The sequence below is a fragment of the Streptomyces sp. SID12488 genome, assembly GCF_010548275.1.
GTDB lineage: Bacteria > Actinomycetota > Actinomycetes > Streptomycetales > Streptomycetaceae > Streptomyces.
In genome coordinates this window covers 113,219-227,919 of record NZ_JAAGLT010000007.1, presented here as the reverse complement: position 1 = coordinate 227,919, position 114,701 = coordinate 113,219, and the positions used below count along the sequence as shown (strand labels likewise).

101 protein-coding genes, 1 tRNA gene and 1 pseudogene (2 of these 103 running past the window's edge) are annotated in these 114,701 nt (G+C 70.8%); 38 read left to right on the top strand and 65 right to left on the bottom strand.

The window, feature by feature from the left end:
* From lysA to G3I56_RS14405, 3 genes are all read right to left on the bottom strand, one after another.
* Positions 1-938 carry the 5' portion of a diaminopimelate decarboxylase gene (gene lysA, locus G3I56_RS14415; RefSeq protein ID WP_164409352.1) on the bottom strand. Its footprint begins 454 nt before the window's first position, so the window shows 938 of its 1,392 coding nt (coding positions 1-938); it begins with the start codon at positions 936-938; its stop codon lies off the left edge, out of view.
* Positions 939-979: 41 nt separating this feature from the next.
* Positions 980-2,002: an ArgS-related anticodon-binding protein NrtL gene (nrtL, locus tag G3I56_RS14410; RefSeq protein ID WP_164409351.1), complete on the bottom strand. Its 1,023-nt coding sequence runs from the start codon at positions 2,000-2,002 to the stop codon at positions 980-982.
* Positions 2,003-2,235: 233 nt separating this feature from the next.
* Positions 2,236-2,712: a response regulator gene (locus tag G3I56_RS14405; RefSeq protein WP_164409449.1), complete on the bottom strand. Its 477-nt coding sequence runs from the start codon at positions 2,710-2,712 to the stop codon at positions 2,236-2,238.
* A 184-nt stretch (positions 2,713-2,896) separates the two neighbouring features.
* On the opposite strand from G3I56_RS14405, the gene G3I56_RS14400 reads away from it, so the two are divergent.
* Positions 2,897-2,968: transfer RNA gene (locus G3I56_RS14400), tRNA-Arg, on the top strand.
* A gap of 501 nt (positions 2,969-3,469) precedes the next feature.
* Here G3I56_RS14400 and G3I56_RS14395 read toward each other — a convergent pair.
* The 23 genes from G3I56_RS14395 to G3I56_RS14280 all read right to left on the bottom strand — a co-directional run bounded on the left by G3I56_RS14395 (position 3,470) and on the right by G3I56_RS14280 (position 25,605).
* Positions 3,470-4,363: an alpha/beta hydrolase gene (locus G3I56_RS14395; RefSeq protein WP_164409350.1), complete on the bottom strand. Its 894-nt coding sequence runs from the start codon at positions 4,361-4,363 to the stop codon at positions 3,470-3,472.
* Positions 4,364-4,470: 107 nt separating this feature from the next.
* Positions 4,471-6,243 carry a biotin carboxylase N-terminal domain-containing protein gene (locus G3I56_RS14390; RefSeq protein ID WP_164409349.1) on the bottom strand — a complete coding sequence of 591 codons (1,773 nt, stop codon included), beginning with the start codon at positions 6,241-6,243 and terminating at the stop codon, positions 4,471-4,473.
* A 139-nt stretch (positions 6,244-6,382) separates the two neighbouring features.
* Positions 6,383-7,249 (bottom strand): methylenetetrahydrofolate reductase [NAD(P)H], encoded by an 867-nt coding sequence (metF, locus tag G3I56_RS14380; protein ID WP_164409348.1) that lies wholly within the window; start codon positions 7,247-7,249, stop codon positions 6,383-6,385.
* A 61-nt stretch (positions 7,250-7,310) separates the two neighbouring features.
* Positions 7,311-8,294: a carbohydrate kinase family protein gene (locus tag G3I56_RS14375; protein WP_164409347.1), complete on the bottom strand. Its 984-nt coding sequence runs from the start codon at positions 8,292-8,294 to the stop codon at positions 7,311-7,313.
* Position 8,295: 1 nt separating this feature from the next.
* Entirely contained in the window at positions 8,296-9,546 is a 1,251-nt protein-coding gene (metK, locus tag G3I56_RS14370) for a methionine adenosyltransferase (protein WP_164409346.1), read from the bottom strand.
* Positions 9,543-10,619, bottom strand: coding sequence for a methyltransferase (locus G3I56_RS14365; RefSeq protein ID WP_164409345.1), 1,077 nt, complete (start codon positions 10,617-10,619; stop codon positions 9,543-9,545). Before G3I56_RS14365 ends, metK begins: the two co-directional genes overlap by 4 nt.
* A gap of 216 nt (positions 10,620-10,835) precedes the next feature.
* Positions 10,836-11,165, bottom strand: a complete 330-nt coding sequence (locus G3I56_RS14360) for a TcmI family type II polyketide cyclase (RefSeq protein WP_164409344.1) — start codon at positions 11,163-11,165, stop codon at positions 10,836-10,838.
* Between the two features lie 49 nt (positions 11,166-11,214).
* Entirely contained in the window at positions 11,215-12,345 is a 1,131-nt protein-coding gene (locus G3I56_RS14355; protein WP_164409343.1) for an acyl-CoA dehydrogenase family protein, read from the bottom strand.
* A gap of 46 nt (positions 12,346-12,391) precedes the next feature.
* Entirely contained in the window at positions 12,392-13,597 is a 1,206-nt protein-coding gene (locus tag G3I56_RS14350; protein WP_164409342.1) for an acyl-CoA dehydrogenase family protein, read from the bottom strand.
* A complete protein-coding gene (locus G3I56_RS14345; protein ID WP_164409341.1) occupies positions 13,594-14,076 on the bottom strand; it encodes an SRPBCC family protein in 483 nt (160 codons plus the stop codon). The genes G3I56_RS14350 and G3I56_RS14345 overlap by 4 nt, the downstream gene beginning before the upstream one ends.
* A gap of 1 nt (position 14,077) precedes the next feature.
* Complete coding sequence (locus tag G3I56_RS14340; RefSeq protein ID WP_164409340.1) at positions 14,078-14,338, bottom strand: acyl carrier protein; 261 nt, start codon at positions 14,336-14,338, stop codon at positions 14,078-14,080.
* A gap of 51 nt (positions 14,339-14,389) precedes the next feature.
* Positions 14,390-15,613 (bottom strand): beta-ketoacyl synthase N-terminal-like domain-containing protein, encoded by a 1,224-nt coding sequence (locus G3I56_RS14335; protein ID WP_164409339.1) that lies wholly within the window; start codon positions 15,611-15,613, stop codon positions 14,390-14,392.
* Positions 15,610-16,872, bottom strand: a complete 1,263-nt coding sequence (locus G3I56_RS14330; protein WP_164409338.1) for a beta-ketoacyl-[acyl-carrier-protein] synthase family protein — start codon at positions 16,870-16,872, stop codon at positions 15,610-15,612. The genes G3I56_RS14335 and G3I56_RS14330 overlap by 4 nt, the downstream gene beginning before the upstream one ends.
* Positions 16,869-17,264 (bottom strand): cupin domain-containing protein, encoded by a 396-nt coding sequence (locus G3I56_RS14325; RefSeq protein WP_343239943.1) that lies wholly within the window; start codon positions 17,262-17,264, stop codon positions 16,869-16,871. Before G3I56_RS14325 ends, G3I56_RS14330 begins: the two co-directional genes overlap by 4 nt.
* Before the next feature lie 94 nt (positions 17,265-17,358).
* Entirely contained in the window at positions 17,359-18,855 is a 1,497-nt protein-coding gene (locus tag G3I56_RS45035) for an amidohydrolase family protein (protein WP_164409337.1), read from the bottom strand.
* Complete coding sequence (locus G3I56_RS14315) at positions 18,852-19,757, bottom strand: NAD(P)-dependent oxidoreductase (RefSeq protein ID WP_164409336.1); 906 nt, start codon at positions 19,755-19,757, stop codon at positions 18,852-18,854. The genes G3I56_RS45035 and G3I56_RS14315 overlap by 4 nt, the downstream gene beginning before the upstream one ends.
* Complete coding sequence (locus G3I56_RS14310) at positions 19,754-20,485, bottom strand: SchA/CurD-like domain-containing protein (protein WP_164409335.1); 732 nt, start codon at positions 20,483-20,485, stop codon at positions 19,754-19,756. The genes G3I56_RS14315 and G3I56_RS14310 overlap by 4 nt, the downstream gene beginning before the upstream one ends.
* Positions 20,485-21,699: an FAD-dependent monooxygenase gene (locus G3I56_RS14305; protein ID WP_164409334.1), complete on the bottom strand. Its 1,215-nt coding sequence runs from the start codon at positions 21,697-21,699 to the stop codon at positions 20,485-20,487. Before G3I56_RS14305 ends, G3I56_RS14310 begins: the two co-directional genes overlap by 1 nt.
* Positions 21,696-22,040 carry an antibiotic biosynthesis monooxygenase family protein gene (locus G3I56_RS14300; RefSeq protein WP_164409333.1) on the bottom strand — a complete coding sequence of 115 codons (345 nt, stop codon included), beginning with the start codon at positions 22,038-22,040 and terminating at the stop codon, positions 21,696-21,698. Before G3I56_RS14300 ends, G3I56_RS14305 begins: the two co-directional genes overlap by 4 nt.
* Positions 22,037-23,152, bottom strand: a complete 1,116-nt coding sequence (locus G3I56_RS14295) for a Gfo/Idh/MocA family oxidoreductase (protein ID WP_164409332.1) — start codon at positions 23,150-23,152, stop codon at positions 22,037-22,039. Before G3I56_RS14295 ends, G3I56_RS14300 begins: the two co-directional genes overlap by 4 nt.
* 40 nt (positions 23,153-23,192) lie before the next feature.
* Complete coding sequence (locus tag G3I56_RS14290) at positions 23,193-23,849, bottom strand: flavodoxin family protein (protein WP_164409331.1); 657 nt, start codon at positions 23,847-23,849, stop codon at positions 23,193-23,195.
* Between the two features lie 255 nt (positions 23,850-24,104).
* Complete coding sequence (locus G3I56_RS14285) at positions 24,105-24,893, bottom strand: SDR family NAD(P)-dependent oxidoreductase (RefSeq protein ID WP_164409330.1); 789 nt, start codon at positions 24,891-24,893, stop codon at positions 24,105-24,107.
* Positions 24,894-24,939: 46 nt separating this feature from the next.
* Positions 24,940-25,605, bottom strand: a complete 666-nt coding sequence (locus tag G3I56_RS14280; protein WP_164409329.1) for an NAD(P)H-dependent oxidoreductase — start codon at positions 25,603-25,605, stop codon at positions 24,940-24,942.
* Between the two features lie 98 nt (positions 25,606-25,703).
* Here G3I56_RS14280 and G3I56_RS14275 point away from each other — a divergent pair, with 98 nt between their 5' ends.
* A complete protein-coding gene (locus G3I56_RS14275; protein ID WP_164409328.1) occupies positions 25,704-26,216 on the top strand; it encodes a MarR family winged helix-turn-helix transcriptional regulator in 513 nt (170 codons plus the stop codon).
* 41 nt (positions 26,217-26,257) lie between these two features.
* Here the strand turns inward: G3I56_RS14275 and G3I56_RS44710 are convergent, their stop codons facing one another.
* From G3I56_RS44710 to G3I56_RS14260, 3 genes are all read right to left on the bottom strand, one after another.
* Positions 26,258-29,053 (bottom strand): LuxR family transcriptional regulator, encoded by a 2,796-nt coding sequence (locus G3I56_RS44710; RefSeq protein WP_164409327.1) that lies wholly within the window; start codon positions 29,051-29,053, stop codon positions 26,258-26,260.
* A gap of 78 nt (positions 29,054-29,131) precedes the next feature.
* Positions 29,132-30,655, bottom strand: coding sequence for an FAD-binding oxidoreductase (locus tag G3I56_RS14265; RefSeq protein WP_164409326.1), 1,524 nt, complete (start codon positions 30,653-30,655; stop codon positions 29,132-29,134).
* A gap of 71 nt (positions 30,656-30,726) precedes the next feature.
* Complete coding sequence (locus tag G3I56_RS14260; protein ID WP_164409325.1) at positions 30,727-31,710, bottom strand: methyltransferase; 984 nt, start codon at positions 31,708-31,710, stop codon at positions 30,727-30,729.
* A gap of 896 nt (positions 31,711-32,606) precedes the next feature.
* On the opposite strand from G3I56_RS14260, the gene G3I56_RS14255 reads away from it, so the two are divergent.
* The 4 genes from G3I56_RS14255 to G3I56_RS14240 all read left to right on the top strand — a co-directional run bounded on the left by G3I56_RS14255 (position 32,607) and on the right by G3I56_RS14240 (position 37,200).
* Positions 32,607-33,473, top strand: coding sequence for a methyltransferase domain-containing protein (locus tag G3I56_RS14255; RefSeq protein WP_164409324.1), 867 nt, complete (start codon positions 32,607-32,609; stop codon positions 33,471-33,473).
* A gap of 53 nt (positions 33,474-33,526) precedes the next feature.
* Positions 33,527-34,555 carry a methyltransferase gene (locus G3I56_RS14250; RefSeq protein ID WP_164409323.1) on the top strand — a complete coding sequence of 343 codons (1,029 nt, stop codon included), beginning with the start codon at positions 33,527-33,529 and terminating at the stop codon, positions 34,553-34,555.
* A gap of 570 nt (positions 34,556-35,125) precedes the next feature.
* Positions 35,126-35,911, top strand: a complete 786-nt coding sequence (locus tag G3I56_RS14245) for a Mut7-C RNAse domain-containing protein (RefSeq protein ID WP_164409322.1) — start codon at positions 35,126-35,128, stop codon at positions 35,909-35,911.
* A 236-nt stretch (positions 35,912-36,147) separates the two neighbouring features.
* On the top strand, positions 36,148-37,200 hold the full coding sequence (locus G3I56_RS14240; RefSeq protein ID WP_164409321.1) for a lysylphosphatidylglycerol synthase domain-containing protein: 1,053 nt from the start codon (positions 36,148-36,150) through the stop codon (positions 37,198-37,200).
* A gap of 196 nt (positions 37,201-37,396) precedes the next feature.
* On the opposite strand, the gene G3I56_RS14235 is transcribed toward G3I56_RS14240, so the two are convergent.
* The 7 genes from G3I56_RS14235 to G3I56_RS14205 form a co-directional block, all read right to left on the bottom strand.
* Positions 37,397-38,506: a class I SAM-dependent methyltransferase gene (locus G3I56_RS14235; RefSeq protein ID WP_203689832.1), complete on the bottom strand. Its 1,110-nt coding sequence runs from the start codon at positions 38,504-38,506 to the stop codon at positions 37,397-37,399.
* A 16-nt stretch (positions 38,507-38,522) separates the two neighbouring features.
* Positions 38,523-39,728, bottom strand: coding sequence for a glycosyltransferase (locus tag G3I56_RS14230; RefSeq protein WP_164409320.1), 1,206 nt, complete (start codon positions 39,726-39,728; stop codon positions 38,523-38,525).
* Positions 39,725-40,552: an alpha/beta hydrolase gene (locus G3I56_RS14225; RefSeq protein ID WP_164409319.1), complete on the bottom strand. Its 828-nt coding sequence runs from the start codon at positions 40,550-40,552 to the stop codon at positions 39,725-39,727. Before G3I56_RS14225 ends, G3I56_RS14230 begins: the two co-directional genes overlap by 4 nt.
* A 2-nt stretch (positions 40,553-40,554) precedes the next feature.
* Positions 40,555-40,878, bottom strand: coding sequence for a phosphopantetheine-binding protein (locus G3I56_RS14220; RefSeq protein ID WP_164409318.1), 324 nt, complete (start codon positions 40,876-40,878; stop codon positions 40,555-40,557).
* Complete coding sequence (locus tag G3I56_RS14215) at positions 40,875-46,136, bottom strand: type I polyketide synthase (RefSeq protein WP_164409317.1); 5,262 nt, start codon at positions 46,134-46,136, stop codon at positions 40,875-40,877. The genes G3I56_RS14220 and G3I56_RS14215 overlap by 4 nt, the downstream gene beginning before the upstream one ends.
* Before the next feature lie 5 nt (positions 46,137-46,141).
* Positions 46,142-53,539, bottom strand: coding sequence for a type I polyketide synthase (locus G3I56_RS14210; protein WP_164409316.1), 7,398 nt, complete (start codon positions 53,537-53,539; stop codon positions 46,142-46,144).
* 550 nt (positions 53,540-54,089) lie between these two features.
* Positions 54,090-55,592, bottom strand: a complete 1,503-nt coding sequence (locus tag G3I56_RS14205; protein WP_164409315.1) for an MFS transporter — start codon at positions 55,590-55,592, stop codon at positions 54,090-54,092.
* A 166-nt stretch (positions 55,593-55,758) separates the two neighbouring features.
* Between G3I56_RS14205 and G3I56_RS14200 the strand changes: the two genes are divergently transcribed.
* Positions 55,759-56,214, top strand: a complete 456-nt coding sequence (locus G3I56_RS14200; RefSeq protein ID WP_164409446.1) for a MarR family transcriptional regulator — start codon at positions 55,759-55,761, stop codon at positions 56,212-56,214.
* A gap of 177 nt (positions 56,215-56,391) precedes the next feature.
* Positions 56,392-57,696, top strand: a complete 1,305-nt coding sequence (locus G3I56_RS14195; RefSeq protein ID WP_343239942.1) for a beta-ketoacyl-[acyl-carrier-protein] synthase family protein — start codon at positions 56,392-56,394, stop codon at positions 57,694-57,696.
* A 122-nt stretch (positions 57,697-57,818) separates the two neighbouring features.
* On the opposite strand, the gene G3I56_RS14190 is transcribed toward G3I56_RS14195, so the two are convergent.
* Entirely contained in the window at positions 57,819-58,823 is a 1,005-nt protein-coding gene (locus G3I56_RS14190) for a Ku protein (RefSeq protein WP_164409314.1), read from the bottom strand.
* 62 nt (positions 58,824-58,885) lie between these two features.
* Between G3I56_RS14190 and ligD the strand changes: the two genes are divergently transcribed.
* A complete protein-coding gene (gene ligD / locus G3I56_RS14185; protein WP_164409313.1) occupies positions 58,886-59,758 on the top strand; it encodes a non-homologous end-joining DNA ligase in 873 nt (290 codons plus the stop codon).
* A 180-nt stretch (positions 59,759-59,938) separates the two neighbouring features.
* Here the strand turns inward: ligD and G3I56_RS14180 are convergent, their stop codons facing one another.
* Together G3I56_RS14180 and G3I56_RS14175 are read right to left on the bottom strand one after the other, a co-directional pair.
* On the bottom strand, positions 59,939-60,436 hold the full coding sequence (locus G3I56_RS14180) for a hypothetical protein (RefSeq protein WP_164409312.1): 498 nt from the start codon (positions 60,434-60,436) through the stop codon (positions 59,939-59,941).
* Positions 60,437-60,621: 185 nt separating this feature from the next.
* A complete protein-coding gene (locus G3I56_RS14175; protein WP_164409311.1) occupies positions 60,622-61,425 on the bottom strand; it encodes a nuclease-related domain-containing protein in 804 nt (267 codons plus the stop codon).
* Between the two features lie 123 nt (positions 61,426-61,548).
* Here G3I56_RS14175 and G3I56_RS14170 point away from each other — a divergent pair, with 123 nt between their 5' ends.
* From G3I56_RS14170 to G3I56_RS14140, 7 genes are all read left to right on the top strand, one after another.
* Positions 61,549-62,055, top strand: a complete 507-nt coding sequence (locus G3I56_RS14170; protein WP_203689830.1) for a dual specificity protein phosphatase family protein — start codon at positions 61,549-61,551, stop codon at positions 62,053-62,055.
* Positions 62,056-62,183: 128 nt separating this feature from the next.
* Positions 62,184-62,927, top strand: a complete 744-nt coding sequence (locus G3I56_RS14165; protein ID WP_164409444.1) for a hypothetical protein — start codon at positions 62,184-62,186, stop codon at positions 62,925-62,927.
* Positions 62,924-64,210, top strand: a complete 1,287-nt coding sequence (locus tag G3I56_RS14160) for a HAMP domain-containing sensor histidine kinase (RefSeq protein ID WP_164409309.1) — start codon at positions 62,924-62,926, stop codon at positions 64,208-64,210. Before G3I56_RS14165 ends, G3I56_RS14160 begins: the two co-directional genes overlap by 4 nt.
* Positions 64,211-64,277: 67 nt before the next feature.
* Positions 64,278-64,859 carry an SH3 domain-containing protein gene (locus tag G3I56_RS14155; RefSeq protein ID WP_164409308.1) on the top strand — a complete coding sequence of 194 codons (582 nt, stop codon included), beginning with the start codon at positions 64,278-64,280 and terminating at the stop codon, positions 64,857-64,859.
* Positions 64,860-64,927: 68 nt separating this feature from the next.
* Positions 64,928-66,349 carry an FtsW/RodA/SpoVE family cell cycle protein gene (locus G3I56_RS14150; RefSeq protein ID WP_239134884.1) on the top strand — a complete coding sequence of 474 codons (1,422 nt, stop codon included), beginning with the start codon at positions 64,928-64,930 and terminating at the stop codon, positions 66,347-66,349.
* A 35-nt stretch (positions 66,350-66,384) separates the two neighbouring features.
* Complete coding sequence (locus G3I56_RS14145) at positions 66,385-67,842, top strand: penicillin-binding transpeptidase domain-containing protein (RefSeq protein ID WP_164409307.1); 1,458 nt, start codon at positions 66,385-66,387, stop codon at positions 67,840-67,842.
* 46 nt (positions 67,843-67,888) lie between these two features.
* Positions 67,889-68,476, top strand: a complete 588-nt coding sequence (locus G3I56_RS14140) for a DUF3291 domain-containing protein (protein WP_164409306.1) — start codon at positions 67,889-67,891, stop codon at positions 68,474-68,476.
* Here the strand turns inward: G3I56_RS14140 and G3I56_RS14135 are convergent.
* The gene (locus tag G3I56_RS14135; protein ID WP_164409305.1) at positions 68,457-69,317 is read right to left on the bottom strand and encodes a hypothetical protein; all 861 of its coding nucleotides are present in this window, start codon (positions 69,315-69,317) and stop codon (positions 68,457-68,459) included. The genes G3I56_RS14140 and G3I56_RS14135 overlap by 20 nt on opposite strands.
* Positions 69,318-69,470: 153 nt before the next feature.
* Between G3I56_RS14135 and G3I56_RS14130 the strand changes: the two genes are divergently transcribed.
* The 4 genes from G3I56_RS14130 (at position 69,471) to G3I56_RS14115 (ending at position 73,176) form a co-directional block, all read left to right on the top strand.
* Entirely contained in the window at positions 69,471-70,400 is a 930-nt protein-coding gene (locus G3I56_RS14130) for a diiron oxygenase (protein WP_164409304.1), read from the top strand.
* A 189-nt stretch (positions 70,401-70,589) separates the two neighbouring features.
* Positions 70,590-71,243: a TetR/AcrR family transcriptional regulator gene (locus tag G3I56_RS14125; RefSeq protein ID WP_164409303.1), complete on the top strand. Its 654-nt coding sequence runs from the start codon at positions 70,590-70,592 to the stop codon at positions 71,241-71,243.
* 4 nt (positions 71,244-71,247) lie between these two features.
* Positions 71,248-71,574, top strand: coding sequence for a hypothetical protein (locus G3I56_RS14120; RefSeq protein ID WP_164409302.1), 327 nt, complete (start codon positions 71,248-71,250; stop codon positions 71,572-71,574).
* Between the two features lie 378 nt (positions 71,575-71,952).
* Positions 71,953-73,176, top strand: coding sequence for an NlpC/P60 family protein (locus G3I56_RS14115; RefSeq protein WP_164409301.1), 1,224 nt, complete (start codon positions 71,953-71,955; stop codon positions 73,174-73,176).
* Here G3I56_RS14115 and G3I56_RS14110 read toward each other — a convergent pair.
* Genes G3I56_RS14110 through G3I56_RS14090 form a run of 5 tightly spaced genes read right to left on the bottom strand, consistent with a single transcriptional unit; the run spans position 73,149 to position 78,880 of the window.
* A complete protein-coding gene (locus G3I56_RS14110) occupies positions 73,149-74,402 on the bottom strand; it encodes a styrene monooxygenase/indole monooxygenase family protein (protein ID WP_164409300.1) in 1,254 nt (417 codons plus the stop codon). The genes G3I56_RS14115 and G3I56_RS14110 overlap by 28 nt on opposite strands.
* A gap of 48 nt (positions 74,403-74,450) precedes the next feature.
* The gene (locus tag G3I56_RS14105; RefSeq protein ID WP_164409299.1) at positions 74,451-75,116 is read right to left on the bottom strand and encodes an ATP/GTP-binding protein; all 666 of its coding nucleotides are present in this window, start codon (positions 75,114-75,116) and stop codon (positions 74,451-74,453) included.
* Positions 75,097-75,504: a DUF742 domain-containing protein gene (locus tag G3I56_RS14100; protein ID WP_164409298.1), complete on the bottom strand. Its 408-nt coding sequence runs from the start codon at positions 75,502-75,504 to the stop codon at positions 75,097-75,099. Before G3I56_RS14100 ends, G3I56_RS14105 begins: the two co-directional genes overlap by 20 nt.
* Entirely contained in the window at positions 75,501-76,055 is a 555-nt protein-coding gene (locus G3I56_RS14095) for a roadblock/LC7 domain-containing protein (RefSeq protein WP_164409297.1), read from the bottom strand. Before G3I56_RS14095 ends, G3I56_RS14100 begins: the two co-directional genes overlap by 4 nt.
* A complete protein-coding gene (locus tag G3I56_RS14090; RefSeq protein ID WP_203689829.1) occupies positions 76,052-78,880 on the bottom strand; it encodes a nitrate- and nitrite sensing domain-containing protein in 2,829 nt (942 codons plus the stop codon). The genes G3I56_RS14095 and G3I56_RS14090 overlap by 4 nt, the downstream gene beginning before the upstream one ends.
* Before the next feature lie 440 nt (positions 78,881-79,320).
* Here G3I56_RS14090 and G3I56_RS14085 point away from each other — a divergent pair, with 440 nt between their 5' ends.
* The gene (locus G3I56_RS14085; protein WP_164409295.1) at positions 79,321-80,112 is read left to right on the top strand and encodes a protein phosphatase 2C domain-containing protein; all 792 of its coding nucleotides are present in this window, start codon (positions 79,321-79,323) and stop codon (positions 80,110-80,112) included.
* Positions 80,113-80,146: 34 nt separating this feature from the next.
* Here the strand turns inward: G3I56_RS14085 and G3I56_RS14080 are convergent, their stop codons facing one another.
* Positions 80,147-80,650, bottom strand: a complete 504-nt coding sequence (locus G3I56_RS14080) for a MarR family transcriptional regulator (protein WP_164409294.1) — start codon at positions 80,648-80,650, stop codon at positions 80,147-80,149.
* A gap of 199 nt (positions 80,651-80,849) precedes the next feature.
* Positions 80,850-83,273: an endopeptidase La gene (gene lon, locus G3I56_RS14075; protein WP_164409293.1), complete on the bottom strand. Its 2,424-nt coding sequence runs from the start codon at positions 83,271-83,273 to the stop codon at positions 80,850-80,852.
* A 186-nt stretch (positions 83,274-83,459) separates the two neighbouring features.
* Here lon and G3I56_RS14070 point away from each other — a divergent pair, with 186 nt between their 5' ends.
* On the top strand, positions 83,460-84,119 hold the full coding sequence (locus G3I56_RS14070) for a GNAT family N-acetyltransferase (RefSeq protein ID WP_164409292.1): 660 nt from the start codon (positions 83,460-83,462) through the stop codon (positions 84,117-84,119).
* On the opposite strand, the gene G3I56_RS14065 is transcribed toward G3I56_RS14070, so the two are convergent.
* Positions 84,116-84,898, bottom strand: coding sequence for a rhomboid-like protein (locus G3I56_RS14065; RefSeq protein ID WP_164409291.1), 783 nt, complete (start codon positions 84,896-84,898; stop codon positions 84,116-84,118). The genes G3I56_RS14070 and G3I56_RS14065 overlap by 4 nt on opposite strands.
* A gap of 162 nt (positions 84,899-85,060) precedes the next feature.
* Here G3I56_RS14065 and G3I56_RS14060 point away from each other — a divergent pair.
* From G3I56_RS14060 to G3I56_RS14030, 7 genes and pseudogenes are all read left to right on the top strand, one after another.
* Positions 85,061-85,486: pseudogene (locus G3I56_RS14060) on the top strand (spermidine synthase); the annotation flags it as partial.
* 145 nt (positions 85,487-85,631) lie between these two features.
* Positions 85,632-86,369: a response regulator transcription factor gene (locus G3I56_RS14055; protein WP_164409290.1), complete on the top strand. Its 738-nt coding sequence runs from the start codon at positions 85,632-85,634 to the stop codon at positions 86,367-86,369.
* Positions 86,366-87,475, top strand: coding sequence for a HAMP domain-containing sensor histidine kinase (locus G3I56_RS14050; protein WP_164409289.1), 1,110 nt, complete (start codon positions 86,366-86,368; stop codon positions 87,473-87,475). The genes G3I56_RS14055 and G3I56_RS14050 overlap by 4 nt, the downstream gene beginning before the upstream one ends.
* Positions 87,476-87,778: 303 nt before the next feature.
* Positions 87,779-91,576, top strand: coding sequence for a multifunctional oxoglutarate decarboxylase/oxoglutarate dehydrogenase thiamine pyrophosphate-binding subunit/dihydrolipoyllysine-residue succinyltransferase subunit (locus G3I56_RS14045; RefSeq protein WP_164409288.1), 3,798 nt, complete (start codon positions 87,779-87,781; stop codon positions 91,574-91,576).
* Between the two features lie 162 nt (positions 91,577-91,738).
* Entirely contained in the window at positions 91,739-91,921 is a 183-nt protein-coding gene (locus G3I56_RS14040; RefSeq protein WP_164409287.1) for a DUF6104 family protein, read from the top strand.
* A 169-nt stretch (positions 91,922-92,090) separates the two neighbouring features.
* Positions 92,091-92,975: a DUF4097 family beta strand repeat-containing protein gene (locus G3I56_RS14035; RefSeq protein WP_164409286.1), complete on the top strand. Its 885-nt coding sequence runs from the start codon at positions 92,091-92,093 to the stop codon at positions 92,973-92,975.
* 1 nt (position 92,976) lies between these two features.
* Positions 92,977-94,080 (top strand): helix-turn-helix transcriptional regulator, encoded by a 1,104-nt coding sequence (locus tag G3I56_RS14030; protein ID WP_164409285.1) that lies wholly within the window; start codon positions 92,977-92,979, stop codon positions 94,078-94,080.
* Between the two features lie 281 nt (positions 94,081-94,361).
* On the opposite strand, the gene G3I56_RS14025 is transcribed toward G3I56_RS14030, so the two are convergent.
* The 4 genes from G3I56_RS14025 to G3I56_RS14010 form a co-directional block, all read right to left on the bottom strand.
* On the bottom strand, positions 94,362-94,934 hold the full coding sequence (locus G3I56_RS14025) for a Clp protease N-terminal domain-containing protein (RefSeq protein WP_164409284.1): 573 nt from the start codon (positions 94,932-94,934) through the stop codon (positions 94,362-94,364).
* Complete coding sequence (locus G3I56_RS14020) at positions 94,934-95,143, bottom strand: helix-turn-helix domain-containing protein (RefSeq protein WP_044474098.1); 210 nt, start codon at positions 95,141-95,143, stop codon at positions 94,934-94,936. The genes G3I56_RS14025 and G3I56_RS14020 overlap by 1 nt, the downstream gene beginning before the upstream one ends.
* 158 nt (positions 95,144-95,301) lie before the next feature.
* Entirely contained in the window at positions 95,302-96,267 is a 966-nt protein-coding gene (locus G3I56_RS14015; RefSeq protein WP_164409283.1) for a zinc-binding dehydrogenase, read from the bottom strand.
* A 224-nt stretch (positions 96,268-96,491) separates the two neighbouring features.
* Positions 96,492-97,700 (bottom strand): NADP-dependent malic enzyme, encoded by a 1,209-nt coding sequence (locus G3I56_RS14010; RefSeq protein ID WP_164409282.1) that lies wholly within the window; start codon positions 97,698-97,700, stop codon positions 96,492-96,494.
* Positions 97,701-98,378: 678 nt separating this feature from the next.
* Between G3I56_RS14010 and G3I56_RS14005 the strand changes: the two genes are divergently transcribed.
* Genes G3I56_RS14005 through G3I56_RS13995 form a run of 3 tightly spaced genes read left to right on the top strand, consistent with a single transcriptional unit; the run spans position 98,379 to position 101,097 of the window.
* A complete protein-coding gene (locus G3I56_RS14005) occupies positions 98,379-99,332 on the top strand; it encodes an ABC transporter substrate-binding protein (protein WP_164409281.1) in 954 nt (317 codons plus the stop codon).
* 41 nt (positions 99,333-99,373) lie between these two features.
* Entirely contained in the window at positions 99,374-100,303 is a 930-nt protein-coding gene (locus G3I56_RS14000) for an amino acid ABC transporter permease (RefSeq protein ID WP_164409280.1), read from the top strand.
* Between the two features lie 2 nt (positions 100,304-100,305).
* Complete coding sequence (locus G3I56_RS13995; protein ID WP_164409279.1) at positions 100,306-101,097, top strand: amino acid ABC transporter ATP-binding protein; 792 nt, start codon at positions 100,306-100,308, stop codon at positions 101,095-101,097.
* A 78-nt stretch (positions 101,098-101,175) separates the two neighbouring features.
* On the opposite strand, the gene G3I56_RS13990 is transcribed toward G3I56_RS13995, so the two are convergent.
* Positions 101,176-101,955 (bottom strand): class I SAM-dependent methyltransferase, encoded by a 780-nt coding sequence (locus G3I56_RS13990; protein WP_164409278.1) that lies wholly within the window; start codon positions 101,953-101,955, stop codon positions 101,176-101,178.
* Positions 101,956-102,079: 124 nt separating this feature from the next.
* Here G3I56_RS13990 and G3I56_RS13985 point away from each other — a divergent pair, with 124 nt between their 5' ends.
* Positions 102,080-102,727, top strand: coding sequence for a CGNR zinc finger domain-containing protein (locus tag G3I56_RS13985; protein ID WP_164409277.1), 648 nt, complete (start codon positions 102,080-102,082; stop codon positions 102,725-102,727).
* On the opposite strand, the gene sodX is transcribed toward G3I56_RS13985, so the two are convergent.
* A complete protein-coding gene (gene sodX / locus G3I56_RS13980) occupies positions 102,631-103,101 on the bottom strand; it encodes a nickel-type superoxide dismutase maturation protease (protein WP_164409276.1) in 471 nt (156 codons plus the stop codon). The genes G3I56_RS13985 and sodX overlap by 97 nt on opposite strands.
* Positions 103,102-103,244: 143 nt before the next feature.
* Here sodX and sodN point away from each other — a divergent pair, with 143 nt between their 5' ends.
* Positions 103,245-103,640 carry a superoxide dismutase, Ni gene (sodN, locus tag G3I56_RS13975; RefSeq protein WP_164409275.1) on the top strand — a complete coding sequence of 132 codons (396 nt, stop codon included), beginning with the start codon at positions 103,245-103,247 and terminating at the stop codon, positions 103,638-103,640.
* Between the two features lie 105 nt (positions 103,641-103,745).
* Here sodN and G3I56_RS13970 read toward each other — a convergent pair whose 3' ends face one another.
* The 4 genes from G3I56_RS13970 to G3I56_RS13955 all read right to left on the bottom strand — a co-directional run bounded on the left by G3I56_RS13970 (position 103,746) and on the right by G3I56_RS13955 (position 106,946).
* Positions 103,746-104,561 carry a class I SAM-dependent methyltransferase gene (locus G3I56_RS13970; protein WP_164409274.1) on the bottom strand — a complete coding sequence of 272 codons (816 nt, stop codon included), beginning with the start codon at positions 104,559-104,561 and terminating at the stop codon, positions 103,746-103,748.
* A 33-nt stretch (positions 104,562-104,594) separates the two neighbouring features.
* On the bottom strand, positions 104,595-105,479 hold the full coding sequence (gene ppk2, locus G3I56_RS13965; RefSeq protein WP_164409273.1) for a polyphosphate kinase 2: 885 nt from the start codon (positions 105,477-105,479) through the stop codon (positions 104,595-104,597).
* A gap of 62 nt (positions 105,480-105,541) precedes the next feature.
* Positions 105,542-105,775, bottom strand: a complete 234-nt coding sequence (locus G3I56_RS13960) for a hypothetical protein (protein WP_164409272.1) — start codon at positions 105,773-105,775, stop codon at positions 105,542-105,544.
* Between the two features lie 16 nt (positions 105,776-105,791).
* Entirely contained in the window at positions 105,792-106,946 is a 1,155-nt protein-coding gene (locus G3I56_RS13955; RefSeq protein WP_164409271.1) for an inorganic phosphate transporter, read from the bottom strand.
* A 107-nt stretch (positions 106,947-107,053) separates the two neighbouring features.
* Here G3I56_RS13955 and G3I56_RS13950 point away from each other — a divergent pair, with 107 nt between their 5' ends.
* Entirely contained in the window at positions 107,054-107,848 is a 795-nt protein-coding gene (locus G3I56_RS13950; protein WP_164409270.1) for a VOC family protein, read from the top strand.
* Here the strand turns inward: G3I56_RS13950 and G3I56_RS13945 are convergent.
* From G3I56_RS13945 to G3I56_RS13920, 6 genes are all read right to left on the bottom strand, one after another.
* Complete coding sequence (locus G3I56_RS13945; RefSeq protein WP_164409269.1) at positions 107,845-108,093, bottom strand: hypothetical protein; 249 nt, start codon at positions 108,091-108,093, stop codon at positions 107,845-107,847. The genes G3I56_RS13950 and G3I56_RS13945 overlap by 4 nt on opposite strands.
* Positions 108,090-108,419: a DUF952 domain-containing protein gene (locus tag G3I56_RS13940; protein ID WP_164409268.1), complete on the bottom strand. Its 330-nt coding sequence runs from the start codon at positions 108,417-108,419 to the stop codon at positions 108,090-108,092. The genes G3I56_RS13945 and G3I56_RS13940 overlap by 4 nt, the downstream gene beginning before the upstream one ends.
* An 89-nt stretch (positions 108,420-108,508) precedes the next feature.
* Entirely contained in the window at positions 108,509-108,718 is a 210-nt protein-coding gene (locus G3I56_RS13935) for a hypothetical protein (RefSeq protein WP_164409267.1), read from the bottom strand.
* Between the two features lie 58 nt (positions 108,719-108,776).
* Positions 108,777-109,397 carry a GNAT family N-acetyltransferase gene (locus G3I56_RS13930; RefSeq protein ID WP_164409266.1) on the bottom strand — a complete coding sequence of 207 codons (621 nt, stop codon included), beginning with the start codon at positions 109,395-109,397 and terminating at the stop codon, positions 108,777-108,779.
* 176 nt (positions 109,398-109,573) lie between these two features.
* Positions 109,574-110,815, bottom strand: coding sequence for a family 2 encapsulin nanocompartment cargo protein polyprenyl transferase (locus tag G3I56_RS13925; protein WP_164409265.1), 1,242 nt, complete (start codon positions 110,813-110,815; stop codon positions 109,574-109,576).
* Entirely contained in the window at positions 110,812-112,218 is a 1,407-nt protein-coding gene (locus G3I56_RS13920) for a family 2B encapsulin nanocompartment shell protein (protein ID WP_164409264.1), read from the bottom strand. The genes G3I56_RS13925 and G3I56_RS13920 overlap by 4 nt, the downstream gene beginning before the upstream one ends.
* 281 nt (positions 112,219-112,499) lie before the next feature.
* Here G3I56_RS13920 and G3I56_RS13915 point away from each other — a divergent pair, with 281 nt between their 5' ends.
* The 3 genes from G3I56_RS13915 (at position 112,500) to G3I56_RS13905 (ending at position 114,564) form a co-directional block, all read left to right on the top strand.
* The gene (locus tag G3I56_RS13915) at positions 112,500-112,733 is read left to right on the top strand and encodes a hypothetical protein (protein ID WP_164322491.1); all 234 of its coding nucleotides are present in this window, start codon (positions 112,500-112,502) and stop codon (positions 112,731-112,733) included.
* Between the two features lie 144 nt (positions 112,734-112,877).
* Complete coding sequence (locus G3I56_RS13910; protein ID WP_164409263.1) at positions 112,878-113,468, top strand: N-acetylmuramoyl-L-alanine amidase; 591 nt, start codon at positions 112,878-112,880, stop codon at positions 113,466-113,468.
* Positions 113,469-113,694: 226 nt separating this feature from the next.
* Entirely contained in the window at positions 113,695-114,564 is an 870-nt protein-coding gene (locus G3I56_RS13905) for a pyridoxal-phosphate dependent enzyme (protein ID WP_164409262.1), read from the top strand.
* A gap of 22 nt (positions 114,565-114,586) precedes the next feature.
* Here the strand turns inward: G3I56_RS13905 and G3I56_RS13900 are convergent, their stop codons facing one another.
* Positions 114,587-114,701, bottom strand: the final stretch of a protein-coding gene (locus tag G3I56_RS13900; protein ID WP_164409261.1) for a Na+/H+ antiporter. 1,481 nt of this gene lie beyond the right edge of the window; the window shows 115 of its 1,596 coding nt (coding positions 1,482-1,596); its start codon lies off the right edge, out of view; the stop codon is at positions 114,587-114,589.

Genomic DNA, 114,701 nt, shown 5'->3' with positions numbered 1-114,701 from the left:
CGCAGCTTCGCGCCCTCGCACTCCCGGGCGACGATCTCGTTGAGCGCCTTGGCGATCTCGTGCGGCTCGCGCGGGTCGTCGTCGCTGGTGTAGGCGATACCGAGCCCGCCCCCGAGGTCGATCTCGGGCAGCTCGACCCCGTGCTCGTCGCGGATGTCCTTGAGCAGCCCCACGACACGATGCGCGGCGACCTCGAAGCCCGACATGTCGAAGATCTGAGACCCGATGTGCGAGTGAATACCGATCAGCTCGAGCCCATCGAGCTGAAGCGCCCGCCGCACGGCCTCGGCGGCCTGACCGCCGGCCAGCGGAATGCCGAACTTCTGGTCCTCATGGGCGGTGGCGATGAACTCGTGCGTATGGGCCTCGACCCCGACGGTGATACGGATCTGCACGCGCTGCCGCTTGCCGAGGGACTGCGCGACGTGCGCGACGCGCACGATCTCCTGGAAGGAGTCGAGCACGATCCGCCCGACCCCGGCGCGAATGGCGGTCTCGATTTCATGAACGGACTTGTTGTTGCCGTGGAAGGCGATGCGGTCGGCGGGCATACCGCCGGAGAGCGCGGTGGTGAGCTCCCCCCCGGAACAGACGTCGAGGTTGAGCCCTTCCTCGTGCAACCACCGCACGACGGCACGCGAGAGGAACGCCTTGCCCGCGTAGAAGACGTCGGCGTCGGCCCCGAAGGCGGTACGCCACGCACGAGCGCGCTCGCGGAAGTCCGTCTCGTCGAGGAGGTAGGCGGGGGTCCCGAACTCCTCGGCGAGCCGGGTCACCTCAATCCCGCCGACGCTGACGACACCGTCGGGCGTACGGGTGACGGTCGACGCCCAGACCTTCCGGTCGAGGTGGTTGAGGTCGGCGGGCGGCGCGGAGGGATGACCCTCGGGCAGCACATCGGCGTGACGGGGCCCGGCGGGGTGTGCGGAACGGCTCATGGCTGTGCGGCTTCCTCGGTGATGTCAGAGGTATTTCGATGTCAAAGGTATTCGGGTGCGTCGATACCGAGCAGGGACAGGCCGCCGGCCAGCACCGTCCCGGCGGCTTCGACGAGCGCGAGCCGGGCCCGGTGGGCGGCCGAGGGTTTCTCGTCGCCGAGCGGCAGCACGGTGGGAAGGAAGGCGAGCGTGGCATCGGCGAGGGTGACGAGATGCCGGGCGAGCCGGTCCGGGGCGCGGTGGGTGGCGGCGCCGAGGAGCAGGCGGGGGTGGTCGGCGAGGAGAGCGAGAAGCGAAGGCGGTACGTCGGTGAGGTCACCGGCGTACGCGGTGAAGCCGAGGTCGGCGGCGTTGCGGCCGAGGGCACGGGTACGGGCGTGGGCGTAACGCACCCGGAAGAGGGGGTTGCTCTCCCGCTGGCCAAGATGCTCGGCGCCGATACGGGGCCGGTCGCGCGGCGCGGGATGGAGGAGGGCCCAGCGGGCGGCGTCGGGCCCGAGGGGGGTGGGGTCGCCGGGGGCGGGTGGAAGGGTGCGGAGGTCGAGGATCTCACCCTCACCCTCATGGGTGCCGGTGCCAGTGCCGGTGCCGGTGCCGCGATGGAGATGGATGCGGGCACCTTGGGTGGCGAGGATGCGTGCGAGCGCGTCGGCGACGGCTTCGGCCCGGGGTTCGTGCGCGACGGGCAGCCGTACCGACAGCACCTGACCGGCGAGGGCGTCGCTGTGTCCGTAGCGCGGGCCCTGGGTGAGGATCTCGCGTACGAGGGCGGCGGGGGCGGCGCTGTCGAGGCTGATGTTGAGGAATCCGGGCCCGGTGATCTCGACGCCACGGACACCGGGGGCGGCACTGATCCGCTCGCGCAGGACTTCGGCGACGTAACGGGGGGTGCGCCCGGCGGGCCTGGCCAGCTGCAGCGCGATGTTCGTGGCGTAGTCCCCGGAACCACCGGGTCCGGGCGCGGCGACGACGGCACGTGCGGGGACGGCGACCCTCAGCTCTCCCGCGTCGACCGCACGACGTACCGCGCACAGCACGGTACGGGAGAGCTCGACGGGGGTCACGGGACAAGCGTATGGGAGGAAGGGGGTGGGTAGGCGACTGGGTTTGAGGGTTGGGGCGGCTGTTCCGGTATGTGGACGGAGGGGGCGGACGTGGACGGGGGCGTGCGGGAGTACGGGCGCGGGGTGGACGATGCCGGGGTTGCAGGGTTACAGGGTCCGGGGTTACGGCGGGGCGGTGCCCTTGTTCGGGACCGAACGGTGCCGAGATATAAGGGGGCGGAGCGATACCCGGGTCAGCCGACGGCGCCTCGTCCGGCGCGCTCGGCCTCAGTAGGGGCACCGAGGGAGCCAACGGCTGGTCCGAGCGGCGGTCCCAGGGGCGGCCCGAGGGCACTCTCGAACGAAGCGTCATCCCGCCCGCGCTCGGCCAACTCCCGTACAAGATTGATGAGTTCGGCGGGATCGAAGGGCTTGGCGAGAAACGCGTCGACGCCGACCTGGAGCCCGGCCTCGACCTCGTACTGCGTACAGGCGCTGATGATGGCCAGGGGCAGGTCGCGCGTCCGGGGATCGGCACGCAGCCGGGCGGCGGTGCGCAGACCGTCGAGGCGAGGCATCGCGACGTCGAGGGTGACGACATCGGGGCACACCTGATGGACGACATCCAGACACTCGGCACCATCAGCCGCGGTCACGACCTCGAAACCCTCCAGTTCGAGGTTGACCCTGATCAGCTGCCGGATGACCTTGTTGTCGTCCACAACAAGCACCCGACCGGACACGCCTGGCACAACTCGAGGGTAGGTCCAGACCGGCCACCGCGTCCGGCTTTTCCCCACTTCCACGAGCACGATCGGGCGCCGGCCGGGTCTGCCACGACCTCCAAAACCCGTTCCTGATCACCCCGAACGAGCTGGTAGGGTTCTACTCGTCACCGCGCAACGCGCCAGACACGCCCCCGTAGCTCAGGGGATAGAGCAACGGCCTCCGGAGCCGTGTGCGCAGGTTCGAATCCTGCCGGGGGCACCTTGAATGAGGTGCCTAAAGACCCCGCCATCAGCGCTTCAGCTGAGGACGGGGTCTTCGCGTGTGTGCGGGTGGTATCGGTGGCACCGAATGCCCCGGCACACGTTCATCTGGTGTGCGGGTCGGTCCCTGGCAGCTCGGGTATGGCCCTGGGGAAAGCCGGTGGGGAGCTGCACTTTGCGGCGATGGACGTGGCCATCGGCGCGGCGAACGGCTCGTAGAGCAGGCAGGTCCACACCGACAGGTTCACCGGGAAGCAGCAGCGCCGGCCCCATGGCCGGGCCGTAGACCGCGAACACCTTCAGGCGCGCGGGCCCGGGGAAGAGCGTGCCCGGAAGGGCGGGCGTTGAGGGTGTGAGCGTCGCCGCGGCAGGGCCCTGAGTACCTGGGAGGAGATCAGGGAACCGCGGGCTGGCGACGCCGCTGATGATCGCGGTGCGGGCTGCGCGCATATCGGCGTCGCCTTGGGAACCCTCGGGTGACCGAGTGCCGCCCGCAGGGTCACAAGCCCTGGTTGACCTCACGTCGCACAAGACACTCTTCGAGGAATGCGAGAACACGCAGGTGGTACGAGCGTGCCGCCCAGCCGAGGCTGATGTTGTGACCGGCGTCCGGCTGGCGGTCGACAACGACACGTGGGGCGGCCCCGAAGGCGCCGGTCAGCTCGGTGAGCGTGGCCGGGTCGTGCCGCCACCACGACTCGTGCTCCGCGAAGGTCAGCCGCACCGGTACCCGGACACGTGACGCCAGTTCGTGGAAGCGGTCGGGCCAGCGGGCGGCGTCCGCGCTCTCCTGGGCAGGCATCGGCTCGGCCGGGACACCGCCCGGGCGGAACGTGCCCGGCGGATAGAGGTGCAACGGGCCCCAGTTCCGTCGCCAGCTGCCGCTCCGCGTGGCGTCGGACAGGTCGCGCCAGTCGCCCTCGTACACATGGCCGATGCCCGACAGATCCAGGCCGAGCAGGTTCTCGTCGGCGAGGTCTGCGGCGGCTCCGAGTGCCACCTTGCCGCCGAAGGAGTGCGCGAGGAGCAGGATTCCCGCGCCGGTGGCGTGGTGGGAGGCGAAGTCCTGGAGTGCCGCGCGGACGGACGCGGCCTGGTCCACCAGACGTTGGCCCAGTGGCAGGCGTTCGGCGGACAGGCCGTAGCCGGGGCGGTCGAGGGCGAGCACGGTGTACCCGAGGCTCGACCCGAGGTTGAGGAGCGACAGGCCCGGGCGCGTCCGGGCGTCGAAGTACCGGGCGTTCAGCCCGCCGCCGTGCAGGGCCACCACCACGGCACGCGCAGGCCCGTGTTCCGGTTCGCTGAGCAGTGCGGACAGGGGCAGTCCGTCGGCGTCGACGGTGACCCTGCGGACTGAACCGGGCTCGCCTCCTCCTACTGCCGGCGCAGTCATGGGCTCATGTGGACGAGGCCGAGTGGCCATGACTGCTCCTGCGGTGAGAGGGGTGGGCCGGCGGCGGCGGGCTGGTCGTATGCCTTGTGCCCTACGGCTGTTTCTGCTCAGTCCATGATTTCGCAGATGGGGGCGCCGGAGGTGAGGGAGGCGCCGACTTCGGCGGCGAGGGCCTTGATGGTGCCGGTCTTGTGGGCGTTGAGGGGCTGTTCCATCTTCATGGCTTCGAGGACGACGATGAGGTCGCCTTCCTTGACTTCCTGGCCTTCCTCGACGGCGACCTTGACGATGGTGCCCTGCATCGGGGAGGCGAGGGTGTCTCCGGAAGCTGCCGGGCCGGTCTTCTTGGCGGCGCGGCGTTTGGGTTTGGCGCCGGCGGCGAGGCCGGTGCGGGCCAGGGACATGCCCAGGGAGATGGGCAGCGAGACCTCCAGGCGCTTGCCGCCGACCTCGACGACCACGGTCTCGCGGCCTGCCTCCTCGTCCGCCTCGATGTCGGCGGGCACGGCGAAGGCGGGGATCTCGTTGACGAACTCGGTCTCGATCCACCGGGTGTGGACCGTGAACGGAGCGTCGGAGCCGGTGAGTTCGGGTGCGAACGCGGGGTCGGTGACGACCTTGCGGTGGAAGGGGATGGCGGTGGCCATGCCCTCGACCTGGAACTCGGCCAGCGCACGGGCGGCCCGTTGGAGGGCCTGGGCGCGGGTGGCGCCGGTGACGATCAGCTTGGCGAGGAGTGAGTCCCAGGCCGGGCCGATCACGCTGCCGGACTCGACGCCCGCGTCGAGGCGGACACCGGGACCCGAGGGTGGGGTGAAGGTGGTGACGGTGCCGGGGGCGGGCAGGAAGCCGCGGCCGGGGTCCTCGCCGTTGATGCGGAACTCGATGGAGTGACCGCGCAGTTCGGGGTCGCCGTAGCCGAGTGGTTCGCCGTCGGCGATGCGGAACATTTCGCGGACGAGGTCGATGCCGGCGACCTCCTCGGTGACGGGGTGTTCGACCTGGAGGCGGGTGTTGACCTCGAGGAAGGAGATCGTGCCGTCGGTGCCGACGAGGAACTCGACGGTCCCGGCGCCGACGTAGCCGGCTTCCTTCAGGATGGCCTTGGACGACGCGTACAGTTCCGCGACCTGCGCCTCGGACAGGAAGGGGGCGGGGGCCTCCTCGACCAGTTTCTGGTGGCGGCGCTGCAGGGAGCAGTCGCGGGTGGAGACGACGACCACGTTGCCGTGGGAGTCGGCCAGGCACTGGGTCTCCACGTGGCGGGGTTTGTCGAGGTAGCGCTCGACGAAGCATTCGCCGCGTCCGAACGCGGCCACGGCCTCGCGGACCGCCGAGTCGAACAGCTCCGGCACCTCTTCGAGATTCCGGGCGACTTTGAGGCCGCGTCCGCCGCCGCCGAAGGCGGCCTTGATCGCGATGGGCAGGCCGTGCTGTTGGGCGAAGGCGACGACCTCGTCGGCGCCGGAGACGGGGTCGGGGGTGCCGGCGACCAGGGGGGCGCCGGCACGCTGGGCGATGTGGCGGGCGGCGACCTTGTCGCCGAGGTCACGGATGGCCTGTGGGGGCGGGCCGATCCAGGTCAGGCCGGCGTCGATGACTGCCTGGGCGAAGTCGGCGTTCTCCGAGAGGAAGCCGTACCCGGGATGGATCGCGTCCGCCCCCGAGTCCTTGGCGGCCTGCAACACCTTGGCGAAGTCGAGATAACTGCTCGCCGGGGTGTCACCGCCCAAAGCGAACGCCTCATCCGCGGCACGCACATGAAGCGCGTCCCGGTCCGGGTCGGCGTACACGGCCACGCTCGCGATCCCGGCATCCTGACAGGCCCGGGCAACGCGGACAGCGATTTCGCCACGGTTGGCGATGAGCACCTTGCGCACGATTGAGGCTCCCTCTCCCCAGAAAACGCGGACGTCGGGTGAGTGGTCTCAGTAGCTGCAGTGGCCGGGTATCTCGTGCTCGGTGAGAGTGATCTCCTTGCGGCCGAACTCGGCCAGGGAGAGATCAGCGGCCTTGAAGTCAGCGAAGTCCGTGGCCACTGAGGCTCCTTGAGGTCTGGACGTTGCGGTGAACGTCGAGGGCGGCGGTGGCGCGGTTCAGGGTGATGTAGTGCAGCCCGGGCGCGCCTTCGCCGAGGAGACGTTCCGCCATGGCGGTGGCGTGCTCGACTCCGACGCGGTGCCCTGCGACGGGGTCGTCGCGCGCAGCTTCGAGGCGGTGGGCGAGGTCCTCGGGGAAGGTGGCGCCGGACAACTCGGCGAAGCGGCGGATCTGGCGTACGTCGGTGGCGGGCATGATCTCCGGGATGATCGGAATGTCGCAGCCCGCGGCAGCGACCCGGTCGCGCAGCCTCAGGTAGTCCTCGGTCCGGAAGAACATCTGCGTGATGGCGTAGTCGGCACCGGCGCAGCACTTCGCCACGAAGTGCCGGATGTCCGACTCCCAGTCCGCCGATCGCGGATGCCGCTCGGGGAAGGCGGCCACACCGATCGTGAAGTCACCCAGGGATCGCACGAGTTCGACGAGTTCCTGTGCGTAGGTGAAACCCTGCGGGTGTGCTGTCCAGCGGCCCCTGGGGTCGCCGGGCGGGTCTCCGCGCAGCACCAGTACGTCGCGGATGCCGGCATCCGCGTACATGCCGATGATGTGGCGCAGCTCGGCGACGGAGTGACCGACCGCGGTGAGGTGGGCGACGGGACGCAAGGTCGTCTCGGCCGCGATGCGCCTGGTGATGTCGATCGTCCGGTCGCGTGAGGAGCCCCCCGCCCCGTAGGTGACGGAGACGAACTCGGGGTGGTGGGCCTCCACCCGCCGGATGGCGTCCCAGAGGGTGCGTTCGCCCTTCGTGGTGCGGGGCGGGAAGAACTCGAAGGAGAACGTCGTCATGAGCCTCTCCCCGCTTCGCGCGGGGCGGCGGAACGGTCGGTGCCCGTGCCCGGCCTTTCGTTCATCCCCGGCCCACCACTCGTGCCGCGATCTCCGCTGCCGCCACTGGTCCGTACGCGTCGGCGACACGGGTCGAGAACTCGGCGGGGACCAGCTTGTACTCCTGGGTGCCGATCGTCTCCAGGACGGTGGTCGCCAGGGCGGAGCCGACCTGGGCCGAGCGTTCCGGTGACAGACCGCGGCCCAGGCCGGCGAGGTATCCGGCGCGGAAGGCGTCGCCGCCGCCCGTCGGGTCGGCGATGCGCTCGGTCGGTACGGCGGGGACGGTGAGGGCTGTGGCACCACCGGCCCTGACGGTCGTACCGGAGCCGCCGCGGGTGACGATCCAGGTGCCGACCCGGTCGAGGACCTGCTTCTCGGTCCAGCCGGTGCGCTCCTGGAGCAGCGCGGCCTCGTATTCGTTGGTGAACAACAGCTGGGCGCCGTCGACGAGTTGGCGCGCCTCGTCGCCGATGAGACGAGCCAGCTGCTGCGAGGGGTCGGCGACCCGGGCGATGCCCAGCGCCCGGCACTCGGCGGTGTGCCGCGCCATGGCCGCCGGGTCGTCGGGGGCCACCACCACCAGGTCGAGTCCGCCGACACGGGCCGCGACATCGGAGAGCGCGATGTCGCGGGCCTCGCTCATGGCTCCGGCGTAGAAGACGGCGATCTGGTTCTGGTCGGCGTCCGTCGTGCACATGAAGCGGGCTGTGTGGCGGGTCCGGCTCACCTTCACCGAGCCGGTGTCGACGCCGTGGACGCGCAGCCAGACGTCGTACTCCGCGAAGTCCGTGCCGGCGGCGCCCACCAGTACGGGGGTGAGACCGAGGAGGCCCAGACCGAAGGAGATGTTCGCGGCGACTCCTCCTCGGCGTACCTCCAGGTCGTCGACGAGGAAGGACAGGGAGACGGTGTCCAGCCGATCGGCGATGAGCTGTTCGGTGAACCGGCCGGGGAAGACCGTCAGATGGTCGGTGGCGATGGAGCCGGTGACCGCGATCCGCATCTCAGACTCCCGCGGCCGTGCGCAGAGCCGCCACCCGGTCTGTCTTCTCCCAGCTGAAGTCGGGCAGTTCGCGGCCGAAGTGACCGTACGCCGCCGTCTGGGCGTAGATCGGGCGCAGCAGGTCGAGGTCGCGGATGATCGCGGCCGGGCGGAGGTCGAACACCTCGCTGATGGCGCTCTCGATGCGGCTCATGTCGACCGTGTTCGTACCGAACGCCTCGACGAAGAGGCCCACCGGCTCGGCCTTGCCGATCGCGTACGCGACCTGGACCTCGCAGCGCGAGGCGAGGCCCGCGGCCACGATGTTCTTCGCGACCCAGCGCATCGCGTACGCCGCCGACCGGTCCACCTTGGACGGGTCCTTGCCCGAGAAGGCGCCGCCGCCGTGCCGGGCCATGCCGCCGTACGTGTCGATGATGATCTTGCGGCCGGTGAGGCCCGCGTCGCCCATCGGGCCGCCGATCTCGAAGCGGCCGGTCGGGTTGACCAGCAGGCGGTAGCCCTCGGTGTCCAGTTTGACGCCGTCATCGAGGAGGGCCCTGAGCTCGGGTTCCACGACCGACTCGCGGATGTCGGGGGTGAGGAGGGAGTCCAGGTCGATCCCCGGAGCGTGCTGCGAGGAGACGACGACCGTGTCCAGGCGGACGGCCTTGTCACCGTCGTACTCGATGGTGACCTGGGTCTTGCCGTCGGGGCGCAGATACGGGACGGTCCCGTTCCTGCGCACTTCCGAGAGCCGCTGGGCGAGCCGGTGGGCGAGGTGGATCGGGAGCGGCATCAGCTCCGGCGTCTCGTCGCACGCGTAGCCGAACATCAGGCCCTGGTCGCCGGCGCCCTGCCTGTCGAGCTCATCCCCTTTCTCCCCCGCCGCGCCGCCCTCGACGCGCTGCTCGTACGCGGTGTCCACACCCTGCGCGATGTCCGGCGACTGGGCGCCGATCGACACCGACACGCCGCAGGAGGCGCCGTCGAAGCCCTTGGCCGAGGAGTCGTAGCCGATCTCCAGGATCCTGTCGCGCACGAGCTGCGCGATCGGCGCGTACGCCCGTGTGGTCACTTCCCCGGCGATGTGTACCTGACCGGTGGTGATCAGGGTCTCGACGGCCACCCGCGAGTGCGGGTCCTCGGTCAGCAGCGCGTCGAGGACCGTGTCGCTGATCTGGTCGGCGATCTTGTCGGGGTGGCCCGCGGTGACGGACTCCGAGGTGAAGAGGCGCAGCCCCTTGCTCTGTCGGGATCGTGCACTGGTCATCGTTCGGTCCTCTCGTCGGAGCGGGAGCCGGAACCGGTGTCGGCCGGGGTCGCCAGGATCAGTGCCTCCGCCCAGGGCGCGTCCTGGCCGACCTCGGGCATCTGTACGTCGGTCAGGCGGAAGCCGGCGCGGTCCAGCAGCGCCGTGAGTTCGGCGAGCGTGCGTTCCTGGCCGCCGAGTACGACCAGCATCTGCAGGTCGGAGAACTTGCCCGGGTGGAATCCGGCGACATCGGGGATCACCTTGTCGATGAGGACCAGTCGCGCGCCCGTGGGCATCGCCCGGCGGACGGCGCGCAGGATCCGCAGCGCGTCCTCGTCGTTCCAGTCGTGGATGACGCGGGACAGAACGTAGCTGTCGCCGCCGGTGGGGACGGAATCGGAGTCGAAGAAGCTGCCTCCGCGGATCTCGGCCCGGTCCAGCACGTCGCGGGACCGGAACAGGTCCGGGGCCTGGGCGACGCCCGCGGGGGTGTCCAGAAGGATGCCCTTCAGCTTGGGGTTCCGCTCCAGGAGGTGGGCCAGAAGTCCGCCCGCGCCTCCGCCGACGTCCACGACGACCTGGTCGTCGGAGAAGTCGCAGCGGTCGACCGTTTCGGTCGGCGCGCCCGTCTTCGCCATCGCGTTGAAGGAGGTGCTGGCGTCGGACTCCCGGGCGAGATAGGCGAAGTGCGAGAGGCCGTAGACATGGTCGAATGCCGCGCGGCCGGTGCGGACGGTGTGCATCACCTCCGCCCAGGCACGGAAGCTCTCCTCGCCGTTGACGATGATGAAGTGACGCAGACCGCGTGGGGCGTCGGAGCTCAGGGCCGCCCCCATCGCGGTCGTGCCGAAGACCTGGCCGGGGTGCTCGTCCAGCACGCCGAGGGCCGCGAGGGCCCGGCAGAAGCGGTAGAGAGCGCCGGGGTGCGCGCCGGTCTCCCCGGCGAGGTCGTCACTGGACCTGGGCCCCTGCGCGAGGGCGTCCGCGAGGCCGAGCTTGGCCGCCACGTAGAGGCTCTGGAAGGCCCACGGGGCGGTGGTGACGACCAGTTCGTTGAGTGCGACGGCGTCCGGCCGGGGGGCTCCGGTCATGGTGTGCCTTCCTCTGAACGCCGATCGGGTGAGCGGCGGTCGGGTGAGTGCCTGTCGGGGAACATGAGGTGCGGCTGGGCCAGGCCCCACCACCAGCCCATGTGCATGAGGCCTTGGGCGAAGGCGCACCAGAACCGGTACTGCAGTGACGCGTACGGGGGCGCCTGGTAGCCGTATTCGAACGGGTGCCACACGCGGTCGCGCCGGCGGGTCCGCTCAGGCATCGCGTTCCCAGCGGTAGAACTCGTGGGCCATGGCGTCCTTGGGCTCGCGCCAGGTCTCCGGGTCGTACGCCGCCACGAACGGGCCGAGTTCCTCGCTGATGCGCCGGAACTCGGGGTGCTTGCGGTTGCGGGTGACGGCCGCCTCGACCGGTTCGACGCCCTCCACGAGGTGGAGATACACCTCACCGAACTGGAAGAGGGTGCGTGAGCGGACACCGATGGTCTTCGGCAGGTCGGAGTCACGGTCGGAGCGCCCGAAGATGTCTGCGATGTCCGGTGCGGCATCGGGCAGCATTCGGGCGACGATCAGGCTTCGGTACATCTGGCTCTCCTGGTTCGACGACGGGAGGGGCGGGACGGCCGGGGCGCGGTCAGATGAGGAAGTCGGGGACGTCCTGGCCGAGCAGGACGGAGCCGACGCGGCGCTGCGCCTCCAGGCCGAAGGCGATGTGCTGTGCGGCGGTCTGGACGTCGCGGAAGTAGCGCTGGAGCGGCGCCCGGTTGTAGAGCTGGCTCGCTCCGCAGGCCCGCATCGCGGAGTCGGCGACATCGAGCGTGGCCCGCATGGCGTGCTGGACGGCGCTGGTCAGCCGGGCGCGGGACTCCGGTGAGGCGACGCCGTCCCGGGTCTCCTCCCAGACCTGGCCCACGGCCTCGTACACGAAGGCCCGGGCGGCGCCGACGGTGGCCTCGCAGCGGGCGATCTCGGCCTGCACGATGGGGGTTTGCGCGAGCAGCGTCCGCTCGGTGTTGCGTTTGGCGAGAACGATCCCGCGATACTCGTCCACGATGCGCCGGGCGGCTCCGAGCGGGAAGCCGGCCATGGCGACGAGCAGGTAGGTCATGTACGGCAGTCGGTACAGCGGTCCCTCTTCGCGCGCCGGGCCGTACGGGTCGAAGGTGAACCGGTGCGGGACGAGCAGGTCCGTCACCTCGATGTCGTGGCTGCCGGTGCCGCGCAGCCCGGCGACACGCCAGGTGTCGTGGACGGTGACGGAGGCGCGGGGCAGCAGGGCGAAGCGGGGCGGCCCGGCGGCCGGACGGTAACCGGCGACGAGGTGGTCGGAGAGCCCGCAGCCGCTGGTGTAGGGCCAGCGGCCGGTGAGCCGGATACCGCCGTCGCCGGTGTCGACGGCTGTGCCGAGGGGTGCCATCGAGCCGGTGACCAGCGGCGCGGGAGTGGCGCTCACGATCTCCTCGGCCGCCTCGGCCTCCAGCCAGGCGAGATAGCCGGCGCCCTGGCCGATCAGGACGGTCCACCCCGTGGCGGCGTCGCCGCGGCTCAGCTCCTCGACGACCCTGACGATCGTGAGCGGGTCGGCTTCGTGGCCGCCGAGCGAGGCCGGCGTCATCAGGCTGAACAAGCCCGCGGTGCGCAGTTCACCCACCAGGTCGGCCGGCACGGTGCGGCCGGACTCCACTTCCAACGCGCGGTCCGGGAGGGTCGCCGCCAGGCGGACGGCCTCCTCTACCGGGGAACTCTCCAGTTTGGTGACGGACATGGTCCCTGCCTCACTTGTCTGGGTCGGTGGACTCGGTGCCGGCCTCTCACACACCGAAGAACGCGGGCGCGGTCTGCAGGCCGAGCCGGGCATTGGCGATGCGCTTGCGGGAGTCGAAGGAGAAAGCCACGTGCTGCGATCCGGCGACGAGGTCGCGCATGCAGCGCTGCAGCGGGTTGGTGTCGAGAACGGCGGCCGTGCCCGCGAGCCGGAACAGGCCCTGCACCAGCTCCCGGCCGACGTCGTAGACGTGGATGACCGCCGCGGCCAGGCGGGCCCGCGCCGCGTAGTCGAGCGGGTCCTCGGCGAGCGCGCCGAGCAGCTCGTCCACCGTGTCCAGGAGGTGTCGGCGGGCCGCGTCCAGGGCCGTCTCGTGCTTGAGCATCGCGACCTGGACGGCCGGGTCCTCCAGGTAGGACGTGCCACTGCTCAGCAGCTTCCGGTCGGCGAACTGGAGCCGGGCCTCGTCGAGGGCGCGGCGGGCGACACCGAGGGGGAAGCCCGACATCACGGTGAGCAGGAGGTTGTAGGCGGTCAGCCGATACAGCGGGTCGTCGTACTTGGCGCGTTCGAAGTAGGGCACGGAGGTGTGGGCGAGGGGCAGGTCGATGCCCTCCGCGACGATGTCGTGGCTGCCGGTGCCCTGCAGGCCGGCGACGTGCCAGGTGTCGTCGATCCTGGCCCGGTCGGCCGGGAAGTGGGCCACTCCCATCACCGGGGCGCCCCACTGGTTGGTCTTCGGCCTGCCGTTCTCCATGACGATGAAGCCGCCCATGAACCAGTGGGCGTGCAGGCTGCCGCTGCCGAAGGGCCACCGCCCGGTGAGGGTGTATCCGGTGCCGTCGGGCTTCGGCACGGCCTGGCCGAGGGGCGCCTGGCCGCCGGCCACGATCAGGTCGGGGGTCTCGGCCAGGATCCGCCGGGCGACCTCGGGTTCGAGCCAGGCGAGGAACGCGTTGCCGATGTTTCCGATGAGCAGGGACCAGCCGGTCGCGCCGTCGCCCCGGGACACCTCCTCGATGATCTCGACGATGGCGCGGGGTGAGGCGCCTGTACCGCCGAGTTCGGTGGGCATGGCGAGACGGAACAGGTCGTGCTCGGTGAACTCCTTCACCAGGTCGGGCGGGAGAGTGCCGGCGGACTCGATGTCGAGGGAGCGTGCGGGGAGACCGGCCGCGATGCGGCGCGCGGACTCCAGCAGGGTCCGGTCCGTCTCCGCCGCGGCCGGGGTGGTGGCGATGCCGCTGCTCATGCGCGCGTCTCCTTCGACTGGGCGAGGGGCTCCTGGGCGCGTGCCTCGACGCGCCGGCGGATCAGATCCATCTGCACCACGCTGTTGCGGTTGATGTTGTCGGTCATCCAGGCGTCGTCCACGGGTGCTTCGGGCTTCATCGCGAAGTCCTGCCTCCAGTCCATGCGGACGCCGCCGGCCACCTCGGTGTAGGCCCAGTGGATGTTCATGTGGGCGAACGGCCCGGTCTCGACCCGGTGTGCCTTCACGGTGCGGGTCTCGGGGTCCGTCTCGCGTTGCGAGACCCAGCTCCAGATCTGGCCCTGCTCGTCCGGGTGCATGGTCAGCCGGAACAGCACACGGTGGCCCTCACGTTCGAGGATCTCGACGGAGGCGTACTCGCTGAACAGCTGCGGCCAGTTCTCCACGTCGTTGGTCATGTCCCAGACGAGGTCGAGGGGTGCCGCGATGACGACGGAGTTGCTGGTGGTTGCGCTCATGTCAGGCCGCCGATCGGAGCAGGGCGTTGGCGATGTGGAGCAGTTCGTCCGGGGACGCGCACTGCTCGGCGTCCGGGCCGAGCGGGATACCGAGGAGCTGTTCCAGTTCGGCGACGATGCCGAGCAGGCCGAGTGAGTCGACGGCCAGGTCGGCGAAGGTGGGCCGGGTGTCGCGGAGCGCGGCTCCGTCGGTGCGGGCTCCGGCGCACCTGGTGATCACCTCGGCGAGCGCCTCATGGCTGAGGGCGGTGGATGCGGACATGTCTCTCCTCCGGAGTGGTGCTCACAGGGCCCCGGTCGGGGCCGGGTCGGGTCAGGTCGTGGGGGCGCGCAGGACCAGTGCCGAGTTGCCGCCCGCAATGCCTCGGGCCAGGACGAGTGCGGCACGCGCGCCGGTGGGACGGGGAGCGCCGGTCACCAGGTCGATGTCGTACGGGGTCGAGGTGACGTACGGGGTGGGCGGGATGAGGCCGTGGCGCAGGGTGAGGGCGGCGAGCGCGACGTCGATGGCGGCGGCTCCCGCGTAGGCCCGTCCGAAGCCGGACTTCGGGACGGTCACCGGGACGGAGCCGAGACCGGGACCGAAGACGTCCTGAAGGGCTTTCACCTCCGCGCGGTCCGCGGCCGGGACACCCAGTCCGTCGGCGAAGACCACGCCGATGTCGTGGGGTGCGCACTCCGCCTCGTCAAGGGCCCCGAGGATGGCCTTGGCGAGTCCTTCCGCGCTCTGTTCGTGGCGCAGCGGGCCGGTGTGCGTGCCGGCGTGGCCCGCGATGTGCGCCCACGGTTCGGCTCCCCGGGCGCGGGCCGCTTCCGCTTCCTCCAGGACGAGCATGGCGCCGCCCTCCGCGGGGGTGAAGCCGCGTGCCCCGGTGCCGAAGGGGAGGTAGGCGTGGTCGGCGTCCTGTGACTCGCTGAGCATTCCGTGGCCGTACTGGCAGGCCATGGAGAACGGGGCGAACGGTGCCTCGGCGCCGCCGACGAGCATGGCTGTGGCGCCGTAGCGGATGTCCCGGGCGGCGTGGGCAATGGCGTCCAGGCCACCGGACTCGTCGGCGACAAGGACTCCGCAGGGACCCTTGAGGCCGTGCCGGATCGACAGTTGTCCGGTGCTGGCCGCGTAGAACCACGCGATGGACTGGTACGGGCCGACGTGCCCCGGTCCCCTGCTCCACAGCCGCTCGATCTCACGCTGCCCGAACTCGACGCCCCCGGCGGCGCTCGCCGTGACGGCGCCGAAGGAGTACAGCGGCAGCGTGTCGGGCCGCAGGTCGGCCTGTTCCAGGGCGAGGTCGGCGGCGGCGAGCGCGAACTGGGTGAACCGGTCGGTCTGCACCGTGACGCGCGAGTCGATCACCGAGGCCGGGTCGTAGTCGCGCACCTCACCCACGACGGTCAGGGGATATCCGTCGGACGGATACCGGGAGAGTCTGCCGAGGACGCCACGGCCGTCCAGCGCCGAGCGCCAGAACGTGTCGGCTCCCACGCCGGAGGGAGCGATCACCCCGATGCCGGTGAGGGCGGTCCGCCGTGTCATCGCGCGAGCTCCCCCGGGGTGAGGACGACGGCGGACTGGAAGCCGCCGAATCCGCTGCCGACCGACAGGATGTTGCGCAGCGGGGCCTCTCGGGCCTGGAGCGGCACGTAGTCGAGGTCGCACTCCGGGTCCGGGACCTCCAGGTTGGCCGTCGGCGGGACCGTGTCGTTGTCCATCGCCAGGACGCAGGCCACGAGTTCGATGGCGCCGATGGCGCCGAGCGAGTGCCCCACCATCGACTTGATGGAGCTGACGAGGGTGTCGTGGGCGTGCGCGCCGAGCGCCTTCTTGACGGCGGCGGTCTCATGACGGTCGTTCTGCTGGGTGCCGGAGCCGTGGGCGTTGACGTAGTCGACGGCGGAGGGGTCCACGCGAGCCTGCCACAGTGCTTGATCGATGGCCTCGGCCATCTCCAGGCCCTCCCTGGTCAGGCCGGTCATGTGGTAGGCGTTGCCCCGGGTGGCGAAGCCGCTGACCTGGCAGCGGGCCCGCGCGCCGCGCCGCCTGGCGTGTTCGGCCTCCTCGATGACGAGTACGGCGGCCCCCTCCCCCAGTACGAAGCCGTCGCGGGTGCGGTCGAAGGGCCGGGAGGCGTGGGCCGGGTCGTCGTTACGGGTGGAGGTGGCCCGGATGGCGTCGAAGCAGGCCACCGTGATCGGTGAGATGGGGGACTCGGCGGCGCCGGCGATGACGACGTCCGCCTTGCCCTCCTCGATGAGGCGCAGCGCGTATCCGATCGCGTCGAGTCCGGAGGTGCAGCCGGTGGACACGGTGTGCACGGGCCCCCGGGCGCCGGCCAGCTCGGCGACCTCTCCGGCCAGCGGCGCGGGCGAGAACACCCGGAACAGGTCGGCGGAGACCTTGCGGTGGTCGACCGTCCAGGCCGCGCCGCGAGCGCTGGCCGCGACGTACTCGGTCTCCAGCCGGGTGGTGCCGCCCACCGCGCTGCCCATGGAGACGGCGGTACGCCAGGACGCTTCCTCGTCGGGTTCGAGGCCGGCCTCGGCGAGCGCCTCCTGTGCGGCGGCCACGCCGAACTGCACGTAGCGGTCCATACGTGTGATCTGTTCCGGGGTCAGGACGGTCCCGGGGTCGAAATCGCACTCGGCGGCGATACGGGAGCGGAAGCCTTCCGGGTCGAACAGGGTGATCCCCCGGGTGGCCGTGCGTCCCGCGGAGAGCAGGTCCCAGAACGCCTTGGCGCCGGTGCCGCCCGGGGCGACCACGCCCACGCCGGTCACCACCGCGTGTCGGGTCACGACAACACCTCGGTGTCGACGTGGCCGAGCTCGGGCCGGGGGGCCAGGGGGCCGAGGTGGAAGACGATGCGTGCCTCCTCCTCACCGGTGTTGCGCACTCGGTGCCGGACACCGATCGGAACCAGGAGCCCCTGACCGGCGCGCGCCTCGTGGGGCACGCCGTCGAGGTCGACGGTGATGCTGCCGGTGGTCAGGTACAGGAACTCCTCGGAGTACGGGTGGTAGTGCTCCACCACGCGCTCTCCGGGCTGGAGGATCGCCACGCCCATGAAGCCCGAGGTGGAACCGACCGTGCCGGGGCTGAGGAGGGTGCGCATGTCGCCGCCGCGCTTGCGGTTGGCGGGGACGTCGTCGATGCCGACGATCCGGATGGTGGGCTTGCTGGTGGTCACGGAGACTCCAAGCGGACTGGAAGGTGGTGGTGTGGGTGCGGCGCGGCCGTGCACGTGCTGGAAGGTCCTGGAGATGTGGTGCGTGGTACGTCGGTCACGCGCCGGCCTGTACCGAGCTCGGCAGCCCGGCCCCGAACAGCGCGCGGGCATTGCCCTCGCGGATGGCCTGCCGTTGTGCCTCGGGGATGTCGAGGCGCTCGACGAGCCGGAGCCCTCCTTCGACCGACGCGCCGGGCAGGGGCGGTGAGTCGGTGCCGTAGAGCACCTTGTCCGGGCCGAAGACACGCAGGGCCAGCTCCACGGCGGTGGCGGAGGGGGTCGCGGTGTCCACCCAGATGCGGTTCAGGTAGCTGCTGGGCGGATGCGGGAGGCGGGGCGTGGCGGCGGACGCGGGCCGCGAGCCGCGCCCGGCAGCGAAGCCGGACCCGGGCCCGTTGCCGTTGCCGAACCCCGGGCCGGGACCGTCGCCGGCACCAGCGCGCGGACCACCGCCGGCACCGAAGCCAGGACCGGAGCCGGAGTCTCGGCCGAGACCCGAACCGGAGTTGTGGTTCGGACCGGGGCCTGAGTCGCGGTTCGGACCGAAAGCGGAACCGGACCCGAGACCCGAACCGGAGCCAGGGTCGGAGTCTCGGCCGAGACACGAACCGGAGTTGCGGTTCGGACCAGGGCCGGAGTCGCGGTTCGGACCGAAGCCGGAACCGGACCCGAGACCCGAACCGGAGCCCGAACCGGAACCAAGACCCGAATCGGAGCCGGAGCCGGAGCCGAGGCCGAGACCCGAACCGGAGCCGGAGCCAAGGCCGAGGCCCGAATCGGAGCCGGGGTCGAGGCCGGAGGCGAGGTTCGGTCCGGAGCCCAGGCTCGGATCGGAGGCGGAGTCACGGTTCGGGTCTGGCGTGGCGTCGGCGGCCCTGCCCCGCTGCCAGTGTTCCGGCGACCAGGCGCGGTCGAGCTTCTCCGCGAGGAGGGCGAGGGCGGCGACCGCGCCCTGGGCGATGAGGCGCAGGCCGGGGTGGCGCTCCAGCCATCCGCCGAGGACGCAGCAGGCGAGGCCGATGGTGACATCGGCGAACCGGCCGAGCTGTTCGACCGCCATCAGGTCCGCGAGGCCGGCACCGGCGGCGGGGGCGGCGGGGGCGTGCAGAAGGACGGGCACCTCGGTCTCGGCCGCGAGGGCGAAGAAGTCGGCGGCGTCGGGGTGGTCGAGGTAGCGGCCCGCCACGCTGGTGTTGGCGATGAGGCCGACGAACTCGTCCTGGACGAGACGGGCGCGGGCGGCCTCGAGGTGGGCCTCGCCGCCGAACGGGTTGACATAGACGTAGGCGCGCAGATGGTGCGGGTACCGGGCGACCAACTCGCCGAGCCAGTCGTGGAAGCGGGCCAGCTCCTCTTCGGACTGCGCGTAGTTGTCCACGCCCGGGACGGGAACCATGGCGCCCGCGCCGACGGGGCTGCCGATGACCGTGAGGTCCACTCCGGCGGCGAGCTTGGTCTCGATCATCGACTCGGCGTCCCCGAGCGAGCGGGGCATGGGGAACCTGCGCAGCGACTCCGGGGGGCTGAGATGGCCGTGCACGTCGATGGTCACGGCCGCGTCCCCTCACCGTTCGGCGCCGCGACGGTACGCGCGACGGCGGCGCAGTCGAGGTCTCCGTCGCCCCGGCGTACGGACTCCTCGTGGGTGGCCAGGGCAGCCTGGACGAGGGGCAGGCCGAGGCCGGTCCGGTCGGCCTCGGCCACGGCGAGGCTCAGGTCCTTGGCCATGAGCCGAAGCCGGAAGTCGGGGTCGTCGTAGCGCCCGGCGGCCAGTCGACGGGCCTTGAAGCCCATGACCGGCGTGGCGAATCCGCTGACGGTGATGGCGTCGAGGACGACCGCGCGGTCCAGTCCGACGGACTCCCCGAGGGCTGTCGCCTCGGCCATGGCCTGCACCTGAATGCCCATCAGGGTGTTCATGAGCAGCTTGAGCCGCATGCCGTCACCGGGACCGCCGATGTGCACCACCTGCTTCGCGATGGCATCGAGGACGTGTTGTGCCCGGGCCAGGTCCTTGTCCGTTCCGCCGACGTAGATCCGCAGTTCACCGTTCTCCGCGTGGTGGCCGTTGCCGAGCAGGCCAAGGTCGAGTACGTGGGGCGTGCGCTCGCGCAGGACGCGCAGGAGGTCCGGCGAGATGGTGCTCGCGGAGGCGAGGACGCCGTCGATCGGGCCGTCGGCGAGCACACCGTCCGGGCCGAGCAGCGCCTGTTCGGTGGCCGTACCGTCCGCGAGGGAGACCAGGACGACATCGGCGTGACGGGCCGCCAGGGCGGGTGTCCGTGTCACGGTCGCCCCGAGTTCGGCGACCGCCCGGGCGGGCTCCGGGGAACGGTTCCAGACGGTCGGGGTGATGCCCCGCGCGAGGAGGCGGCGGGCGATGCCGCCGCCCATCACGCCCAGGCCGACGACCGCGACGGCGGTGCCCGTACCGGCGCTCTGGTCGGTGCTCATGCCGGCGCTCCGATCCGGCGGTCCGTGAGCATGCGCACGGAGATCCGCTCCAGGAAGGCCCGGAATCCGTCGGTGTCGTGGAGGTTCTCGTCCGCCGTGACCAGCGCGGCCAGCTTGTCGGCGCCGCCGGAGCGGACGGCCGCCGCGGCGATCCGGTCCAGGGCCTCGCCGGTGTCGCCGTGCACCTCGGCCAGGCGGAGGACCACGTCACCGCGCCGGAAGATCGTGGTGCGGGCGAGGGTGGTCGGGGTGTCGGGGTGCAGGACCCGGGTGCCGGCGAGGAGTTCGGCGAGTTCGCCGCCGCTTCCCGGCCGGGCCGGGTAGAGCAGCGCGACGCGGTTTCCCCGCTGTTCGGCCGGGCTCTGCGGCAGCAGGTGCCCGGCGGTGTCCCGGTCGTGGACGACGGGGAGGAGCGCACGGTGCAGGAAGGCTCGGATGCCGTCGCCGCCGGACAGGTCCCGGGGCTCCTGAAGGTGCGGGTCGAGTGCCTCCTCGACTGCCCTGATCTGGGGCTGCTCCGCGAGGTGCGCCATGACCTCGCCGAGCCTGCCGTCGACGTCGATCACCCTGATCACCCGGTTTTCCGAGAGGAACACCGAGGTGCGGCGCAACAGCGGGGGGCCACCGGCCCGGCGGCCTGCGGCGGGGCGGCCGTAGCCGGACAGGATGCGGGCGACCTCGGGCTCGCTGCCCGGTTCCACGGTGAAGGTGAGTGCGTATCGGTTCATCAGGCGCTCCTGGAGACGGCGGTGGATGCCGGGCCGAGGCCCTGTCGACCGAGCCATTCGGCCTCGGTGACGGCTTGGAAGCGGCGGTCTCGCAGGGCGACCTGCTCCGGATCGCGTTCGTGGTGCAGGCGCCCGAGGTGCCATGCGGCCTGGGCGGCGCCGGTGGCCACCGGGAAGCGCTGTTCCTCGAAGTGGTGCAGGCGCCCGGCCAGACCGTGGTGGTCGTGCAGGTCGGCGCCCTGCAGTACGTCCGCGAGCGCGATGGCGTCCAGCAGCGCCTGCCCGCCGCCCTGGCCGGTGGTGGGCACCATGGGATGGGCCGCGTCGCCGACGAGCAGGGTGCGTACGGTGGACCAGCCGGCCAGCGGTGGCCGGTCGAGGATCGGGGTCCGGAGGACCTTCGCGGGCGTGGTCGCCTCGATCAGCGCGGCGGCCGACGGTGGTGCCGCGCGGAAGGCGTCCGCGAGGGCGGCGTGGTCCTTCGGTGTGTGTGCGGTGGCGTCCGTCCCGTGGGTGAGTCCGGCCGCCTCCTGTTCCTCGTCCGCGAGGGTCGCGACCCAGTACGTCCGTCCGCCGGGCAGCGGCCAGGATCCGAACGTCGCTCCCGAGCCGAGGATCTGACGCGCCGTCGAGGAACCGTCGTCGGCCGCCCTGTCACTGACGGCCCGCCAGGCGGTGAAGCCCGCCGGACGCGGAGGGGTGTCGCCGTGCATCTGACGACGGACGGCCGAGCGCAGACCGTCGGCGCCGATGAGCAGGTGACCGCGTTCGTAGGTGCCGTCGGACAGCAGGAGGTCGACTCCGGCGGCGGTCTCGCGGTACCCGGCGACGGTGGATCCCCGACGCAGTTGCCCGTCGGGCAGAGCCGCGTGGAGGGTCTGGTGGAGGCGGGCGCGCGGGAGGGTGATGCTCGGCGCGCCGAACGCCTCGGAGACCTTGGTCTGCGGCCAGCCGCCGATGCGTTCGCCGTCCCAGTTCAGCAGCTCCCAGCGGTGCACCTCGGCGCCGCTCGCGATCACCTGACCGTCGAGCCCGAGGGCGCGCAGGGCCAGTACGGCCGCCGGATTCAGTCCCATGGCGGAGCCGACGGCGCCGAGGCCGTCGGCCGCCCGTTCATGGACGGTCACGTCGAATCCGGTGTCGCGCAGGGCGACGGCGACGGCGAGGCCCGCGATGCCCGCGCCCGCGACGAGGACCCGGCCCCGGGCGGTCATCGGGACCCCGCCTTCTGGCGCGTTTCCCGCCGTACGGCGAAGCGCAGGGAGCGGCGGGAGGTGGTCTCCGCGACGAGGGGCATCGCCAGTTCACGGTGTCCCTCGCCCGCCTCCCAGGTGAGGAAGTCCTGGGCGCTGCGCCACTCGCTCGTGATCACCCATTCACGGGGGTCGGCGAGTGACTGGCACACCTGGTCCATGACATGGCCCGGAACGTCGGCCACATCGGCGCAGATCCGGTCGTAGGCGGTGAGGAAACGATCCTGCGCCTCCTCCTCGACGGTCAGGAAGAACATCACCCGCAGGTGGTCGCTCGGGACCGTGGGGGCCTGCTCGCTCATACTTCCTCCCAGCATCGGGTCGCGTGGCTGCGCTTGACGGCGTCGACGATGCGCGCCACGTGCCAGCCGTCTTCGAGAGTCGGGTGGTCCTGGGGAGTTCCGGTGCGGACGGAGGCGAGGAAGGACGTGGCGAGCCGCTCCCAGCGCCGCAGGCCCACTTCGTGGCGCGTGTTGGCGCCCGAGCCGGACATGCCGTCGACCGTGAGGGGCTGCGCCGCCCCGCCGGTCGGCCGGAAGGTCAGTCCATCCGTGCCGCCCCAGGTCAGGGCGCCCTCGTCGCCGATGACGGTCACCTCTTCCTCGGCGGGTCCGGTGAGATGGGTGGACTCCCACAGCCGCACCCGTACTCCGTTGCTCAGCTCGGCCAGGACGTCGTAGCCGACATCGGCGGTGACCTCGGCCCGCGGTACCGCTTCGTGGTCGCGTCCGTGGTTGTCCCGGGCCCAGGCGAAGGCGTCGAGCGTGTTGTGGAACTCGGGGCCGACGGGTGCGGTGCGTACGTCGTGGGAGAGCCGTCCGCACAGCGAGGTGAACTCGGCGTCGAGCAGCCAGCGCAGCCGGTCGATGACGTGGGTGCCGTGCTGCATGAGCCCACCGCCGCCCTCCGACTCGTCGTATATCCAGTTCATGGCCATCCGGGGCGCGCCCAGGGCACAGGTGCTGTGGACCTCGCGCACCCGGCCCACCCGTCCGCCGCGTACGAGGTCCCGCATCCGGGACAGTCCGGGGTCGCCGCGCCAGATGAAGCCGGTGGCGTGCTGGACACCCTTCTTCGTGGCGGCGGTGAGCATGTCCTGGACCTCGCCGGCCGTCATGCCGACCGGCTTGTCGCACAGCACGTGGCAGCCGGCCTCCACGGCCTGCAGGACCTGTTCGTGATGGGCGGGCGGCGGCGAGGCGATGGACACCACGTCGGGGCGGGCCTCGCTCAGGAGCTCGTCGAGGGTGTCCGCGACCACCGGCACTCCGTACCGGGCGGCCAGGTCCTCGGCCCGGCTCCGGGTGCGGCTGAAGACGCCCACCAGTTCGGCGTCCGCGCGCCGGAAGCCTTCCAGGTGCAGTCCGCCGGCCCAGCCCGCGCCGACCACCGCCACTCGTGTTCTCGCGTTCATCGGAACCTCTCGCCTTGGTGAGGGGGCAGGAGCTCTGGGGTCACGCGCGCCGGGCGTCCGCCGCGGCGAACGTTTCCAGGGGGCGCGCGGGCAGGTCGGCCGACCAGAGTTCCCGTACGGCATGCAGGCCGGCGGGGCCGTGTTGCCGGGCCAGCCGGGTGATCCGGCCGCCGACGAAGCGTGCCGCCTCGATCTGGTCGGCCGTCAGTTCGCCCGAGTCCGGTGCCGTCACGGACAGGCCGTAGGGGTTGCCGCCGACCTTGCGCAGCACGGGGTGGGTGTATCCGGTGGGCACGATCAGCGAGCCCCAGTGGAACATCGTGTGGTACAGCGCGAGGAGCGCCGCCTCCTGGCCGCCGTTGGGCAGCGAGGCACTGGTGAAGCCGGTGACGGGCTTGTCCGCCAGCCGGCCGTGCAGCGCCAGCGGGCTCGTGGTGTCCAGGAACGCCTTGAGCGGGGCCGCGATGTTGCCGAACCAGGTGGGCGTGCCGATCAGCAGTCCGTCGGCCCAGTCGAGGTCGTCGAGTGTCGGCTCGACGAGCCGGCCGGCTTTCGGGGCGGGGTTCCCGCCGGTCGCGCCCAGGGCGCGTACCCGGACCTCCGCGTTCTGCGCCGCGGCCCCTTCCGCCAGGTGCTCGGCCACCCGGGAGATCACCCCGCTGGAGCTGAAGTAGACGATGGCGATTCGGGGTTGCATGAGCCGCTGCCCTTCCTCTCCGCTGTGTGGGGCGGCTCCGCGCCGCCCTCCTGAGTCATCGTCCGGGGCGGAGCCCCACCGGGGCGTCAGAGCACTACCGAGACAATCTCCGTCACCCCGTGCCGCACAACAGGTCACGGAGTGCAGCCGGGGCGGGCGGTGCCGGCTGTCCGGGCACGAAAAAACCGGGGTTCCGTCCGACGATGTCGGACGGAACCCCGGTCAGAGGTGGTACGGCGCTACGGTGCTACGGCGTCAGGGACCCATGTGGGGCGCGCGTGCAGCGGACGAGCCGTCGCGGACCACCTCGCCCGTGAGGTTGCCGTTGGCTCCCGAGCCGAGGAACAGGACGAGCTTGGCAACGTCGTCCGCGTCGGAGAGCCGACGGGTGGGCGTGCCGGCGGCCAGCTTGTCGGTGACGAACTTGGGGATGGGCGCGCGGCTGTCGGTCAGGGTGAGGCCGGGCGCCACCACGTTGACGAGGATGCCGTCCCGGCCGGCCTCCCAGGCAAGGCTGCGGGCGAGGCCGTAGAGACCGGACTTGGCGGTTCCGTACGGTCCGGGGCCGGGCAGGCCCTCCTCGGCGACACTGGAGGAGATCAGCACGATCCGGCCCCAGCCGCGCGAGCGCATGCTCGGCAGGACCGCGCGGACCTGGGCGGCGGCGCCGATCAGGTTGGCGCCGATCATGGCCTGCCACTCCTCGAGCGGCACGTCCTCGAAGCGGATGCTCGGGTCCGGCGGACCGTCACCGCCCCAGCGCACGGCGTTGGCGACGAGCACGTCGATCCCGCCCCACTGCTCGACGACGGTGTTCGCGGCCTCCTCGACTGTGCGCAGGTCCTCCAGATCGAGCCGGACCACGAGAGCCTGTCCGCCGGCGGCCTCCACCTCGGAGGCCACCTTCTCGGCCTTCTCCGGACTGTCGCGGTAGGTGATGGCGACCCGGGCGCCCTCCTGGCCGAAGGCCCGGGCCGTCGCGGCGCCGATTCCCTTGGATGCTCCGGTGATCAGGACCACACGGTCCTTGAGTGCGGTGTCCATCGTGCGGGGTGTCCTCTCCTCTTACGTGAGTGCGTGCTGGGACGGCTCAGGCCGCGGGGTTCTCGGCCGGCACCCGGGTGGCCAGGACCTCGACCGCGTCCAGAGCGGCGGTCCGGGACTCCTCGTGGGCGTCCCGGAACTGCGCCAGGAACGGCATGATCGGGGCGTGCGTGAGCTCCGTGTGCACGAACTCCACGTCCTCGAGGCCGAGTGCGGAGAAGTAGGCGCGCAGGTACGGCTCCTGGAAGTCCATGGGCTCCCGGGGTGTGCCGGGGCCGTAGGCACCGCCGCGGGCGCTGAGGATGACCGCGGACTTCCCCGCGAGCGGCAGCCACGGCAGGGTCACCCGGTCCATCCAGGTCTTGAGCGAGCCCGGGACGCTGAAGTTGTACATGGGGGTCCCGATGAGCAGGACGTCGGCGGCGAGGAGCTGCTCGATGAGGGGGCGGGTCGCCGCCCAGGCCTCGGCCAGCTCGGGCGCGGCGGCCACTTCGTCCATCGCCTCTAAGCCCCGCACCCCGTTCACGGAGGACTGGGTGGCCAGGCGGACCCGGGCCTCGTCGATGGGCGTGACCGGGTCCGCCACCAGGTCCCGGTAGGTGTAGGTGGCGTCCGGGTGGGCGGTCTTCCAGTGTTTGACGAAGGCCGCGCCGAGCTCCCGTGAGAACGAGTCACTCCGGGCGCTGGCGTCCAGATGCAGCAGATGCGCCACAGCATTCCCTTCCAGGCAAGATGATCTGAAGTCGAAACCAGACTAGGCCAAGATAATCTCAAGTCAAGACGATTTTGGTCCTTTGCTATTCTGCTGACATGTCCCTCACTACTCCCGCCGACGACCGGGCGTCGGGCGGCCGGCTCCACAGCGATCTCCACTGGGTGTTCGCCCGGCTCAAGCAGGGGCTCGCCACGGCGGAGGTCTCGGTCGTGCGCGAGCACGGCATGACGCTGTGGGGCTACACCGTCCTGATGGCCATCGTCGAGGCGCCCATAAGGAGCCAGCTGGCGCTCGCCCAGGCCGTCTCGGTGGACAAGAGCAAACTCGTCCTGGTCCTCGACGAGCTGGAAGCGGCCGGCCTGGTCCGCCGCCGGCCCGACCCCGCCGACCGCAGGGCACGCATCGTCGAGGCGACCGAGGACGGCCGCCGAGCCGTCGACGCCACCCGCGAGGACATCGAGGCGATCGAGAACCGCCTGCTGGACGACCTGGACGCGCCGGCTCGAGAGGCGCTGCGATCCGTGCTCCGACAGCTCGTCGCCGGGCCGGTCGCAAGGATCGAGGATGGCCAACAGGCCGACAACGCCTGCGCTCCGCCCCGGCACTGAAGGCCCGGGGCGGAGGGGGCGACCGCGCGGTCCTCCCCCGCTCACGCCTGCAGCACCCGGCCGAGTTCGGAACGGCCCTGGATGCCGAGCTTGCGGTAGGCACGCGTCAGATGGGTCTCGACGGTCCGCCGGGTCACGAACAGCTCCCGCGCGATCGAACCGTTCGTCCGGCCCACGGCGGCCAGCAGTGCCACCCGGTACTCGCTCGCGGTGAGTGCCTTGGTGCCGAAGTGCTCGCAGCGCCGAGGCAGACCGCCGGCCGCGAGCAGTTCGGCGTGGACCCGCGCCGCCAGCCGTACGGCACCGAGCTGCTGGGCGAGTGCCAGGGCCCGCCGTAACGTCTCGCGGGCGGCGCGCCTGTTGTTGCGGCGCCGCTGCACGATGCCGAGACCGGCCTCGGCATACGCCGTCTCCAGGCGGGCCGTCCCCGACCGCAACACCTCCACGGCCTCGGTCAGAGCGGCCAGCCCCTCCTCGTCCCCGAGGATCAGGCCCTTGGCCCGCAGGGCGACACCGATCACCCGCGGAGTGCCCCACAGGCGCGCCGCGTGCAGCTCGTCCTCCACCAGACGGAGGGCGCCCTCGACATCTCCGAGCTGGTTGCGCATGAACGCGGCCTCGGAACGCCAGCGCGAGACGGCCGGGTTGGATGTTCCCCAGTTCTCGGTCCGGCGGCCGGCCTCCATGAGGTCCGCCAACGCGCCCTCGGTGTCGCCTCGGGCGCCCTTCAGCCGCCCGCGCGCGGCGAGCACCATGGTGTGCGGCAACAGCTCGGGGAGGGCCCCGGCGTAACCACGGCCCGCCAGGAGGGCGACGGCCTCGTCCGTGCGGTCGAGTTCGGTGAGCACGTTCAGCAGTGGGGCGAGCACCAGGGACTGGAGCGGATCCGTGGCCTCCTGCTCGCCGAGCAGTTCCAGGGCCTGGCGGGCGTCTCGTTCCGCTCCCTGCAGCCGCCCGGCCTCCAACTGCGAGGTGGCGCGCAGGGCCAGCGCGATCACGGTGGCGGGCAGGCTGCCCGTCCCCGGCTGCCCGGTCAGTACCGCGTCGCACCACCGGTCGACCGGCTCCGGTTCGTCGGCCCACAGGAGCGTGAAGACCGTGTACGGCATCAGGGGGGCCTCCTGGCCAGCCTGCGCGAGTTCCCGGTCAAGGGCCCGGACCACCGTCCGCGCGGAGGTGCGCCCTTCGACCGTCGCCTCCAAGGCCTGCAGGGACACCTTGTGCAGCGTGTCGCCGGTGCCGTCGTCGCAGAGCTTCGCGAGCAGGTCGGAGATCTGCGACGCCCCGGAGGAGCCCAGCAGCGCGGCCATCGCCTCCGCGGTGTCGATCCGCCTGAGCAGCGCGTCCCGCGACCGTGAGGGAGCCATCACGGTGAGGCCGGCGCGGCACTCCTCCAAAGCCTCGGCGGCGTCCTCGGTCCGATGGGTGCGCAGGAGCACCTGGGCGTAGGCGAGGACGGTACTCACCCGGCTCTGCGCTGTCTGTGTCGTGCCCAGGCGGGCCCGCAGCCTGGGCAGCAGTCCCTGCGGATCCGTGATCAGCTCGACGCAGTCCAGTTCCGCCTGCACCTCGTCGCGCACGTCCTGAGCGAGCGGTTCTTCGAGCGCGCGCCGCAGCAGCGCAAGGGCCTCGGCCGGCCTGCGCTCACCCACGGCCGCCGTGGCCGCGGCCCGCAGCACCTCGGGGGCCCAGCCCGTGCCCACCGGTCCGGTCCGCATCAGATGCCCGGCCACGTCGGCCGGCGGGGCGTTCCGCCGGTGCAGGGCCTCGGACACCCGGCGGTGCACCCGGTCCGGGGCGACGACCTCCGGCAGCCTCCGCAGCGCGTTGCCCAACACGGGGTGGACGTAGGTCGGCAGAGCAAGGTCGGTCAGCAGGCCCATGCCGCCCAGGACGGCCAGCGCGCCCGCGCCTTCCCGATCCGGTATGCCCGCGGCCTCGGCGATGAGGGCGCTGTCCGCTTCGCCCTCCAGGAGGGCAATCGTTTCGGCAACACACGACACGCCGGTGGGCAGGTGCGCGAGCCGGTTGCGCACGGTCGTGCCCACGAGCCGTTCGAGGCCACCCGCGGACAGGCCGGCGCCCACCGGCTCGTGGTGGGGGCCGCCGGACGCCCTCAGCATCGTGTTCAGGAACATCGGGTTGCCCGCGGTCAGTCCGTGCATCTCCTCGACGACCGAGGTGGGCGTCGGCCCGAGGAGACCGTCGACGAGCTCTCCCGTGCCCGCGGCGGTCAGCGGGGCGGGGCGCAGTACGGTCCACTCGCCGGCCTCGTGCAGCGCCGCGAGCATGGTCGGCGTGATCACCGGCTCACCGAGCCGGCGGGTGCCCACGATCGCGACCGGCCAGCCCTTCAGCCGCCGGGCCATGTAGGCGAGGACGTGCAGGGACGACGCGTCACAGAAGTTCAGGTCGTCGACGGCCAGGACGACCGGAGCCTGCCCGGCGAGCCGGCGGACGGCCCAGAGCATTCCGTTCAGGACGTGGATGTCGCTCGCGGCATCGGCGGGGACAACGGCCGAGTCCATCACTGCGAGCAGTTCCGCGGCGACCGGCGCGGCCTCGGTGTGCCCGGCCGCCAGGGTGGAGAGGTGAGGTTCGAGGAGCTGGTGCATCACCCCGTAGGAGAAGTCGGACTCGAGGGTGCTGCAGCGCGCGGTGCACATGACCAACTGGCGTGCTCTGGCCATCTGTTCGAGTTCGAGCAGCAGGGCCGTACGGCCGATGCCACACCCTCCCTCGATCATCAGCAGATCGCCGATTCCCTGACACAGGGTGTCGACGGTGCGGTTGAGAACGAGTAACTCCGACCAGCGTTCTACCAAGTTTTGGTGCACGACTCCCCCGGACGCTAAGTACTCTTCCTCCTCGACCCGGCCGGTGACCGGCCCGGTGGGGCCGGTCACCCGCGGAGGTCAGGTGATGCTCTGTGTGAACCGGAAAAAGTTGCTCGGGTCGTAGTGTCTCTTCACACTCCTCAACCGTGTCAGGTTCTCCTTGTAGTAGGCGTCGGCCCAGTCGGGAAGCACACGGTCCAGGTAGTTGACGTAACTCTCGCCGTTGGAATGGGGGTTGACCGTGTCGAAGACATGACCCGCCCAGTTCCGCGCGATGGTCTGGTCGGCCGCGCTCGGCGTGCCCGTGGGCAGCCCGGTGGCGATGCTCATGACGAACTCGGAGTCGCGGTGCACGTAGGCCGTGTCGGTGCGTGCGAGGTCGTTCGCCCGGCCGCCGAGCACGATGGTGCGGATGAACCGGGAGTGGCCGGCGACCCGGTCGGCGTCGAAGGCGGTCAGCAGCGCGTCGACGCCCGTGGCCGGGATGGCAGCGCCGAAGAGGCGGCTGCGGTCGAAGGACCAGCCGAATCGGCTGATCCGGCCGTCGCCGGTCGTGCCCTGGAGGTGGCACTGGGGCACCGTCAGGTTGCCGCAGTTGTACCAGGCCAGCATTCCGGCGGTGTAGGTGTCGTCGTTCACGGTGCGTGTCGACGGGGCGTGTCCGACCTCGCCGACGAGGGCGTCGAGGAGCGGCGGCAGGTCGGCCGGGTCACCCATCCAGACACCGGACACGCCCAGATAGGGCGTGTTGCCGGGCGCCGCGTCGAAGAGCGCGAGGACGGGGCCCGAACTGAGCAGGCGCGGGGACGCGATGGCCCACTGCTGCCAGGCCGTCAGGACGTCGGCGGCCCGGTCCCAGGTCCAGGTGAGGCTGAAGCGCGAGAGGGTGGGCACCGGAGTCGCGGCCATGCGGTACGACGTGACGACGCCGAAGTTGCCTCCGCCGCCGCCGCGCAGGGCCCAGAAGAGGTCGGCGTTCTGTGTCGGCGAGGCGGTGACGACGGTGCCGTCGGCCAGGACGACGCAGGCCGACTGAAGGGTGTCGGAGGCCATGCCGAGGTGCCGCGTCTGCCAGCCGAGTCCGCCGCCCTGGATGAAGCCGCCCGCGCCCACGGTCGGGAAGAGACCACCGGGCAGTGCCAGACCCGTACCCGACAGGCCGCTGAGGGTGTCGATCTGGAGCGCCCCGCCACCCATGGTGACCGTGTTTCCGTCGGCCGTGACGCTGTTGAGCCGGGACACGTCGATGACGAGCCCGGTCGTCAGGGAGAAGCCCATGAAACTGTGGCCGCCACTGCGCGGTGTCGCCGGTATCCCGTTGGCCCGGGCGAACTTCAGACAGGTGCTCACGTCGGCGGCGGACTGGCAGTAGGCGACGGCCGCCGGCTGCACGGTGTCGTACTCGGTCCACGAGATCTGCTTCGCCGTGGTGTACGCCGTGTCGGTGGGCAGTACGAGGGTGCCGCTCAGGTGCCGCTGCAGCAGTGCCCAGTTGGGCCCGGCCGCCGCATGGGCGAGGACCGCCGGCAACGCGGTCGTCGCGGTCGCGGCGGCCAGTGTCGCCGTCGCTCCCGCACGGATGAACGCTCTTCGGGAAACCATGTGCACGTGCCTCTTCTCTGTTGGGTTCTAAAGGAAGGCGGGTCCGGTACGTCGGTGGGGCGCGGCCCCGGTCAGCGCCGTACGGCTTCGACGAGGGCGTGTACGAGGGTGTCGCCGGCGTTCTCGGCCTGGACCGCGCGTGTCATCCGGAAGCCCGCTTCGTCGAGCAGCAGGCGCCAGTCCCGCTCGGTGCGCTCCTTGCCGCCGAGGATGACCATCATGAAGAGGTCGGCCAGCATGCTGGGGTGCAGTCCGCCGCCGTCGGGGACAACGCTGTCGATGACGATGAGCTTGGCGTGCGGTGGCATCGCCTCGTGCACACGCCGGAGGATCCTCAGGCAGTCCTCGTCGTTCCAGTTGTGCAGCACCCGGGAGAGCACGTAGGCGTCCGCACCGGGCACGACCGAGTCGAAGAAGCTCCCGTCGACGACCTCGACACGGTCCTGCACGCCATGTTCCGCGAGGTGGTCGGGGGCCTCGGCGGTGACGGCCGCGAGGTCCTGGACAACACCGGTCATCCCCGGGTTCAGCTCCAGGACGGCGGCGATCAGGGTGCCGACGCCACCGCCCACATCGACGAGTCGCTTGATGCCGGTGAAGTCGTAGCGCTTGAGGGCGGCGATGGCCGGGGCCAGGGAGGTGACTCCCATGGCACGGTTGAAGAGCTCGTTCTCCGCCGGGTTGGCTTCGAGGAAGTCGTAGTAGGCGGCACCGTGCACCTTGTTGAAAGCGGGCTCGCCGGTGCGCACCGTGTGCATCACCTCGGTCCAGGCGCGGAAGCAGGCGCCGCTCTGGAGCATGACGCCGTAGCGGAAGCCGCCGGGAGCGTCGCTGCGCAGCATGCCGCCCGCCTCCGTGAGGGAGAAGGCGCGCTCGGGGTGGGCCCGCAGCACGCCCATGGAGGCGAGGACGCGGCAGAACCGGTAGAGGACCTCCTCGTTCGCCTCGGTCGCGGCGGCGAGTTCCGAGACCGGCATCGGTTCCGGGCCGAGCTGATCGGCGATTCCGAGTTCGGCGGCGACATAGAAGGTCTGCCCGATCCAGGGACCCCCCATATGGTAAAGCTGCATCAGGTCGGGACTCTGGGACGGCGTTGTGGCAGGCACAGTATTCCTCCTTGAGCGGTGCTTCTTGGCAGGAAAATCCGTGTTCTGGCGCGGGTTCGCGGAACAGGGAGATCACGACACGGAAGGAAGCCCCGGAATCAGGCTGACCGACCGTGGCAGGGCGGCCCTGAGCACACCGGTATTACCAGGGTGAATTCAGGTCCAGCTTCTTCCGACCGCCGGGCATGATCTCGTACGGGAATATGGCACAGTGACGCCGGTGCCGAATGCGGGAACGCGGGCCGCCGGAGAACAGGACATGGGTGGCCGAACGTCTTCCGCGTCCGGGGACCGACCTGTCAGCGCTTGCGGTGGCGGGCCGTGCCTCGCCCCGCGTCACAGCATGGATGGAGAGCAGCGAAGATCTCTGCGTGCAGCACCACGAACCCCCGTTGGTGAAACTACAAAAACAATTTTGCCAATCAATTGCCAAATGGACAACTAATAGGCTGGTGGGCCGCGGACCGGCCAAAAAGACCTTCCCCACGTACCCCCATCGGCGAAACCAGTGAAACACCACGAGACTTTTGATGACACCCCCGCACTAACTTTCGGCCAGAATTGGCCGAAAACATGGACCGCGACTCCCACCCGCTCCCCAAACAGGCACATCGACCGCTCTGGACCTGCGGGTACACCGATGCGCCGACCAGGCCGGCCACCCCGGGGAGCACCGACCCTCATGCGTCGAAGCGAATACCTGTCATCCGTACGCCACCGAGACAAACACCGAAACAATTCAGTGTCCAAAATAAATGTTGCCCCGTTCACAAAGCAGTTGCTAACGTTCCCGGAGATGCATGGCACGCCAACCAACGCTCGCACCTCTCAGGGCAGTCGACTGGATGGAGAAGCACATGTCTCGGACGGAACCCACTGCCGTCGATCAGGTGGGAACTCTCTACGACCAAATGGCCGGCTTCGAGTCGGACAATTTTGGCGGCGATCACAACCTGCATTTCGGTTATTGGGACAACCCCGAGGACACCTGGCCTCTGGAACGCGCGGAAGAACGTTTCACGGAACTGATGATCGAGAAGCTGAGGACCAAGTCGGGCGCACGAGTTCTCGACGTCGGCTGCGGAATGGGAACGCCGGCCATCCGTCTGGCGAATGCCATCAACGGTAGCGTCGTCGGCGTCACCGTCAGCCATGAACAGGTAAAGCGTGCCGGTATTCGCGCGACTGCAGCAGGGTTGGCCGACCGGGCCTCCTTCCAGTACGCGGATGCCGCCGACCTTCCTTTCGAGGCGGATTCGTTCGACGCGGTATGGGCGCTGGAGTCAATTATTCACATGCCCGACCGTGTCCAGGTATTACGGGAAATGGCGCGGGTGATCCGGCCCGGCGGCCGGGTCGTACTGACCGACTTCTTCGAGCGCGCGCCCGTTCCCGAACACAAAAGGGGGGCTGTCGAGAGGTTCTACGAGAACTGGGTCATGGGCCCGATCGTGAGGATCGACGACTATCCGGGCCTGGTCCGGGAGGCCGGCCTGCGCCTGGTCGAGGTGTCCGACATCAGTGAGCAGGTGATGAAACGGACCCTCGAAGGCATCGCCGAGCGGCTCGAACAGGACAAGAAGCACATCGACAACACGCTCGGCGCCGAACTGGTCGACGATCTCGACCTCTCGAATCTCATCGAGGTGTGGGAGCTCGGCTACCTCCTGGTCGTCGCGGAGCTCCCCGGAAACGACATCACGGGTTCCTGAGGACGTGAACCGGTCAAGTCCAGGGACAGCAGTCGACGCCAGAGGGGGAGAACATGTCCAGCGAAACCCGACCCGAGCCGGATCTCCGGGAGATGTACCACGCGTCCGGCCCTTGGATAGGCCAGACGCTCTATGTGGCCGCGTATCTGGGTCTCGCCGATCTGCTGGGCGAGGAGCCCATGAACATCGGTGAGATCGCCAAGGCGACCGAGAGCGACGAGGACGCCCTGTACCGGTTCTGCCGGGCCCTCACCGCCCTCGGCATGCTGGCCGAGCACCCTGGCAAGTCCTTCAGCCTGAGGGAACCGGGCAGGGCTCTCGCCGACGGAGCACCCGACGGCTTCCGTGACGGAGTGCTGCTGCAGAGCGGTGCCGTCTTCCGCGCCTGGGCGGGCGTGATCCACACGGTCAAGACCGGCCGCCCCGCCTTCGACGAGGCGTTCGGGATGGACTACTTCGAGTTCCTCGCCTCCCATCCCGAGGAGGCGCGCGTCTTCAATCGCGCCATGGGCGCCACCATGCCCGCCGCGATCGCCGCTCTGCGGCTCTACGAGTTCGAGGACTGCCGCACGGTCGTCGACGTGGGCGGTGGCGACGGCAGGCTGATGGCCTCGGTGCTCGCACGACACCCGGAGATGCGCGGACTGCTCCAGGACCTGCCCGAGACCGTGGCGCAGGCAGAGGCGAACCTGGCCGCAGCCGGCGTGACCGACCGGTGCACGCTCGTCGGTGAGAGCTTCTTCGACACGGTCGCCCCGGGCGGAGACGTGTACGTCCTTTCCCGGGTCCTGCACGACTGGAACGACGACAACGCCCTGAAGGTCCTCCGGAAGGTCCGGGCCGCCATGCCCCCGCACGGGAGGCTCATCCTCGTCGAGACCGTCCTGCGGCCCGCCGAGGGCGACATCCGGAGCGTCCTTGGTGACCTGCTCATGCTGGTCGTCCTCGGCGGCAAGGAGCGCACGGAGAACGAGTGGACGGAACTCCTGGCGGCGGCGGGATTCGAGATCCGACGGATTCTGGACGACCCGGGCATGGCCACCACCCGCGGGCACAGCGTCATCGAGGCGGTCGCACGGTAGCGGCGCAACGCGCCGGACGATGGCCTGTGCGATGCCGAGGCTGCCCCCGCCGGGAGGTGCGGAGGGGGCAGCCGTGCGTGAGGGCGTGGACCGTGGCGGCAAGGGAGTACACGTCACCGGCGGGGCTCGGCTCGGCCGGCCGGAACGCCTCCGGCGGGGCGTACGCGGGAGTCAACGCCTCCCGGGTGACCGACAGTTCCTGTCCGGGCCGGGGCATCGCGGCCGGCCCGATGTCGGCGAGGCCGACGTTGTCGCGTACGCCGGTGTCCCGCGCCTCGGCGGCCGGGAGGGGGCCCTGCCGGTGGAGGCGGTCGCCGGGCGAACCGCCGGGGCACGACTCCAGGACCGTACGGGCGGCCGTTGTCGAGCACTTCTTCGTCGTACACCGCCACCCCGTGCGAGTGGCCCGGCAGTCGGCCCCGCGCGGTCGTCTCGGGGAGGAACCGCTACCGGTCGCGGTCGGAGGCCGGGACGCGGCTGTCCGGCCTGAGGGCGGCCTCGCGGCCCACGGCCGGTCGCCGGGCCCGGTACGGCCGACCGCCCCGGTCGGGGCGATGACATGCTGGCCGGGTGAGCAGACCGGAGATCGTCATCAGTTTCGCCCCTGAGCTGCGGCTCTTCGTCCCGTCCGAACGACGTGCCGGGCCCACGACCGTGATCACCGACGGGTCGTCCTCGCTCGGGCACGTGGTGGAGTCGCTGGGCGTACCGCTCACCGAGGCCGGACAGCTGCTGGTGGACGGCCGGGAAGTGACGGTGTCCCATGTGCCGGGCGCGGGCGAGACAGTGGAGGTCGACGCCGTCGTCCGGCCGCAGTCGGTGCCGGGGGCGCCGCTGCGGTTCCTGCTCGACGTCCACCTGGGCACGCTCGCCCGCCGGTTGAGGCTCCTGGGTGTCGACGCCGCGTACGAGAGCGCGGACATCGGTGACCCGGCGCTGGCCACGTTGTCGGCGGCCGAGCAGCGGGTGCTGCTCTCCCGGGACCGGGGTCTGCTGCGGCGCCGCGAACTGTGGGCGGGCGCGTACATCTACAGCGACCGTCCGGACGACCAGCTCCGGGACGTCCTCGACCGGTTCGCGCCCGCACTCGCCCCGTGGACCCGGTGCACCGCCTGCAACGGACGGCTGGAGCAGGCCGACAAACAGACGGTCGGCGACCGGCTGGAGGACGGGACCCGGCGTACGTACGACGTCTACGCGCAGTGTGTGGTGTGCGAGCGTCTGTACTGGCGGGGTGCGCATCATGCGCGGTTGGAGGCGATCGTCGAAGGCGCGCTGAGTGAGTTCGGTCGTCACCGCGCCCATCGAGGGGCTGATGAGGGAGCTGCGGAACCGACGGCCGCAAGCAGGCGTTGAACGTGCGTGGTGAAAAGGACGTATTGACAGATTGACAGGAGGCGACGAGGGGAGACTCTGACAGAAAGCTTCAGGCATCACCTGTGTCGCCCGTCCGCCCGCACCCCTTCTCTTCCTGGACACCACCCCGTCACGCGGACCGGGAACGCTCCTGCCGTCCCCCTTGCTTCGCTCTTCAATTCCCCCCCGTCCGCCCCCGCAGCGCGTGGGCGCAACGCGGAAGGACGACGCGCGCTGTGTCCTCTTTGCCGATTGTCCCCATAGCCCCGCCCGCTCCGACGGTCCAGCCCTCTCCCCAGGGCACCGCGGACTGTCCCGTCGCGGCTTCCCGCGCCTCCTTCTGTTCCCGGTTCCCCGCCGCCCGGCACGCTCGCCGGGTCCTGTGTCTGCTGCCGCTCCTGCTCATCGGGATCTGGGCGGCGGACAACTGGCAGGTGCTGCACGACGGGGCCTGGCAGCTGACCACCGCAGACCCCGGGTGGCTCGCCATCGGGGCCGCGTTCACGTTCCTGTGCTGGGTGTCCGCCGCCTTCGCCCGGCAGGGGGCGATCCCCGAGCGACTGCCGCCCGGGCTGTTGCTGGCCTCGCAGTTCGCCGCCGGCGCCGCCAACAACGTGCTGCCCGCCGGTCTCGGCGCCCACGCCGTCACCCTGCGCTTCCTGACCGGCCGTGGCATCCCGCTGGCCCGTGCCACCGCGTCCCTCGCCCTGTACTCGCTGGTCAAGCCGGTCGCGAAGCTTCTGCTGATCCTCGCTCTCCTGGCGACCTTCCCGACCTCCCTGGCCACCGCCGACCTGCTCCCCGACCAGGGGACACTGCTGCCCATCGCCCTCGGCGTGTCCGGCGCGGTGGTCGTCGTGACGCTGGTTCTTGCCTTCGTACGTCCGCTGCGGCGCCCCCTGCTCGACGGTCTGCGCACCGCCCTGACCGACGCGCGGCGGCTGCACACCCGGCCCGTGCGGGTCGCCGCGCTGTGGGGCGGTGCCGCGGGCTTCTCGTTGTGCCAGGCGGCCGTGCTGGCCTCCGTCGGGGCCTCGCTCGGGCTGCCGATCGCCTGGCCGGACGTGGTCTTCGCCTACCTCGCCGCGAGCGCCGCGGTCGGCGCCGTACCCGCGCCGGCCGGGATCGGTCCCGTCGACGCGGCCCTGGTGTTCACACTGGCCGCGATGGGCGCCCCGCTGTCCCTGGCCACCGCGACCGTCGTCGGCTTCCGCGTCCTGACGGTCTGGCTGCCGCTGCTGCCGGGTGCCCTCGTGCTGTCGATGCTGGTGCGGGCCAAGGTGCTGTGACGCGCACCAGGTGTGCTGACCCGCCCCAGGTCCTGTGACTCGTCGACGGGTCATGACGTACGTCGTGTTCACTCGGGATCGCCTCGCGATGTCCGCGCCGGTTGTCCCTGCTGACCTGCTTCTGTACTGAGGGGTCCGGAGGTCCGGGGGCCCGCGACGACACAGCCGCCGGTGTTGCGGCCCCCGGAAGGACTCGTCAGTCCCGGCGAGCCACCAGACGGTACGCGTTGGAGACGCCCAGGCGGTGGGAGATCGGCCGTACGGCGAAGCGGTCCAGCAGAGTGCCCAGGATCAGGGCCGGGACGCCGGCCAGCAGCAGGGCTCCGCGCAGCGTGCGGCGCAGGGCGTTCGGGGGGTGCGGCAGCCACGGGAGGTTGTCGCGCGGGGCGGCGTTGTCGAGGGCCAGCCAGACGGCGGCGAGCAGGTCGACGGGGTCGTGCGGCTCGGCGTGCTGTTCCAGGACGACGGTGAAGCCCAGGTCGGTGAGCCGTTGCCGGAGGTTGTCGACGGGGACGAAGTGCAGGTGCTGGGGCTGGAGCCAGGGCAGCCACCAGCGGCCGAGCAGCCGGGCGTACCGGCTGTCGGGGTCGGGGACCTCGATCACCAGGTGTCCGCCGGGGCGGATGGCCTGGCGCGCGGCATCCAGTTCGAGCGGGGGCTCGGTGCTGTGCTCCAGGTAGTGGAACATGCTGACGACGTCGTAACGGCCGGCCAGTTCGGGGGCCAGTTCGGTGAAGCTGCCCCGGTAGCCGCGCTCCACGCGCCCCGCCCGCTCGGCGAGTTCGGCGCCGTCGGTGAAGTCCAGGCCGTCGAAGGTCGTGCCCGCGTGGACGACCCGGGCCGACTCGCAGAAGTGGCCGTGGCCGGTGCCGACGTCGAGCCAGTTCTTCGGCGCGTCGTCGAAGGGGAGGAGGGCGCGGGCCCGCTGCTCGTACATCTTCGTTCGGCTCGCGAAGGTGTTGCCGAGCTGCTTCTCGCCGAGTCCGTCGTAGAAGTCGCGGTAGTAGAACTCCAGCCCGGCGGCGCTGAGTCGGGGGTTCTGGAAGGTGTGCCGGCAGTCCTGGCAGCGGTCGAGGACGAACCGTCCGGGCTTGTGCTGGAGCAGGTCGGTGGTCCGCAGCCGGGTCTCCAGCCGGGCCGAGCCGCACCAGGGGCAACTGGTGCGCGGGGGTTCGAAGAACCGGTCGAGGCCGAAGGCCAGATCGGCCTGGTAGGTGGGCCGGAGGGCGGCCACCTGCTCGGCACGGGGCGGAGCGGCCGGTGCTTCCGGTGTGCCGGTCTCGTGCTCGTGCTCGTCGTCGCTCATACCGTCTCCTTCTCCTTCATGCCGTCTCCTTGGCGGGCGCACCGATGGCGAGTTGCTCAAGGTGGGTGGCCGCCATGGAGGCACCTCCGGCGGCCCGGAACGCGGTACGGATCCGGCTCGCCGCCAAGCGGTAGTCGGGCTCGTGCAGTACGGCGCCGATCGCGGCGCCCAGTTTCGGTGCGGTGACCCGCCCGAACCGCACCCGGATGCCCGCCCCAGCCGCCACGACCTGTCCGGCGATCACGGGCTGGTCGTCCCGGATGGGCGCGACGACGAGCGGCACCCCGTGCCAGAGCGCCTCGCACACGGTGTTGTGCCCGCCGTGACAGACGACGGCGTCGACCCTTTCGAGGAGCGGGAGTTGGGGCACGGAGGGGACGACCAGTACGCCTTTGTCGTCCGCCCCACCCAGGGAGCTTCCGAGTACGCCCGCCGGGTCGACGATCACCGTCTGCATCCGGTCCGCCCGCTCACGTGCGGCACTCTGGCACTCGGCCAGGAAACGTTCGCCGACGTCGGTGTTGGCGGTGCCGAGGGTGACGAGGACCGTGGCGCGGGCCGGGTCGAGCCAGTCCCAGGGGAAGCCGGACGGCGCGGGCCGGTCGGCGACGGACGGGCCGACGTAGCGGATCTGGTCGCCGGTGCGGGCGTCCGGGCCGACGAACTCCGGTGTGCTGAAGGCGAGTACGAGGTGTGGGGAGAACCGTGGGTCCGCGGTGCCCGTGCTGTCACCGACGCGGTTCCTGAGGCCCGCCAGCAGCCCGTCCAGCCACTCCGCGACCTTGGGCATACCGGACAGTACGTCGGTGAACTCGGCGGAGGTGGTGGCCGAGGTCGCCCATGGCAGACCCAGGCGCTCGGCGACGAGGCCACCGGCGAGGGCCTGTTGGTCGGCGACGACGACGTCCGGCCCGAACTCCCCCACGGCGGCGGCGACTCCGGGGGCCATCTCCTCGGCGAGGGGGGCGAGGAACCTCTCCCAGAGGAACTTCAAAGCCTCGGGCCCCCGCAGGTCCGGCGGCCGTACGCCGTCGCCCGAGCCGGGGACGGGCCCGGCGCACGGAAAGACGGTGGCGTCCTCCCCCGCGAGCCGCCGCACGAGTCCCGGATCGGCGCATGCCCACGCCGACTCATGTCCGCGTGCGGCGAGTTCGGCGGCGACTCCGACTGCCGGGTTGATGTGTCCGACGAGCGGCGGCACGACGAACAGGAACCGGCTCACCGCGCTTCCGCCCCCGCCAGCTGTACCGGAACGGTCGCCCCGAGGATGAGCGACAGGACGTGTCCGCCGACCGTCCCCGACGCCTCGACGAGCACGGAGTGTTCGTGCCCCGGCACGACGACGGTCCGGCAGTCGGGCAGCACGGACTCCATCCAGGGCGCCAGTTCGGCGAGGTCCGAGTCACCCCCGTACACCCCAAGCACTGGGCAGCGTACGGAACTTATCTCGCTCTCGGTCAGCACGCGGCTGGCCGGGATGTCCCGGGCGAGGGTGGTCTCGCGGGCCAGCCGGGCGGCGCCCTTGGCGAGGCGGGCGGTGTTCTGGCTGCGGTTGGCGGTGATCCAGGCGATGGCGTCGGCCTCGTTGTGGGCGAGTTGGTGCATGACCCGGCCGAGGATGCCGTTGAGTTTGCCCGCCCAGGCGGCGGTGGCCGGTTCCGACTCGATGAGGGAGACACTGGCGGCGCGCTCGGGATGGCGGGCCGCGTATCCGAACGCGACTGTCCCACCGTAGGAGTTGCCGACGAGATGGACCGGGCCGGTCACCTCCAGCCGGTCGAGGAGAGCATCCAGGTCGTCGATGTTGTCGTCGAGGGTGTAGCCGGTGGCGGGGCGGGTGGAGCGGCCGTGGCCGCGCAGGTCGTACATGACGACGTCGATGCCGGAGGCGGCGAACGCCGGTGCCACGGTGAAGTAGTAGCTGGCCAGACTGTCGGTGAGCAGGCCGTGCACGAGTACGGCGGTCGCGGTGACCGGCCGTCCGCCGCGCGGGCCGATGCGCTGGGCGTGCAGCCTGAGGCCGCCGCCGATGTCGACGTGTCCCATGGTCAGCCCGCCTCCGCCGCTTTGAGACTGGCGACGACGTGCTCGACGAGCCGTCCGACGGTGAGTTCGATGATCTCGTCGAAGTCCATGTCGGCCAGGAACTCGGCGAAGTTGACCCGGTTGCCGTACTTCTCCTCCAGCAGCCCGGCCAGGGCCACCAGGTCGATGCTCTCCAGTTCCAGGTCGCGGTTGAAGGTGGTGTCCATCCGGATCTCGACGTCGCCGAGGCCGTACTCGTCGAGGAGGACCGCGAGCATGCCCCTGATGTCGGCGAGCACCGCCTCCTCACCAACGGCTCCGGTCGTGTGCCCGTTGAGGCTGGTCATCGCTCCAACTCCCCTTTTTGTGCTGTGACTTCTTCGGCGACTTCTTCGGCCGGTCCGGTTGTCCAGGCCACGACGTACTCCCTGTCGGGCAGTCCGGGGGGATTGCCCGTCTGCTCGCAGTGCACGGTGTAGGCGGGTGCGAGCCGCCCGGAGACCGTGAGCCGGTCGCCCGCGTCCGTGGTCTCCCGTACCGCGAAGTCCCTTGGCCTACAGCCGAATCCGGTGCCCTCCGCCTTCGCGACGGCTTCCTTGGCGGCCCAGAAACGGGTGAACCAGAGCGCCTCGGACTCGCCGCCGGCGGCCGACCTGGCGCGGAGCAGGGCGAGTTCGGCCGGGCCGAGGGCGGTGGCCAGGGTGGATGCGTCCCGCTCGACGACCTCCTCGATGTCGATCCCGGGCCCGGTACCCGGACCTCCGCCGGGGACGGAACCGGGCCGGGTCCGCCGTACGATCGCCACCCCTGCCTCGGCCCGGTGGGCGAGCGAGATGTCCAGCGGGGGCAGGGTCCTGCCGTGCGTACCGGTGACGTACGGCCGCCCGGTCGCGTCGTTGTGCACCTGGATCTCGGCCGGGAACACGTCCCCCTCGCCCTCCCGGTCCCAGAGCCACCGCCGTACGGCGTCCTTGGCGGCGATCCGGCCGAGCAGCCACTGCCGGCGACCGCGTGGCGCGTGCCGCTCGTACTGCGAACGCTCCTCCCCGCCCAGGGAGTTGCGCATGATGAGGTCGCGCGAGGCGAGGTCGGGCCAGCGTTCGTGGAGCAGTACCCAGCCGTCCGACCGGGCCTGGGAGAGGGTGTTGCGCTCGGGGAATCGTTCGACGGGCCTGGTCTGCGGGTCGTTGTCGAAACGGCGGTCCTGCCAGCCGCTCAGCACGGCCCATACCCGGCCGTCCACAGTCAGTTGGACGTCGGCTTCGAGGACGGTGTCGGTGAGTGAGGTGATCCGGACGAAGCAGTCGACGTCGGTGCCGGGTTCGGGGTGCGGCCCGTAGAACCTCATCTCCCGCATCCCGACCGGGAACACGACCGTCCGCGCGGTGCGCGTCGCCATGATCCAGTACCCCAGGATCTGGCCGACGTTGTCGAGGAGCGAGCCGGGCGCGGGCGGGGTCGTGATGACTCCCCGTACGTGCGCCTCGCCCAGCGCGGTGAGCTCGGTGACCCCCTGGAACGCCGGGCCGTGGAACATCCAGCGCTCGGCGTAGAGCTGGGCGGCGGTGTGGTCGGGGGTGCGTTCGGTGGTGGGGTCGGTGGGCCAGGGGGTGGGGTGGGCTGTCAACTCCGGGTAGGTGGCGGCGAGTTCGACGGTGGCTCGGGCTCGGGGGCCGAAGGAGACGGCGCGGTGGGTGGGGGCGGCGGGGACGGGGGCGACTGTCACGTCCACGTCGCGGGGTGGGGTGGCGGTGAGCCACTGGTCGAAGCGGGCGCCGTGGACGGCGACGGCGACGGCTGGGGTTCCGGGGTCGGTCTGCTCCGCCGCTCGCAGGGCCTCTTCCATCATGTGCTGCACGATCGTCGTCGCCGGGACCACCGGCCATCGGTCGGCCACCTCCGGCCAGCCAGGACGCTGCGGGAAGAAGCAGTGGTCGAGGAGGTACGGCATGGTGTCCGGGGACACGTGGACCGTGGTGCGCCAGGGGGGAGGGGTCGCCTCGGCGGGCGGTGTCGGGGGAAGTAACCGGGTGGTGAGGGCGGTTGACCGGGGGCGCAGGAGCGGGGGCAGAGACGCGGGGGCGGGGAGGCCCGGGGTGGGGTGGGCTCCGAAGGGGGGCACGGTGCCTGGGGCGGGGTAAGGGGCGGTGGGTGTGCTGTAGGCCCGGGGAGAAGTCCCGGCGGGTACCGAGGAGGGTACCGAAGGGGCTTGCCGGGAATCTCCGGCGGGCGGTGCGGTGGCTGGCCGGGATGCCTCGGCGGACGTCGCGGAGGCTTGCTGAGAAGCCCCGTTGAGCGCGCTGCCTGCCGGGCCGCCGACCAGGCCGGTGCCCACGGTGGGGCCGCCCGGATCCTGCGCGGCACCCCCGGTGTAGGCCGCGGCGGAACCGGGACGGCGACGGCCCGCGCCGATCAGCTCGGCGGCGGTGTCCGCCGTCTCCCGCAGCAGCGCGCCGAGTTCGGCGGCGGCCGGGAAGCGGCCCGCGAGCGCGTCCAGGGACGACGTCAGCGCGGCGGCGCCCGGGAGACCGGCGGCACCGGGTATCTCCGTGACGCCCAACACCCCGGCGGCACGCCTCCGTTGAGCCGTCACCGGCGTCGAGGCAGCAAACGGCGACGCAACGGTGCCCGACAGCGCGGCGGCAACCGGTGCCCCGGTAACCGCAGGCCCCGCGAGGTTCAGCCCCGAACTCAGTTCAGCGCGCAGTCGCGTGAGCGTCGGTTCGTCGAGGGAGACGAGCGCGCCGCCCAGGTCGAGCCGGACAGGCGGGCGGTTGGACGGCCGGTCCCCCCGCACGGGGTTCCCGGGGAGGGCCGGTTCCGTGGAGCGGTCGGAGGGACCGGCGACATGGGGAGCGGAGTTGCCGGTGGTGTCAGGGGTGGCGGAGCCCGGCAGCGCCGGTGCCGTCGCCCTCCCCGACACCCACAGCGCCGTTGCCACGCGCCGGAGTTGGGCGAGACCGTCGCGGTGCGGGGAGTTGGCGGCGACGACCAGGTGATCGCGCCCCGACAGCGTGTCGCCGATGAGGGAGCCGAGCTGGCCGGTGCCGACCTGGATGAAGGTCCGGTGTCCGGCCGCGTACATGGCCTCGATCAACTGCCGGAAGCGCACCGGCTCCAGCAGATGCCGTACGAACAGCTGACGCACCGCTGACTCTCCCGCCGGGAAGGGCGCCGCCGTCGTCCCCGACCAGACGGGAACCGTCGGCGGCTGAAGCCGGAAGAGGCTCGCGGCCTGCTCGATCGGGGCCAGGTAGGGCGCCAACATCGGCGTGTGGAAGCCGGACTGGAAGGGCAGCACCTGACTGAGCACACCCCGGGCACGGAACGCCCGGACGAACTCCTCGACCGCCGAAGCAGGGCCGCACACCATCGACTGGCTGGGCGCGTTGTCGTGCGAGAGCACGATCCCGGCGTCCGCCCAGCCCTCCTCGGCGAGCGCCTCGAGGACCCGTTCGGCGGATGTGCCGAGTGCCCCGAACGCCAGCCCCGGCACGGTCACCGTGTCGGGGTCGAAGGTCGCCATGAAGGCGCCGACCTCGTCGCCGTCGTACAGTCCGGCGGCCGTCATCGCCGTCCACTCGCCGACGCTGTGCCCGGCCACCGCGTCGGGGACGACGCTCATGCGGCGCAGCGCCCGGTCGAGCAGCAACCCGACCCCGACCACCCCGAACCCGTGCCGGCCCACGTCCCCGACCTCGGCACGTTCGCCGGTCGGGAGCACAGCGTCCAGACCGAAGTGGGCGGCGATGTCGTCGACGCGGGGCTCGAAGTCACCTTCGAGGCCGGGGAAGACGAAGGCCAGGCCTCCCAACCCCCCCTCCGCATCGCCCCGTAGCGGTTCCGGCCGGAACCAGACGTCGCTACGGCCCTGCCATGCCCGCCCCTTGGCGATCGTCCGGCGCGCCAGCGTGAGCCGCTTCGCGGTCGGGTCGACGATGCCGAGCCGGGCGGGCCCGGCCTGCGGATGTGTACGGGCGGCGTCGAGACCGGCGGCGAGTACGGCCGGGTCGTCCGCGTCGAGCAGGGCGGCGAGGGCCTCGGGGGTGTCGGCGGCGAGCAGGAGGACTCGCTCGGGCTCGGCGACGGTGACCGACGGCCCGGGTGCCGTCGGCATGAGGGACGCCGTGCTCCTCGTACGCGCCCCGGGCGCCTCCTCCAGCACCACATGGGCGTTGATCCCGCCGAACCCGAACGCGTTGACCGCCGCCCGCCGTACCGGCTGCTCGGCGGTCGTCTCCCAGGGCGCCGCCCGGTCCAGCGGGCGGAAACGGGTGGCCGCGAGGGCCGGGTGCGGGTCGTCGCAGTGCAGGGTGGGCAGGAGCATGCCGTGGTGGACGGCGAGGGCAGCCTTGACCAGGCCCGCGACCCCGGCGGCGGGCATGGTGTGCCCGATCATCGACTTCACGGAGCCGATCACCGCCGGACCGCTGCCGCCCGCGCCTTCGCTTGTCCTGGGCCCGAACACCTCTGCCAGCGTGGCCAGTTCGGCTGCGTCTCCGGCGGGGGTCGCCGTGCCGTGGGCCTCCAGGAGGCCCACCGAACCGGGCTGGGCGGGGTCGAGTCCGGCGGCGCGCCAGGCCTGGCGTACGGCGTGGGTCTGGCCGCCGGGGTCGGGGTTGACCAGCCCGGCGGCGCGGCCGTCGCTGGCCACGCCGGTGCCCCGGATGACGGCGTAGATCCTGTCTCCGTCGCGCTCGGCGTCGGCGAGGCGCTTGAGGACAACCACGCCGGTGCCCTCACCGATCAGGATGCCGTCGGCGCCCCGGTGGAAGGGGCGGATGCGCTGGCTGGGCGAGAGGGCGCGGAGTTGCGAGAAGACGCTCCACAGGGTGATGTCGTGACAGTGGTGGACTCCCCCGGCCAGCATCAGGTCGCAGCGCCCGGAAGCCAGTTCGTTCACCGCCTGGTCCACGGCAACCAGCGAGGAGGCGCAGGCCGCGTCCACGGTGTACGCGGGTCCGCGCAGGTCGAGCCGGTTGGCGACCCGGGAGGCGGCGAGGTTGGGGACGAGCCCGATCGCCGACTCGGGGCTGTCGGGACCGAGCCGGTCCGTGAACGCAGCACGGACACGGTCGAGTTGGGCGGGATCCAGCTCCGGCATCAACTCGCCCAGCGTGCGGACGAGTTGGCCTGCCGTACGGACCCGCTGGTCGAGCCGGACCAGGCCCGGGGTGAGGTAGCCGCCCCGGCCGAGGACCACGCCGATGCGGTGCCGGTCGGGAAGGTGGTCGTCGCCGCCCGCGTCGGCGAGGGCGGCGGCGGCCACGTTGAGGGCGATGAGCTGGTCGGGCTCGGTGCCGGAGACGGAGTTCGGCATGATCCCGAACCGGGTCACCTCCACCTCCGCCAGCTCGTCCACGAACCCGCCGCGCCGGCAGTACACCTGGTCGGCGACGGCACGGCCACCGGCGGAGTCGGGCCGGTAGTAGGCGTCCGCGTCCCAACGCCCGTCCGGCACGTCGGTGATGGCGTCCGTCCCGGCGAGCAGGTTCCGCCAGTAGGAGTCGAGGTCGGCGGCGCCGGGCAGCAGCACGGACATACCCACGATGGCCACGGGCGTCGACGTACCACCACCCGCTGACCGCGTATGACGATCAGTCATGTCGGTTACCAGCCCGACGAGGTGTAGACGACGGTGCCTGCCGACTCCTCGCCCCAGGCCAGTTCACGGAGCAGCGCGGCCGTGCCCTCCTCCGGGTCGATGAGCCTGACCCCGCGCCGGGCGTACTCGCGCCCGAGTTCGGGGGTCACCATGCCGGTGTGGCCGCCGGTCGGCGCCCACGGCCCCCAGTGCACGGTCAGGGCCCGCTGCCCGGTACGGGACGCCCAGGCGGCGCCGAGGCTCTGGAGGGCGTCGTTGGCGGCGGCGTAGTCGACCTGGCCCCGGTTGCCGAGGACGGCGGAGATGCTGCCGAACAGGACAGCGAAAGCAGGCCTGTTGGGGAGCTGCTCCAGTGCGGCGAGCAGGGTCTCCGCACCGGTGGTCTTCGTCCCGTAGACGCGCTGGAAGGACTCGGCGGTCTTCTCGGCGATGAGCCGGTCCTCGATCACCCCGGCCGCGTAGACGACCCCGTCGAGGCGGCCGTGTTCGGCGTGGATCTCCTTCACGGCCTGGAGCGCCGCGTCCTGTTCCCGGAAGTCGACGGAGTGGTAGCGGGCGGGGCTGCCGAGGGCCCCCAGTTCGTCGAGGGTGGCGGTGATCTCCCGCTGGGCGAGCAGGAGTTCGGCCTCGCGGTTGAGCTCGGCGGGGGTCAGTCCGCCCCGGGCGGCGAGTGCGGCGCGCAGTTCGGTCCGGGTGCCGGCGGCTGCTGTGGCCGCGCCCTCCGGGCCCTCCGGTGCGGGTGTGCGGCCGAGCAGTTCGATCCGGCAGCGGGAGGCGGACGCCAGTGAGGCGGCGAACTTCGCGGTGATGCCCCGCGCCCCGCCGACCAGCAGGACCACGCTGTCCCGGTCCAGTCCGAGGGCGGCGGCCTCCGCGGCACCGTCCCCGGCGGGTCCGGCGCCGGTGGTGCCGAGTGCGCCCAGCGGGGTTTCGATCAGCTCAAGTCCATGGCGTCCTGCGGCAGTTCGCAGGACGACAGGGGTGCGGTCGGAGGCGAGCAGCTCGCCGAGCAGCGCGTCGGCGACGGCCGCGGCACTCGTGTCGTCGTCGGCGAGGTCGATGATCCGCGCGTCGGTCTCCGGGTACTCCCGGGCGACCGTCCGGAAGAGCCCGTGCAGGCCGGCCGACCTCAACTCGGCCTCGTCCGGGCCGCCTTCCGTGGTCACCCGTACGGCGAACAGCCAGCGCGGCCCGAGTCCGAGGGCCGCCTTGAACACGGGGAACGCGTCGGGCAGCACCGGTGGCCGGGACGAGGCCAGCGGGTCGAGGTACAGCACGCCGTCAACCTGCCCGTCCGGCCCGTCCGCTCCGGTCAGCAGATGCTCGGGGCCCAGGACCACCGTGTCGGCGCCATGCCCGGCGAGCCGCGCCGCGACCTCCCGGGCTACCGTGCCGGAATCGTCGTCACCGAGGAGGGCGAACCGCTTTCCGGCCAGTACGGCGGCGGGGTCGACGCTCCCGGTCCCGGTCGGGGTCCCGTCCGCCATGCCGTGTCCGTCCTGCTGTTCCAGCAGGACGGGGCGCAACTGGAAGCGCTTCGGCGCCTCACCGGTGACCTCCGGGGACACGTCGGCCGCCTCGGCCGCCACCGGCCGGAGGGACTGCGGTGCCGCTCCTTGTTCCTCGACCTCATCCGGGCCGGTGAGCCGCACGGTGAGCCATGCCGTCACCGAGGCCGCCGTACGGGCCTTGGCGAGATCCTCCAACTCGGCATCGTCGAGCACGGTGAGGTCACCGGCGCCCCCGATGCCGAGCCGCTGCGCCAACTCACCGGCGATCTCAGCCCGCTTGATCGAGTCGATGCTCAGGTCAGCTTCCAGATCGAGGTCGGGCTCGATCATGTCCACCGGATACCCGGTCCGCTCACTGATGATCTCCAGCACCACCCCCAGCACATCCGCCTCCGTGAACCCCACAGCAGCGGGGACAGGGACGGGAGCGGACACGGGCTGGGACACGGCCGTGGTGAGCCGCGCCGCGAGCCATGCCGTCACGGAAGCCGCCGTACGGGCCTTGGCGAGATCCTCCAACTCGGCATCACCGAGCACCGTGAGGTCACCGGCGCCCCCGATGCCGAGCCGCTGCGCCAACTCACCGGCGATCTCAGCCCGCTTGATCGAGTCGATGCTCAGGTCAGCTTCCAGATCGAGGTCGGGCTCGATCATGTCCACCGGATACCCGGTCCGCTCACTGATGATCTCCAGCACCACCCCCAGCACATCCGCCTCCGTGAACCCCACAGCGGCAGGGACGGGGACGGGGGCGGGCACGGCATAGAGCGCGGGCGGATAGGCGGGCGGCACGGCCACCCCCTGCTGATCCTGAGCCTGTGCCATCCGCAGGGGCTCCGGTGCCGTGGGCCCGGGTATCCACTGTCCCGGAGCCGCGCCGAAGTACGTGAGGAGTACGTCCCGTTGAGCGGCGACCATCTCGCGGCTGGCGCGCAGGAACTCGGAGATCAGCGCGTCCCTGCCGTCGGCGCCCGGGGTGCCGTCCTGGTGATTCGCGGTCACTGTCGTCGTCTCCACTACGCGTCGGGCCGGTGCGAGCGCACCGGGGAGGAGTTCGCCGGCGGCGGTGCGGACCAGATGGCCGTCGACCGTCCAGCCGGGCCGCTTCGGTGCCTTCGTCCGGGTCGCGTCGACGGCGTCGCGCCCGTGGAACAGCCATCCGGTGCGCACCGGCAGCCCCGCGACGGCCAGTTGGGCCAGCGCGTCGAGCCAGCCGCGCAGTCCGCTGTCGGGCCGTGGTTCGCAGGCGACCGTCCGGTGCGGGCGGTCGCCGAGGATCTGGCCGACCAGCCTCGTCAGTACGGAACCGGGCCCGGCCTCGACGAAGATCCGGGCGCCCGCCTCGTACATCGCCTCGATCTGGGCGACGAAACCGACCGGGGCACCGATCTGCGCGGCGAGTTCGGCACGCACCGCGTCGGCGTCGGCGCCGTACGGGGCGGCCGTCCGGTTGGACCACACCGTGAACTCCGGCGCGCGTACCGGCTGTTGGGCCAGTGCCGTCGCGAACCGTTCCCCGGCGCCGGCGACCAGCGGGCTGTGGAAGGCGCAGGCGACAGGGATGCGCTTCGCGCCGAGCCCGGCCGCGCGCAGCAGCCGTACGGCCTCGTCGACCGCCGCCGTCGGTCCCGAAATCACCGTCTGCTTGGGCGAGTTGTGGTTGGCGACGACAACCGAGGCAGGCGCGTCGGCGGCGCGCAGGGCGGCCGTGACGTCCTTGGCGCCCGCCGACACCGCAGCCATGGTGCCCGGGTCGTCGCCGTTGGCCTCGCCCGCGGCCGAGAGGATCGCGGTCGCCCGCTCGGCGCTCAGCGCGAGGAGTGCCTCCGGGTCGAGGGCGCCGGCCGCGCTGAGGGCGACGAGTTCGCCGTAGCTGTGCCCGGCGGCCATGTCCGGGCGCACGCCTGCCGAGGTGAGGAGGGCGTGCGCGGCGAGACCTGCGATACCCAGGGCGGGTTGGGCGACGCGGGTGTCGGTGAGCGCGGTGTGCTGGCGGTCGCGGGCGGTGTCGTCGAAGGCGGTGGGCGGGTAGAGGAGGTCGGCGTGGTCGCTGCCGAGTTCCAGGTAGTACTGGAGTTCGGGGAGGGCGACGAACACGTCGGCGAGCATCCCGGTTCGCTGGCTGCCCTGCCCGGGGAAGAGGAAGGCGACCTGGCCTGCCGTTTCCCCACGGTCCTGAGCAGCGAGGTGGACTCCGGCGCGCGGGTCGTGCTCCCCCGCCAGTGCCCGACGCAACTGCCCGACGAGTCCTGCCGTGTCCGTTGCCACGACCGCCACCTGCACGGGTTCGTGGCGGGCGTCGGAGCGGCGCGAGGCGGCGAGGGCGAGATCGCGCAGCCGCCAGGAGGACTGCTCGTCCTCCGCCGCTTTCAGCACGTCCTCGATGGCCCGCCGGGCCCCCGCCAGGTCGGCCGCCCGGAAGGTGAACAGTTCGACGGGCCAGGCGTCGAGCCCGTGTGCGGGCGGGGCGGAGTCGGCGTAGGCCTCCAGCACCACATGGAAGTTGGTGCCGCCGAAGCCGAACGCGCTGAGTCCCGCGAGTCGTTCGTGTGCCGGAGCCGCCCATGGTCGTGCCTGCCCGTGGAACACGAACGGGCTGCTGCCTTCCTCCCAGGCGGAGTTGGGCTTGCTCACGTGCAGGGTGGGCGGCTTGACCCCGGTGTGCAGGGCGAGCACCGTCTTGATGAGGCCGGCGAGTCCGGCGGCGCACTTGGTGTGCCCGATCTGCGACTTGACCGACCCGAGCGCCACAGCACCCGACTTGGCTCCGGCCTCGCTGAACACCTCGCTCAGGATGGCGAGTTCGGTTCGGTCGCCGACCACGGTCCCGGTGCCGTGCGCCTCGACGAGTCCGACCTCGGCGGGCGACACCCCCGCGTTGCGGTACGCCCGTTGCAGCGCGGCACGCTGTCCCTCGGGCCGGGGAGCCGTCAGCCCGAGGGAACGCCCGTCGCTGGAGCTGCCGACGCCCTTGATGACCCCGTAGATCCGGTCGCCGTCACGCTCGGCGTCCGCCAGCCGCTTCAGCACGACACACGCGACGCCCTCCCCCAGCGCGATCCCGTCCGCCGAGCTGTCGAAGGCGCGGGACCGCCCGGTCGGGGAGAGTGCGTGCACGGAGGAGAAGAGCACGTAGTCGTTGATGCCGTTGTGCAGATCGGCGCCGCCGCACAGCACGACGTCGCTGGTCCCGCCCACCAGTTCCTTGCAGGCGACGTCGACGGCGGCCAGGGAGGAGGCACACGCGGCGTCGACCGTGTAGTTGGCACCGCCGAGGTCGAGCCGGTTGGCGATCCGGCCGGAGATCACGTTGGAGAGCATGCCGGGGAAGGAGTCCTCGGTGAGCCTGGGCAGCTGATCCGCGAGCCCGTCCGGCACCTTGCCGTAGTACGAGGGCAGTACGGCGCGCAGCGTGCCCGCGTTGGACAGGTCGCTGCCCGCCTCCGCGCCGAAGACGACCGAGGTGCGCGAGCGGTCGAACTCCCGCCCCCGCTCTCCGTATCCGGCGTGCGTCAGGGCTCGCCGGGCGGCTTCGAGTGCCAGCAGCTGGACGGGCTCGATGCTGCCGAGCGAGGTGGGTGGAATGCCGTACGACAGCGGGTCGAAGGGGATGCGGGGCAGGAAGCCTCCCCACTTGGACGGCGTGACGCCGCCGTCCCCGGCCTCCTGCGAATAGTGCACGGCAGGATCCCAGCGGTCGGCCGGTACTTCACTCACCGCATCGTGACCGCCGAGGACGTTCGCCCAGAAGGCGGCGAGGTCGGGGGCATCCGGGAACATGCAGGCCATGCCCACGACGGCGACGTCGAGGGGCGCGGGCGCCGGAGCCTCCTCTGGCGGGTGTACACCGAGCCGCTCCCGCAGCTCCGCCGCCCGGTCGGTGAGGAAGTCGGCGGCGCCGCCTGCCACGGAGTGGTGCAGGGCGTCGATCGTCGTGGTCGCCGAGCGCAGCACGGCCACTTCGCCGGCCATGAACATGCCCTCGTCGAGCTGCCGTTGCTCGTCCACGGCCGCCAACTCGCCCTCGGTGTCGCGCTCGATGCCCTTGCTGGCGATCCGCAGCCGCCCGACGTTGAGCCGCTCCAGCCGCTCCCAGATCTGCCGATCCGGCACCCCGCTCGTCCTCAACTCCGCTTCGAACTCGCGGTAGTTGTCGCTGAACGGGCTGGGTACGCACCGAGTGGCATGACCGGGTGCCGTCTCCAGCAGCGCGGTACTGGTCGCGTCGACGACCTGTCGCTGGAAGAGCGGCTGCACCGCTCCGCAGGCCACGGCCTCCTCGGTGAACAGATAGGCGGTGCCCATGAGGACGCCTACGGATGCGCCGCGCGCGGTCAGTGGAGCGGCGAGGGCGGCGACCATCGCGGCCGACCGCTCGTCGTGGACACCACCCGCGAAGAACACCTCGATCCGCTCGGCGTCGCTGTCCTTGGCCCCGGCCAAGTAGTCGTCGATGACGGCGAGTTGGGCCTCCCAGAGCGGAAAGCTGCCGCGCGGTCCGACATGGCCGCCGCACTCGGACCCCTCGAACACGAACCGGCGTGCCCCGGCCTCCAGGAACTGCTTCAGCAGCCCCGGCGAGGGCACGTGCAGGAAGGTACTGATCCCCGCCCGCTCCAACGCCTCGGCCTGGGCCGGACGGCCGCCCGCGATGATGGCATGCGTCGGCCGCAGCTCCCGTACGGCTTCGAGCTGGGCGTTTCGCAGCTCCTCGGGCGCGAATCCGAGCACGCCGACACCCCAGGGCCGGTCGCCTCCGACGGCTTCCCGGGTCTCGGCCAGCATGGTCCGGGTCTGCTCGCCACTGGCGAGGGCCAGCGCGACGAACGGCAGCGCGCCGCCCCCGGCGACGGCCGCGGCGAACCGCGCCTGGTCGCTGACGCGGGTCATCGGCCCCTGGGCGACGGGGAGTTGGGTGCCGAGGGACCGACTCATCGGGGAACCGGAGCGCAACGCACGTACGGGCCCGTCACCTCGTACAACGTCGTGAATGGCGCCGGTGAGGGCGCGGACCGTGCGGGCGGCGTCGCCCCACCGGTCGGCGAAGCGGGCGGCGAGGAAGCCGTCCTGGCCGACCGGGAGGAGCTGGGTGCGCGGGTCCTGGGCGCCGAGCATCGCCGCGACCGCCGCCGGATCGCCGGCCGGGACGGACGGGGCGTCAGGGCCGCGCCGGTGCAGTACGCGGTGACCGGACACGACGACGGTCTCCGAGCCGTCCATCGAGCGCAGCGCGGCAGCCGTCGCCTCCGGCAGCGAGGACTCGGCGAGCAGGGCGAGTTGACTGTCGAGCACGACGCCCGCCGCTCCCCCGGCGACGGCGGCGGCTGCCGTACGGGGGCCGATGCCGCCACGGGCCCAGACGGGGAGGTCGATGCCGGGTTCGGCGAGGAGCCGTTGCAGCAGGACGAAGGTGCTGAGGTCACCGATCCTGCCGCCGCCATCGCTGCCCCGGGCGATCAACCCGTGCGCACCGGACCGGACGGCCGCGAGGGCCTCCGCCAGGTCGGTGACCTCGACGAGGACACGGTGGCGGGCGGCGACCTCGGCGACCGGCCTGAAAGCGTCGGAGACATCGGCGACATCAGGGGCGAGGATCACGGTGTCGGGGCCACCGTCGCCGACCAGGTCGGCGAGGGTGAGTCGGCAGTGGGGGCCGATCCGTACGCCGTAGCGGAAGTCGGAAGTGGAGGGGACAGAGGGGCTGGAGGGGGTGGAGAGCGCGGCGAGGCGGCGCATTCGCGCCAGCGCGTCTCTGGCTCTCCGGTCGCCGAGACCGAGGTCGAGTACCCCTAGGCCGCCTGCCCGGCTGACCGCGGCGGCGAGCCTGGCGTCGGGCTCGCCGAACGGGGTGACTCCAATGATCATGTCAACGGCGCGCACGGCAGACGTCATGATTCTCCGAAATATTCGGTGAAACTGCACGGTGGGGGTTTTGTGTGGCGCGGAGGCACTTCACTTCTGGGGGAAACGCTTCGAGGGGAAACCACCGGGAAGCTAGCGCCGACATTACTCGCGAGTCAACATGGCGTGGAACATTCCGTATGCGGCCGATTCCATTCGGCCACCATCACCCGGCCGTCCCAAGTCCCGAAAAACCGTCCAATTCCAATCAGTATCGACATCACCGCAGACCCGGCGGCACACCCTGGCCGTCAGCGAGCTGTCAGAAACCCGGTTGAATTCACTTCCGCCTCACGCCTCGGAAACACGGCGGGCAGGCGAAGGAAACCTTGTAAATTCTTCATGTCAGCATCGCGGCGGCCGAATCCAGGCATGCCTGAGAGGCCCCTTCGGCACGGCCTAAGGCCACTGCCCGGCGACACTGACAGACCATCTAATTCCACTGCCCCTTCCTGAACAAGAGGCAGGACACGACAGAACGAGCCGACCTCCCCGTCGGAAACCCGGGGAGGTCGGCTCGTTACGAGGCTGGGGGTCGCCGTCAGGCCCTGGCCTCAGACGCACCGGACGCCTGGGACACCTCGGACGCCTGGGACACCTGGGAGTCGAGAGCCCCCGGAGCCGTCTCAGGCTCCGAAGGGGCCCCCACCGAGCGGACCGGGATGAGGAAGGCGACGACCGACGCCGCGAGGCCGACACCGCAGCCGAGCATCATGGCGGCCCGGAATCCGGCCTCGGAGGGCAGCGCGAAGCCGCCGAAGTCGGTGGTCATCTGGGCCAGGACGACGCCGATGACGGCGGCCGAGACCGAGCTGCCGATCGAGCGCATCAGGGTGTTGAAGCTGTTGGCGGAGGCGGTCTCGGACTGCGGGACCGCGCCCATGATGAGCGCCGGCATGGCGCCGTAGGCGAAGCCGACACCCGTGTTGCAGACGATGGTGACCGCTAGCAGCGCCCAGGTGGAGCCGGAGCCGACGAGGGGCAGGGAGATCCCGTACCCGATGGCGATGACCAGGCTGCCGACGGAGAGCGTGATCCTGGGGCCCGACTTGGCGGAGAGCATGGCGCCGAGCGGTGACATGACCATCATCATCAGACCGGCCGGAGCCATCCACAGGCCCATGGCGAGCATGGACTCGCCGAGGCCGTAACCGGTCTCCTTGGGCAGCTGCATCAACTGGGGGATGACCAGGGCCTGGGCGTACATCGCGAACCCGACGAGGATCGAGGCCGCGTTGGTCATCAGCACCTGCGGACGGGCGGTCACCCGGAGGTCGACCAGCGGTTCGGCGTTGCGCAGTTCCCACCAGCCCCAGGCCAGCAGTACGACCACGGCGACGGCGAACAGCCCGAGGGTGGTGCCACTGCCCCAGCCCCAGTCGGCGCCCTTCGACACGGCGAGGAGGAGGCAGATCAGCGCGGTGCCGAGCCCGATCGCGCCGAGCACGTCGAAGCGCCCGGAGGCGGTGTTCTCCCGCCCGGCGGGCACGAAGACCGCGATCAGCGCGGCGAAGGCGAGGGCCAGCGCGGCCACGACCCAGAAGAGCACCCGCCAGCTCGCGTTCTCGGCGATCGCCGCGGAGAACGGCAGCCCGAGCGCGCCGCCGACACCCATGGACGCGCTCATGATCGCGATGGACGACCCGAGCTTCTCCGCCGGTACGACGTCACGCAGCAGACTGATGCCCAGGGGTACGACGCCCATGCCCATGCCCTGCAGTCCGCGCCCGGCGATCATCGGGAGCACGGAGGAGGACAGCGCGCACAGGACGGAGCCCAGGATGAGCGGCACGAGCGAGACGAGCAGCATGCGCTTCTTGCCGTACATGTCACCGAGCCGGCCGGCGACCGGAGTCACGACCGCGGCGGCCAGCAGGGTGGCGGTGATCACCCAGGAGGCGTTCGAGGCGGAGGTGTCGAGCAGGCTCGGCAGCTCCCCGATCAGCGGGACCACGAGGGTCTGCGTGATCGCGGCCACGATGCCGGCGAAGGCGAGGATGCCGACAACTCTGCCGGAGCCGGCGTCGGGCTTGGGACTGTCCACGGGGTTGCTCCCTCACGGCGATGTGCATGATGCACGAGATGTGCAGCATACACATCGCCGGTGAACGAACTAACTTGGGAGAGGGTCCACCGAAGGGAAGACCCGTCCAGGAGCCGAAGGAAGCAGCCGCGTGGACAAGCCGACAAACGACCGCGTCGACAACGACGTGGACAAACCCCTTGATCTGATCGAGTTCGAGACGATGCTCCTCGGTCGGCACATGCATCTGCGCTCACCGAGAGCGGGGGGCGCGCCAGAACGGCTCGACCGCAGCGCGTACACCCTCCTCAGCCGTATCCAGGTGGAGGGCCCGATGTCCATCGGCCAGCTCAGCGCCGCGTTCAGCCTCGACGCGTCCACGCTCAACCGGCAGACCGCCGCGATGCTCCGGGCCGGAATCGTCGAACGCATCCCCGACCCCGAAGGCGGCATGGCACGCAAGTTCGCGATGACGGAGAAGGGCGAGCGCCGGCTGGCCGCCGACCGCGCGGCGAACCTGGACGGCCTGGCCAAGGTGATGGCCGACTGGACAGCCGAGGAGGTCGCGGACTTCGCCGCCCAACTGAGCCGCCTCAACCGTGATGTCGAGCGACTGGACGGACGTCCGTGGCCGCGCGGCTGAGCGGCCGAGGGGCCGAGGGGCTGGACACCACCTACATCGCCTACAAGCAGTGAACGTACGTTAACGATTGAAACCTGAACCATCCCGGCATGAATTGCCCCTGGCATGGGCAGAGTTGAGGTGCGCCAACCGTTCCGCGCCGACCGTCCACGTCGCACTCGGGGAGGCAGCTTCGCCGTGCGCTCCGAGCCGGAAGTCCCCGCCCCTTTGCGCCACTTCGTCGCCCGCCGGGTCGTCGTCACCGGCCTGGGCGCCATCACCCCGCTCGGTGTCGGAGTCCCCGATCTCTGGCGAGGCCTCCTCGAAGGCCGTTGCGGAATAAGGGAGTTGACCGGCGAGGAGTTCACCGGCCTGCCCGTCCGCGTGGCGGGCACGGTCCCCGTGGACCCGGCAGGCCTGCTTCCCCGCCCCCAGGCCCGCCGGATGAACCGGTCCGCGCAGTTCGGCGTACTGGCGGCGCGGGAGGCCTGGCTGGACGCGGGCTTCGACGGTTCGGGCACGGAGGCGAGCGGTCTGTCCCCCGAGCGCGTGGGGGTGTCGGTGGGCGCGATCCTGGGCGACGCGTCGGTCCTGGTCGGCGGCGACCGCAGGCTGCGCGAGAAGGGGCCCCGGGCGGTCTCGCCGCTCACCACCCCCATGACGGTGCCGTCTCAGGCGGCGTCCCAGATCTCGCTGGCCCTGCGCATCACGGGCGAGGCCCGCACGGTGACCAGCGCCTGCGCGTCGGGCACGGAGGCGATCGGCCAAGCCATCGACCGCATACGGTACAGCCATGTCGACGTCGCCCTCGCGGGAGGCGCCGAGGCTGTCGTCACCCCGGCGATCATGGCGTCGTTCGCCGCGATGCGCGCTCTGTCCACGCGTCCCGCCGGGGACCTGCCGTCCCGCCCCTTCGCCAGGGACCGGGACGGTTTCGTCAACGGCGAGGGCGCGGGTTTCCTGCTCCTGGAGTCCGAGGAACACGCCCGGGCGAGGGGCGCCCGTGTCTACTGCGAGGCGGCCGGCTGGGGCCTGTCGGCCGACGCCCACCACATGGCGGCGCCCGACCCGTCCGGCACCGGAGTGGCACTGGCCCTCCACCGCGCCCTGCGCGACGCCGGAGGCCAACCCGCCGACGTGGTCCACGTCAACGCCCACGCCACGGCCACGCTCGACGGCGACCTGGCGGAGGCGAACGCGCTGCGGGCGGTACTGGGCACCACCCCGGCCCCCGTCACGGCCCTGAAGGGCCACCTCGGCCACCTCCAGGGCGCCGCGGGCGGAGTGGAGGCGGTCGCGACGGTCCTGACCCTGCACCACGGCACGATCCCGCCGACGATCGGCTGCACGGCGGGGGAACAGGACGAGGCGATCGACCTGGACGTGGTGAGAGGCGCCCCGCGCCCGCTGCCGGACCACGGCGATCTGGCCCTCAGCAACTCGTTCGGGTTCGGCGGGCACAACGCGGTACTGGCGTTGCGGCGGGTGCGCTTCACCGGCTAGGCGGTTCTTCGGCTGCGGGCCCGGTGGGGGCCGGTCGCGCCCCGCGGCGCAGCCGCAGATGGACGCAGCCCCGCGCCCCTGGCGGGGCGTCAGGCCCTCGTGGAGCCATGGAGAAGGGGCGGTCACGCCGAACGTTTGCGAGCGGCTGTCTTCTTGACTGCGGCCTTCTTCGCCGGGGTCTTCTTGGCGGCGCTGGTCGACTTGTTGCCGGTGGTGGTCTTCTTGGCGGCGGCCTTCTTCTCTGTGGAGGTCGACTTCTTCCCGGCGTCCGCCTTGGGCGCGGCCTTCGAAGCGGCAACCGTACGACGCCCCCGCAGGGGCTCGACCTCCCCCTCCTCCTCGACGGTTTCGCCGCGCGACTCCTTGGCCTCCCGGACGCTCTTCTCCAGCGCGGCCATCAGGTCGAGCACCTTGCCGCCACCGCTGGGCGCCGGGGCGTGCGGCGCCTCCTCGCCGGCGGCCTTCGCGGCGATGAGCTCCTCGACGGCTTCGCGGTAGTCGTCGTGGAGGTCGGCGAGGTCGACCTCGCCGAGGGTGGCCATGAGGGCGTCGGCGAGATCGAGTTCCTGGTCCCGCACGGTGACGCCGGTATCCGGCGCGACCCCGTCCGTGGCCCGGATCTCGTCGGGCCAGAGCAGCCCGTGCATGGCGATGACGTCGTCGACGACCCGCAGCATGCCGAGCCGCTCCCGCCCCCGGAGCGCGAACTTGGCGATGGCGACCTTCTGGCTGCGCTTCAGGGCCTCGCGCAGCAGGGTGTAGGGCTTGGCGGCCGGGACCCCGTTCGCGGACAGGTAGTAGGCGGTGTCCATCTGTAGCGGATCAATACGGTCACTGGGCACGAAGGCGACGATCTCGATGGTCTTGGCGGTGGGCAGGGGCAGCGACGCCAGATCGTCATCGGTGATCGGAATCATCGAGCCGTCGGCACCCTCGTACGCCTTGCCGATCTCGTCCCCCCGGACCTCCCGGTCCTCCATCTCGCACACCTTGCGATACCGGATGCGCCCGCCGTCCTCGACGTGGATCTGCCGGAAGGAGATCGCGTGGCTCTCGGTGGCGTTGACGAGCTTGATCGGGATGCTGACCAGCCCGAAGGAGATGGCGCCGTTCCAGATGGATCGCACGAGGAAACCTTCCTCCGGTCACCCAGGGGCACTTTGCCCCACTTTCATGGGATTCTCATCGTATGACGCCGATCACGGAAGTGGAGGGGCGAAGGGTGGCGCTCTCCAACCTGGAGAAGGTGATCCACCCGGCGACAGGCGTCACCAAGGGGGAGCTGCTCCACTACTACGCCACCACGGCGGACGCCCTCCTCCCCCACCTCCACGACCGCCCGGTCTCCTTCCTCCGCTACCCGGACGGCCCCGACGGCCAGGTCTTCTTCGCCAAGAACGTGCCGCCGGGTACGCCCGACTGGGTCACGACGGCGGTGGTCCCTCGCTCGGAGGGCCCGGCGCGCATGATCCTGATCCAGGACCTGCCGAGCCTCATGTGGGCGGCAAATCTGGTCACGGAGTTCCACACCCCGCAGTGGCTGATCGACGCCCCCGGCGAGGCCGACCGCATGGTGCTCGACCTGGACCCCGGCCATCCGGCGACGATCGTGGAGTGCTGCGAGGTGGCGCTCTGGCTACGGGAGCGGCTGGCGGCGGACGGGATCGAGGCGTACGCGAAGACGTCCGGCTCGAAGGGCCTGCACCTCCTGACGGCACCGGCGGCCCGGACCCCGGCCGGCGAGATCACCGCGTACGCGAAGGAGCTGGCGGTCGAGGCGGAACACACCCTCCCCCACCTGGTCGTCCACCGCATGACTCGCAGCCTGCGCCCCGGAAAGGTCTTCGTCGACTACAGCCAGAACGCGGCCCGGAAGACCACGGCAACGCCGTACACCCTCAGGGCGCGGGCAGAGCCGACCGTCTCGACACCGGTGACGTGGGAGGAGGTGGCGGGGTGCACCAGCCCGGCCCAACTCACTTTCAGGGCCGGGGACATCGCGGCCCGCCTGGATACGTACGGGGACCTGCTGGCCCCGCTCCTGCTGACGCAGCCGCCATGAAGTCGGTTTCCCGCCCGCCGAACTCCGAGGCGGTCGAGAGGGTGTCCCCCGCTGCTCACCACAAAACGGCCTTGGGCGCCCTCGTTCCCGTCTCCGCAGGCACCCCTTGCGGTTGATCATCTCGTAGCGGTCGCTGCGGGGACAGACGGCCGGCCGTAGAGCCCGTCGCGTCGCATCACGTCACGAGTCGTCGGCGCCTGTCACCAAGCTCCAGCCGTGCGAACCGGTTCCGCGCTTCCGACCGTCGACGCGGGTGACATCCGGCCCTCCTTTGCTGACCGATCGCAGCCCGCTCAGCAGGGTCAAGGACGCGCAGTAGAGGGTCAGGCCAATGGCGATACAGAGGGCGAGAAAGGGCCGCGATCCCTTGCCCGTCGTGCGGATCACCTCCGGGAGTCCGGAGCCACAGAGGATCGTCGCCAAGGCGTAGACCTTCCACAACAGTCCGTGCACTCGCTGCTGCCTGCGCACTTCGGCGAACGACGGAAGGGTCACCAGGAGCCGTGCCTCGCAGTGGTCGCACGTCTCATGGACCTCGTTCACCCGCCTGTCGAAACGCTCCAGACAACCGGTCGTGGCGTTGGTGAGGCAGATCGTCCGGGCATGCCTGCCGCCCACCGCCCTGCCGATGCTGTGCGTGATCCTGTACTCGAAACTCCCCGTCACCTCAGCGGCCACGGCTCCCCCCTTCGCTTCTCCGGCGCAACCCGGAAGACCGCTTCCAAGGCCGGTCACCGCGGGTCCCTGCCGGTCACAAGATCCTGGGCGCCCGGAGCGAGATCAACCCGCGGTCGGACGCGCCTTGCCTGTCCATCGACCCGGCCCCCACCACCTGACCCAGAACCTGATCCGAACGAAACGGCCTACACCCGCCCCCAGGTCCCCCGGTCCCGGGCCACCGCGTGCAGGGCCTCCACGTCCGCCGGTTTCAGTACGCCACCCAGTCGCACCAGCTCCGACAGATCCGTGTCCTGGAGCACCCTGACCTCCCGCAGCGGAACCGTGATCCGCAGGTCGGCCGGGCCTGCCAGGGCCAGAAGGGGGTGGACCTCGGCCGTCAGGGCGTACGAGGCCCGGTCGGCGTCGGAACGTACCCGTCGCAGCAGCGGGTTCGGGTCCCGGCGGCCCAGGGAGACCATCGGGTCGGCGACCAGTACCCGCTGTTTACGGGCGTACAGCGTGTGCACCGCGAACAGTCCTCCCGGGCCGATCACCAGATGGTGGATCCGGTCGCCGCCGGGGAGCGGGAGCGAGTGCAGGGTGTGCCAGCCCGCGCCCTCCAGCGCCTCCAGGGCATCGCCCACCGCCTGTTCCGCCGTCAGGGCACGCCTTCGGGGGTCCGGGCGGAGACGATGGGGTGGGCCCGGGTCGCGGTCCAGGGCGACCTGGAGGGCCTCGCCGGGACGGTTCGGGGCCAGGTCGTCGTCGGGGTGGAGGGAGAGGCGGGCCAGCTCCGCCGGGGTGGGGACCGGGGGCGGGCCCACCGTCACCGGGCCCGTCAGGAACGGGCCCAGGGCTTCCAGTACGTCCCCTCTGAGGTCGTCGCTCAACAGGTTGACCCGGGACGACTCACGGTCGTACCAGGCGATGTTCCGCCCGTCCGTCAGGCACACGTACAGCCGTTCGTGACCTTGGCGCCAGGCCGGTACGACGCGCAGTCCGCTCATCCACCATCACCCCAATCCCCGCATGGCCATGGGAACAGGCGGGGTGCTGCCGGGGCAAGGACCCGGTTACCTTTGAAGGGAGTTGGGGCGTAGTTGGGTGCCCGAGTGGGGGAGGCGGCGTAGTTGCGGACCCGCAGGAAGGAGCCCGACGTGCCGGCTCCGGGCAAGCCGTGGAGCGAGATCGTGCCCGGGCTGTGGATGGGCGGACACGAGTTCACGCGTCGCCCGGGGGAGATCGAGTTCGCCGTCGTCCACGATGAGTTCGACCTGGTCATGACCCTGCTCAAGCTCCCTGGGTACGGGCCCGATCCCGGCGTGGAGCATCACGTGTGGTCCATCCCGGACGGCCCGCTCGACGGTACCCAGCTCGCCGGCGTGATCCGGCTCGCCGAGGCCGTGTGCGCCGCGCTGGAGGACGGGCGCAGGGTGCTCGTGCGCTGTTACAGCGGCTACAACCGCTCGGGGCTCGTCGTCGCGCACGCCCTCGTCCTCGACGGGTACGACATCGAGGAGGCGATCCGTCTCATCAGATCCCGCCGGTCCCCGTGGGCCCTGCACAACGAGCGGTTCGTGGAGTACCTGCGGACGGGCCTGTCCACGGCCCGGCTGCTGGAGGAGCTGGCGGAGTAGCCCGCGTAACCCGCCCGGCGAAATGCGACTTCCCTGCGAATAGGGTGTCGTGGACGTGGCGACTCATCGACCATCGCCCGCCATCCCCTTCCCGACGCCGACGCAGGAGTGCAGTGGACGCCAGCCGCATCTCCCGCGCCCTGCGCGCCACCCTCGCTGTCCTCGCCCTCGCGACCGCCACCGCCGCCTGCGGTGACGCCGGTGGGCTGCGCGGGGCCGGGCCGACCGCCACCGCCGTCAGCCCCGCCCGGCTCTGGCCCGAGCTGCCGGCCGCCTCCAGCCCCGCCTGGGACTACGGCGAGGCCGAGACCGAGACCGTGAAAGGCGTCACCGCCCCCGGCGACGACATCCACAAGGTCGACCCGGTGGCCGTCGTACGGGCCGAGATCGCCAGGCACGCCGACACCTACACCGCCGACGGCTCCCCGTACACCGGAACGGCCGCCGGGATGGCCGCCTGCGGCCGCAAGGGCACAGGGACAGGGACGGGGGCAGGGACAGCCGCCGGTACCAGCGCGTGTCCCGTCCTCAAGGCCTACTACCGCGACCTCACCGGCGACGGCCGCGACGACATGGCCCTCGGTTTCCGGCTGCTGCCGGGCAACGGGACGGCCGTACGCGTGTACACCTTCCAGCGGCACAGGCTGGTCCAGATCATGGCGAACGACGACGCGGTGACCGCCGTGGAACTGGCCGGCCGGGCCGTGATAATCCGCTCGCCGTCGCAGATCCCCGGGTACGAGTACCGCACGCAGTGGACCTGGGACGCCGACCAGAAGGCGATGCTGCTCACCCGGGACGAGTTCCTCCGCACCGGCAAACCCAAGCGCCTCCCCACCCCCCTGCCCGCCTCCTCCGCGAGCGCCCGGTGAGGGTCTCGCTGCCCGGGTGGGCAGGCACCCTCGCCGCCAAGGCCGCGCTGTTCATCACCGGGATGTGCTGCGCCCTCGCCGCCCTGCTCGGCGTCCTCGTGCATGTCTCGGTGACCCACCAGACCGTCGACCAGGCCCGCGACCGCGCCCTGTCCCGGCTGGTGGAGGCCACGGCCGCGTACGAGGCCGGGGACGCGCTGCGGCCTCACACCGGTATCGACCCCGAGGGGCTGCCGACGGCCCTGCGGACGCTCGCGGCGGCCGGGGAGCGCGGCACGATGGTCACCGACCACGACGGGGTGCCGACGATGTGGGCGGCCGGTCCCGCGGACGGCGGTCACGCGCTGGCCGTGGCGCTCGACTACTCACAGAGCGCCCGTACGATCGACGGCCTCGACCGGGCCATCCTGTGGTCGTCGGGCCTTGCCATCGGCGCGACGCTGCTGGTCGGCGCGTTCGCGGTGACCCGGGTGACCCGCCGCCTGCACGCGACCGCCCAGGTGGCCCGCCGGATCAGCGCCGGCGACCTCGACGCCCGCGTCGACGACGCCCGTACGCAGGACCCGAACCGCTCGCCGGACGAGGTCGCCGCCGTCGCCGCCGCCCTCGACACCATGGCCGCCTCGCTGCAACGGAAACTGCTCAGCGAACAGCGTTTCACCGCCGACGTGGCCCACGAGCTGCGCACCCCGCTCACCGGGCTGCACGCGGCGGCCGAACTGCTGCCTGCCGGGCGGCCGACCGAGCTGGTCAGGGACCGGGTCGCCGCACTGCGCACACTCACCGAGGACCTGCTCGAAATCTCCCGGCTGGACACGGGCAAGGAGCGGCTGGAGGTCGACACCGAGGCGCTCGGCGCCCTCGCCGAACGGGTGGTTCGGGCTTTCGGAGCCGCTGGAGCCGACACGGAGACCGTCGTCGTCCGTGACGCCCTCGTCGACACCGACCGGCGTCGGCTCGAACGGGTGCTCGGGAATCTGATCGCCAACGCCCACCGGCACGGCCGTACGCCCGTGACGCTGACCGTCGACGGGCCGGTCGTGACCGTGCGGGACCACGGTGACGGCTTCCCGGAGTACCTGGTGGAGCACGGGCCGCAGCGGTTCCGCACGGAGGGCGGGGCGACCGGGCACGGGCTCGGGCTGACGATCGCGTTGGGCCAGGCGGAGGTACTGGGCGCCCGGCTCACCTTCGCCAACGCGCCGGACGGTGACGGCGGTGGCGCTCTGGCGACGCTCACGCTGGCCGAATCACGGGAGCCCGCCACCAACGGCCCAGCGTGACGGGCGCCTTACACGACGCGCTCCTAGCGTGGCGGTTAGTCAGCTCTGTCCTGCCAAAGGAGCCCACATGTCACCGCGGACCACCCTGACCCGCCTCGGCATAGCCGCCGCCACCACCGCACTCTCCGTCGGCGCCGTCACCCCGGCACTCGCGAGCCCCGCCGACGACGACTGGGGCAGCAGCTGGAACCAGCAGCAGCAACAGAACAGCCAGAGCAACCAGAACAACCAAAGTAGCCAAAGCAATCAGAGCAATCAGAACAACAACAACGACGGCGGCGGGCAGCAGCAGAGCAACAACAGCTGGAACCAGCAGAACAACAACCAGCAAAGCAACAACCAACAGAGCAACCAGCAGAGCAACAACAGCAACTGGGGCCAGCACAACAACACCAGCAGCAACAGCAACACCGTCCTCTACAAGGGGATCGTCACCGCCAACGGCGGACTGCGGCTGCGCAGCGCGCCGAATCGTGGCAGCGCGATCATCCGGGTCGTCCCGAAGGGCGCCATCGTCAACATCTTCTGCAAGACCGGCGGCGAGAACGTCGACGGCAACTCGCTCTGGTACCTCCTGACGGACGGCACCTGGGCCTGGGGCGCCGCCCGCTACATCGACAACATCGGCGCCGCGCCGCGCTTCTGCTGACCCTGGTCGTGCCCTTTACCCGGCACAGCGTCACGCAACATTCCATCCATTTTGGGTAGATTCCGAACATGACGAAGCCCGGAACCACCGTGGCGGCGGCGTACGAGGAATCCCCGAAGCCCTGGCTGTCGGAGCCCGCCGATCCCTCCGCTCCCGCCCCGCGCGTCCCCCGGCGCCGTGGCATCGAGCTGGCCCTCATCGTCGTCGCCGTCCTCCTCTCCGTGTACGGCTACTGCGATGTGGGCCTCGCGAAGAACGGCACGGTCCCGCCCGGCGCCGCCGGTTACGGCGCCGGGCTCGGCGTGCTCGCGCTCCTCGCCCATCTCGCGGTGCGCCGCCGCGCCCCCTGCGCCGACCCGCTCCTGCTGCCCATCGGCGTGCTGCTCAACGGCCTCGGCCTGGTCCTCATCTACCGGCTCGACCTGGAGACGCCGGGGCACCGGGCCGCCCCCGCCCAACTCGTCTGGTCCACGGTCGGCGTGGCTCTGTTCATCGTGGTCGTCGTCCTGTTGCGCGACCACCGGGTCCTTCAGCGGTACGCGTACGTCTGTGTGGCCGCCGCCCTCGCCCTGCTCATCCTCCCGATCTTCTTCCCGGCGGTGAACGGGGCCCGCATCTGGATCCGGATCGCCGGATTCTCCTTCCAGCCGGGCGAGTTCGCGAAGGTGCTGCTGGCGGTGTTCTTCGCCGCGTACCTGGCCGCCAACCGGGGCGCGCTCGCGTACACCGGCCGCCAGATCTGGCGGTTGAGCCGGCTCCAGCTCCCCACCGGGCGGGTCCTCGGCCCGATCGTCGCGATCTGGCTGCTCAGCGTCGGCGTACTCGTCCTGGAGCGCGATCTCGGCACCTCGCTCCTCTTCTTCGGCCTCTTCGTGGTCATGCTGTACGTCGCCACGGGCCGCACCGGCTGGATCGCGGTCGGTCTGCTGCTGGCCGCACTGGGCGCCTTCGCCGTCGGGACCCTCGAACCGCACGTCCACAGCCGCGTCGAGGACTGGCTGCACCCGTTCGCGACGATCGAGGCCGGCCAGGGCCCCAACCAGCTCTCCCAGTCGCTGTTCGCGTTCGCGGCGGGCGGCATGCTCGGCACCGGTCTGGGGCTCGGTCACTCGATCCTGATCGGCTTCGCGGCCAAGTCTGACTTCATCCTGGCGACGGCGGGCGAGGAACTCGGGCTGGCCGGTCTCTCCGCGATCGTCATCCTGTACGCCCTTCTGGTGGAACGCGGCTACCGGGCGGGCCTCTCGCTGCGCGACCCCTTCGGCCGGCTGCTCGCCGTCGGCCTCGCCTCGATCGTGGCGCTCCAGGTGTTCGTGATCGCGGGCGGGGTGTCGGGGCTGATTCCGCTCACCGGTATGGCGATGCCGTTCCTGGCACAGGGGGGCTCGTCCGTGGTCACCAACTGGATCATCGTGGCGCTGCTGATCCGGATCAGCGACTCGGCCCGGCGACAGCACACCGAGAACAACGACGGGCAGCCCACACCATGACGAGACAACCTGAACGGGCAAGAAAACCAAGGCAGATGACGCGCTGCATCAAGCACGCCGCCCTCTTCTGCGCCCTGTTGCTCCTCGCTCTCCTCGTCAACATCACCCGCGTCCAGGTCGTCCAGGCCCAGCGCTACGACGACAACACGGCCAACCGCCGCCAGGTGATCGCCCGTTACGGCCAGCCGCGCGGCGCCATCCTGGTCGGTGACCGGCCGGTCACCGGGTCCACGGACACCGGGGAGCAGCTCCGCTACGAACGGACGTACAAGAACGGCCCGTTGTACGCCCCGGTCACCGGCTTCGCCTCCCAGGTGTACGGCACGACGTTCCTGGAGCACGCGGAGGACGGCATCCTCTCGGGCACCGATCCGCTGCTCTCCCCGTTCCCGCTGTGGAACGACGTGACGCGTGCGCAGAACCCGGGCGGCAAGGTGGTGACCACCATCGACCCGGCCGCCCAGCAGGCCGCCTACGAGGGGCTCGGCGGGCGCAAGGGTGCGGTGGCGGCCGTGGAGCCGTCGACCGGGCGCGTCCTCGCGCTGGTCTCCGCCCCGTCGTACGACCCGGCAGTGCTGTCCGGCAACGGGCGCGCCGTGGAGAGGAGTTGGCGGCGGCTGAACGGTGATCCGGACAAGCCGATGCTCAACCGGGCGGTGCGGCAGACATATCCGCCGGGTTCGACGTTCAAGGTGGTCACTGCGGCGGCGGCGCTCGACGCGGGGGCGGTCACCGACCTGGACGAGCCGACCCGCTCCCCCGACCCGTACCGCCTCCCCGGTACGTCCACGGCGCTCACGAACGAGGGCGACGGGTGTGCGGACGCCTCGTTGCGGGCCGCGTTCACCTGGTCGTGCAACACGGTCTTCGCCAAGCTGGGCGTGGACGTGGGCGTCGCCGACCTGGCGGCCACGGCGGACGGGTTCGGCTTCAACGACGCGGGGCTGCGCATCCCCTTCTCGGTCGCGCGGAGCACCTTCGACCGCCACGTCGACAAGGCGCAGTTGGCGCTGTCCGCGATCGGCCAGTACAACACGCGGGCCACGCCGTTGCAGATGGCGATGGTCGCGGCGGCGGTCGCGGGCGGCGGCCAGGTGCCCTCCCCCTACCTGGTGGAGCGGACAACCACCGCGCGCGGCACGACAGTTACGGCCTCGGGTGTACGGAGCCGGCTCCGGGCGATGAGTCCGTCGACCGCCGTACGGATGCGTGAGCTGATGCTGGACGTCGTGGAGCGGGGCACCGGCACGAACGCGGCGATCCCCGGCGCCACCGTCGGCGGCAAGACCGGCACCGCCCAGCACGGCATCGGCAACTCCGGTACGCCGTACGCCTGGTTCATCTCCTGGGCGCAGGGTGAAGGGGACGTCGAGCCGACGGTGGCCGTCGCGGTGGTGGTCGAGGACGCCTCCGCCGACCGTACGGACATCAGCGGGGGCGGGACGGCGGCGCCGATCGCGCGGGCGGTGATGGAGGCGGTGCTCGACAGGTGAGAAAAGGGGGGTGCGGGGGTCGGACCCCCGACCTAGCGTGCGGCCCATGACGTCATCATCTGCCGAATCTTCCGAGTCTTCCGAGGCCGTGTACGAACTCGCCCAGATCAACATCGGCCGCCTCAAAGCCCTTTTGGATTCAGAGCAGTTGAAGCCGTTCACCGACGGCCTCGCCCCGGTGAACGCCGTCGCCGACGCCTCGGACGGATTCGTCTGGAGGCTGCAGGACGATACGGGCGACGCCACCGACTTCCGTGTCTTCGACGAGTGGACCCTGGTCAACATGTCGGTGTGGCGGGACACGAACGCCCTCACGGCGTTCATGTACCAGGGGCAGCACCGGGAGTTGCTGGCGCGCCGCCGGGAGTTCTTCGAGCGGCTGGAAGAGGCCGTCACGGCTCTGTGCTGGGTGCCGGCGGGACACCGGCCGACGGTGGAGGAGGCGGAGACCCGCCTCCTCCATCTGCGTGCGCACGGACCGACGGAGTACGCGTTCACCGTGCGTACCTCGTTCCCGCCGGGCCCCGCGAGCCCGCTGGCGGACCCGGTGTCGGGTGCGGCACCGGCCCTCGCACCTGGCCCGGACCCAGCAACTGACCCCGCACCGGAGTCGCTCAGCCGATCGGCTTCCTGATCTCGCCGCGGATCTTTACGGCAGTCTCGGCAGCAGCCGCCAGGTCCACCTCGGCGGGCTTCTTCGTGACCGTGTCGGCGGTGATCTCGGCGATGGATGCACCGGTGTTGCCGTCCACCCAGCCGCAGACGGGGATGGTGAGCTCCGTCCCGACCTGGGTCTGGACGAGGACCTCGCAGGTGACGGTGACGTCGGAACCGGCCGGCCTGAAGTCCTTGGGCTTGACGGCGACCTTGGCTCCGTCGCCGCCTGCCGCGCCCTCCATCATGTTGTCGCGGGCGAGGCCGGTGTTCTTGAAGCGTCCGTACATGCCGGAGATCACCAGCGTGCCCTTCGCCTGGTCGCCGCCGAGGCTGTACTGACCGACCACGGCCTTGGTGTCCCGGGCGTCCCAGGCGCCGTCGGCCTCCTCCTCGATGCCCCGGCCCTCGGAGCGGGAGAGGTCGCCGGCCAGCTCGTACTTCTCGTCGAGCACCTTCTGCGGCAGCGTCAGCTTGTACTCGGCGTCGGGAAAGCCGGCGTCGGACTTCGTCCCGATCCACACGAGCACGCCCACAACGACCACGACCAGCGCGACGACCCCACCGACGATGCCGAGGATCATCCCGAGCCGGCTCTTCTTGGGCGGCGGCGCCATCGGGGCGCCCCAGGGACCGGGGGCGGGCACGCCGTAGGGCTGCTGCTGCCCGGAGGGGAACGGGGGCGGCGGCTGCTGGCCGTACGGACCTGGCTGCTGCGGACCCTGGTACGGAGGCGGAGGCGGCTGCTGCCCGTAGGGCCCCGAAGGCGGGGGCGGGCCGAAGGGGTTGTCGGGCGGCTGGGGCGGCGGAGTCGTGGACACGCCAGCACGCTACTCCACTCGGGTGACCGCGTAAGCCGCACATAAGGCTGCGCGTAGTTCTGCGCTCAGCTCTGCACAGCTCTACGCACGGGTCTACGCGTAAGTAGCTCCCAGGGGATTGACCGACTTGCTGACAAGCGGTCTCATAAGAGTGTGACGACAGCGACGGAAGCCGAGATACTCCGCGACGCGCTCGGCGTGCTCAAGGACCGGGAGCAGGTCGCCGAACGGCTGCTCGACGCGTCCGCCAAGCACTCCTTCGACCCGGACAAGGAACTGGACTGGGACGCCCCCTTCGAGGACGGCAAGTGGTTCTGGCCGCCCGAGCTGGTCTCCCTCTACGGCACTCCGCTGTGGAAACGGATGAGCGAGGAGCAGCGCATCCAGCTCTCCCGGCACGAGGCGGCGGCGCTCGCCTCGCTCGGCATCTGGTTCGAGATCATCCTGATGCAGCTCCTCGTACGGCACATCTACGACAAGGCGGCGACGAGCGCGCACGTCCGTTACGCCCTGACGGAGATCGAGGACGAGTGCCGCCACTCGAAGATGTTCGCCCGGCTGATCAGCCGCGGCGGCACGCCGTACTACCCGGTCAGCCGGACGCACCAGAACCTGGGCCGCTTCTTCAAGACGGTTTCCACCACCCCCGGTTCCTTCACGGCGACCCTGCTCGGTGAGGAGGTCCTCGACTGGATGCAGCGCCTGACGTTCCCGGACGAGCGTGTCCAGCCGCTGATCAGGGGTGTGACGAGGATCCACGTGGTCGAGGAGGCCCGCCACGTCCGCTACGCCCGCGAGGAACTCCGCCGCCAGATGGTGACGGCCCCGAGGTGGTCCCAGGAGTACACCCGCGTCACGTCCGGCGAGTTCGCCCGGATCTTCTCGGTCGCCTTCGTCAACCCTGACGTCTACGCGAACGTCGGCCTGAACAAGGCGGAGGCGATGGCGCAGGTCCGGGCGAGCGGGCACCGGCGGGAGGTGATGCAGACAGGGGCACGGCGACTCACCGACTTCCTGGACGACATCGGGGTGTTGCGGGGGGTCGGGCGGAGGCTGTGGAAGGCATCCGGCCTGCTGGCGTAACCGTCCTGCGGTGGCTCTTCGGCGCCGGGCACGCATTCTCAGCCCGTCTGGGGGTCCCCCCTCCGGGGGAGTTTGAGGACGAGGCCCCTTCAGGGCCGAAGCGGGGGTCTGGGGGCGGCAGCCCCAGGGATGGCCCGCACCAGCACAGGGCGCCCCACCTCACCTGCGGCGCCCGATTACGCTGCCCCCATGACCCCCACTCCCGCATACCGGCGACTAGGCGTCGAGGAACGGAGACACCAACTGCTGGAAGCCGCCCTCTCCCTCTTCGCGCACCGCCCCCCGGAGGACGTCTCTCTCGACGACGTCGCGGAGGCGGCCGGAGTCTCCCGCCCCCTCGTGTACCGCTACTTCCCCGGCGGCAAGCAGCAGCTGTACGAGGGCGCGCTCCGCTCCGCCGCCGAGGAACTCGAACTCTGCTTCGACGAACCCCCCGAGGGCCCGCTCCCCCAGCGCCTGTCCCGCGCCCTGGACCGCTATCTCGCCTTCGTCGACGAGCACGACGCCGGCTTCAGCGCCCTCCTCCAGGGCGGCAGCGTCGTCGAGACGTCCCGTACGACGGCCATAGTGGACCGGGTCCGCCGTACCGCCGCCGAGCACATCCTCAGCCATCTCGGGGTCGCGGAACCGGGTCCCCGGCTGCGGATGACCGTACGGATGTGGATCACCTCGGTCGAGGCGGCCTCGCTGATCTGGCTGGACGAGGGCAAGGAGCCGCCGGTCGACGAGCTGCGGGACTGGCTCGTGGAGCAGTTCGCGGCGGCGCTCACGGTGACCGCTGGACGTGACCCGCAGACCGCGGCGGTCGTACGCGACGCGCTGGGCGCGGATACCGGAAACTGATCCCGTGAAGAGCCAAGACACCGCCTTCGAGGGCGGCCCCCTGGACGGCCGTGTGCTGCCCATCCTCCTCGGGCCGACCGGCCACCCGCCGAAGACGTACAAGGTCCCGGTACCGGACGCGGCCGGCGGCCCCCCGACCGTACTGGTCTACCGGCGCGCCCCCAAGGGCCGGCCGGGAAAGCTGGGCCTCCACCCGGGCTGGAAGTACACGTACGACCCGGAGGGCGACAAGGCCGGCGACGGCAAGCTCCGCTGGCCGTGGTCGAAACCGGCGGCCGGACCAGGGCCTGCCCGGCGGAGCGGGCCGGAGGATGGCCACGGCGCCGAATGACCGCAGACGGGCGTGCCAAGCCCCGCGTCTCCGGCACGGTCCGCCGGGCAGGCCTAGGCCCTGTCGTTAAATTCCCGTCGTCCGCCCGGAGGGCGGGCCGGGCGGCGTCAGGTGCGTGCTCTCGGCGTGCCGGGCGCAGGCCCTCGTACTGGTTGTACGTGGGTCTGTGTCCGGTGCGGCGAGAGTGCGTGCATGGCGCCGCGGGGCAGGCGGGAATTTGACGACAGGGCCTAGCCGCCACGCCGCAGGGCAAGCCGGACGACACGGACGGGTGACGGAGTTGGGCCGAACCGCGCACGCTCGGCGCGCGGACCTCGCGCCCGCGTCACAGGCTCGCGGTGCGGAGCGGAAGGGCTGCTCCACACCGGAGGTGATGACGTGTCAGGAAGGCTTCTGCGTCTGGTCTGTACGGCGGCCATGGTGGCCGGCACACTCCTCGCACCCGTCCCCGCACTGGCCGTACCGGACCCGGGCCCCTCGGCGGCCCAGTCCCCCAGTGAGCCCTCCGCGGAGGAAGAACCCTCCGTCGCCGCCCTCCTGACGGACCTTCAGCGGCTGTACCGCGAGGCCGAGCAGGCCACCGAGACCTACGACACCACCGCCGGACGGCTGAAGCGGCAGCGTGCCGAGGTGCGGCGGCTGGACGGACAGCTCGTGCACGCCCGCCTCTCCCTGCACGATCGGCGCGGCGCCCTCGGCCGGCTCGCCCGGCAGCAGTACCAGAGCAGCAGCGGCATCTCCCCGTACGTACAGCTGCTGCTGGCCCGCGATCCGCAGCATGCGCTCGAACAGGGTCATGTGATCCGGCAGTTGGCGCTGGAGCGGGCCGAGACGGTGACCCGGCTGGTCGGCGGTGAGCAGCGCACCGACGGTCTGGCGCGCGCGGCCCGTGCCGCCCTGGACGAGCAACTCACCCTCGCCGAAAAGCAGAAGCGGGACCGGGACGCCGTACGGAAGCGGCTCAGGGAGGTCGAGGAGCTGCTCGCCACTCTCAGCACCGAACAGCTCTCCGAGCTGGCCGACTTGGAGCGCGGCGAAGTCGCCGGAAAGCAGCGTGAGTTCATCACCTCCGGCGCCCTCAGCACCGACCGGACGCCGTCCGGGGAGGGCGAGCGGGCACTGCGGCAGGCCGTGGCGCAGCTCGGGAAGCCGTACGAGTGGGGTGCCGAGGGGCCGGCGTCGTTCGACTGCTCGGGGCTGACCTCGCAGGCCTGGGAGGAGGCGGGGCGGCCCATTCCCCGGACCAGCCAGGAGCAGTGGGCGCGGCTGCCGCACATCCCGCTGGCCGAGCTGCGCCCCGGTGACCTGGTCGTCTACTTCCCCGGGGCGACGCACGTGGCCCTCTATCTCGGGAGCGGGATGGTCGTGCAGGCGCCGCGTCCGGGCGCGAAGGTGAAGGTGTCGCCGATCGCGGCCAACCCGGTGCTGGGCGCCGTACGGCCGGACCCGGACGGGAAGCCCCTGCTGCGGTACACGCCGCCGAAACTCCCCGCCGACGCCACGGCGGGCTCGGACGAGGGGTACTCCCTCGCGACCGAGCCCACGCAGGCCACCGGCACCGGCACCGGCGCCGACTACGCGCCCGTGAGCGAACCCAGGTAGGCGGCCGTCTTCTCCGGCTCATAGAAGAAGTTCTCGAAGTCCGACGGGTCGTCGAAGGCGTTGGCGAAGCGGTCTGCAACCGGGGGCAACTGGCCTGCCGCGCCAAGGAGGTTGACGATGTGCTCCGGCGGCGGGCCGAGCATCGCGTTGGTCCACTTGGTGACGTGCTGGGCGGTGTCCCAGTAGCGGTCGAAGGTGGCCCGCATCCAGGTCTCGTCGAACTCCTTCTCGCCCTGTTCGAGGATCGAGGCGAGGTACGAAGCCGCGCATTTCGAAGCGGAGTTGGAGCCCTGGCCGGTGATCGGGTCGTTCGCCACGACCACGTCGGCCACCCCGAGGACCAGGCCGCCGCCGGGGAGGCGGCCGACCGGGTTACGGACGGTGGGTGCGTAGCGGCCCGCCAACGTCCCGCCCGCATCGGTGAGTTCGACCTTGGTGGCCCGCGCGTACTCCCACGGCGTGAACCGCTCCATGAGTTCCAGGGTCAGGGAGAGGTGTTCGGCCGGGTCGCGGACACCGTTGAAGACGTCGAGGGGGCCGCCGGGTATGCCCTCCCAGAACAGGATGTCGGCGCGGCCCGAGGTGGTGAACGTCGGCATGACGAAGAGTTCGCCGACGCCCGGGACCAGGTTGCAGCGGACGGCGTCCAGGTCCGGGTGCTCGGGGCGCGGGCCCAGGCCGTGCACGTAGGCGACGGCCAGCGCGCGCTGCGGCTCGCGGTAAGGGGAGCGCTCCGGGTCGCGGGCGAACATCGACACCAGCTCGCCCTTGCCCGCGGCGACCAGGACGAGGTCGTACGTACGGGAGAAGTAGTCGAGGTCGCCGACTGCCGCGCCGTGGATGACCAGTTGGCCGCCGCGCTGGGCGAACGTCTCCATCCAGCCGGCCATCTTCACCCGCTGGTCGACGGACTGGGCGTGGCCGTCGAGCTTGCCGACCCAGTCGATCGCGCGCTGGGTCGGGCCCGGGTCGTGCGAGCCGGGGGCCGCGACCGAGACGCCGAGTCCTTCGATCTTCGGGGCCTGGGACTCCCAGAAGTTCAGCTGGAGATCGCGCTCGTGCTGGAGGGCGCTGTGGAACATGCACTGCGTGGACATGACCCGCCCGGAGCGGATCTCGTCCGAGGTCCGGTTGGACATCAGGGTGACCTCGTACCCGTGCGACTGGAGTCCGAGGGCTATCTGAAGGCCGGCCTGACCGGCTCCGACGACGAGTATCTTCCGCATACGGTCTGGTCTCTCCCCTTGTCGCAGTTGCGTCGCAGTTACGTCGACTTACTCGGGACTGACGTCCAGCGCGTGGCCCACCAGGGCGAGCAGGGTCTCGATCACCGGGAGGCGGCGCCGCGCATCCATGATCATGACAGGTATGTCCTTGGGGATCGTGAGCGCCTCCCGCACATCCTCGGCTTCGAACTCGGCGCTGCCGTCGAAGTGGTTGACGGCCACGATGTACGGCAGTCCGCAGCTCTCGAAGTAGTCGAGCGCCGGGAAGCACTCCTTCAGCCGCCGGGTGTCCGCCAGGACGACCGCACCGATCGCGCCGCGCACCAGGTCGTCCCACATGAACCAGAACCGCTGCTGGCCCGGCGTACCGAAGAGGTAGAGCACCAGGTCGTCGGCGAGCGTGACGCGGCCGTAGTCCATGGCCACGGTCGTCGTGCGCTTGTCCGGGGTCGCGGTGAGGTCGTCGGTGCCCTCGCTCGCCTCGGTCATCAGCGCCTCCGTCTGGAGGGGCTCGATCTCCGAGATGGTGCCGACCATCGTGGTCTTGCCGACACCGAAACCGCCCGCGATCACGATCTTCGTGGCGATCGGCGCGCGGGTGCGGTCCTCCTGCCAGGGCCGCAACTCCTCTGTCTCGGCGGGAACTTGTCCTTCCGCCGCGAGATGGAGAAGCGGGGACACACCACGGGCGACGTCAGAGACGACGGAGTCCACTCAGCACCCTTTCCAGCAGCGCGCGGTCCGGCTGCCCCGGCCCGTGACCGGTTCCGTACACACGGATCATTCCCTGGTCCGCGAGGTCGCTGAGGAGCACGCGGACCACGCCCAGCGGCATCCTCAGCAGCGCGGCGATCTCGGCCACCGTACGCATCCGGCGGCACAGTTCGACGATGGCCCGCAGCTCCGGCATGACCCGGGTGCTGAGGGAACCATTCTCCAACTCCTTGCGCTCCTCGGCCGCTTCGATCGCGGCGACGAACGTCTCGACAAGGAGGACATGACCGAAGCGGGTCCGGCCACCGGTCAGCGAGTACGGGCGTACCCGGGCCGGTTTGCGGTCGCCGCCACGGACGGGAAGCTTCGGCGTGCCGGGCGTACTCACTTGACACCCTCCGCGGACCGGCCCGGCACGGAGCGGACGGCCATCGGACCGACCGCCGCCGGCTCGTTGTCCGCCGACTCCCGTTCGATCGACTCCCGCAGCTCACTGCGGAGTTCGGGGGTCAGGACGTGTCCCGCACGGCCCACGAAGAGCGCCATGTGGTACGCCACCACGCTCATGTCGCAGTCCGGGGAGCCGTGCACACCGAGCAGCGAGCCGTCGCTGATCGACATCACGAAGAGGGTGCCGTCCTCCATCGCGACCATGGTCTGCTTGACGCCGCCGTAGTCCATCAGCTTGGCGGCGCCGATGGTGAGGCTGCCGATGCCGGAGACGATGGTGGCGAGGTCGGCGGCGGAGCCTCTGGGGCCGGTCGGCCGGTCGGGCCGACGTTCCGCGTTCCTGTCTGGGTCGGACGAGAGCAGGAGCAGACCGTCCGAGGAGACCACCGCGACCGACGTCAGTCCCGGCACCTCCTCGACGAGATTGCTCAGCAGCCAGTGCAGGTTGCGGGCTTCACTACTCAGGCCGAAGGTACTGGGCGCGGTCAACTGCTTGCCTCCTCGACTGTTCCCCCCGTGGTTTCTTCGGCACGTGCCGGCTCTGCCGTACGCGCCGTCCGTCCCGTCTGCTCCGCGATCTCCGCCTCGACATCACGGTGTCCGTCACGCGCGCCGCGGTGGAACCCGCCGAGCCGGCGGCGCAGTGCCTCGGCGTCGACGGAACCCATCCGTGGTCTCGGCGGCGCGGCGGGCGTGGTGATCCTGGGCGTCCGCTTGGGCAGTCCCTTGTCGGTGATCGGTTCCTCCTCGACGCGCTCGTGCGTGTCGGGGCCGATGGCGTAGGGGTCCGGGGCGGTGGTCTCGCTGTCGGGAGCCGTGGGGACGGTCGGCTCGGCGGTGTCCTCGGCCGGGAGTTCCGGCACGAGCAGTTCCATGGTGATCTCGGACGCGGGGAGGGGCTCGGGCACATCCGCGTCCGCGTCCGCGTCCATATCCGCTTCGGCGTCGGCCTCCGCGTTCCGCACGGCCCGCTCCGCCAGGGCGATCATCGGGTCGGGCGCGTCGGCCGGGATCTCACCCGGCTCCTCGGCAAGGTCCTCAATCGGCTCTTCGGCCTCCGAACGCCCTTGCAGGACATTGGAGTTGACCTCGGCATCGGCCCCCGGGAAGGAGAGCGTCGAGCCGCCGGGCGTCGACGTGGCCGACGGCGGTACGGCGGCCGGGTCCGGGGCCAGCAGCGCCTTCGGCAGGACGACGACCGCCGCGACACCGCCCTGCTGCTGCTCCCGCAGTTGCACCCGCACCCCGTGCCGATGGGCGAGCCGCGCGACGACGTACAGCCCGAGCCCGAGCCCGTCGCCGCCCTCCTCCTCGGCGGCCTCGCCCGTTTCGCCTGTCCCTGACGTCCCGTACGTGTCGTGCGGGACGTCCGGATCGAAGTCGGCGAGGCGGGAGTTGAGGCGGACCAGGCGCTCGGCGGTCATGCCGATGCCCTCGTCCTGGACGGAGAGCATGACCTCGCCGCTCTCCAGGAGCCAGCCGGAGATCTCCACCGGAAGCTCGGGCGGGGTGAACGAGGTGGCGTTCTCCAGGAGTTCGGCCAGCAGATGGCTGACGTCGTCGGCGGCGAACCCGGCGAGATGCCCGTGCGGCGGCAGCGCGGCGATGCGTACCCGCTCGTACCGCTCGATCTCGCTCACGGCGGCACGGACCACGTCGACGAGCGGGACGGGACCCGCGTGCTGGTGGCCGTGTTCGGCGCCGGCGAGGACGAGGAGGTTCTCGCTGTGCCGCCGCATGACGGTGGCGAAGTGGTCGAGCTTGAAGAGGGTGGCGAGCCGGTCCGGGTCCTGCTCGCGCTCCTCCAGGCCCTCGATGACGGCGAGTTGACGCTCGACAAGGCCGAGGGTACGCAGCGCGAGGTTCACGAAGGTGCCGTGGATGCTGTCCCGGGTGCGCGCCAACTGGCCTGCCGCGTCGGCGAGTTCGGCGCGCAGTTCCTCGCGGGCGTCGGCCATCTTCTGGCGCTGGCCGACCAGGTGCTTGCGGTCGGACTCCAGGGTGGCGATGCGCTCGTGGACGGCGAGGGCGCGGCCGTGCAGGGCGTTGACGGAGCGGACGACCTGGGCGAACTCGTCGTTGCGGCCGGTGAACCTGACCGGTTCCTCGACGAGCGGGTCGGCGGCCTCGGCCAGCCGGGCGGTGCCCCGGCGGAGCACGGAGAGCGGGCGGGTGAGGCTGCGGGCCATGGCGGTGGCGATACCGACGGCGACCAGGAGGAGGGCGCCGAGGGCGGCGATCCGGATCTCCAGCTCGGTGACGTCGTCGTCGCGGAGCTTGGTGAGGGCCTTGGTGCGGCGCTCGTAGAGGGAGGACTCGACTCCGCGCATCAGTTCGAGCCGGGCGGAGACGGCCGCGTCGACGCCGCTGAGGCTGGTGGCGAGGTCCCTCGTGGACAGCGTGGCCTGGTCGGTGAGCGAGGCGAGGTACTTGTCGGCGGTGTCGACCTCGGGTCCGGTGACCGTGGAGTCGTAGCTGCCGACGGCGGCTTCGGGGGCCGTCTCGCGGAAGTCGGTGATCGCCGCGTCCGAGCGCAGCCGGGCCTGCTGGGCGGCGGCGCTGAGCGCGGCCCGCGTCCTGGCGTCGGCCGGTGAGGTGACGGTCTCCTCGGACGACAGCCCGGTGACCGGGTCGTACACGTTCTCGGTGGACGTCGGCACGCTGAGCGCGGCGAGGAGGAGGCCACGGGCGGCGGCGGCCTGCTGGACCGCGGAGTCGAGTTCGGCGAGGGCGTACGCGCCGGCGCCCGCGCGGGTCGGCTGCTTCTCGGCCAGCTGCTCGGCGAGGCGGTGCAGCCCGGCGATGGCGGCGGAGTACGCCTCGTGCGACTGGAGAGCGGTGCTCTTCCCGGTGAGCGTCTGCGTGCGCAGCGCCGCGATGTCGTCGAGGTCCGCGACGAGCGTGGCCGGGGTGTCGGGGTTGGCGCGCAGGTCACCGACCTCCCGGTCGACGCGGGCGGCGCGCTGCTCGGAGGGCGCCTTGGCCTTGGGGCGCCCGGCGGCGATGTAGACGGTGACCTCGTCGCGTTCGTCGGCGAGCGAGTGCGCGAGGGTCAGGGCGTCCTGGGTCTGCGTCGCGAGCGTCACCAGATCCTGGGAGTCGTGGAGCTGCGAGGAGGCGGCCACGACGGACGGGGCACCGGCCCCGGCGATCGCGGCGGCCACGACGGCGACGGCCACGATGAGCCGGTTGCGGACGTGGGCGGGACGACCCCGGCCCGCGGGATCGGTCGGGGCGTCACCGGTAGCGCCCCCTGCGGGAGCTGTCTGCCTGCCTGTGCGCCGAGGCCGCGTCTTCTGCACCGGTGCTCGCATTCCTGACTCGTGTGCCCATGGGCCCGGGTGGCGATCCGTCGGGACCCGAATGACGATCCGTCAACTGCATGGCCGTCCGGATGGTTCTGGCCTGTCCGCTCACCCGGTACGGTTCCGGCTCTCCGGCACGGTCCGGCTCCCGACCCTCCCATGCCGGTGGGCAGGGAGCGCGCGTCACCCGACCCGCCACTCAAAGGAGTGAACATCAAGGAGTCAACATCGGCGGGGAGTTGGCGGCAAGTTCCTCCGGCCTGTGCCCTCGCCGTCGATGGCGGGCCGGTTGGACGTGGGCGGCGGGCTTTGACATTATCCGCTGCCACGTATTCACCGAGTGGATCATTCTCGCCCAAACCAGGCGTCTGACCAGCGACTACCCGCTGTTTCAGCAATCGTTGCCAGCCTTTTGAGAAGCTTGTGAAGGGCTCGTGCAGACTGGCCGGATGCGTACTGAACTGGTCACGGAGCCCGGCGATCCGGCCCGCCCCAATGAGGACTTCGCAGCGATCGGACTTCCCGCCTCCGGGCAGGGCGGTTCACTCGTCCTCCTGGACGGGGTGACTCCCCCCACGGCCGGAACGGGTTGTCTGCATTCCGTCCCCTGGTACACGGCCCGGCTCGGCGGCGCGCTGACCGAACTGTCCGTTTCACAACGGGATATGCCCCTCACCGAGATCCTGGCGACCGCGATCTCTCGTACCGCCGAGGCCCACGCGCAATCCTGTGACCTTTCTCACCCACGCACCCCTCAGGCCACCGTGGTTCTCGCCCGCTGGTCACCGGCCGCCGTGGAGCACCTGGTCCTGTCCGACTCGGCCCTGCTGACCGAGTCCCCGGACGGCACGGTCACCGCACACCTGGACGACCGCCTGTCCCGCGTCCCCCGCTCGTCCCTGGCCACGGACGCGATCGCCGACGCGACGGTACGCAACAGGGAGGGCGGTTTCTTCACCGCGGCGGCCGATCCGGCGGTGGCGTCCCGCGCGGTGACGGGCTCACTCCCGCGCGCCGAGGTCCGCGCCCTGGCAGCCCTGACGGACGGGGCGACCCGCTGGGTGGAGCGGTTCACCGAGGGCGACTGGACGGCCTGCTTCACCGCCGTACGCAAGGAGGGCCCGGGGGCGCTGGTGAACCGCGTACGGGAGCTGGAGCGGGCCGACGCGGACGGGGGCCGCCCACGCCTGGGCCGCAGCAAGACGCACGACGACGCGACGGTGGTGTACGTGGAGCTTTGACGGCCGGGAACCACTGACCGCCGTCGCGGCGGGCCTACTTCTCCATGCCGAGGTTGAGCCGGTGCAGCAGCCGGGCCAGTTCGGCCACCTCGACGCGGTCCCAGGCGGCCAGCTCGCGCACGTACCGGGCCCGTCGCGCCTCCCGGACGGTACGGAAGCGGACGCGGCCCTCGTCCGTGAGGTGGACGAGCCAGGCGCGTCCGTCGGCCGGGTCGGGCTCGCGGGCGATGAGGCCCAGCTCCTCCAGGGCGCGCAGCTGGCGGGACATGGTGGCCTTGCCGACGCCGATGTAGGCGGCGAGCTCGGTGGCACGCTGGCGCCCGCACTCCTCCAGCCGCACCAGCAGCCCGTACGCCGACGCCTCCAGGTCGGGATGGACCTCGCGGGCCATCTCCCCGGAACTGGCCCGGGCGCGCCGCAGGAACACCGTCAACTCGCGCTCCAGGGCGAGGAATTCCCGCTCGACCCCACGCCCGGGGGTGGTGGACCCGACATGCCGCCCGCCGAGGTTCCCCTCGCCGTTCCCGTCCTCGTGCACGTCAGCACCCCTGATCCGGTTTCGCCGCTCTGAAGGTTTCCGCCAGACACGGCCGTTGCCGCAGCTCGGACAGTATTTCGCAGGCTGGGGGCGCCGGTGTCATCGAGGGTTCCCTTCAACCTCCGAACCGCGCACGGGAAGGCCCGGGCCCCTGGAATTCGCCTCCAGGACCCGGGCCCTCACCGACCGGCAGCGTCCGTCACGCCGCTGCCGGAACCCTCACCTCCGCCGGGTTCTCCACCGGGGTGAGCGCCAGTTCGAGGACCTGGCGGACGTCCGTGACTGCGTGGACGTCGAGCTTCTCCAGGACTTCGGCCGGGACGTCGTCCAGGTCGGCCTCGTTGCGCTTCGGGATGATCACGGTGGTGACGCCGGCCCGGTGCGCGGCGAGCAGCTTCTGCTTCACACCGCCGATGGGCAGCACCCGCCCGGTCAGCGAGACCTCGCCGGTCATGGCGACGTCCGTCCGGACAAGCCGTCCGCTGAGCAGGGAGGCGAGGGCGGTCGTCATGGTGACGCCCGCGCTCGGACCGTCCTTGGGCACGGCACCCGCCGGGAAGTGGATGTGCACACCCCGGTCCTTCAGGTCGCCCACGGGCAGTTCCAGTTCGGCGCCGTGCGAGCGCAGGAAGGAGAGCGCGATCTGCGCGGACTCCTTCATCACGTCGCCGAGCTGCCCGGTGAGGGTCAGGCCGGCGGCGCCGGTCTCCGGGTCGGCGAGCGACGCCTCGACGTAGAGGACGTCGCCCCCGGCCCCGGTGACCGCGAGCCCGGTCGCCACGCCCGGTACGGCAGTGCGCCGCTCGGCCGGGTCGGTGGCGGACTCGGGCACATGATGGGGCCGCCCGATGAGTCCGCGCAGATCGTCCTCGGTGACGGTGAACGGCAGCTTCCGCTCCCCGAGTTCGTGCTGTGCGGCGACCTTGCGCAGCAGCCGCGCGATGGACCGCTCCAGGTTGCGGACGCCGGCCTCCCGCGTGTACTCCCCGGCGAGCTTGCGCAACGCGCTCTCGTCGAGGGCGACTTCGGCGCCTTCCAGGCCGGCCCGCTCCAACTGCCGTGGCAGCAGGTGGTCCCGGGCGATGACGACCTTCTCGTCCTCCGTGTACCCGTCCAGCCGCACGAGCTCCATCCGGTCGAGCAACGCCTCGGGAATGGCTTCCAGGACGTTGGCGGTCGCGAGAAACACCACGTCGCTCAGGTCGAGTTCGACTTCGAGGTAGTGGTCGCGGAAGGTGTGGTTCTGCGCCGGGTCGAGGACTTCGAGCAGCGCGGCGGCCGGGTCGCCCCGGAAGTCGGAGCCGACCTTGTCGATCTCGTCGAGGAGAACGACGGGGTTCATGGACCCGGCCTCCTTGATGGCCCGCACGATGCGCCCGGGCAGCGCGCCGACATACGTACGCCGGTGACCGCGGATCTCGGCCTCGTCCCTGACCCCGCCCAGCGCCACGCGGACGAACTTCCGCCCCATGGCGTGCGCGACGGACTCACCGAGGCTGGTCTTGCCGACGCCGGGCGGCCCGACGAGTGCGAGCACGGCGCCACCACGACGCCCGCCGACAACTCCCAGCCCGCGCTCGGCGCGCCGCTTGCGCACGGCGAGGTACTCGGTGATGCGTTCCTTCACGTCCTCCAGGCCCGCGTGCTCGGCGTCGAGCACGGCCTGGGCGCCCTGGATGTCGTAGGAGTCCTCGGTCCGCTCGTTCCACGGCAGTTCGAGAACGGTGTCGAGCCAGGTCCGGATCCAGCCGCCCTCGGGCGACTGCTCGGAGGACCGCTCCAGCTTGTCGACCTCCTTGAGCGCGGCCTCACGCACGTTCTCCGGCAGGTCGGCGGCCTCGACGCGGGTCCGGTAGTCGTCGGACTCCTCGCCGTCCCGCTCGCCGTTGATCTCGCGCAGCTCCTTGCGTACGGCTTCCAGCTGCTTCCGCAGCAGGAACTCCCGCTGCTGCTTGTCGACGCCCTCCTGGACGTCCTTCGCGATGGTCTCGGCGACGTCCTGCTCGGCGAGGTGGTCGCGCAGCTGCTGGGTCGCGAGCTTCAGGCGGGCCACCGGGTCGGTGGTCTCCAGCAGCTCGATCTTCTGGTCGGTGCTGAGGAAGGGCGAGTAACCGGAGTTGTCGGCAAGTGCGGAGACATCGTCGATGGCCTGTACGCGGTCGACGACCTGCCAGGCGCCGCGCTTCCGGAGCCAGGCGGTGGCGAGAGCCTTGTATTCCTTCGCGAGTTCGGTGACATGACCGGGCACGGGATCCGGCACGGTCTCGTCGATCCGCGTCCCCTCGACCCACAGCGCGGCCCCCGGGCCGGTGGTCCCGGCGCCGATCCGCACGCGGCCCCGGGCTCGGATGAGGGCGCCCGGATCCCCGTCGGCCAGCCGGCCGACCTGCTCGACGGTGCCGAGGACACCGGTGTTCGCGTACGTCCCGTCGATGCGCGGCACCAGCAGAACCCTGGGCTTGCCGGGCTCGCTGCCCGCGGCGGCCTGGGCGGCCTCCACGGCGGCACGCACCTCGGCGTCGTTCAGGTCCAGCGGAACAACCATGCCGGGCAGCACGACCTCGTCGTCGAGCGGCAGCACGGGCAGTGTGAGCGGTGTGAACGCCGTGGACTCAGTAGCCATGATCTCCCCTTCGGCACTCAAGTTGAGCTATGCCGACTCAATGCTTGGCGACGGCCGGTTGTTCCCCATCCCGTGTTCGCCGTGAGCGATCACCTCTGCCGCGACGGCCGGACCTGCGCATACAGTCTGGACGTAACATCCATTACTGCATTTTAACCATTACTGACCATTACTCGAGGAGTTGGCGTGGACGGAACCGTGCGGGCCTGGGTCGACGGCTGGGTGGTCTCGCGCGGGGCGTCGCCGCCGCTGGTCGAGCCCTGGGGCTACACGATCGACGTGGGCACGGCCGAGCAGGTCACCCGGCACGTCCTCCACTCGGTGAACGACGACGTCGAGGAGCGGACCGTCCGGAAGGTGGCCGACGCGGTGACCGGGGCGGGCGTGTGGCTCAAGGTGTTCGAGGACCCGGCGACGGTCGCCGACTGGCTCGGCGAGGGCTGGTGGGTCGCTCCCGAGCCGGGCTGGCTGATGTCGGTCCCGCTGACCGCGTCGGAGCCGCCGGCCGTCCCCGACGGCTACCGGGTACGCGTGTGGACGCGCGGCGGCGTGACCCGCGTCCTGCTCGCGGCACCCGACGGCTCCTGGGCGGCGCGCGGCCAGCTCGCCCCGACGGGCCGAACCGCGGTCGTCGACCAGGTGGCGACCTCCCCCGCGCACCAGCGCCGGGGCCTGGGCTCCTTCGTGATGCGCACCCTCACCCAGGAGGCCGTCGCGCAGGGCGCGGAGAGAGGCGTACTGGCGGGAACTCCGGACGGACGGGCGCTGTACGAGGCGCTGGGCTGGCAGGTCGAGGCGCCGCTGACAAGCGCGAAGTTCGTCGGGACGCCGACCGGAAGGCCCTAGGCCCGCCGCCACCGCCGCACCCAGGGCCAGGTGGCGACCCCGATGGCCAGCGCCGTCACATGTCCCCAGTTGGTCATCGGGTCGGTGTAGGCGATCAGGTCCTGCACCAGCGTCCCGCCGAACACCAGCAGCAACGGCCACCCCAGCCAGGGCCTCAGCAACCCCGCCAAGGCGCCCACGCCCGCCGCGACCCCGAAACTGACCCCGTAGTCGAGCCGGTGCAGGGAACTCGCGGGCAGCCACCCCACCAGCACCGCGAGCCCCACCGGGACCTCGGTAGCGAGCGTGGCCAGCACATGACCGAGCGCGAACACCACGGCGGTACGCAGCCCGCCGATCCGCCGCTCCAGCGCGGTAAGGACAAGGAGGAGGACAACGGCGTACGGCGATGTCACGCCGCCCACGACCCACAGCGCGCTGGCGGCCAGCACGAACACGGGCGTCCGCATGAGATGGGAGACGTCGGTGCTGGAGCCCTGGTGGAGGGCGTGCACGAGGGCGGGGTCCGCGTGCTCGGCGGCGAAGGCCGTGACCAGGAGGACGGCCACGAACGTGAAGGTGAACGGGGTCGCGGTGGGAGTGGGGAGAAGGTGCCACGGGCGGAGGACCCGCCTGCCGGGCGCAGCCGCCTCAGGCGCCACGGGCCGCGCGGACAGGGTTTCCGCCGGTCCCCGCTGCCTCGGCATCCCGTCCAGCAGCCGTACGCCCTCCGCGACGGACGCGCCCGAGGGCGTCGGGGAGCCCGTCGTCACGTCACCCTTCGCATCGGTCCGGTCCACGGTGAGGCGCTCCTTCCGTTTCGCCCCACCCTTCGCCTCCACCCACGCCCTTGTCTGTGACCCGCACCACCCCTCGGCCGATTCACAGCAAGCCGACAGGCTTCGTGAAGCCCGGGCTCATCCGATCCACGCTGCGCCAAGGTGCCGCCACGCCCCATCCGACCCCGCTGGGGCGGCATCACTGTTGCCGAACGTGAACCGGCGATCATCGGACGGCATCGGAACGGGCCGCTCGCCCCGTTGTCCTCCGACGCCCTCACCGACCCGCGTACCCAGCTCGTCGCAGCCGATCTCGCGAGATACGTCAATGAGACCTCCGCCACATTTGATGCGCTGCGTCTCGACGTCGACAACGGCCCCGGCCGGCCCGTCACGGAGGACAACCGGAGCCTGTATTCGCAGGCCGGACTGGCAAGCCGCGCAAAGGTGTTGAGGCCGGACGGGGTGCTCGCGGTGTGGTCCGCGCACCCCTCCCGGAAATTCGAGGGAACTCTACGGAATGCCGGATTCCGGTCAGTACGCACCGAAGAGATCCAGGTTGCCCGGGGAGTCCCGGACGTCGTCCATCTCGCCATCAGACCTGGATAGACCCCCCACGGTGACTGCCCGTACTCTGCTCCCCTGACGCCGATCACTCATCCGATCAGTCGTGCGTCAATCGCAGTCATGCGCGGACAAGCGCAGCCAAGGAACCACCCCACTGGTTCCGGAAAGCACACTTCAGGGACGGGCGATGGAGCAGACACACACCTCCCAGAACGGCGCGACGGCGACTCCCGGCGCCCAGCGCCGGGTACTCGTGGTCGAGGACGACCCGACGATCGTCGACGCCATCGCGGCCCGTCTGCGCGCCGAGGGATTTCTCGTGCAGACCGCTGGCGACGGGCCGGCCGCCGTCGACACCGCCGAGGCCTGGCAGCCCGATCTGCTGATCCTCGACATCATGCTGCCCGGGTTCGACGGGCTGGAAGTATGCAGGCGGGTACAGGCCCAGCGGGCCGTGCCCGTCATGATGCTCACCGCGCGCGACGACGAGACCGACATGCTGGTCGGGCTCGGGGTCGGCGCCGACGACTACATGACGAAGCCCTTCTCCATGCGTGAGCTGGCCGCGCGGGTGCATGTGCTGCTGCGCAGGGTGGAGCGGGCCGCCATCGCCGCGTCGACACCGCGCTCCGGCATCCTGCGGCTCGGCGAGCTGGAGATCGACCACGCGCAGCGACGGGTGCGGGTGCGCTCCGAGGACGTGCATCTCACGCCCACCGAGTTCGACCTGCTCGTCTGTCTCGCCAACACCCCCCGCGCCGTCCTCTCCCGCGAGCAGCTGCTCGCCGAGGTGTGGGACTGGGCGGACGCCTCCGGCACCCGCACCGTCGACAGCCACATCAAGGCGCTGCGCCGGAAGATCGGCGCCGAGCGGATCCGTACGGTGCACGGGGTCGGCTACGCACTGGAGACACCGACGCCATGAACCTCGGGCGGCCGGTCGCACGGAGGAGCCCCGGGGAGCCCTGGGGCGGCGTACGCCCGTTCTCGATCAAGACCAAGCTGGGCGCACTGGTCGTCGTCTCGGTTCTGATCACCACCGGTCTGTCGATGATCGCGGTGCACACCAAGACGGAGCTCCGCTTCATCACGGTCTTCTCGATGATCGCCACTCTGCTGATCACGCAGTTCGTGGCCCATTCGCTCACCGCGCCGCTGGACGACATGAACGCGGTGGCCCGCTCCATCTCGCACGGCGACTACACGCGCCGGGTACGCGAGAACCGCTGGGACGAACTGGGCGACCTGGCCCAGACGATCAACGTCATGGCCGACGAGCTGGAGGCCCAGGACCGTCAGCGCAAGGAGCTGGTGGCGAACGTCTCGCACGAGCTGCGCACCCCCATCGCGGGGCTGCGCGCCGTGCTGGAGAACGTCGTGGACGGGGTCTCGGCCGCCGATCCGGAGACCATGCGTACGGCGCTCAAGCAGACCGAGCGCCTCGGGCGGCTGGTGGAGACCCTGCTGGACCTCTCCCGGCTCGACAACGGGGTCGTGCCGCTGCGCAAGCGCCGGTTCGAGGTCTGGCCGTACCTCTCCGGTGTGCTCAAGGAAGCCAACATGCTCGCCTCCACGCGCGCGGGCATCGCGTCGGGCTCCGGCGGTCACACCCGTAACGACGTCCATCTGCACCTCGACGTCAACCCGCCCGAACTGGTCGCGCACGCCGACCCGGAGCGCCTCCACCAGGTCGTCGCCAACCTGATCGACAACGCGGTCAAGCACAGCCCCGCGCACGGCCGGGTCACGGTGAAGGCCCGGCGCGGGACGCTGACCGAGTCGCTGGAGCTGGAGATCCTGGACGAGGGCCCCGGCATCCCGCGCTCGGAGTGGCACCGGGTCTTCGAGCGGTTCAACCGCGGCGGCGTCAGCGCGCCGCACGGCCCGGGCAGCGACGGCGGTACGGGCCTCGGGCTGGCCATCGCCCGCTGGGCGGTCGATCTGCACGGCGGCCGGATCGGTGTGGCCGAATCCGAGCGGGGTTGCCGGATTTTGGTCACTCTTCCGGGAGAGTCATCCGTACCAAGTTGACGTAAAGTTCGAAACGGAGCCGCAAGATCCACCTGGCATCCGCGCTGACGGACGCGCGTGGACACGTGTGATTGCTCACAGGCCCGCGCATTTGGTGCGCCCTGCCGACAATTTGGGCTTCCTTCACGTGTCTCTTTCGGACCGGAACCCCGCTTGTTTCCCGCCATTTCACCCCCCGAAACCCGATTCTCGATGTGACTTACACGACGATGAACGGACCCGGACTGACCTTTCGGCCACGGGGGCGTAGCCTTAATTCCCGCTGTCCATCACCTTGTGAAGCGGAAGAGGGCGGTTGCCGCCGTGTCTGCACAGTCCCCCAGTAACTCATCGAGCATCTCGACCGACGAACCCGCAGGTAACCCTGCGGCAGCGTTCGGCCCCAACGAGTGGCTCGTCGACGAGATCTATCAGCAGTACCTCCAGGACCCGAATTCGGTAGACCGAGCCTGGTGGGACTTCTTCGCCGACTACAAGCCCGGGGCGCCCGCCGCCTCGACGGCTCCGGCGGGTACTGCGGCCGCGGGGGCCGCAGAGACCACCACGACCGCCCCAGCGGCTCCTGCCGCACCCGTGGCTCCCGTGACCCCGGCCGTACCGGCGCCGGCTCCGGAGGCCACTCCCCGGCCCGCCGCGGCCGCTCCGGCCGCGAAGCCCGCCGCGGTGAAGCCCGCCGCGGCGCCCGCGCCGGTCGCCGCGAAGCCCAAGGCCGTTCCCGCAGCCCAGGCCGCGGACGGCCCGGAGTTCGTGACCCTGCGCGGCCCGTCCGCGGCCGTGGCGAAGAACATGAACGCCTCGATCGAGGTGCCCACGGCCACGTCCGTGCGCGCGGTCCCGGTGAAGCTGCTCTTCGACAACCGCATCGTCATCAACAACCACCTGAAGCGTGCCCGGGGCGGGAAGATCTCCTTCACCCACCTCATCGGCTACGCGATGGTGCAGGCCATCAAGGCCATGCCGTCGATGAACTACTCCTTCGCGGAGAAGGACGGCAAGCCGACCCTGGTCAAGCCGGCGCACGTCAACTTCGGCCTGGCCATCGACCTGGTGAAGCCCAACGGCGACCGCCAGCTCGTCGTGGCCGGCATCAAGAAGGCCGAGTCGCTGAACTTCTTCGAGTTCTGGCAGGCCTACGAGGACATCGTCCGCCGCGCCCGCGAGGGCAAGTTGACGATGGACGACTTCACCGGTGTCACGGTCTCCCTGACCAACCCCGGCGGCCTCGGCACCGTCCACTCGGTGCCGCGTCTGATGCCCGGTCAGTCGGTCATCATGGGCGTCGGTTCCATGGACTACCCGGCGGAGTTCCAGGGCACGTCCCAGGACACCCTGAACAAGCTCGGCATCTCCAAGGTCATGACGCTCACGTCGACCTACGACCACCGGGTCATCCAGGGCGCCGCCTCCGGCGAGTTCCTGCGCGTCGTCGCGAACTACCTGCTCGGCGAGGCCGGCTTCTACGACGAGATCTTCGAGGCGCTGCGCATCCCCTACGAGCCGGTGCGCTGGCTCAAGGACATCGACGCCTCGCACGACGACGACGTCACCAAGCCCGCCCGCGTCTTCGAGCTGATCCACTCCTACCGGGTCCGCGGCCACGTCATGGCCGACACCGACCCGCTGGAGTACCGCCAGCGCAAGCACCCCGACCTGGACATCACCGAACACGGGCTCACCCTCTGGGACCTGGAGCGCGAGTTCGCCGTCGGCGGCTTCTCGGGCAAGTCCCTGATGAAGCTGCGCGACATCCTCGGCGTGCTCCGCGACTCGTACTGCCGCACCACCGGCGTCGAGTTCATGCACATCCAGGACCCCAAGCAGCGCAAGTGGATCCAGGACCGCATCGAGCGCCCGCACAGCAAGCCGGAGCGCGAGGAGCAGCTGCGCATCCTGCGCCAGCTGAACGCGGCGGAGGCCTTCGAGACCTTCCTGCAGACGAAGTACGTCGGCCAGAAGCGCTTCTCGCTGGAGGGCGGCGAGTCCGTCATCCCGCTCCTGGACGCCGTGATCGACTCGGCGGCCGAGTCGCGCCTCGACGAGGTCGTCATCGGCATGGCCCACCGCGGCCGGCTGAACGTGCTCGCGAACATCGTCGGCAAGTCGTACGCCCAGATCTTCCGGGAGTTCGAGGGCAACCTCGACCCGAAGTCGATGCACGGCTCCGGCGACGTGAAGTACCACCTGGGCGCCCGGGGCGTGTTCACGGGCCTCGACGGCGAGCAGATCAACGTCTCGCTGGCCGCCAACCCGTCCCACCTGGAGACGGTCGACCCGGTCATCGAGGGTATCGCCCGCGCCAAGCAGGACATCATCAACAAGGGCGGCACGGACTTCACGGTCCTGCCGGTCGCCCTGCACGGTGACGCGGCCTTCGCGGGCCAGGGCGTGGTGGCCGAGACGCTCAACATGTCCCAGCTGCGCGGCTACCGCACCGGTGGCACGGTCCACATCGTCATCAACAACCAGGTCGGCTTCACCGCCGCCCCGGAGTCGTCGCGCTCCTCCATGTACGCGACCGACGTCGCCCGCATGATCGAGGCGCCGATCTTCCATGTGAACGGCGACGACCCCGAGGCCGTCGTCCGCGTCGCTCGCCTGGCCTTCGAGTTCCGCCAGGCGTTCAACAAGGACGTCGTCATCGACCTCATCTGCTACCGCCGCCGCGGTCACAACGAGTCCGACAACCCGGCGTTCACGCAGCCCCTGATGTACGACCTGATCGACAAGAAGCGCTCGGTGCGCAAGCTCTACACCGAGTCCCTCATCGGTCGCGGCGACATCACCCTCGAAGAGGCCGAACAGGCGCTGCAGGACTTCCAGGGCCAGTTGGAGAAGGTCTTCACGGAGGTCCGCGAGGCCATCTCCGCGCCGGCCGAGGCCCATGTCGGCGACCCCCGGGCCGAGTTCCCGGTGGCCGTGGAGACCGCGGTCTCCCAGGAGGTCATCAAGCGCATCGCCGAGTCCCAGGTCAACATCCCCGACCACGTCACCGTCCACCCGCGGCTGATCCCTCAGTTGCAGCGCCGGGCGGCGATGATCGAGGACGACACGATCGACTGGGGCATGGGCGAGACGCTCGCGATCGGCTCCCTGCTCCTGGAGGGCACCCCGGTGCGCCTCTCGGGCCAGGACTCCCGGCGCGGCACCTTCGGCCAGCGTCACGCGGTCCTGATCGACCGGGTCACCGGTGAGGACTACACCCCGCTCCAGTACCTGTCGGACGACCAGGCCCGCCTGAACGTCTACGACTCCCTGCTCTCCGAGTACGCGGTCATGGGCTTCGAGTACGGCTACTCGCTGGCCCGCCCCGACGCGCTCGTGATGTGGGAGGCGCAGTTCGGCGACTTCGTCAACGGCGCGCAGACGGTGGTGGACGAGTACATCTCGGCCGCGGAACAGAAGTGGGGCCAGACGTCCGGCGTCACCCTGCTCCTCCCCCACGGTCACGAGGGCCAGGGCCCGGACCACTCCTCGGCCCGCATCGAGCGGTTCCTCCAGCTCTGTGCCCAGAACAACATGATGGTCGCGCAGCCAACGCTGCCGTCGAACTACTTCCACCTCCTGCGGTGGCAGGTGCACAACCCGCACCACAAGCCGCTGGTGGTCTTCACCCCGAAGTCGATGCTGCGTCTCAAGGCGGCGGCGTCGAAGGCGGAGGAGTTCACGACGGGCGCGTTCCGCCCGGTCATCGGCGACGAGTCCGCCGCCCCGGCCGACGTCCGCAGGGTCGTCTTCTGCGCCGGCAAGCTGTACTACGACCTTGAGGCCGAGCGGAAGAAGCGCGGCAACACGGACACGGCGATCATCCGCATCGAGCGCCTGTACCCGCTCCCGGGTGCGGAACTCCAGGCGGAGATCGCCAAGTACCCGAACGCCGAGAAGTACCTGTGGGCGCAGGAGGAGCCGGCGAACCAGGGCGCGTGGCCCTTCATCGCCCTCAACCTGATCGACCACCTGGACCTCGCGGTCGGCGCGGACATCCCGCACGGCGAGCGTCTGCGGCGCATCTCGCGCCCGGCCGGCTCGTCCCCGGCAGTGGGTTCGGCGAAGCGTCACCAGGCGGAGCAGGAGCAGCTGCTGCGCGAGGTGTTCGAGGCGTAAGGCTCGACCGGCCTCGGCCGAACAGGGCTGATGTACGGGGGCCCGGCACCGGAGAGATCCGGTGCCGGGCCCTTCGTCATCAGGGCCCCGGATACGTGCGCATAGCCTTCACCAACAGTCCCAGCAGTCCCACCAGACACAGCAGTCCCCAGGAGAACATCCGTGTACTTCACCGACCGAGGCATCGAAGAACTGGCCAAGCGGCGCGGCGAGGAGGAGGTCACCTTCGAGTGGCTCGCCGAGCAGCTGCGGGCCTTCGTCGACCTCAATCCCGACTTCGAGGTGCCGGTGGAGCGTCTGGCCACCTGGCTGGCGCGGCTGGACGACGACGAGGACGACGCGTGACGAGCAAATGAGCGAGCGGGCGCGGCGAGCGGCTCCGGTCCAGGTGTCTTGACTTTCCGTGTCCGCGATATATCGTGAATAACGGAAGACGCGATATGGCGTGTCGTGACGTACCCGGTCGTCGGCCTGCCGTTCGTCAACCCGTCCGTTCACCTAGGGGGTCCGCACCATGTCCACCACATCCACGTCCGAGTGGTCCGTCAAAGAGCCCGGCAACCTCGCGTTCGCCGAGCCGATCACGGGCCTGCACGTACGCATCGTCAACGGAACGGTGAACGTGGTGGGCACGGAGGAGAGTTCCGCCCGTCTGGAGGTCACCGAGATCGAGGGCCCACCCCTGGTGGTGACCCAGGAGGACGGCGTGCTGACGGTGGCGTACGAGGACCTGCCCTGGAAGGGCTTCCTCAAGTGGCTGGACCGCAAGAGCTGGCGCCGCTCCGCGGTGGTGTCCCTGACCGTCCCGGCTGCCGCGCGCGTCGAGGTGGGTGTGGTCGGCGCCGCCGCGTTCGTCTCGGGGGTCGCCGGGCCGACGGTGGTGAAGGGCGTCACCGGCGACACGACACTCGTCGGCCTCTCCGGGCCGGTCCGCGCCGACACCGTCTCGGGCAGCCTGGAGGCCCAGGCGGTCACGGGTGATCTGCGCTTCAACTCCGTCTCCGGCGACCTGACCGTCGTGGAGGGCTCCGGCCCCTCGGTGCGCGCGGAGTCGGTGAGCGGCTCCATGATCGTCGACCTCGACCCGGAGGGCCCGACGGACGTGCAGCTGACGAACGTCTCGGGCGAGATCGCCATCCGGCTCCCGCATCCGGCGGACGCCGAGGTGGAGGCCAACACGGCGAGCGGCAGGATCTCGAGCGCCTTCGACGACCTCCGCGTCCACGGCCAGTGGGGCGCCCACCGCGTCACGGGCCGCCTGGGCGCGGGCACCGGCAAGCTCCGGGCTACGACGGTCTCCGGCTCGATCGCCCTGCTCCGACGCCCCCAACCGGAGGACGAACCGGCCGACTCCGCCCCCGGGGACACTTCCGGCACGACGAACAAGAAGGTGCTCTGACATGCCTCCCGTCTTCGCCCACGGCCGCCTCCGCCTCTACCTGCTGAAGCTGCTGGACGAGGCCCCCCGCCACGGCTACGAGGTGATCCGCCTCCTGGAGGAACGCTTCCAGGGGCTGTACGCGCCGTCGGCGGGCACCGTGTACCCCCGCCTGGCCAAACTGCAGACCGAGGGCCTGGTCACACACACCACCGAGGGCGGCCGCAAGGTGTACGCCATCACGGACGCGGGCCGCGCCGAACTGGCCGACCGCAGCGGCGAGTTGGCCGACCTGGAACTGGAGATCCGTGACTCGGTCGCCGAGCTCGCCGCCGAGATCCGGGCTGACGTCCGGGGCGCGGCGGGCGACCTGCGCCGGGAGGTGCGCGCGGCGGCGAGCGAGGCCCGCGGAGCCTCCGGAGCCGCGCGGAGCACCCCGTTCGGGGACCACGGTGAGTACGGGGAGCACGCGGACGCCGGCGACAAGGAGGCGTGGCGCGTCGCGAAGGAGGAGATGCGACGCGCCAAGCAGGAGTGGAAGGAGCAGGCCCGGCGCGCGAAGGACGAGAGCCGCCGGGCCCGCGAGGAGGCGCAGCGGGCCAGGCGCCAGGCCAAGGAGGCCCAGGACAACGCCCGCGCGCAGGCCCAGGAGGAGGTGCAGCGCATCGCCAAACGCGTCCAGGAACAGGTCCAGGACCACTTCAGCAGGGGCGACTGGCCGACGGGGGTCCGGGAGGGCCTGACCGAACTGGCCAAGGAGTTCGGCGAGTTCGGGAAGGACTTCGGCAAGAACCTCGGCAAGGACATCGGCCAGGGCCTGGGCAAGGACTTCGGCTTCCCCCGCCCCGGCGGCACCACGACCGCCACGGCACCGGAACCGGAGCGTCCGCAGTACACGGACACTCCCCCGGACTTCCCGGCCGGCTACGAACCGTCCTGGGCCCACGAGGACTCCACCGGCGACCCGGCCAGAGACCTGGACCGCCTCCTCGACCGCTTCCGGGACGGCATCCGCGACTCGGCCCGCGACCACCGCGTCACGGAACCCCAGCTCCACGAGATCCGCGGCCACTTGTCAGCGGCGGCGGCACTGGTGGAGGCGGCGCTGCGGACGCCGAAGGCGTGAGAGGGGGCACAGCCGAGGTGCGGGGCTCCAACCCGGGTCGTGTCCCGCCACATGGTGCGGGCAACCTCACTCGACGCGTTCCGGTGAGCCGCGTGCCGACCGCCCATGGGGCACGGCTCCCGCTCCGCGCCCGGCCGACCTGCCGCCGGCACCACGGGTGACCCGAACCGTCACGGCGCGGCGCCTGCCTGCGCGCTCCGCACAGTCGATCGGCTCAACCACCTGGCGGGACGCCACCCCACCCCGAACCCCGCCTCAACCCGCCACCTCGGCCCGCCGCCTCAGCCCGCCTTCGCCTCGCCCTCGCTGTACAGCACCCGGCTCAGGGCCTCGTATGTGACTCCCTGATCGGCGAGGACCTCTGCCGGTACGCCTGGGCGGGCCGTGAGGGCGAGGAGGATGTGCTCGTCGCCGATCCGGCGGTCGCTGTGGGCCACCGCGATGCGCAGGCACCCCACCAGCACATCCTTGGCACCCCGGCCGAAGGGGCGGCGCCCCGACAACCACCCTCTGTCCCGCCGGACGCCGGACATCGCGCCGACGCCGTGCACCTCCTCGACCCGGGAGACGATGTCGGAGACGTCGATTCCGAGCCCGGCGAGGGCATCGGCCTCGGCCTGGGACAGCCCGGCGCGACGCCGGGCGTCGCCCAGAGCACCCTTCACCGACTCCTTGCGGTCGGTGAGGCCGAGCGAGGCCAGCGCGAAGGAGGCTCGACCGGCCTCCCGGTCGAGCAGCGCGAGCAGCGCGAGCAGCAGGTGCTCGGCGTCGACGGACCGGCTGCCGACGCGTTCGGCGTGCTCGGCGGCACCCCGCACCACTTCGCGCGCATCGCTCGTGAACCGTTCGAACATCACTGCCTCCCGTGTTTCTTGTGGACGGCCTGCCTGCTGACACCGAGTTCCGCGGCGATCTCCTGCCACGACCAGCCCTGATTGCGCGCACTGCGCACCTGCACGGACTCCAGCTGCTCGACCAGCTTCCGCAGCGCGGAGACGGCCCGCAGCCCGATCCGCGGATCGCGGTCACCCGCGCGCTCGGCGAGATCTGTTGCTTCGGTCATGATGTCAACTTAGGTTGACACATGGGCGCTGTCAACCCTAGTTGACGCACAGGATGCCGCGAACACACAGACGGCGGGCCCGGAAGAAACCCGGGCCCGCCGCAGCGAGACGTACGTGGTGGAGGTCAGGAGGTGGTGGGGGTCAGGAAGTGGTGGAGTCAGGAGGTGGTGAGGACGATCTTGCCGAACAGGTCACCGGACTCAAGGCGTTCGAAGCCCTCGCGGGCCCGGTCCAGCGGGAGCACCTCGTCGATGACGGGACGTACGCCGGTGGCGGCGCAGAACGACAGCAGGTCCTCCAGCTCGTCCTTCGTGCCCATCGTGGAGCCGACGACCTTGAGTTCGAGGAAGAAGATGCGGGTCAGTTCGGCGTGCGAGGGGCGGTCGCCGCTGGTGGCGCCCGAGATGACGATGGTGCCGCCGGGCCGCAGTGACTTGACCGAGTGCGACCAGGTAGCCGCCCCGACCGTCTCGATCACGGCGTCCACGCGCTGCGGCAGCCGCGCCCCGGACTCCACCGCCTCGACGGCGCCCAGCTCCAGCGCCCGCTTCCGCTTGGCCTCGTCCCGGCTGGTGGCGAAGACGCGGAGGCCCGCCGCCTTGCCGAGCACGATCGCGGCGGTCGCGACACCGCCGCCGGCGCCCTGCACGAGCACGGAGTCGCCGGGGCGTACACCCGCGTTGGTGAAGAGCATGCGGTACGCCGTCAGCCAGGCGGTGGGCAGACAGGCGGCCTCCTCGAAGGAGAGCTCCTTGGGCTTGGGCAGGACGTTCCACGCTGGTACCGCGACCTGCTCGGCGAAGGCGCCCTGGTAGCGCTCGGTGAGGATGGAACGGGGTTCCTCGGGTCCGACGCCGTGGCCGGTCTGGCCGATGACGGAGTGCAGGACGACCTCGTTGCCGTCCGCGTCGACGCCGGCGGCGTCGCAGCCGAGGATCATCGGCAGCCGGTCCTCGGGGAGTCCGACCCCGCGCAGGGACCAGAGGTCGTGGTGGTTGAGCGAGGCGGCCCTGACATCGATCGTCGTCCAGCCCGGGCGCGACTCGGGCGCTGGACGGTCGCCCAACTCCAGCCCGTCGAGCGGGTGGTCGGGGTCGATGCGGGCGGCGTAGGCAGCGAACATGACCTTGACGATAGGGGCCCGGCCGGGCCGGGGGAACGAGGCGGCACTGTGACACACGCCCTGTTGATTTCGCCGCCGCCCTTACCCGCTCAATCGCCGGACGAGCTGATTTTTAGCCCGTCCGGCGATTGAGGACGAGGCCCCTTCAGGGCCGAAGGGGGGTCTGGGGGCGCAGCCCCCAGGAACGGGATGGGACGGGACAGGGCCACCGCCGAACACCAGCCTCAGCGGCGAGCGACACCCTCCGCCCGAGCCGCCGCGGCGACCGCCGCGGTCACCGCCGGAGCGACCCGCGGGTCGAACGGCGACGGAATCACGTAGTCGGCGGCCAGATCCTCACCCACGACAGCCGCGAGCGCGTCCGCCGCCGCGATCTTCATCCCCTCCGTGATCCGCGAAGCCCGCACCTGCAGCGCCCCCGCGAAGATCCCCGGGAACGCCAGCACGTTGTTGATCTGGTTCGGGAAGTCCGAGCGCCCGGTCGCGACGACCGCCGCGTACTTGTGCGCCACGTCGGGGTGCACTTCGGGGTCCGGGTTGGCCATCGCGAACACGAACGCGTCCTTGGCCATGGAAGCCACCGCCGCCTCCGGGACCGTACCGCCGGAGACACCGATGAAGACGTCGGCGCCCGCCAGAGCGCTCTCCAGCGACCCCTTCAGCCCGGCCCTGTTCGTCAGCTCGGCCAGCTCGCGCTTGACCGGCGTGAGGTCGTCCCGGTCCACCGAGACGACGCCCTTGCGGTCGGCGACGGCGACATCGCCGAGCCCCGCCTCAAGGAGGAACTTCGCGATGGCGACGCCCGCCGCGCCCGCGCCCGAGATCACGCCCCGCAGCTCCCCGAGCTCCCGCCCGGTGAGCCGCGCCGCGTTGCGCAGGGCCGCCAGTGTCACGACCGCCGTGCCGTGCTGGTCGTCGTGGAAGACGGGGATGTCCAGCTGCTCCTGGAGCCGCCGCTCGATCTCGAAGCACCGCGGGGCCGAGATGTCCTCCAGGTTGATCCCACCGAAGGACGGCGCGAGCCGGACCACCGTCTCGATGATCTCGTCCACTCCCGTGCAGGCCAGCGCGATCGGAACCGCGTCCACGCCGCCGAACTGCTTGAACAGGATCGCCTTGCCCTCCATCACCGGGAGGGATGCCTCGGGACCGATGTCACCGAGTCCGAGGACGGCCGTACCGTCCGTCACGACCGCGACGACGTTCGACTTCCACGTGTAGTCGTTGACGAGGTCGGGCTGCTCGGCGATGGCGGTGCACACCCGGGCCACACCGGGTGTGTACGCGAGGGACAGATCGTCCTTGTTCCGGATCGGCACGGTGGCCTGCACGGCCATCTTGCCGCCCCGGTGCAGGGCGAACGCCGGGTCGAACTCATCGGCATCACTGCCGGTGTCGATGTCGCTGCGAGGATTGACGATCTCCGCTGCCACTTTGTTGTACCCCTTAGGTCTTCACGGTTTGAGGGTGGCCACTCCTGGTGAGGGGTGGGCGGGCACCGCGCAAGGCCCCGGTGAGTGATGCGCACGGGCACGAACGCGACGGGCGCGCCGCACACGCGCCCTGAGTCCCTGATGAGGGGTGTAAGGAACCTTCTTACCGGACGGAGGACACCGCGGACGACCCCATGGAGCGAAGGTCACACGCGGGCGACATGACTCATCACCACACATGACCACATACCTGGGCATGATCGATCAAATCGAGAGGCTGGTCGACGAAGGAGCCGGGCCGTGACAGGACCGAGTCGTGACCGTGTCGGGCCACCGGTCGGGGCGGAGTCCTTCCGCGGCCGTGCGTACGGATGCAACAGCCGTTCACCTGGCGAGATACACCGAAGATCTTCCGGCCGGAACGGATGATTCCCGTAGAAGATCCGGGAAGGTCCGGCTCTGATGTCCGACCTGACGCTCCACGGGGGCCGCCCGTTATCCGATTTTGACATAGCCGGTCACCTGAATGCCTCCGCCCGAATGGCAAGATGCCGTAATCACACAAGGTCGCGACACTCAAAGATGTGTGCAGCAGTCGACCGACCCGCCGGCATCGTCCGCCCCCTGGGCAGGCGCCGGCCCCAATGGCTCACCATCCATCCGCCGGAGGAACCCACCATGACCGCAAGCTCCACCCTTCGTACGACCGCAGCGCACAACCGGCTAGCCGCGGTCGGTGCGATCGCGGTCGCGGGCGCCCTGCTGCTCACCGGATGCGGTGACCAGACCAAGGACAAGGGCACCGGCTCGGAGAGCGCCTCGACGAGCTCCGCCCCGCTGGCCGCCAAGCTGCCCCAGGCGATCCGGGACAAGGGCGTCGTCACGGTCGGCTCGGACATCGCGTACGCCCCGGTCGAGTTCAAGGACGACTCCGGCAAGACGGTCGGTATCGACCCGGACATCGCGGACGCCATGGGCAAGCAGCTCGGCGTGAAGTTCGAGTTCCAGAACGGCACCTTCGACACCCTGATCACCGGCCTGCGCTCCAAGCGGTACGACATCGCCATGTCCGCGATGACCGACACCAAGGACCGCCAGGACGGCACCGAGAACGGCAAGAAGGTCGGCGAGGGCGTCGACTTCGTCGACTACTTCACCGCCGGTGTCTCGATCTACACCAAGAAGGGCGACGACCAGGGCATCAAGAGCTGGTCCGACCTCTGCGGCAAGAAGATCGCGGTCCAGCGCGGCACGGTCTCCGAGGACCTCGCCAAGGCCGAGACGAAGAAGTGCACGGGTGGCAAGAAGATCGCCATCGAGCCGTACGACAACGACCAGCAGGCCCAGACCCGGGTGCGCGCGGGCGGCGCCGACGCCGGCTCCTCCGACTTCCCGGTCACGGCGTACGCGGTGAAGACCTCGGGCGGCGGCAACGACTTCCAGGTCGTCGGCGAGCAGGTCGAGGCGGCGCCGTACGGCATCGCGGTCGCCAAGTCGAGCACCCAGCTGCGGGACGCCCTGCAGGCCGCGCTCGACGCGATCATCAAGAACGGCGAGTACGCCAAGATCATCGCCAAGTGGGGCGTCGAGGACGGCGCCGTGACCTCGGCCACCGTCAACGGCGGCAAGTGACCCGAGTATCACGGAAGTACGGGCACTGAAAGGCAACACCCGTGACTGTTGACATCGACAAGGCGACAGGACCGGCGGACACTCCCCCGGCCGGACCGGAGGCCATCAAGGCCATCCCGGTCCGGCACTACGGGCGGTACGTCTCGGCCGTCGTCGCGATCGGGCTCTTCGTCTCGATCGTCTACGCGTTCGCCCAGGGCAACATCAACTGGGGCGCCGTACCGGACTACTTCTTCGACGACCGCATCGTCACGGGCGTCTGGAAGACCCTCCTGCTGACGGTCCTCTCGATGGTGATCGGCATCGTCGGCGGCGTACTGCTCGCCGTCATGCGGCTGTCGAAGAACCCGGTGACCTCGACCATCGCCTGGTTCTACATCTGGTTCTTCCGCGGCACCCCGGTCCTGGTCCAGCTCGTCGTCTGGTTCAACCTGGGCCTGGTCTTCACGTACATCAACCTCGGTCCGATCTACAAGGACTACTGGTCCAGCTTCATGACGCCGCTCCTGACGGCGCTCCTGGGCCTGGGCCTGAACGAGGCCGCCTACATGGCGGAGATCTGCCGCGCCGGCCTCCTGTCGGTCGACGAGGGCCAGACCGAGGCCTCGCACGCCCTGGGCATGAGCCACGCCAAGACCCTGCGCCGGATCGTGATCCCGCAGGCGATGCGCGTGATCGTGCCGCCCACGGGCAACGAGGTCATCAACATGCTGAAGACGACCTCACTGGTGTCGGTGGTCCAGTTCGCCGAACTGTTCCGCTACGCCCAGGACATCGGGCAGACCTCCGGTGCCCCGGTGGAGATGTACTTCCTCGCCGCGGCCTGGTACCTGATCCTCACCTCGGTCCTCAGCGTCGGCCAGTACTACATCGAGCGGTACTACTCGCGTGGTTCCAGCCGTACTCTCGCGGACACGCCGTTCCAGAAGATCAAGGCGAACATGCTGTCCCTCGGAAGCTGGAGGCGCTGACCATGAGCACGGAAAAGGTCACCGGGTCCGAGGGCGTCGCCATGGTCAAGTCCGAAGGCGTCCACAAGTCCTTCGGCCCTGTCGAGGTCCTCAAGGGCATCGACCTGGAGGTGAAGTCGGGCGAGGTGTTCTGCCTCATCGGCCCCTCCGGCTCCGGCAAGTCGACGTTCCTCAGGTGCATCAACCACCTGGAGAAGGTCAACGCCGGGCGCCTGTACGTCGACGGCGAGCTGGTCGGCTACCGCCAGAAGGGCGACAAGCTGTACGAGCTGAAGGACAGCGAGGTCGCGCTGAAGCGGCGGGACATCGGCATGGTGTTCCAGCGCTTCAACCTGTTCCCGCACATGACGTCGCTGGAGAACGTCATGGAGGCCCCGGTCCAGGTCAAGGGTGCCAACAAGGCGCAGGCCCGTGAGCGCGCGGGCCAGCTCCTGGAGCGCGTGGGTCTGGCCGACAAGGCCGGCAACTACCCCTCGCAGCTCTCCGGCGGCCAGCAGCAGCGCGTCGCCATCGCCCGGGCCCTGGCCATGGACCCGAAGCTGATGCTGTTCGACGAGCCGACCTCGGCCCTGGACCCGGAGCTGGTCGGTGACGTCCTCGACGTCATGCGCGACCTGGCCGAGTCCGGTATGACGATGGTCGTCGTCACCCATGAGATGGGCTTCGCCCGCGAGGTGGGCGACAGCCTGGTCTTCATGGACGGAGGCGTGGTCGTCGAGTCCGGCAACCCGCGCGACGTCCTGACGAACCCGCAGCACGAACGGACACAGTCCTTCCTGTCCAAGGTGCTCTGACGACAACAGGGCCGACGGCAGCGGACATGCGCAAGGGGCGGTACGAGATCCTCGTACCGCCCCTTCCGCGTTCCCGGGTTACCTGAGCGCGAGCAGCAGCGTGTCCGACGGCGAGCACCACACCGGACGCGCCTCCGCGAACCCCTTCTCGCGCAGCACGCGCGCGTGCCACCCGGCGGAGGGCGTGTCGCCGTCGGCGTGCTCGCCGTAGATCTCGAAGCGGCGGGCGGTCGGCCCGGCGAGGAGGGGGTCCTGGGCGGCGAGCCGCCACCATTCCGCCCAGTCGACGACACCGTCGTGTTTGGCCTGATCCATACGTACGTGGCGCAGTGCGCGCTCCGCCGCGTTGATCCGGGGCGTGCTCTCGTCGATCATGTGGTCCGCGTTCATGAACAGACCGCCGTCGCGGACGAGCTCCGCGATCCGGCCGTAGAGGTCCGCGAGGGGGTCGCTGTGCAGCCAGTGCAGGGCGGTGGCGGTCAGAACGGCGTCGTACGAGTCGTACGGCAACCCGCTCGTCCACCGCGGGTCCTTGAGGTCGGCCGTGACGAAGGTGACCCGGTCGTCGGCCGCGAAGGTGCCCTCGGCGATGGCGAGGAGCGCCGGGTCGAGGTCGACGCCGACGCTGGTCGCCTGCGGGAACCGGTCGAGCAGCCTGGACGTGATACTTCCCGTGCCGCACGCGAGGTCGAGCACGCGCGGGGCGGGGCCGACGAGGGCCTCGACCATGTCGAGCATGATCCGGAACCGTTCCTCGCGGTCCGGCATGTACCACTCCTGCTGTCGGTCCCAGCTCGCCTGCCAGGCATTCCAGTCGGTTCCGGTGTCCGTCCCGGTGGTGCCCGTGGTGGTGGTCATGGAAAACCTCTCCCCGTCAGTCGCTCACTCGCCCGCTTCGAACGCATGCGTAATACCCTGGAAGCAGTATCAGCCGTTACTTCCCCGCATCCACGACCATAGAGCGCCCTCGTAAGGACTACAAGTGGAACTGGCCTATTACTCGGACTACGCCGTGCGCCTCGTCAACACCGAGGAACCGGCCCGCGGAAAGGACTCGCTGACCTCGATCGACGCCGTTCGCGATCTCTTCGGCGCCAACCAGCAGGCCGCCCGTCGCGCCACCGACGCCGACGTGACCCGGTTCCGCTCCGTACGGGCCCGTCTGCGCGCTGTCTTCGAGGCGGCGGACACGGGCGACGAGACGCTCTCGGTGGACCTGCTGAACTCGCTCCTGCTGGAGTTCCCGGTGAGCCCGCAGATCTCCGGGCACACCGCGTCCGACGACAGGCGGGGCCGGGACGACGACGGCCGCCCACTGTGGCACATGCACCTCGCCGACCACCCGTCGAACGCGACGGCGGGCTTCGCGGCCATCGCCGCCATGGGCCTGGCCTTCCACCTCACCGAGTACGGCGTGGACCGTCTCGGCCTGTGCGAGGCACCGCCCTGCCGCAACGCCTACCTCGACACCTCGACGAACCGCTCCCGGCGCTACTGCTCCGACCGCTGCGCGACCCGGGCCAACGTGGCCGCCTACCGAGCCCGCAAGCGCCTGGAGGCGGACCGGTCCGAGAAGACGGGCCTGGCGGCCGACACCGCCCAGCGCAGCAGCGTCAGCGGCGAACGCTGACCCGGCTTGAGCGGCCGGTAGCGGAACCGGACCCGGCCCAGGATCAGATCGTGCGGCACGGTGCCGTAGTCGGTGCTGTCGCCGCCGGCGAAGGAGTTGTCCCCGAGCACCCACCAGCCGCCCTCGCGGCGCTCCACGGCCCGTTTGACGACCAGCAGATCCTGCTGGAACGGATGGCGCAGGACCACGATGTCGCCGGCCCTGACCCGGTTCCCGTACCGCACCACGAGAAAGTCGCCGTGATACAGCGTGGGCACCATCGACGGTCCGGTCACGGCGACCCAGCCGAAGGGCTTCGCGGCCCCTCCGTGCTCGCTCCCGGGCTCACTCCCGTGTTCGCTTCCGTGTTCGCTCTCCTGCGACAGCTCCGGCATCCCGGCACCTCCCCGGTCCATCCTCCACGAGTCCCAGTCTGACGCCCTACTTTTGTCCTAAGCCCATGGGGGCACTCGCGAAAACCCCTCTCTCAGGGAGTAATGTCCAACCTGAGAAGACGATCACGAGGAAGGAACGCTCCATGCTTTCCCGCCTGTTTGCCCCCAAGGTGAAGGTCAGCGCACACTGCGACCTGCCCTGCGGTGTGTACGACCCGGCCCAGGCCCGCATTGAGGCGGAGTCGGTGAAGGCCGTGCAGGACAAGATTGCCGCCAACGACGACCCGCACTTCCAGGCGCGCGCCACCGTCATCAAGGAGCAGCGCGCAGAGCTCGCCAAGCACCACGTCTCGGTTCTGTGGAGCGACTACTTCAAGCCCCCGCACTTCGAGAAGTACCCGGAGCTGCACCAGCTGGTCAACGACACCCTGAAGGCCCTCTCGGCCGCCAAAGCGTCCACGGACCCGGCGACGGGCCAGAAGGCGCTGGACTACATCGCCCAGATCGACAAGATCTTCTGGGAGACGAAGAAGGCCTGATGCAAGCCTTCCTCGAAGGGCCGGTCGAAGGCTGACCGGCCCTTTTCCCTGTCCCGGCTCGTCCCCCTGCCCCGGCCATTTCCCTGCCCGGCCACGTCGGCACGCTCAACGTCGGCAGACGAGAATCCCCGCCCGGCAGGTGACCTCGAACATGCCCTCGCGGGCGATCCGGTCGGTGACGATGGCGCGGGCCCGCTCGATCGTCGCGTCGAAGGGCGTGTCGTACTGGTCCGCCCAGGCCCGGTAGGACGCCAGGTACGCGACGACCGGCTCGGGCTCGCGGACCGTGACGGTGCTGGGCAGCTCGATCGTCCGCACCCGGCCGAACTCCGCCCCGAGAAAGCCCGGGGCCTTCTCCAGGGAGAAGCGGCCACCGATCGAGAACCGGGACGGCTCCTGTCCGGTGCCGAGCACGTCGCGCGCGGCCCGGTGCCAGAGGCCGTCGAGTTCGGCCTTGTCCAGCTCACCGTTGGTGGAGGCGATCACCACCCCGTCCCTGGCGACGACGCGTGCCAACTCCCGCACCGCCTGAGGGATATCGGGCACGTGGTAGAGCATGTGCATCGCCAGGACCGCGTCGACGCTCCCCGTGGCCAGGGGCAGTCGCGTGACATCCGCGACGGCGACCGGGCCGGGGACGGTCGCGAGGATGCCGGGCGAGATGTCCAGGCCCAACGAGGACACGTCCGGCCGGTCCTCGCGCAGCCGCTGGACGTACTTGCCGTTGCCGCAGCCGACGTCGACCACGCGCCCGCTCCCCCGCACACCGCCCAGCTGCTCGACGACGATGCCCGGCAGGTCGTGGCGGGGCGTCTGCCACTGGTAGAGCGACTGCCGGGCGGCCAGGTCCCGGTCGCTGCCGTACGCGCTCTCGGCGAGGCGCGTCCGGTCGGTGGCGGCGGAGGTGGAGGGTTCGGTCACGTCAGCGGCTCCCGGGTTCGGGTGGGACGGCGTTCACTCGCCGTCGTCATCCTCCCCCGCCTCCAGCAGGTTCACCGCCGAGCCCACGATGCTCGGGTCCGGGCTGCCGACGACCTCCTCGTCCTTGTCCGTGTAGTCGAAGCGGGCCAGGACGCTGCGCATCGCCTCCACCCGCGCCCGCTTCTTGTCGTTGCTCTTCACCACCGTCCAGGGAGCCTGTTCGGTGTCCGTCGCACGGAACATGGCGACCTTGGCCGCCGTGTAGTCGTCCCAGCGGTCCAGGGAGGCGAGGTCCATGGGGCTCAGCTTCCACTGCCGTACGGGGTCGACCTGGCGGATCGTGAAACGCGTGCGCTGTTCGCCCTGGGAGACCGAGAACCAGAACTTGATCAGGTCGACGCCGTCGTCGGCGAGCATGCGCTCGAACAGCGGGGCCTGGCGGGTGAAACGGCGGTACTCGTCGTCCGTGCAGAAGCCCATGACCCGTTCCACGCCCGCCCGGTTGTACCAGGAGCGGTCGAAGAGGACTATCTCGCCGGCGGTCGGGAGGTGTTCGACGTACCGCTGGAAGTACCACTGGCCGCGTTCGCGTTCGGTGGGCTTCTCCAGGGCCACCACGCGGGCGCCGCGCGGGTTGAGATGCTCCGTGAAGCGCTTGATCGTGCCGCCTTTTCCGGCCGCGTCCCGGCCCTCGAAGACGACGACCAGCCGGCGTCCGGTCTGCTTGATCCAGCTCTGCAGCTTCAGCAGTTCGATCTGCTGGAGCCGCTTGTGCAGGTCGTACTCCCTGCGCTCCATGCGCTCGGGGTACGGGTAGTTCTCCCGCCAGGTCTCGACCGGCGTGCCGTCCCGCCGGACGAGGACGGGTTCGTCGAGGTCGCTGTAGTCGACCTTCAGTCCGGACATAAGCGGTGTCATACCGTCGGCCTCCTTGGCATCAACATCAGCGGTCAATATCGATCAGCAGTGATCAGTAGCGGTCAGTGGAACTGCGGCACGATCAGATAGATGCCGTACGCGACCACGGCCGCACATGCCAGGAAGCACAGCCCCGCCTGGGCGAATCCGAGCGGGTGGGTACCTCCGTCATTCTCGCGCGCACTCTCGACCCGGGCGAGTCCGAGGACGCCGAACGCGAAGACGACGACCACGGCGACGGTGACCCCGAGGCTCACGGCGGCCACCTGTCCCAGGGCGGTCCAGTCCAGCTTCATGTGGGTTCTCCCTCGTTCACGCGGCCGTGCCGACGGTCGTCGGCGCCGTCGGCCTGATGCTGACCTCATGGGTGTCGTTGACGTTGTGCGCGCTCACCGGGTTGCGGCGCGCGGCAAGGACGATGCCCGCCGCGACCGCGACGGCGACCAGCGCGACGACCACAGTGCCGAACGTGCCGCCGTACCTGACGGCGCCCGCGGAGACCCCGCCGACCAGCGCGGCGGCGGGCAGGGTGATCAGCCACGCCATCACCATGCGGCCCGCGACGCCCCAGCGGACCTCCGCCAGCCGCCGGCCCAGACCGGCGCCCAGGATGCTGCCCGAGGCCACCTGGGTGGTGGACAGGGCGAAGCCGAGGTGGGCGGAGGTGAGGATGACGGCCGTGGACGCCGACTCGGCGGCGAAGCCCTGCGGCGACTGGATCTCGGTCAGCCCCTTGCCCATGGTCCGGATGATCCGCCAGCCGCCCAGATAGGTGCCGAGGCCGATGGCGAGCCCCGCCGAGGCGATCACCCACACCGGCGGGCCGGCGTCGTGGCCGAGCGCGCCCGCGGAGATCAGGGTCAGGGTGATGATGCCCATGGTCTTCTGCGCGTCGTTCGTGCCGTGCGCGAGGGAGACGAGGGAGGCGGAGGCGATCTGGCCGACGCGGAACCCCTTGGTCACCGAGTCCTTGCGGGCGCGGGCCGTGAGCCGGTAGGCGAGGTACGTGGCGATCAGGGCCGCGACTCCGGCCACCAGCGGCGAGGCCAGCGCCGGGATCAGCACCTTCTCGACGACCTTGGTGAAGTGCACACCCTCGGCGCCCGCGCCCACCCACACCGCGCCGATCAGCCCGCCGAACAGGGCGTGCGAGGAACTCGACGGCAGCCCCACCAGCCAGGTCAGCAGGTTCCACAGGATCGCCCCGACGAGCCCCGCGAAGATCATCCCCGGGGTGACGAGCGTGTCGTCGACGATGCCACCGGAGATCGTCTTCGCGACCTCGGTGGACAGGAAGGCGCCGACGATGTTGAGGACACCGCCGATCAGGACCGCCGTTCGCGGTTTGAGGGCGCCGGTGGCGATGGACGTGGCCATCGCGTTCGCCGTGTCATGGAATCCGTTGGTGAAGTCGAAGGCCAGGGCCGTCACGATGACGACCGCCACCAGGAACGTGATGTGGTCCATGCGTTCGATGGAAGCAAGCGCAGGCGTACTCGCGACGAACTGCGGGCAAAGCCTGTTCCTCGAAAAACCGCAGGTGCCGTGGAAACCCGCCAGCCTACGATCACCCCATGAGCACCGGCAACAACACTGGTACCGGCACCGAGAGCGGCATCCGCTGGACCTACGCCTTCGTCGACCGGCCCGTCGGCCGCCTCGGCGCCGCCCAGGCGTTCTGGACCGCCGTCACGGACACCCGGTTGTCCGAAACCCGGGGTGAGCAGGGCGAGTTCGTGACCCTGCTGCCGGGCGCGGGCGACGCCTGCGTCAAGGTGCAGGGGGTGGTCTCCGGGGACGGCGGTGCCCATCTCGACTTCGCCGTCGAGGACGTCGACGCCTTCGTCGGGTCGGCGTCGGCTCTCGGGGCGACGGTCGTCGGGGCGCACGCCGGCTGGTCCGTGCTGCGGTCACCCGCCGGGCAGCTGTTCTGCGCCGTGCCCTGGCACGGGGAGGCGGTACGGCCCGCCGTGGTGGACGGCAGCCGCCTCGACCAGGTGTCCATCGACATCCCGCCCACCGCCTACGGCACGGAAGTCGCCTTCTGGGAGCGCCTCACCGCCTGGGACTCCCTCACCGGCTCGCTCCCGGAGTTCCACGTTCTCAGGCCCCCGGCCGGTCTCCCGGTCCGGGTCCTCCTCCAGCGCCTCGACACCGACCGGCCCGCCGCCTCCGCCCACCTGGACCTGGCCTGCGCCGACATCGGGGCGACCGGCGCCCGCCACGAGGAGTTGGGGGCCACGGTCGTCGCCCGGCACGCCCACTGGACGGTTATGCGCGACCCGGCGGGCGGCACGTACTGCCTCACCGGCCGCGACCCCGAGACCGGCGGGCTGCCGAAGGCGACATCGGCGGACAACCCCGACTAGGGAGTGGTCACATACACGCACAGCACGTCCGTCGGAAAGGCCTCCGGCGACGGGGAACCTCCCGGCGACTTCGGACACGCCTCCTCCACGTCCTGCTGCGGCGCGGGATCACCATCGCCCGTCCCGTAGCGGCCATACGTCTCCGACTGCTCCGCCGAGTCCCGCAGCCACACCGTGAGCGCACCCCCGACGGCCACCGCGACCACCCACACGAGCACGGCCCGCCGCCACGCCCTGGGGCTCACCCCCACGCCTCGACGTCGACCACGGCGGCCACCGGGATCGGCCCGTACACATGCGGGAACTTCTCGCCGCCCGGCTTCGGGGCCTCGTACTTCAGGGGTACTCCGAGCCGCGCGGGATCCACGACCAGCACCACCAGGTCGTCGGGGCCGTCGTAGGAGCCGTACAGGAAGGCTGCCACGACCGGGAGTTGGGCGCGGGTCGAGCAGTGGATGAAGCCCTCCTCCTGGAGGGTGCGGCCACGCGTCGACATCTCGTACGCGCCTCGCTCGCGGGCCGCGTCCCAGAGGGTTCGTTCGGTGATGTGGAGTATGTGCGGTTCGGACATGAACCCAACCTACGGGCCCGGCCGTGCCGCGCGTACCCCGGCCGGTCGGTGCTCTCTGCCCCGTCTCACCGCCCGTCTCTCCGCCGGCTTCAGGGTTTCCCCGTGGCGGGCCCGCCCTTCGCCGCCGAACCGGCCGCGGCCTCCGCCTCGGCCTCCGGATCGACGTACGCCTCGCACTCGGTGTTCCGGCACGGTCCGGCGACCCACTTCGGCACCCATGCGCCCAGGGTCTTGTACCGCCGCACCACCGTGGTCACGTGCTGCCCGCAGACGGGACAGTCGTGCTCTTCTCTGCCCATGCCCTCAGGGTATTGCGAGAGCCACCAGGACGCTCCCCACCGGTTCGGAGCTTTCTGGTCAGATCTGCGGTTCGCGCCACATGGGCCACATCCGGGGGCCGTCCGGGAGCTCCAGCGGGCGGTCGAGGAGGGCGAAGCCGAGGCGCTCGTACAGTGTGCGGCTGCGGAGGCTGGTGGCCTCCAGATAGGCGGCCACTCCCTCACGGTCGCAGCGGTCGAGGACGTGCTGCACGAGGGCGGTACCCAGCCCCCGGCCCTGGCTGTCCGGTGCGACGCCGATCATCCACAGGTATTCGTGGGCGCGCCCGGAGGGGTGTATCCCGGCCGTGAGCCGCGCGATCAGTTCGACGCGCTCGTTGTCGGGATCGACGGCCTCGCGCATCCGGGCGGCGTCGTCACCCTGCGCCGCGTCCGCCTCGTCCCCTTCGTTCTCCGGGTGGGCGTCGGCGGGAACGGACAGCCACAGGGCGCATGCCGTGCCGTCCTCGGCGAGGCCGACGCGGCCCTCGGCGAGCACGATGTCGAGGAAGGCGGCCATCAGTCCGGGATGCGTCGTGCGGCGGTGCGCCGGGTCCGGGAAGACCCAGCCGCTCACCGGATCGTCCTGGAACGCCTCGTCGAGCAGCCGGACGACCAGCTCCCGGTCGTCCTCGCCCGCCGTACGTATCGCCACGCCCATGCCCTGCCCCTTTTGTCTCAACCGCCGTTGATCGTACGGCGGTTGAGCCTAACGGGTGCGGGATGTGTGACGGGGCCCGCACACCGTGGGGATGTGCGGGACCCGCCAGACCGGAACGCCGCGGCGGGGCGCACGGAGTCAGGGCCGTACGCCCCACCGCGGGTGGCTCCGGGGCCTCAGGTGGTGCGGCGGGTCACGAACTCGGCCAGGGACAGCAGGCCACCCGCCGCCTCCGGGTCGGGGACCGCGCGGGACAGTTCGTGTACAGCGCGGGCCATCCGGTCGGCCGCCTGAAGCTGCGCCCAGTCCCGGCCGCCCGCCCGCTCGACGGCGAGCACCGTCCGCTCCAGCGCCCCTTCCTGCGCCTCGTCGTACGGAACTGCGTACAACTCGGCCAGTTCGGTGGCCGCCGGTGTGCCGGAGGCCAGTGCGGCGACCACGGGCAGGGACTTCTTGCGGGCGACCAGATCCGCCCCGGCAGGCTTGCCGGTGCGGCTCGGGTCCCCCCATATACCGATCACGTCGTCGATGAGCTGAAAGGCGAGCCCTGCCTCCCGGCCGAACGCGTCCATCGCCTCGACGTCCTCGGCCGACCCGCCCGCGTACAGCGCCCCGAGGGCGCAGGCACAGCCGAGCAGCGCACCCGTCTTGGCCTCGGCCATGACGAGGCACTCGTCGAGGGTGACCTCGCCGGGGCCCCGCTTCTCCATGGCCGTGTCCGCGTGCTGCCCCTCGCACAGCTCGACGACACAGGACGCGAGCCGGGCGGCGGCGACGGCGGACGCCGGGTGCGGGTCCTCGGCGAGCAACCGCAGCGCCAGGGCCTGCAGGGCGTCTCCCGCGAGGATCGCGTCGGCGTCGCCGAACACGGTCCACGCGGTGGGCCGGTGTCTGCGGGTGGTGTCCCGGTCCATCACGTCGTCGTGCAGCAGGGTGAAGTTGTGGATCAGCTCCACCGCGGCGGCCGCTCGTACGGCCGCCTCCAGCCGGCCGCCGAGTGCCGCGGCGGCGGTCAGCACGAGCGCCGGGCGGATCGCCTTGCCCGCGTTGCCCGCCGCCGGGCTGCCGTCCGCGTGCTCCCACCCGAAGTGGTAGAGCGCGACGCGGCGCATGGCTCCGGGCAGCGACTCGATCGCCGTGCGCAGCACGGGATCGACCACGGTCCGGGACTGCTCCAGGATGAGGGCGGCGTCCTGCGCGTCCGTCCCGCCGGACGCCACTCTCTCCTCCCCCTTCCCCCGTACATGTACGGGGGATGATCCCCCCTGCCTCGCGTGCCTTGTGCCCACGGCCGGCCGCTCCCGTCCCCCGGACTCCGGTGATGTCTCCGAAGGCCTCTCCGCCGGACTGCCGATGGGGTTCCGCCTCTCCGGATCCAGAGTCCCGATGGTCTCGGCCGGGCCGTGGGCCCGGGTCATCGCCAGCGGCCGATCTCGACGTTCTCCAGTACGCCGAGGGCGTCCGGGACCAGGACGGCCGCCGAGTAGTAGGCCGTCACCAGGTAGTTGATGACCGCCTGTTCGTTGATGCCCATGAACCGCACGGACAGGCTGGGCTCGATCTCGTCCGGGATACCGGCCTGCTGGAGCCCGATGACCCCCTGCTCGGCCTCGCCGGTACGCATGGCGATGATCGAGGTCGTACGGGCCTCGGTGACCGGGATCTTGTTGCACGGGAAGATCGGCACACCGCGCCAGGTGGGGATGCGGTTGCCGCTCATGTCGATCGTCTCGGGGACGAGTCCGCGCTTGTTCAGCTCACGGCCGATCGCGGAGATCGCGCGCGGATGGGCGAGCAGGAACTTGGTCCCGCGCCGCCTGCTGAGCAGTTCGTCCAGGTCGTCGGGGCCGGGGACGCCGTCGTGCGGCTGGAGTCGCTGGTCGTACTCGCAGTTGCTGAGGAGCCCGAACTCCCGGTTGTTGATGAGTTCGTGCTCCTGACGCTCCTTCAGTGCCTCGACCGTGAGCCGGAGTTGCTGCTCCGTCTGGTTCATCGGCTGGTTGTAGAGGTCCGCCACACGGGAGTGGATGCGCAGCACCGTCTGGGCGATGCTCAGTTCGTACTCGCGGGGCCTGGCCTCGTAGTCGACGAACGTGCGCGGGATGTCCGCTTCGCCGTGGTGACCAGCCGCGAGGTCGATCTCCTTCTCTCCGTACCTGTTGGCGCTCTGCTCGGGGATCGCGCTCAGCGCCCGGAGGTGCTCACTCAGCGAGTCGGCACGCTCAGCGACCTGCTCGAAGTGCTGACGGGAGAGCGTCAGCACGATGCACGTGGTGACCGCGCGGGCCGTGTACTCCCACAGGGCGTCGGGGTCGACGAGCGCCTGGTCGCCGAAGTAGGCGCCGTCGGCCAGCATGCCGAGTTCGGTGTCGTCCCCGTACAGGCCCGTGCCGATCTTCTCGACCTTGCCGTGGGCCAGCAGGAACACCTCGTCGTTCGCGCTGCCGAAGGAGGCGATCTCCGAGCCTGCCGCGAACTCCCGCTGCTGGCAACGCCGGGCCAGCTCGGCGAACACCTCCTCGTCCTCGTAGTTCCGCAGCGCCGGCAACTCGGACAGTTCGGCGGGGACCACTTCCACGCGTTCACCGGTCTTCACGAACGTCAGACGCCCGTCTCCCACGGAGTAGGTGAGCCGCCGGTTCACACGGTATGCACCACCCTGCACGTTCACCCAGGGAAGCATCCGCAGCAGCCAGCGTGAGCTGATCTCCTGCATCTGGGGTACGGATTTGGTGGTGGTGGCCAGGTTCCGCGCGGCCGAAGTGCCGAGACTCTGCTGCGGCTTGTCCTGCTCCGTGCGGATCTCTTCGCCTACCGACATAAAGAACTGCCCTCCCATTAACGCGTAATGCGCCGATGCGTCGACCCCCCTCGGGTGTGCTCCGCATCGGACGCCTGCGCACCACACCCTTCCTCACCGAGCGTGTCAGTGCTATTACACGAATGAGCGGGAATGGATCATCCCCGAAGTGGGCACATGAGAGTTTTTCGCCAGCTCGTTCGACCTGGCGAACGGGAAATGCCTCTTCCGGGGAACTTCAAGATCGGGTCGGCCGTTTGAGCAATTACCGGACAACGAACAAAGCGAACAAGGAGACATCGATGGCAGGCTTCCTGGACCGCGCCAAGGAACAGGCACAGCGCGGCCTGACGCAGGGCAAGCAGAAGCTCGACGAGGTACAGGCCCAGCGGGCCGGCGGCGATCTGCTCAAGAAGCTGGGCGCCGCGTACTACGCGGAGCGGCGCGGCAGCGGTTCCCCCGACGCGACACAGCGGGCCCTGCAGGCTCTGGAGAGCCACATCGCGGTGAACGGGGACTCGTTCCTGCACCAGTGACGGTCAGTGACGTCAGATAGTCGTCATTGACCAGATCGGCTCGCACATCGTGCGAACGATTGGCCCCGACCGTCCGATTCCGGTACAAGCTGCGTAACAGGCGGTCACGAACGGTGGCCGTCGCGCAGCGCGGAGGAGACGGTCATGGCCCCACCCATGTCCGCTGCCGACTTCCTGGACCGGCTCAGGGAAGAAGGCGTCATCGTCGTCGAGGTGGGCGACTGGGTCCACCACAACCGCAATCACAAGGGTCCCTGGGGCCCGGTCCACGGCGTGATGATCCATCACACGGTGACCGAGGGCAGCGAGTACACGGTGGAGCTCTGCCGTGGGGGCTACGCCGAGCTGCCCGGCCCCCTGTGCCACGGAGTCATCACCAAGGACGGCCGTGTCCATCTGGTCGGCTACGGCAGGGCCAACCACGCTGGCCTGGGCGACGACGACGTCCTGCGTGCGGTGATCGCGGAGAAGGCGCTGCCGCTGGACAACGAGGCCAACACCGACGGCAACCGGCATTTCTACGGCTTCGAGTGCGAGAACCTCGGCGACGGGGAGGATCCCTGGCCACAGGTCCAGCTCGACGCCATCGAGAAGGTCGCCGCGGCGGTGTGCCGCCATCACGGGTGGACGGAACGGTCGGTGATCGGCCACCTCGAATGGCAGCCCGGCAAGATCGATCCCCGGGGCTTCACCATGCAGTGGCTGAGGGAACGGGTACGGGACCGTCTGAAGTAGGGGTTCCTCGCCCCCGCCGCCCCTACCCGTCCCATCCTGTCCCTGGGGGCTGCGCCCCCAGACCCCCGCTTTCGGCCCTGAACGGGCCTCGTCCTCAAACGCCGGACGGGCTGAAACAACCCGGCCCGCGCTGGCCAGATGCGGTGAACGGGTGGGCCGGTGGGAAACAAGGCCTGGGCTGGACCCGCCTCTCATCTCGGACGCCGGACCAGCTGACAATGGCCCCGTGCCTCTCCCCAGCCCCCTCCAGGAACTCGTCGACCCCCGCTTCGCTCGCCGCTCCCTCCGGCTGGTCCTCAAGCGCGACGACCTCGTCCACCCGGATCTGATCGGCAACAAGTGGCGCAAGCTGGTGCCCAATCTGGAAGCCGCCGCCGACCGGCCGATCCTCACCTTCGGCGGTGCCTACTCCAACCACCTGCGGGCCACAGCCACCGCCGGCCGTCTTCTGGGCCTGCCCACGGTCGGCGTGGTCCGCGGTCAGGAACTGGCGGACCGCCCCCTCAACACCTCCCTCGCCCACTGCACGGCGAACGGCATGCGCCTGCACTTCGTCGACAGATCGACGTACCGGCACAAGGCCGACCCCGACACCCTCACCGCCGTCCTCCGGGCTGCCGGCGCCGAGGACGCGTACGTCGTGCCCGAGGGCGGCAGCAACCCCCTCGCCGTACGCGGCTGCCGTGCCCTCGGTGAGGAGCTGCGCGGCCACGCCGACGTCGTCGCGGTCGCCTGCGGCACCGGCGGCACCCTCGCCGGCCTCGCCGCGGGCCTCGCCCCCGAGCAGCGCGCCCTGGGCATCCCGGTCCTAAAGGGAGGCTTCCTGGACGCGGAGATACGGGCCCTCCAGGACCTCACCTTCGGCGGGCCCCGCGGCTCATGGACCCTCGACCACCGTTTCCACTTCGGTGGCTACGGCCGTACCACCCCCGAACTGCACGCCTTCGCCGACGACTTCGAGGCCCGTCACGACGTACCCGTGGAACGTCTCTATGTCGCCAAGATGCTCTACGGACTTGTCGCCCTCGCCGAGGAAGGCGCGTTCGCGAACGGAACCACCATCGCGGCGGTGATCACCGGCCGCCCGTTCCCGTAGACACGACCGGAACGCGCCTCCGCTACTCCGCTTCCCTGAACGCCGCCGCCTCCTCCAGGTCCAGCCGGCGCAGCAGGGTCCGCAGCATCTCGTCGTCGATGTGGCGCCCGTCCCGCAGGCGTACGAACATCTCCCGT

What these genes read in the sequence shown, in the direction of transcription:
- G3I56_RS14395 (WP_164409350.1), bottom strand. Translation starts at nt 4,363, where the DNA reads ATGACTGCGCCGGCAGTAGGAGGAGGCGAGCCCGGTTCAGTCCGCAGG.
- metF (WP_164409348.1), bottom strand. Translation starts at nt 7,249, where the DNA reads ATGACGACGTTCTCCTTCGAGTTCTTCCCGCCCCGCACCACGAAGGGC.
- G3I56_RS14375 (WP_164409347.1), bottom strand. Translation starts at nt 8,294, where the DNA reads ATGCGGATCGCGGTCACCGGCTCCATCGCCACCGACCATCTGACGGTC.
- metK (WP_164409346.1), bottom strand. Translation starts at nt 9,546, where the DNA reads ATGACCAGTGCACGATCCCGACAGAGCAAGGGGCTGCGCCTCTTCACC.
- G3I56_RS14365 (WP_164409345.1), bottom strand. Translation starts at nt 10,619, where the DNA reads ATGACCGGAGCCCCCCGGCCGGACGCCGTCGCACTCAACGAACTGGTC.
- G3I56_RS14360 (WP_164409344.1), bottom strand. Translation starts at nt 11,165, where the DNA reads ATGTACCGAAGCCTGATCGTCGCCCGAATGCTGCCCGATGCCGCACCG.
- G3I56_RS14355 (WP_164409343.1), bottom strand. Translation starts at nt 12,345, where the DNA reads ATGTCCGTCACCAAACTGGAGAGTTCCCCGGTAGAGGAGGCCGTCCGC.
- G3I56_RS14350 (WP_164409342.1), bottom strand. Translation starts at nt 13,597, where the DNA reads ATGAGCAGCGGCATCGCCACCACCCCGGCCGCGGCGGAGACGGACCGG.
- G3I56_RS14345 (WP_164409341.1), bottom strand. Translation starts at nt 14,076, where the DNA reads ATGAGCGCAACCACCAGCAACTCCGTCGTCATCGCGGCACCCCTCGAC.
- G3I56_RS14340 (WP_164409340.1), bottom strand. Translation starts at nt 14,338, where the DNA reads ATGTCCGCATCCACCGCCCTCAGCCATGAGGCGCTCGCCGAGGTGATC.
- G3I56_RS14335 (WP_164409339.1), bottom strand. Translation starts at nt 15,613, where the DNA reads ATGACACGGCGGACCGCCCTCACCGGCATCGGGGTGATCGCTCCCTCC.
- G3I56_RS14315 (WP_164409336.1), bottom strand. Translation starts at nt 19,757, where the DNA reads ATGAGCACCGACCAGAGCGCCGGTACGGGCACCGCCGTCGCGGTCGTC.
- G3I56_RS14310 (WP_164409335.1), bottom strand. Translation starts at nt 20,485, where the DNA reads ATGAACCGATACGCACTCACCTTCACCGTGGAACCGGGCAGCGAGCCC.
- G3I56_RS14305 (WP_164409334.1), bottom strand. Translation starts at nt 21,699, where the DNA reads ATGACCGCCCGGGGCCGGGTCCTCGTCGCGGGCGCGGGCATCGCGGGC.
- G3I56_RS14300 (WP_164409333.1), bottom strand. Translation starts at nt 22,040, where the DNA reads ATGAGCGAGCAGGCCCCCACGGTCCCGAGCGACCACCTGCGGGTGATG.
- G3I56_RS14295 (WP_164409332.1), bottom strand. Translation starts at nt 23,152, where the DNA reads ATGAACGCGAGAACACGAGTGGCGGTGGTCGGCGCGGGCTGGGCCGGC.
- G3I56_RS14290 (WP_164409331.1), bottom strand. Translation starts at nt 23,849, where the DNA reads ATGCAACCCCGAATCGCCATCGTCTACTTCAGCTCCAGCGGGGTGATC.
- G3I56_RS14285 (WP_164409330.1), bottom strand. Translation starts at nt 24,893, where the DNA reads ATGGACACCGCACTCAAGGACCGTGTGGTCCTGATCACCGGAGCATCC.
- G3I56_RS14275 (WP_164409328.1), top strand. Translation starts at nt 25,704, where the DNA reads ATGTCCCTCACTACTCCCGCCGACGACCGGGCGTCGGGCGGCCGGCTC.
- G3I56_RS14265 (WP_164409326.1), bottom strand. Translation starts at nt 30,655, where the DNA reads ATGGTTTCCCGAAGAGCGTTCATCCGTGCGGGAGCGACGGCGACACTG.
- G3I56_RS14260 (WP_164409325.1), bottom strand. Translation starts at nt 31,710, where the DNA reads ATGGGGGGTCCCTGGATCGGGCAGACCTTCTATGTCGCCGCCGAACTC.
- G3I56_RS14255 (WP_164409324.1), top strand. Translation starts at nt 32,607, where the DNA reads ATGGAGAAGCACATGTCTCGGACGGAACCCACTGCCGTCGATCAGGTG.
- G3I56_RS14250 (WP_164409323.1), top strand. Translation starts at nt 33,527, where the DNA reads ATGTCCAGCGAAACCCGACCCGAGCCGGATCTCCGGGAGATGTACCAC.
- G3I56_RS14235 (WP_203689832.1), bottom strand. Translation starts at nt 38,506, where the DNA reads ATGAGCGACGACGAGCACGAGCACGAGACCGGCACACCGGAAGCACCG.
- G3I56_RS14225 (WP_164409319.1), bottom strand. Translation starts at nt 40,552, where the DNA reads ATGGGACACGTCGACATCGGCGGCGGCCTCAGGCTGCACGCCCAGCGC.
- G3I56_RS14220 (WP_164409318.1), bottom strand. Translation starts at nt 40,878, where the DNA reads ATGACCAGCCTCAACGGGCACACGACCGGAGCCGTTGGTGAGGAGGCG.
- G3I56_RS14215 (WP_164409317.1), bottom strand. Translation starts at nt 46,136, where the DNA reads ATGACTGATCGTCATACGCGGTCAGCGGGTGGTGGTACGTCGACGCCC.
- G3I56_RS14210 (WP_164409316.1), bottom strand. Translation starts at nt 53,539, where the DNA reads ATGACGTCTGCCGTGCGCGCCGTTGACATGATCATTGGAGTCACCCCG.
- ligD (WP_164409313.1), top strand. Translation starts at nt 58,886, where the DNA reads ATGACGCCGATCACGGAAGTGGAGGGGCGAAGGGTGGCGCTCTCCAAC.
- G3I56_RS14175 (WP_164409311.1), bottom strand. Translation starts at nt 61,425, where the DNA reads ATGAGCGGACTGCGCGTCGTACCGGCCTGGCGCCAAGGTCACGAACGG.
- G3I56_RS14155 (WP_164409308.1), top strand. Translation starts at nt 64,278, where the DNA reads ATGTCACCGCGGACCACCCTGACCCGCCTCGGCATAGCCGCCGCCACC.
- G3I56_RS14150 (WP_239134884.1), top strand. Translation starts at nt 64,928, where the DNA reads ATGACGAAGCCCGGAACCACCGTGGCGGCGGCGTACGAGGAATCCCCG.
- G3I56_RS14145 (WP_164409307.1), top strand. Translation starts at nt 66,385, where the DNA reads ATGACGCGCTGCATCAAGCACGCCGCCCTCTTCTGCGCCCTGTTGCTC.
- G3I56_RS14140 (WP_164409306.1), top strand. Translation starts at nt 67,889, where the DNA reads ATGACGTCATCATCTGCCGAATCTTCCGAGTCTTCCGAGGCCGTGTAC.
- G3I56_RS14125 (WP_164409303.1), top strand. Translation starts at nt 70,590, where the DNA reads ATGACCCCCACTCCCGCATACCGGCGACTAGGCGTCGAGGAACGGAGA.
- G3I56_RS14110 (WP_164409300.1), bottom strand. Translation starts at nt 74,402, where the DNA reads ATGCGGAAGATACTCGTCGTCGGAGCCGGTCAGGCCGGCCTTCAGATA.
- G3I56_RS14090 (WP_203689829.1), bottom strand. Translation starts at nt 78,880, where the DNA reads ATGCGAGCACCGGTGCAGAAGACGCGGCCTCGGCGCACAGGCAGGCAG.
- G3I56_RS14085 (WP_164409295.1), top strand. Translation starts at nt 79,321, where the DNA reads ATGCGTACTGAACTGGTCACGGAGCCCGGCGATCCGGCCCGCCCCAAT.
- lon (WP_164409293.1), bottom strand. Translation starts at nt 83,273, where the DNA reads ATGGCTACTGAGTCCACGGCGTTCACACCGCTCACACTGCCCGTGCTG.
- G3I56_RS14055 (WP_164409290.1), top strand. Translation starts at nt 85,632, where the DNA reads ATGGAGCAGACACACACCTCCCAGAACGGCGCGACGGCGACTCCCGGC.
- G3I56_RS14050 (WP_164409289.1), top strand. Translation starts at nt 86,366, where the DNA reads ATGAACCTCGGGCGGCCGGTCGCACGGAGGAGCCCCGGGGAGCCCTGG.
- G3I56_RS14035 (WP_164409286.1), top strand. Translation starts at nt 92,091, where the DNA reads ATGTCCACCACATCCACGTCCGAGTGGTCCGTCAAAGAGCCCGGCAAC.
- G3I56_RS14030 (WP_164409285.1), top strand. Translation starts at nt 92,977, where the DNA reads ATGCCTCCCGTCTTCGCCCACGGCCGCCTCCGCCTCTACCTGCTGAAG.
- G3I56_RS14025 (WP_164409284.1), bottom strand. Translation starts at nt 94,934, where the DNA reads ATGTTCGAACGGTTCACGAGCGATGCGCGCGAAGTGGTGCGGGGTGCC.
- G3I56_RS14020 (WP_044474098.1), bottom strand. Translation starts at nt 95,143, where the DNA reads ATGACCGAAGCAACAGATCTCGCCGAGCGCGCGGGTGACCGCGATCCG.
- G3I56_RS14015 (WP_164409283.1), bottom strand. Translation starts at nt 96,267, where the DNA reads ATGTTCGCTGCCTACGCCGCCCGCATCGACCCCGACCACCCGCTCGAC.
- G3I56_RS14005 (WP_164409281.1), top strand. Translation starts at nt 98,379, where the DNA reads ATGACCGCAAGCTCCACCCTTCGTACGACCGCAGCGCACAACCGGCTA.
- G3I56_RS13995 (WP_164409279.1), top strand. Translation starts at nt 100,306, where the DNA reads ATGAGCACGGAAAAGGTCACCGGGTCCGAGGGCGTCGCCATGGTCAAG.
- G3I56_RS13990 (WP_164409278.1), bottom strand. Translation starts at nt 101,955, where the DNA reads ATGACCACCACCACGGGCACCACCGGGACGGACACCGGAACCGACTGG.
- sodX (WP_164409276.1), bottom strand. Translation starts at nt 103,101, where the DNA reads ATGCCGGAGCTGTCGCAGGAGAGCGAACACGGAAGCGAACACGGGAGT.
- sodN (WP_164409275.1), top strand. Translation starts at nt 103,245, where the DNA reads ATGCTTTCCCGCCTGTTTGCCCCCAAGGTGAAGGTCAGCGCACACTGC.
- ppk2 (WP_164409273.1), bottom strand. Translation starts at nt 105,479, where the DNA reads ATGACACCGCTTATGTCCGGACTGAAGGTCGACTACAGCGACCTCGAC.
- G3I56_RS13960 (WP_164409272.1), bottom strand. Translation starts at nt 105,775, where the DNA reads ATGAAGCTGGACTGGACCGCCCTGGGACAGGTGGCCGCCGTGAGCCTC.
- G3I56_RS13955 (WP_164409271.1), bottom strand. Translation starts at nt 106,946, where the DNA reads ATGGACCACATCACGTTCCTGGTGGCGGTCGTCATCGTGACGGCCCTG.
- G3I56_RS13950 (WP_164409270.1), top strand. Translation starts at nt 107,054, where the DNA reads ATGAGCACCGGCAACAACACTGGTACCGGCACCGAGAGCGGCATCCGC.
- G3I56_RS13940 (WP_164409268.1), bottom strand. Translation starts at nt 108,419, where the DNA reads ATGTCCGAACCGCACATACTCCACATCACCGAACGAACCCTCTGGGAC.
- G3I56_RS13935 (WP_164409267.1), bottom strand. Translation starts at nt 108,718, where the DNA reads ATGGGCAGAGAAGAGCACGACTGTCCCGTCTGCGGGCAGCACGTGACC.
- G3I56_RS13930 (WP_164409266.1), bottom strand. Translation starts at nt 109,397, where the DNA reads ATGGGCGTGGCGATACGTACGGCGGGCGAGGACGACCGGGAGCTGGTC.
- G3I56_RS13925 (WP_164409265.1), bottom strand. Translation starts at nt 110,815, where the DNA reads ATGACCCGGGCCCACGGCCCGGCCGAGACCATCGGGACTCTGGATCCG.
- G3I56_RS13920 (WP_164409264.1), bottom strand. Translation starts at nt 112,218, where the DNA reads ATGTCGGTAGGCGAAGAGATCCGCACGGAGCAGGACAAGCCGCAGCAG.
- G3I56_RS13915 (WP_164322491.1), top strand. Translation starts at nt 112,500, where the DNA reads ATGGCAGGCTTCCTGGACCGCGCCAAGGAACAGGCACAGCGCGGCCTG.
- G3I56_RS13910 (WP_164409263.1), top strand. Translation starts at nt 112,878, where the DNA reads ATGGCCCCACCCATGTCCGCTGCCGACTTCCTGGACCGGCTCAGGGAA.